The sequence below is a fragment of the Streptococcus sp. HMSC056C01 genome (assembly GCF_001811305.1).
Classification (GTDB): Bacteria; Bacillota; Bacilli; order Lactobacillales; family Streptococcaceae; genus Streptococcus.
The window spans coordinates 99,161-214,503 of sequence record NZ_KV804209.1 but is presented as its reverse complement, the minus strand read 5'-3'; the positions used below and the strand labels follow the sequence as shown (position 1 = coordinate 214,503).

The window sequence follows — 115,343 nt, the reverse complement described above, 5'->3', positions numbered from 1 at the left end:
CAGGATAAATATGAAGTTAATCTGATTAATCTTAATGAAGAGGAAATTTTTAAATTCAATGTTGATCCTAATTCTAAAATCCCCACTTCAATGTATTCTATTATCGGAAATAATGGTAGTGGCAAAACTAATTTTTTGAAACAAATTATAAGTTTTTATCATTATCAAAAAAATGGAAGTTTACTAGATAATGCTGAAGAAAAATTATATTCTGATAGGTCGAATCTTAATCAATTTAATTCATTAGTTTGTTTTTCGTATAGTCCATTTGATTCGGGTTTTAAAAAAGAAGACTCAGATATTTATAAATTTATAGGAATAAATTTTTCGAATACTGAAGATCTAAGCGAAATTATTGCAAAAGATATTCATAAATTGTTCACTGAAGTAGGCAAAAGATACCGTACAAAGTTAGGAAATATTATAAAAAAATTTTCATTTGATCCATGGTTTTTACAAATTGAACACGCTATTGATATGGAAAATTTCAGTTTAGAAGATGTGAAGAAATTAAGCTCAGGACAAAAGATTATCCTTCTAAATTTATTAAATCTAATTATTTATGTTTCAGAAAAAACTTTTGTGATTATTGATGAACCCGAACTATTTCTACATCCACCATTATTAAAAGCTTATATACGGGCGATAGATGAAATTATAAGCGATGCCAATGGAGTTTGTTTATTAGCGACCCATTCTGCTATTGTGCTTCAAGAACTGGCTCACATCAATATTAGGAAGATAGTACGGAATTTTGATAACAATCAAAATCGAATTGAGTCAATTTCAATTAAAACTTTTGGAGAAAGCATTAGTTATATTAATAATGCGATTTTTGGTACAGATCTTAGGAACACTGGATTTTACAAATTTATAGTGGATTTAATTAAGGAAGATAAAACTGAACTAGATAAAATTGATTTTATCTTTGGAAGCGAAGCATTACTAGTAAAGAAATTTGAAGAGGTTAGTGATGAAGAAAATTAGTTCACCAAGCTTTTGTATAGCAAATGTAATTGATGAAATAGTTGGATACATGGAACAAAATCAAGGTAATAATAAATCTGGTATTATTAGGAAGCTTCATGAATCCAATTGTCTTTTACCATACTTCAATAAAATTGAAAGCGACTATCTTGAGGCTGGTGAAAATTTACAATCTTTGATTTCTAAATTAGAGCAATCAGATGAAGTTTTGGGAATTGAAAAATCAAAAATGAAAGAACTATACAAGACGTTTTACTCTTCAGAAAGTTCATTTAGGAGAGACTTGTACAAACTTACACCTAGATGTTGTCCAATTTGTGATGCCGAATGGGGTTATGCAACACATACTTTAGATCATATTTTACCAGAATCAATCTTTCCACAATTTGCTATCTTACCAATTAACTTAGTTTCAACGTGTTATAGGTGTAATCATTCAAAAAATTCGATTGTAGGCTATTCAGAAAATCAGGGAGTTTTAAATCCGTATTTTAATTCTGTAAATTTGTTACCATACTTGAAATGTTATACATATATCAAAGGTGACGATTTTATTACGCATATCCAATTAAAGAACGAGTCAGTTGTCGGACTTGATCCATTGAAATATCAAAGATTGAGATTCTTTTACGAGGAAGTTTATAAATTGAATGAAACTTATAGTGAAGTAGCACGTGTAAGTGTTTTGAATAGCCTCATTGATACGCTTTCAGAATTAGGGAATGTAACAAATGATTTTATTAAGGGGTATTTTCAATCTCTTATTATGGATGATAAAGAAGATTTAATTTTAAAGGGAGTTGTCACATTAGAATTCTTAAAAGTTTTAGTTTTAGAATCTCTTCAAGACTTGGAGGTTGAAGCGTATGATTTAATTAACAGAATGCTTCAAGAAAGACGACAAATGAGTGAAGTACAGGATATATTTTAAAATCGAGAGAGCGTTCAGCTCTCTTTTTCTTACTCCCATTTTCAATTTTTGTGATAACTTCCCCAAATTTCTTCTGCTATACTTTTCTCAACTTTAAAAATCCAGCTAAGATTTTTCACTGGGGGTTTGGGGGGCGAAGGCCACCAAGTTATCTTATCGTTGGCTGTCAAAACTAGGAGGTTTTGGTTGGTTGGCGATATGATTTTTGGGATATTGTGGACACAATATCTGAGCTCGCAAAGACCGAACAAGAAGCAAGTGAGGTCTTTAGGAAGCGTACTGACAATGTGAGGTAGACTTACACTGTCAGACAAGTAGAATGTTGAAGGGATATCAGAATGGGACAAGAAATTAAGTCAATCCGAAAGCAATTTAGAATTACGAGACAAGAAGAAAAACAGATAAAAGAAATGATGAGGGAACAAAAAGTGGATAGTTTCTCAGAATTTCTTCGTCAGAATTTATTGAAAAAGAATTATCAGGATAGAATTTTTGAAAGTTGGTTCTCCCTTTGGCAGTCTCAAAAGTTTGAACAGATTAGTCGAGATGTGTATGAAGTTCTGGTTGTCGCAAGAGAAAATCATCAAGTGACTAAAGAGCACGTCTCAATCTTATTGACTTGCGTTCAAGAATTGATTGCAGAAGTGAATCAAGTGCAGCCACTCAGTCGTGAGTTCCGTGAAAAATATATGGGTTAGGAGGATGTAATGGTTTATCGCTATCGTACTAATCTCAAAAAAGTATTTCTAACTGATCCAGAATTACACCAATTGAATGAACGGATTGCTAAGAGCAATTGTCAAAATTTCTCAGTCTATGCCAGAAAAGTTTTGCTTAATCCGAATATGTCATTTGTCACGATTAACACTGATACTTATGACCAGTTAGTTTTTGAATTGAGACGGATTGGAAATAACATTAATCAAATTGCGCGTGCGATTAATCAAAGCCACCTGATTTCTCAGGACCAATTACAAGAATTGAGTAAAGGAGTCGGAGAGTTAATTAAGGAAGTGGACAAAGAATTTCAAGTGGAGGTGAAAAGACTGAAGGAGTTTCATGGTAGTTACTAAACACTTTGCGACGCACGGTAAAAAATATCGTAGGCGTTTAATTAAGTATATTCTCAACCCTGATAAAACTGACAATTTGAAATTGGTATCTGATTTTGGCATGAGCAATTACTTGGATTTCCCTAGTCATGCAGAAATGGTAGAGATGTACAATGTCAACTTCAGCAATAATGACAAGTTGTACGAATCCAGAAACGACCGACAAGAAAAACACCAACAAACTATTCATGCTCATCACCTCATTCAATCATTTTCTCCTGAAGATAATCTGACACCTGAAGAAATTAACCGCATTGGTTATGAGACCATGATGGAATTGACAGGAGGTCGTTTTAAGTTCATCGTAGCAACTCACACAGACAAAGATCATGTTCATAATCACATCCTAATCAACGCTATTGACCGCAATTCAGATAAAAAGTTGATATGGAACTATGCCTTGGAACGAAACCTCCGTATGATTTCAGACCGTATTTCTAAAGTGGCTGGTGCAAAAATTATTGAGAAACGTTATTCCTATCGAGATTATAAAAAATATAGGGAATCTAGTCATAAGTTTGAATTGAAACAACGTCTTTATTTTTTGCTGCAGCAATCTAAATCGTTTGATGATTTTTTAGAGAAAGCAAAGCAGTTGCATGTTCAGATTGATTTTAGTCAAAAGCATAGCCGTTTTTTGATGACAGATAGAACGATGATAAAACCAATTCGAGGACGCCAACTCAGCAAACGAGATCTATATGATGAAGAATTTTTTAGAACGCATTTTGCTAAGCAAGAGATTAAAAGTCGTCTAGAATTTTTGTTGAACCGTGTCAATTCTTTAGAAGAGTTAATAACAAAAACAAAAGAATTGAATCTAACCATTGACTTAAAACAAAAAAATGTAACTTTTATCCTGGAAGAAGAGAATCAAAAGATAAGTTTGGGTCATCAAAAAATAAGTGATAAGAAATTATATGATGTCAAATTTTTTCAAGATTATTTTAAGAATAAGGAAGTTGTTGCTTCAGAAGGATTAGAGAATTTACAGGAACAGTACCATGCTTTCCAAGAAGAACGAGATAAGGATAAAGTATCCACTGAAGAGATTGAGGAAGCCTTTGAGACATTTAAGGAAAAACGAGATACCGTTCGTGAATTTGAAGTGGAACTTGCAGAGAACCAAATAGAGAAGCTAGTTGATGAGGGCATTTATATCAAAGTGTCTTTTGGTATTAAGCAGAGTGGTCTCATTTTCATTCCCAATTATCAATTAGATATTCTAGAAGAAGATAATCAAACAAAATATAAAATCTTTATACGTGAGACAACCTCGTACTTTGTATATAACAAAGAACATTCGGATAAGAATCAGTATGTCAAAGGACGAACCTTGATAAGACAGCTAATCAACGATAGTCGAGTAATACCATACAGAAGACCTACAGTTAAGAGTCTACAGGAAAAGATTACTGAGATTAACCTCTTCATTGAATTAACTGAAGCAGATAAGAAATACCAAGACATTAAAGACGAGTTAGTAAAAGAAATAGCAGAGATAGATATAAAACTAAATCAAATTAATGAAAAAATCGCCAACTTAAATAAGATGGCGGAAGTGCTTATCAATTTGAAGAGTGAAGATGTGAGCAGTCGAAAGCTTGCAAGATATGACTTTTTAAAATTAAATTTGCCAGAATCAATTACAGTAGAACAAGTAAGCGAAGAAATAAGAGCGTTTAAAGAGGAGCTAAATCATTATCTTTATGAGTATGAGAACTTAATAAAAAATTTAGAAATGTTTGTAAAAGTACTGAATGATAAGGATTTTGATAAAAAATTTAGTATAGAAATACTATTGGAATAACAAGAACTAATCCTATGGTGGTTAAAGATTAACTATCCTTGTGTCATTGATTAATATATTTGTCATAGTGCTCTTGGTACTGTGCTTTTATATTATGTTCTCCTAGAATTTCAAATACCTGAAGTGCTTGTTTCATCTTTTCGATTCCGTTCGCAAGATTGCACTTAAATTCAAAGTATCCACATGTATATAAGAAGACGGTTTGTTCATAATAGTTTAATTCATTATTTAGTAATTTTTTTATTTCTTTGATTAGAAAACTACAATTTTGAAATTCTTCTTTATCAATACTAACAATTAGGCAATTGATTGCCAATTGTGTAACAAGCCGTTTATTTGTCTTATTTAATGTTGAATAGATATAATTTTTTAACATTTCTATAGTTAATAGGAAAAAGGATTTATAATTAATTGTTCTTACACAGTTACCTAATAAGATAATTTCATAGTAACCCCAGTTTTCAACTTTAAAAAGATAATCTGTAAGCTGTAATAACTCCTCGTTCGAGGGGAGAAAATTTTTATTTGTTGTATAGAGAATCGATTTTACCATTGTCTTTTCATAAGGACCCAAGTTATAACTTGAAGAGTTTGATAGTAATTCAATAATACTATCAAAATTTTTTGTGGAGTAGTGTTTTCGAATATATTGCACCAAGTTAGCGAATGATCCAGTTTTAGTAGAATTATTGTCATGAAGAATAATAAATTCATCCAAAGTTATATGTAATTTATCTAAAATATTGATTAGTCGAATACAAGAGATTTCTGATTCTCCCCGTTCAAATCTAGAGATTTGAGATTTAGATAAATTACTATCAGCAATTGAACTTAAACTTATTTTCTTCCCTTTTCGAATTTTTCTGAGTGTTATACCAAGTTTTGATTTCATTTTTCCCATATTCCCAACAAAATTACAAGGATTTTTTATTTATTATACAATAAATAAAAAAATAAAGGGAGGTTCAGTATGAAAAAACTTTTAAAATTTACATCAATATTGTTATTGATTATGGATATTATCATTATAGTCGGAGGTTGATTCTTACTAATCTTATACGTAATTCTTAGAGGATATCTATTATGCAAGAAGTTATTATCACAAATAATAAAGGCTGGTTATTTAGTTCGTCTAAGAGACATAGAAGACACCTAAAAAGGGTTGTTACTTATTGCAAAGTTAGTTCCGATAGTGAGAATTAGAAAAACAGTTACGAATCTCAAGTAAGACACTACAAAGAATATATTTCTAAGCGTTCAGATTGGTAACTTGCAGATATTTATCATATAAAGGTATATTAGGAACAAAAGTAGGAAAAAGACAAGCTTTTAACGACTAATAAATGAAATGAAAACTGTTATATTTCACTGATTGCTGTCATATAAAACATATTTTTATGAGTGACGTATTTACTTTCATTGTATAATCACAATAGAAATACTATTTTAGTTTTACTAAAATCTAGAATATTTGAAAACTAATTGGCTTACTTATATATGAAAACATCCCTAATCTGCAACAAGGAGAGGAAGCAATGAAAAATTTAGGACAAATCTTAAAAAAAATTCGAGAAGCTAAGGGCCTCTCTCTTTATAATATTGCTAATGATGAGATTTCTACCTCTCAGTTATCTAGATTTGAAAATGGATATACAGATATTACTCTTAGTAAATTACTTTCAGTTTTAAAGACACTGGACGTATCTTTAGAAGAGTTTATGTATTTAGGGCGTGGTTTTCATAAGATGAGTAATTTCGAGGTAATTGATAAGATAAATAATTATTTTTATAAGAACAACAGCCCAGCCTTGAGAAGACTCCTAATTAATTGTATAGAAAAGGAAGAGGAGAAACTAAGTAAGAAATTAACAATAATTTTGATTAAGTTAAAGCTCCAAGAAATTGAGAAAGATAATATTGTGACTTCTGAAGAAATTGATTTTATATCAGACTATTTATTCAGCATAGATATCTGGGGTGAATATGAATTAGAGCTATTTTCCTCCACAATGGAAATTTTTTGCCAATCAAGTGTTATGATATTAACGAAGGAAATGGTGAGGAGAACTGATTTTTATAAACATTTACCGACCCATAGAAGATTAATTACCAGCATGTTATTTAATGCTTTTAGCCTCAGCGTAGAAAGAAATAATATAGTTGATGCATCTTATTATAGAGAACAATTAGTCCAGTTATTTTTTGATGAAACAGAATTATATGAAAGATTAGTTTTTCACCTCATAGATAGTTGTTACAATTTTAAGATGACAAATGAATTGAGTAATATTTTAGAGATGAGAAAGTGTATTGGCTTTCTGAAAACCTTGGAAAGCATGAGTTTAGTAGATAGATGGGAAAAATATATTGAGAGAGTACTTAATAGTAACTAATTGCAAATTAGGGATAAAAACTATTAGACCAACTGCTAGTGATATAATAACATTAGGCAGTAGGTCTAATAGTTTTTATAATCAAGGAGGATTAATCATGAAGAAATTATTGAAGTTCTGGTAAGATGTTGTTTTAGTATAGAAATAAGTCTTGAAAAACTGGATTTGAAGAATTATTTTGATTAAACAATTTTTAGTTAGGGTTCTGTTAAGGAATTATAGTATTTAGAGTTACAAGTTTGAATATCGAAAAAGATATTCACTAGAACTGGGGTGGTTGTAATGAGTGTATTAGAGTTTATAAAACCTAGAAAAGATTCCGTATATACTCCATTGAATAGTATTAGGGTAAAGCTGACAGATAACTGTAATTGGAACTGCTGGTGGTGTCATAATGAAGGAACAGGTAGTAGGGAACAAAGATTAATAAAAAATATTGATTTTTTCAATGATAAATTTTTTAATGATTTTATTGATCTAACAGATTCCTTAAATATTACTGAGGTACATTTGACAGGTGGTGAGCCTAGTTTACATCCAGATATTGACTTAATTATTAAAAAATTGAAAGAATATAATTTTGTTGTTAAGATGACCTCAATTGGAGGTAAAAAGGAGGTTTTTGATAAGATAATATCTTCGGGAATAGATGGAATTAATTTTAGTTTACATGCGGTAGATACGGTTGAAATGTACAACACTCAAGTTAATCGTTCTAATAGATGGGTAGAGCAAAATCATCGGAAGTTAAAAGAACTAATAGAATATGTAAGTAGAAAAGGAGTTCCTGTAAAGATAAATACTGTTGTAGCCAGCTCTGAAGATTTCGGTAGAGCTTATGAAGTGATGAAGTGGGCTAGTAGCCGCAACATTGCCATAAGAATCTTAAACGAAGTTGAAAGCAATGAAAAATCTATTAGTGCGATTAGAAATTTTTTTGATTCATTAAATGGTATTGAAATAAGTAGGAAATATATCAAAGGAAGTTCATCTGGAACTATTTTTTATAATGTTCCTAATATTGGTGAAGTGGGATTTAAAATACTGATTCCAAACTACTTGCACGATATGTGTAAATGTTGTAGAATTAGGGAAAAGGGCAGATGTGGTGAATATTTTTATGGAATACGATTAGAAAATTTGCTTGGTAATTACAATATTAGGCTTTGTGTCCATAAAACATCACCAGAAACTTACTATAGACTGAGTGAATTTAAAGAGACTTCAGCCTTTGAAGAATTGAGAGGTAAAATTAATGAATGAATTAGAAGTTAGATTTGAACTTAACGATGAGAGGGATTATAATAATGCTATTTCATATTTAGAAAAATCTTATAAATTTAAGTGTGAAAATAAGCAAGTTGATGAATATTTTAAAACAAAAGGAAGAGAATTTGAAAATGATGAGGTAGGTAGCTTTATTTACAGAATTCGTCAAGAAGCTGATGATAAGGCATGTGTTTTCACAAGAAAAGATACGATAAAACAAGGAATGTGGAGTGAAAGTGAAATAGAGTTGGAATCTGAAAAACTAGAATTTGTAAGGAATATCTTGCAAGATGGTTTTTCAAATATTTTCACAATAAGTAAATATAGAAAGACTTATCATGACGTATTAGAAAATAAAACGATTAATCTAGATAAAATTGATGGTCTTGGATTTTATCTTGAAATAGAGATTTTAGGAGATTTTTCAAAAGAAGATTATAATAATTTTTATGAGAAAATGTGCAGAGAGTTCTCGTTTTTAAATTCAAAAATAGAAACAAAGGGCTATGTCCAATTAATGAGAGAAAAAAATGGACGTAATTGAAATTATCAAACAGTTTTATTTTTATGGTCAAGAAAATGGATTTCGAAAACTACAAGAAGGTAAAGTTGTTAGACCTAGAGGGTCAGAGACTATCTTTAATATGTCTGCTATTTCAGAGCATATTAGTTTGTTTGATATGCTATCTGAAACTGGCTGCGTGGAAAAATATGTAACAAAACAGCTATCATATTTTTCAAATAAATTAGATGGCGTCGGTATTAATAGATTGACTAATCCGATGGAGGTTGGCTTATCATTTCTAGTTAAGAATTGCAAAGAACCGGAAGAGATGATTTATCATGCTTTAGCTTTTTTGCAAAGCATTGGTTTATTTACACACCGTATATATGTACGATGTGATAAAGAATTAGAGTTTCGCAGATGGTACATAAAAACAGGAATACCATCTGAAAATATATATGAATGGAAAAATATTGAGAAATTTCATATAGGAAAACAGAGACCTACAGGTAATTACTCTTACTTATATTACAAGTATCTTAATGGTGTAGTTCCGTTCGGAACAATTGCAACTATATATAGAGATGGAAACTACCATTTTGATGTAGTTTTTTATGCAGAACGTTTAGCAATGATTCTAGAAGAAAGAGAATCAATCTGGGGAATTTCCGAAATTAATTTTTTGTTGCCAGTTGTGTCATCATTGCCTATTGATTTTTTAAATGTTAATAGATTCGTTTTACTTTTTAGAGTTTTGGTTTTATTAATTCATGGTGGGATAGGAGAAATTTCAAATAAAAAACAGGGGTATTTTTTAAAAAAAATTATACGTGAATTAGCTTTTTTATTAGATTCAAAAACTATCTCCAATTTATCAAAGAAAAAATTAGTTGACTTATCTTCTAATCTTGTTCACAGTTTAGGTTATACTGATTTGAACATTCAGCAGAAGAGACAACTTGAGGAAAGTATAGAAAAAATAAATTATTTCTCTATTGATATAGCAAAGAGATTGAATAAAGTTGAAAACATGCTTAGGAATCAAGAGGTTAATTCAATTGATTTCAGAAAACTAAAAGGAGAATACGGAATATTTCCTGAATGGATAGTAGCAAAATATTCTGATATTCTCAAGGATAGAGGTATTCATATAGAAATAAAAAAACGGAATTCTATTCGAAGTTTAGCCTTAGGAAACGATAATAGACTAGTAGATATTGATGAACTATTAGGAGAAAAAAATGTCTAAAATACTTGTTATTGGTGGTTTCTCTGAAATACACAGAGCACTTAAAAAAAATAATTGTAAGTTAACATTGGTTTGTGAATCTTCGAAGATAAAACCATATTTTAAAGATCTTTATGATGAAGTTCTTGCCTTTAACAGTTTTAAAAATGAAGTTCAAATTATTGAAACAGTAAGTAAGGCTGTTGAATATTTAGGAGACTATCAATCGATAATTTGTATGTTTGAAAATTTACAAGCATTAGCATACAAAATAGCTGAAAAAACAAAGATACCTTTTAATATCAATGAAACTCAAATGATGGTTATAAATAATAAGTATGCATTGAGAACTTACTTGAAAAATTCATTCTTTGATAACGTTAACTGTGAAATGATTGAGAATAGAGATGATGTGATAAGATTTGTCAACAAAAATGGCACATCAATCTTAAAACCGATAGATGGTACTGGAAGTCGAGCAATCTATAAAGTTGATTCATCAAACGTGAAGGAAATAGTGAATCAAGTAGAGATTTCAGATGAAACGTTTATAATTGAAAAATTTATTGAAGGTGAAGAATTTAGTATAGAGGCTATAAGCGTAAATAGTCAGCATCATATTTATGGTATAACAAAAAAATTAAAAAATCTCGAAACATTTGTTGAGATTGGCCATATTGTACCTGCTAATATTTCGACTGATTTAGAAGATATAATTAACAACTATATGGGGAAACTATTATCAATTTTGAAGGTTACAAATGGTCCAACTCATACAGAGATAATTATCACAAACAATCAAGAGATTCATGTTGTCGAAACTCACTTTAGATTAGGTGGAGGTATGATTTCGGAATTATATAGAAATATTAGTATAAACCATAATCCTATAGAGATAGCAGCCCTATCATCTGCCCAACTTTTAAATGATTTTGATAATTTTGTCTTTTCTTCTAAATTTGTAGCTATTTATTTTGAGGAATTTGAAGGTGAAGTAATTAAAACAGTTACTTTAGATGATCACTATATTGAAAATCATAAGGATATTATCGCTACTGAATTATATGTTAAAGCGGGGGATAAGAGGAGAGAAATAGGTAGCTCAAATAGGATTGGTCATGTGATAAAAACTTCAAACGATTACAATGAGTTAATCTCAGGTAGAGAGAAGACATTGAATTCCTGTATTGAAGTACTGTATGAATAGTCAATTTTGGAGGTGAAATATGTCTGTAGTGATTATTGATCGTGAAGGTAAGTCTAAACATAATTATTTAAAATGGTTAAATGATTTTGACCAAGAGGTATATATCTTGGGCTATCTCGAAACGATAAATAGTTTTTCTTATGATAAGGCTATAGGTTTTCCTGAATTTGAGACCAACGGAAATGTTGAGCAATTTATTTATGAATTAAATAAAATCGATCCTGTTACAAAAATTTTAGCTTTTGAAGAAGGTAGTATTATTCGAGCTGCTTGTATACGAAAAAATTTGGGAATAAAAGGTCAAACACTTGAAGAAGCACTATTGTTTAGAGATAAATATCTAATGCGGAAAAAACTTTCTAAAGAAGGTTTTAAAATTCCTAAATTTAGAAAAGTAGATCACTTTATGGATGTTGTGTCTTTCTGTGAACAATTTGGGTATCCTGTGATTTTGAAACCAAGAAAAAAATGGGCTTCAAAAGGTGTTATCAAAATTGAGAATAAAGATTCGTTGTCAGATGTTCTTTATAATATTTCGCTAGATGATTACTTGGTTGAAGAGTATGTGAGTGGACAGCTATATCATGTTGACGGATTTTTTAACGGTCAATCGATAGAGTTTTCTTGTTGTAGTATGTATGTCAAAAATTGTTTAGAAGCATTTGAAGAGGGATTTGGTCTTGGTTCAATAATGCTTGATATTGACTCGAATGAAGACAAGTTATTAAAAAATTATACTGCAGAGATTTTTAAAAAATTTGAAGTTGATTATAATACGATTTTTCATGCAGAAATATTTATTGATAAATCTGGTAATCCAATACTCTGTGAAATTGGAAGTAGGCTTGTAGGGGGTGAATATACAAAAAATATTATTAAATCATTCTCAATTAATTTGGATGAATATTTGGTAAAAAGAGAGTTAGGCATTCCTTATAATATAGGCAACACTTCAAGTGTTAGGCTTTCTGGGAAAGTATGGATACCGGCACAAAAGGGATATGTGAAGTCTATTCCAATATTGGATTTGGATGGGATTATAGAGATACAAATTAAACAATATGAAAATGTTCGCTTTGCTGGATTACAGAAACAGATGGATTACTTATTAACTGTTAGCTTTTTTGGGAAGAATTTGGATGAACTTCTTCAAAAAGCAATGGATATAAAAAATTTTTATAGCAAGTCAATTGATTGGTCGGAAACTATTACTGATACATGGTTTACTACTTAGTAGTTAGAGTCTAATTTTTTATCTGCATAAGATTAAGAATATTACATTTTTAATAGATACGAGAGAATTTAGTTCAATTACTTGGTGAAGTTAGTTGGTAATACAGATATTTCATGATGGAGTTTTAAAAACTCCTATTTTTATAAAAATCAGATTCTATAAAAGTGGATAAATCAACATTTCCATCCTTAGAATTTTTGGGTTTTAAAGGCTCTTTTGAAGGAGTAATACTTTCAAAGTTATTTCATAGTTTCTTTCAACCATTATTTAAGGTGTCTTATAACACTAATAATGGTAATGATAGGTTGTAGATATACTTTTATTGTTAAACTATGATGAAATTAAATAGTGCCTTATACAAATTGTGGTAGCATTTAGACATTGCTAATGGAGGACCTGAAAAAGATAATATGAGGTAATATTAATGGAAAATAAAAAAACAAAGAATATAAGTTATCTTGTCATGAGTAAAGGGGTATCTAAAATCGGAGATATCATGTTTGACTTCGCTAATAATACCTTTCTGGCCGGACTAAATCCAACATCTTTATCGTTGGTTGCCATTTATCAATCATTAGAAAAGGTGATCGGGGTTCTATTCAATTTATTCGGTGGAGTCATTGCAGATAGTTTTAAGCGGAAAAAAATTATCATTGGAACAAATTTCTTATCTGGGATCGCTTGCATAGTTCTATCATTAATCTCTAAAGAACAATGGTTAGTTTATGCGATTGTTATCACAAATGTCATATTGGCTTTTATGAGCGCATTTTCAGGACCGTCCTACAAGGCTTTTACGAAAGAAGTCGTAAAAGAAGATAGTATTTCCAAACTAAATTCACTATTAGAAACAACGAGTACTGTAATAAAAGTAACGATTCCTATGGTAGCAATCTTCTTGTACAACATTCTAGGGGTACGGGGGGTGCTATTATTGGATGGATTATCCTTTCTAATGGCAGCTTTATTGATTTTATTTGTTACACCTGTGAATGAAGAAGTAGATACAAAGGAGGAAATGACAATAAATGGAGTCTTTAACGACTTAAAAGTAGGATTCAAGTATGTTTATAGCCATAAACCAATCTTTATTATTATCATTCTTTCTGCTTTGGTTAATTTTGTTCTAGCAGCCTATAATTTATTATTACCTTATAGTAGTCAAATGTTTGAAGGAATTTCAGATAGACTTTATGGAAGCTTTCTAACAGCGCAAGCAATTGGTGGTTTTTTGGGATCGATATTAAGTGGTTTTGTCAATAGATCTTTGTCAAGTAGACGTTTACTTCTCTTTTCAGCGTGTTCAGGCTTAATGTTAATGCTAACTGCACCGCTTTATTTTATATTCCATAACCTCATTATCCTAATTTTTTCTCCAGCGTTATTTAGTCTATTTCTTTCCATTTTTAATATCCAATTTTTCTCTATTGTTCAAAGAGATGTAGATAATGAGTTTCTTGGCAGAGTCTTTGGAATTATCTTTTCAGTAGCGATCCTTTTTATGCCACTAGGTACCGTTTTTTTCTCAGTAGTTTTAAATCCTAACAATACTTTTAATATTTTTATTATTGGTGTATCTATTACGGTATTATCGCTAATATTCAGCACGCTATTGAAGAGGTATGATAGAAGTTGATAGCTGATAAAAAATAGCTGATACAGAGAATTTAGAGCGCCTTTGGAATATATTTTTGGAAACATTTAATCAATCACAGTTGAATGTGAAGGGCAATCTGTTTTAGAAGAATACAATCAAGATACCATTATGCTATTACTTTAGTTCAGTTAAAATATTGAGAAGTATTACTTTTATTGAGAAAGCATCACAAAGGATTCCAATTAATTTTTAATGATTTTTCTAATCTAATTTTGTGGTTATTGACAAATAAAGTCTAGTTAATTGCTTTGGATCCATGGAGTGGTTTATATACATCTGTTAATGCAACGGATAATTTTATTGATAAGTAGGGGGTGGCTATTATTCAACCTTTAGGTTCTGAAAGTAAGAGATTCACATTAGAAATATCATGTTGACCATTTTTCAATTTGCTGGTTAGCAGTAATCTGAACATCATTAATTCCTTCCTTAACAAAATTATGCGACTTTTGTTACCGGATTACTGCTGATTTTTTAATAGCTTATAACATTTTTGTTTTTAGACGGTTAATAGATTTTGACCGTCTTTCTTAATATTGTCTTACCTATAATAGATATGCTTACGAGAAGTGTTTAATAAATTAATTTTAGTTCAAAATGTCCAGTTTGGACAGTTTGAAAGATTTCTTGGTTTTATATATTATACTTTTCTCAGGAGAAAGCTAGATGTACAGACGTTTGAGAGATTTGAGGGAAGATCACGATTTGACCCAAAAACAAATAGCTAAAATACTTTCGTTTACAAACTCAGCTTATGCTAAAATTGAACGGGGTGAGCATGCCTTGACGGCAGATGTATTGGTAACTCTCTCAAACTTTTACGATGTCAGTACAGACTATCTATTGGGATTGACAGATTTTCCTGATAAAATTCGCTTTAGAAAATAATCTCCTCAATTGCATAGAGTGTGAAAATGAGGAGATTTTTTATTTGTTCTTTGACAATTGAATAGTCCAAAATGGTACTTTCCTCATTTGTGGAGCAGATTTGAATGGCTCGCCATGATAAGAGCGATTTTAAAACCATCAATAAAATAGAGCGATACTTTATATGCCATGATACAAATGATATACAATGATACTTCTGACCGTTCAGGCTGCCACCGTAAAAGAGCAGCAAGTGAAATTCTTATGATGACTTCATCAGTCATGCCATGGAGGTAAAAATATTTTTTAGGAAGGATGATGTCATGAATATAAAATATATATCTGTCGAAAATTCCATTGCAGAATGGGCCGATAAAAAAGGAATTCTAAAAAGATGGGATGGTTTAAATCAATATACATTGAACAGATGGATTAAAGAAATGCGAGAAAACAGAACATTTTCCACGTATGTAATTAACCCAACCCACAAACTTGTTTTCATTAATCTAGAAGGATTTGAAAGTTTCTTAAGATGGAAGCAAAAGCGGACAAAATAAGGAAGTCATGGTATAATATAGGATAGTTATTTATTCTATACAACAATGATTTATTTCTTTTTAAGAGTTAAGAGGAATTAAATTATGTATTATGTAACTAAAACAAATTCAAAAGGGCAACCCTTATATCAAGTGGTTGAAAAGTACAAAGATCCACTAACAGGAAAGTGGAAATCAGTAACTGTAAGTTATACTAAGAATACTAGTAGGGCGAGGAAACAAGCTGAAAGAGAGGTTCTTGATAAAATAGATAGACTAACTACTTCATTTGAAAGTCAGTTTAGCCCTGAACTGATTACAACATTTGGAGAGTTAAAAGAAAATTGGTTTCAGACTTGGTGTGTCTCTGTTAAACCACAAACAATTCAGAGAGAACTACTGGTTATAAAGCGTCTTGGGAAAATTATAGGAGATGATTTTTTGTTAGACAGGATTACTCCACTTCTGATGAAAAATAGTCTCAATAAATATTTAGAAATGTATGATGCATCGCCTTCAACAATGACTCATATAAAAAGTACTTGTAATAAGATTTTTAATCATGGTGTGTTATATAATGTCATTAAGTTTTCTCCAATGACTGCGGTAAAACTAGATATCTCACTAGAGAAAAGGCGTAAAGCAAAAGAAAGACATGATTCTAAATTTCTAGAAATCCATGAATTACATGCATTTTTTGATGTGTTACGCCAATGCAGAAATGCAAACTATTATGATCTTGCTATAGTATTGTTGCTTACAGGTATTCGAATTAGTGAAGCAGCATTTTTACCATCAGATATTGATTTTGAAAAAGGAATCTTGCATATTGATAAGGCACTTCAATATCATTGTTTAAAAGTTGAACAATTTCATTTTGATACAACTAAAACACTCAATTCAATTAGAGAAGTAGCTTTGCCTGAAGCTGCAAGCGAAGCTATTAAAAGGACAATACAGAGAAATAAAGAGTTTGATGCTTATATGGAGAAACATCCCTGTCCTGCTTTTACACATTCTGAAAGTGTATTTAGAACAGAATACGGCTCTCCAATAACATCAAGCACTTTTCGTCAAATTTTGAAACGAATAGAAGGAAAATTATTGACAAATTGTTTAAGTGACTATGGTTTTAAGTGGGTAAAACATGTTACTCCCCATTCGTTTAGGCATATGCATATTAGTTACCTTCAAAGTAATGAGATGCACATAGCAGTGAAAGATATTATGACTAGAGTAGGACACGCAAACTTTGAGACAACAATGGGCTATACACATAATATAAATCGTTCACAAGAAAATACTGTAAAAGCCTTAAATCAATTTGTAGAAAATCACAATTTCCATTTTGAAGAATTGAAAAGTTATACCTGTAAATATTCCAGAATGATTGAAAAATTCATTGAAACTAGTGATAATAGCAATAAAGTAGAATTAAGTGTTGATGAGTTCAAAGACTTGTTACATCTTAGTCCACGTTATTCACCTAAAAATATTGTTTCAAATTTACTATTAAAAATCAAAAAAGATATTGTCAAATACCATCCACAGTTTGATATAAAGATTGTGAAATCAAGTGAGAATCAAATCAGAGGTTTTTCCATTGCATGGTAGTTTTGGTGTTCGCTTGGTGTTTAGACAATAGTAAAATAAAATAGGGTCTCTAAACCCTTGCTATGAAAGGAAAAAAACTCAATGGCTACTATTCAATGGTTTCCTGGACATATGTCCAAGGCGCGTCGTCAGGTTCAGGAAAATTTAAAATTCGTTGATTTTGTGACAGTTTTAGTAGATGCACGTTTGCCCTTGTCAAGTCAAAATCCGATGCTGACGAAAATCATCGGAGATAAACCAAGACTATTGATTTTGAACAAGGCAGACCTAGCAGACCCAGCATTAACAAAAGAATGGCGTCAGCATTTTGAATCACAAGGCATTCAAACACTGGCAATCAATTCTAAAGAGCAAATTACGGTAAAAGTTGTAACGGACGCTGCTAAGAAACTCATGGCAGATAAGATTGCTCGTCAAAAGGAACGTGGGATTCAAATCGAAACCTTACGTACCATGATAATCGGTATTCCAAATGCTGGTAAATCAACACTGATGAACCGTTTGGCTGGTAAGAAAATTGCTGTAGTTGGTAATAAACCTGGTGTTACTAAGGGTCAACAATGGCTTAAAACCAATAAGGATTTGGAAATTTTGGATACTCCAGGGATTCTCTGGCCAAAATTTGAAGATGAAACTGTCGCCCTTAAACTCGCATTAACTGGAGCTATCAAAGATCAGTTGCTTCCAATGGATGAAGTGACGATTTTCGGTCTTAATTACTTTAAAACCCATTATCCCGATAAGCTTCAAGAACGTTTTAAACAAATGAATCTGGACGATGAAGCTCCTGAAATTATCATGGACATGACTCGTATCCTTGGTTTCCGTGATGATTATGATCGCTTTTACAATCTTTTCGTCAAAGAAGTTCGTGATGGAAAACTAGGTAACTATACATTAGATACATTGGAAGACCTCAATGGCAACGATTAAAGAAATAAAAGAAGAATTAGCAAAGATAACTGAACTTGAAAGTCCCTTGTTTAAGGAATTTGAAAAAGATTCTCGTTCAGGTGTACAAAAGGAAATTGAAAAGCGTAAGAAAGCCATTCAAGCTAAAATTGATGAAAATCTCCGCTTAGAAGCCATGCTTAGCTATGAAAAAGAGTTTTATGCTCAAGGTATTAGCTTAATTGCAGGTGTAGATGAAGTTGGACGTGGGCCTTTAGCTGGGCCTGTTGTTGCTGCAGCAGTCATTCTGCCAAATAATTGTAAGATAAAAGGCTTGAATGACAGTAAGAAGATTCCTAAGAGAAAACATGAGGAGATTTTTCAAGCCGTTAAAGATAAGGCTCTTGCAATCAGTATTGGCATTATGGACAATCATGTCATTGATCAAGTCAATATCTATGAAGCGACTAAACTAGCCATGAAAGAAGCTATCTCTCAGCTTGAACCTCAACCAGAACATCTTTTGATTGATGCTATGAAATTGGATTTGCCGATTTCTCAAACATCCATCATCAAAGGAGATGCGAACTCGCTTTCTATTGCCGCAGCATCGATCGTTGCTAAGGTTACCAGAGATAAGATCATGGAAAACTATGATCAGGAATTTCCAGGTTATGATTTTTCTCAAAATGCTGGTTATGGAACGGCTAAACATTTAGAAGGTTTAGAAAAGCACGGTGTTACACCCATTCATCGCACAAGCTTTGAACCGATTAAAACGATCGTTTCAGAAGCTGAAAAAGATAATTAAAGGAGAAAATTATGGAGGAACAGTCGGAAACACTTAGTTCCAAGAAAGAATTTGCCTTTGCATCTAGTACAATTCTATCTCAAGTAGGGCGAGGTATTATCGTTGGATTAGTCGTAGGCCTTATTGTTGGGTCTTTTCGGTTTTCTATTGAAAAAGGATTTCATGTCATCCAAGGGCTTTATCATGATCAAGATAATCTTGTACGTAACCTGTTGATTATCTCCCTGCTTTATCTTGTTATTTGCTGGCTTAGCGCCAAATTAACACGCTCGGAAAAAGATATCAAAGGTTCTGGTATTCCTCAAGTTGAGGCTGAGTTAAAAGGTCTCATGTCTCTCAACTGGTGGAGTGTGCTATGGAAGAAATATGTTCTTGGTATTCTCGCAATTGCGAGTGGACTCATGTTAGGGCGTGAAGGTCCAAGTATTCAACTAGGTGCTGTTGGAGGTAAAGGAATTGCTAAGTGGCTCAAGTCTAGCCCTGTCGAAGAACGTTCTTTAATCGCGAGTGGAGCTGCTGCTGGACTTGCTGCAGCCTTTAACGCTCCAATAGCAGGTCTGCTTTTTGTAGTAGAAGAAGTTTACCATCATTTTTCAAGATTTTTCTGGGTATCTACTTTGGCAGCTAGTCTGGTAGCAAACTTTGTTTCTCTTCTCATCTTTGGCTTAACACCCGTTCTGGATATGCCAGATGATATCCCTCTCATGAGCTTGAATCAATATTGGATTTATCTGGTGATGGGAATTTTTCTTGGGCTCTCAGGTTTTCTTTATGAAAAAGCCGTTCTGAATGTCGGAAAAGTTTATGATTGGATTGGCCAAAAGGTTCACATTGATAAAGCATATCATCCGATCTTTGCCTTTATTCTTATTATTCCAGTAGGAATTTTTCTACCTCAAATACTTGGTGGGGGCAATCAGGTTGTCTTATCCTTAACAGAACAAGATTATAGTTTTCAAATTCTCTTAATTTACTTCATCATTCGCTTTATCTGGAGCATGATTAGTTACGGAAGTGGACTGCCAGGTGGTATTTTCTTACCGATTTTAGCATTAGGATCCTTACTTGGTGCCCTAGTAGGCGTTATTTGTGTCAATCTTGGACTTGTTAGCCAGCAGCAATTTCCTATCTTTGTTATCCTTGGAATGAGTGGTTATTTTGGGGCTATCTCAAAAGCACCTTTGACAGCTATGATTCTTGTGACTGAAATGGTTGGTGACATCCGAAATCTCATGCCTTTAGGGATGGTTACCCTAGTAGCTTACATCGTCATGGATTTGCTCAAAGGGGCACCGGTTTATGAAGCCATGCTGGAGAAAATGCTACCTGAATCAGCAACTGATGATGGAGAAGTTACACTGATAGAAATTCCGGTTTCAGACAAAATAGCTGGAAAACAAGTACACGAACTCAATTTACCTCATAATGTGCTTATCACAACCCAGGTACATAATGGTAAGAGTAAGACAGTTAATGGATCTACAAGGATGTATCTAGGTGATATGATTCATCTCGTAATTCCAAAAAGTGAAATTGGAAAAGTGAAAGATTTGCTTTTATAGCAGTATTTGTTTACATAATTTATGTTATGTTGTATCTGTTGATGATTTAAGAAAAATTCTTTTCAGATTTATTTGACCCGACAGATTCTTATAGATGAAAACTATATAAAAACAAAATCTCGGTCTCTAGATGATGAGATCGAGTTTTTATATTATATTCGAATAGACTGAAGAAGATTAGAAATTTTAAAACGATAAGTTCAATGAAGCAATGAATTACCAAATTTTAAGCGATTTTTCCATTATATAGCAAAACTAAAAGTTTATGTACAATCGACTTAACATGAACTAAACCATTGATATAACTGAATTAGAAACATAAAGTACATTCTTTAAAAAGTGTACTTTATGTTTGTTTTGTACATTATTCTGGAGTGGTATTTTGCAAGAACACTTTGTACAGTTTAAAAAAATATAGATAAATAAAAACACTCTAAATTTCATTAAATTGATATTAGAGTGTTTTTTTATTGTCAAAATGTACATTTGAAATATTTTTAGTTTTCACTTAAATAAAGTACATTTTCACCTGAATTGAGAGTAGTAAAAAATTCCAGTGTTCACTTAAATAAAGTACATAATTGAGTATAATTGGCTTAAAAATTTTTTTGGTTATGTGTTTTTACTAAGACAATCCGATAAAAACTAAAAGTTTATGTACAATTGACTAAACAAGACTTAAACCATTGATATAACTGAATTAGAAGCATAAAGTACATTATTTAAAAAGTGTACTTTATTTTTGTTTTGTACATTATTTTGGAGTGGTATTTTGTATGTTTTGTAGTACGTAATATTCTCTAATCTAAGAAATTGATTTGTACATTTTTTACTCTAATTGGTGTAGAAGAAGTGGTGGTTCAATTGTACATTTTATTTAAAATATTTATGGTTATAAGATTAGTATTCGAAGCATAAATAAAGTAGATACAGTGGTATAATAGTGTCAAAAGACTTTCAGGAGAAATGAGATGAGATCGCATACAGTTATTCTAGGCGCTGGTGCTACTATTGCAGCAATACCAGATGGTGATAAAAACGGCAAAAGTTCTTCAGTTATGAATGGATTGCTAAAAAAACTAAATTTAGAAGAAATTCTTGCTGGTGTTGAATTACAGACAAAGAGCGAAAATTTAGAGGATATCTACTCAGAATTATTTGAGAGAGAAGAGTGCTCCGAAATAGTTAGAAAGCTAGAAGAAAGACTCTATGATTATTTTGCTTCGTTGGAGTTACCTGATGAACCAACAATTTATGATTTTTTAATATTAAGTTTAACTAATAAAGATTGTATAGCTACGTTTAATTGGGACCCTTTACTTATACAGGCTTATATTCGCTGCTCAAAAATTACTCTGAACTTGCCAAAAATTCTTTGTTTACATGGGAATGTAGCTGTTGGGTTTTGTGAAGAACATATTGAGTTTGGAGGAGTAGATTGCTACTGCCCAACATGTTATAAAAAATTAAATCCAACAAAATTATTGTATCCCGTAAAAAACAAAGACTATTCTTCCGATGGATACATAAATTGGTGTTGGAAAGCATTAGATTACTTTGTCGATCATTCATATATGTTAACTATTTTTGGATACAGTGCTCCTAAGAGCGATGTAGATGCTGTTAATTTAATGAAAAAAGCATGGGGAAATATTGAAGACCGACCACTTGAAGAAGTTTCCGTAATAGATATTGTAGACGAAGAGACTATGCTAAATACATGGAAAGACTTTATTCATAGCCATCATTATAGGTATTCAAATTCATTTTTTGATTCTTACTTAGCAAAATTTCCAAGAAGAACTTGTGAAACTGTATTTGCAACATTTTCATTAAATGTTCCTTCTGATGGTAGTAGAGGTTTTAAAGAGAATTTTAATTGGGACATGATAAAAGAGTTTTTATCTGATATGTTAGTTGAAGAACAGGAAAATAAAGGAAAATCAAATTTAAAATCGAAATATTTAGTTTGGGGTGAAGATGTTAACAAATAATCCAATTAATCATAGTGTACTTAAATTGTCAATGGATTTCGATAATGCTTTTAAACATAAAAATATAGAGGAAATCTATAGACTAATAGAATTTGGAAAAAATATGGAAAATACTATTGATGATATTTCCAAAATTCAATTATTTTATTCTATTGGAACAGCATACGCTGATATATTTGAACTAAGTGATAACTTAGTTTTCAACATAGATACCGATTTTACAGTTCAACAAATTTATTACTTTAGAAAAGCTATAGAAATTTCAAATAACGCTGATATAAATTCTGAGAACAGTAGGTTTGTTTTCCCATTATTATGTTCACTATACACCAATTACGCGAATCTATTAGATGCTTGTGGTAGAAAGCAGTTAGCTATTAAGATGTATTGTAAATGTATACAAATCAATCCAAGATTCACAATGGCTAGTGGTAACTTGGCTATTTGTCTAGATCATTATCGTAATTTTTTGAATGATAACGAACACCTCCACTTTATTAAAAAAATTAAAAATTTAATAGAAACAAGCATAACTGTTTCAGATCCAAACAGAGTTGATTATGCAGAAAAGCGATTTATTGAACTTTACGAACAATATCTTAATTATAAAGACTTAGATGAATGCTCTTGTAAAGACATCGATTATAATCCTAATTCAAAAAAGTATCGCGAATGGTGTTGGAACAACGGGCTGTATCTTAATCCACTTAATGACTTACAAGCTGACGATATAAATAGATATGATGATAATCTTTTACTACCAAGTTTATTATTTCAATCGGATAAAGATTTAAACAAATATATTTCTATGTTTAATCAAATTAAGCAAGAATATGTTTATGCGCGTTATCTCTGTTTTAATAGCATTGAGAGTGATTCGGTTCATTATGCTGACGAGAATGTTAATCTTATTGATTGTCTAGACTATGTACAATACTCTGTCAGAGTTGAAGGTTTAAAAGCGGCTTTCAAAACACTATATTCATTATTAGATAAAGTTGCAATGTTTATAAATGAATATTATTCTCTAAAAATTGAGACTAGACAAGTAAGTTTTCATTCAATTTGGAGGTCTAATAGCGATTTAAATAAATGTTTGGATAAGAACATTGGTCTGTCATCTATATTTTGGATAGCGAAAGATTTTGATAATGGTGATAATTCTTTAACAGCTAATCCAAACTCAAAGCGATTGAAAATTATTAGAAATTATTTAGAGCATAGGTTTACTAATATAACATTAAATTTTTTTGATGGAAGTGTAGATAATAACGAAAGTAGATTATATCTAACTGAATTTGAATTGAAAGAGTGTACATTAGATTTATTAAATCTTGTAAGAGAAGTTATTTTTTCACTCAAAAATGCCATTCAAATAAGTGAAAATGAAAAACAATCTACTCTAAGCAGTGAAGTTGCTTTAATTCCGATAAATTATGAAGAAGTAGATTTGGAAGATAAATTATAGCATTGAGCATACAATTTATAGTCGTTATAAAAAGCAATAGTCTAAATTAATTTAACTAATCGACTTAACTAGAGCTAAACCATTGATAAAACTGAATTAGAAGGATAAAGTACACTCATTAAGCAGTGTACTTTATTTTTGTTTTGTACATTATTTGTTGATTGCTTAATCAATACTACATCTCTATCAGGCAATTCAGACTCCATTTAGTCCTCTAAAACCCATGTTGAGGCAGCATCACTGCTTGTACGAGCTTAGAAAAAATGTTAACGAAAAAGCCCTGGTGTCAAGGTTTTTTTGGTATCCTCAAAAAGGTAATTTTATAATTGACAATTTGTCAGTAGAGTAGTATAATTTATAAACAGGAGGAATAAAATGCGAGATGTAAAAGATCCGGAAATTCGACGGGCTGAGATTATGGACGCTGCTATGCTCCTCTTTATGGAGAAAGGATATGCGAACACAACAACTCAGGATATAGTCGATAAGGTAAATATATCACGAGGTTTGCTATACTATCACTTTAAGAATAAAGAAGATATTCTGTATTGTCTCGTGGAACGATATTCAGAGAAATTATTGAGTGATATTCACGTGATTGTCTATGATGATGACAAAACTGCTATTGAAAAAACAAGAGCCTTTATAGATGCCACAATAATCTCTACAGATAACGTTTCAGCGGAAGGAACTGAGTTACAAAAGACGGTTGATCTTGAAGAAAATCGTTATATGTTAGATAAGTTATCTCATAAGCTCATTGAAAAACTGACTATATATTTTGAGAGGATAATAAATCAAGGCATCTCAGAAAAAGTATTTTCTGTAAAATATCCATCAGAAACAGCAGAATTTCTGATGACAGCCTATGTTTTTGTTTCAAATAACATAGGTATAAAAACTTCAAAGAAAGAAACTGTCAAAGATTACTTGAATGCATTTAAGATAATGCTGGAACAAAATCTAAATACAAAAGAACTCTTTAGCAATTAAAAAAAGATAGAATGTTTGTAAAGAGAACTATGTACCGATAGCTAAATCAAAACAAGCTATCGGTATTATTTCAAAATATGACTGACAAATTGTCAATGGAGACGAAAATATGTTAGAGATAAAGAATTTTAGTAAAAGTTATGGGGATAAGAAGGTTGTGGATAACCTGTCTATTTCAGTACAGCCTGGAGATATTTATGGTTTTATTGGAGCAAATGGTGCGGGAAAAACATCAACGATAAAGGCAGTTGTCGGTATCCATGATTTTGAAGAAGGAAGTATAATTATCAACGGTCATTCTATTAAAGAAGAACCTGTTATTTGTAAAAAAATGATGGCGTATATCCCAGATAATCCAGATTTGTATGAACATATGACAGGACTTCAATATATTAATTTTATTGCTGACTTGTTTGAAATTCCTACAAAAATACGCAAGGAGAGAATACAAAAATACGGTGATTTATTTGATATGACTGAGCATCTTTCGGGGATTATTTCTTCATATTCACATGGAATGAAGCAACGAACAGCCATTATTTCTGCACTTGTACATTCTCCCAAACTGTTGATTTTAGATGAACCTTTTGTTGGGCTAGATCCCAAAGCAACTTTCCTACTAAAGAAAATTATGCATGAGTGTGTTTCAGATGGAGGTGCTATTTTCTTTTCAACCCATGTATTGGATGTTGCGGAAAAATTATGTAATAAGATTGCCATTATCAAAAATGGAAAGTTAATTGCAAGTGGCAATACGGGAGACGTCAAAGGTGATGAATCATTGGAGGCATTTTTCATGGAGGTGCAGAACAATGAGTAACATTTGGATACTGCTTAAAGCGCAATTGATTAATTTCTTTCCTATTAATGAGATTAGAGATTCACGAAATAAAAAACAAAGTTCAATGGCTATTGCGAGTTTTGGCATAATAACTCTTTCCTTATTTTGCTTTGTTTATAATATAATAACAGCGAAAACATTGGTACACGTCGGACAGCAGAACTTGATTCCAGCATATATGGTCTCTGTCTCAAGTTTTTCAATATTATTTTTTACAGTATTTTATTCGAATGGCATTTTATTTGGCAGTCGAGATATGGAAATTCTCCAATCCTTACCTGTTAAAAGTTCGTATATTATCACCAGCAAGTTTATGTTTATGTACTTATTGAATTTTTTAATAGGCTTGATATTTATGCTCCCGGGTGGAATTGTATGGAGCTTGAACGGAAGTTTAAACCTCCTACAGATTATATTGTATTTTACTTCTATAATTTTTGTCCCTTTGATTCCTATGTGTATAGCGGCATGCATGGGACTCGTTATTGTTTTCGCTTCATCTTTTTTTAAAAGAAAAAATGTTATCTCTCTTATTTTTTCATTTGCGATGCTAGGTATAATTGGATATTTTGCATTATCAGCTTTGCAATCAGGTGATGAAAGTAGTATTGGGGTTACTCTGGCTAAGCAAATTACTAGACTGTATCCAATTTCTAGACTATTTATGTCATACTACAATTTTCCAATGTACTATGGGATGGGATTTTATATAGTTCTTTCAATAGTCGTCTTTTATCTATTTGTCAAAATTGCTTCGTTGAAGTATGGACTACTTAATACACTTGCCAATACAAAATCAAGTTATGCTAATGACAAAGTATCTTATGAAAGAAAATCGGTATTTTTTTCCTTGTATCAAAAAGAGCTTGGACGATTTTTAAGTTCTTATATGGCAGTCTTGAATGCTGGGCTTGGAGTAATTCTTTTATGTGTCTTTAGTATATGTTTCCTTTTTAATTCTGTAGGTCAAATAGGAAATTCTGCAGGAATTGAAAATATAAATGAGTATCTTTCAAACTTAGCTCCCGTCTTTATTGCATCTATGCTTTCACTCAGTTGTCCAGCAGCTTCATCTATATCTTTAGAAGGTAAAAATATTTGGATTTTGAAAAGTTCTCCAGTTGAAGTGAAAACGATTTTAAATGCTAAGATAGCTGTCAACCTTACACTTCATTTGATTGGATATATGATTTCTGTATCTGTATTTATGCTGAAACTTGATATGAATCCTATTCAAGTTATGAATCTAGTTATTGTTCCCATATGTTACTCCCTTTTTATAATGGTAATCGGAATTTCATTAAATAAAAAATATCCTAACTATGATTGGGACAGTGAGATGATAGTTGTCAAACAAAGTCTTCCTGTTATTGTAACTGGAATTATTAGTATGATTACGCTTATTACGCCTATTTTGCTTAATTGGTTTTTTAATCTTCCGATTATATTTGTTTTGCAAGCAGTATCAGTAATTTTACTGGCTATTTCGTTTAGAGTTTATATAAAAATGACCAAGTTAAATTTTATCTAGTTAAAGGAGGAAAATAAGATGAAAAATAGACTGTTAAAAGATATTTTGGTTTTGTTGGGAATGATGGTCATCATAGTCATTATTTGTGGATTTCTCCCTGAGAAAGTTCCTATTCATTTCAATGCAAAAGGAGTAGCAGATATGTTTGCAAATAAATACTATCTTCTACTAGCTACAGCCATCCCTTATTCTGCATATTGGAAGTTTGTTAGGGAAAGTAATAATAAAAAGATTAAATGAAACACCATCTATATTTACAAATTGCATCAAAATTAAGAACGACTATTTTAAGAGGTGATTATGCACCTGAACAACAAATTCCTTCAATAAGGAGATTAGCAGAAAACGAGAAGTGTAATCCGGCAACTGTCCAAAAAGCAATGAAAGTTCTCGAAGAACAGAATTTGGTTACTAGCTGTGGAACATTAGGATATTTTGTCATAGCAAGCGAGCAAGAAATAAAAGAGATAAGATATCAAGAATCTAACAAGCTAGTTAAAATTTTGTTTGAAAAACTTGGTGAGCTAGGCTTTTCAGAAGATGAGATTGTCAATTTATTTTTTAGAAAAGATGCTTAGAAGAAGTTGAATGGAATTTTATTAGGATTATTTGTGAAAGTATAGAAAAGCCTTGATTTTAAGGCTTTTTTCATTTTCCAATAAAGAACTTGACATTATTAGTTACTTCCACTACAATAGAATTACATACCATCGGTATGATAGAAAGGGACTAAAATGGCAAGGAATAGAAACTCACATGAAACTAGAAAAAAAATACTAGAGGTCTCCAAAAATTTATTTTTAGAAAAAGGATTTGATAATACGTCAATACAAGATATCATTGATGGCTTAGGTGGATTGACGAAAGGTGTTATCTATCATCATTTTGAGTCTAAATATGATATCCTACAAACAATCATTAGCGAAAATAATCAAGAAATTTTAAATTATAATTGGAGAGGAAATACTGGATTAGAAAAGATACAAAATTCTTTGATGGACTCTTTCTCTAATTTTGAACACCAAAGGCTCGTTTACTCTGCTTCAATTATGCTAAGAAGTCCACGTTTGTTAGGAGAGCAGTATCTAGGTCTATTTTCTGATTTTTTACCGGAAATTAGAGAAAAAGTTTACGAAGGTGTTGAAGATGGGTCTATTAAAACAGACTATCCAGAAGAGCTAGCAGATTTAATTGTTTTGACTCTAAATATTTGGATTGGTTTTCAAATTTCCGTTTTTTCATTAGTAGAATTAAAGCGTAAAATGAATTTCATTAAACTTACTTTTGAAGGTCTAGGGGTACAGTTAATTTCTGATGAAATGATGGAGGTTATTTTCAACTTATTTGATCACTTAAAAAATAGTAAATAAGTAGTCCTATGACATTCTTGTTAATACTAATTTCTATTTATGTATTATTAATTGAATAAATTATCTTACATAATTGATAATTAAAAAATAACATACTTTAAGTGTGTTATTAAAAATCTATTATACATACCACAGGTATGTTTGTTTTTTAGTATATACATACCGATAGTATGTATAGTGATATTGTTTTAAAAATAAGCTTATTTTTAAATATTTGTTGAGATTAGTTTGAATAGTTTATTCTTTATTTACACTTCGGAGGAAAGAATCTATGTTGTCGCTTATTAAAATTGAATTAAATAAAGTTTCTAAATCTAAATTATTTTTAGCCTGGTTGTGTACTATATTTATAGTGTTAGGTATTACAGCAATCATTATTATGGGGTTAGGTACTGACAATAAACTAGGAGAATTCACTGGACAGGATTCTAATCTTATTAGAATTACTGGGAAATGGGAAGGTTGGGCAATTGTAGCATCATTGTTTTCATCTTTATTTACAAAATCAGCATTTTTGATTTTCGAATCTTATTTATTATCTACGATTATTATTGATGAATTTAAACGAAGAACAATTTTTCAGTTGTTTTCTTACCCTATTTCTAAAATAAAGTTACTTTGGGGAAAAATTCTTTCAGTCATTCTAATAGCATTTATTGCCCATTTTTCTGCACATTTAGTGATTCAATTATTTATTAGATTCATGGCTGTTGTAACTGAATCTAGTTATATCCCTCTAGCTAGTCAATTAATTAACTTAGCTGGAATAACGTTTGCAATAGTACTAATAGGGTTACTACCATTTGTTTTAGGTATGATTAAACATTCAACAGCTATAACAATGCTTTCAGGACTTGGTTTAGCAGCATTACTTTCAAATGTAAGTCCAGGAAGTTTATCTAATAATATTGCTGATAACTTATTCTTTTTGATATTTGCAAGTTTCATAAGTTTAATGATTACTTCATTTTCAATTTATAATATTTCAAGACAAGATATTAGTATCAAGTAGCATAGATGAATTTGATTGAAGGAATGTGATAATTCCTTGATGATTTCTATAAAAAAGAGACTGTATAAGTTGGTATTTATGCTCCGGAAGAAAAATTCTTGCATTTAAAGCTGGATAAAGAAAGAGAGATAGAAATGAGAAATATTGTTGAAATAAAAGAAGTTTTTAAAACAATTGATAAGGAAGAAGTTTTAAGTGGTATTAACCTTCAAATTGCTGAAGGAGAAATCTATGGTTTTTTAGGACCGAATGGTGCTGGAAAAACAACGTTAATGAAATGTATGTTAACCTTATCAACAATTACATCAGGTAGTATTGAAATTTTTGGGAAAAATCTACAAGAACACAGAGAAGAAATCCTAAGTCAGATTGGAAGTATTATTGAATCACCAATTTTTTATGATAACTGCACTGCAAAAGAAATTTTGGAAATTCACGCTCAGTATATGGGGAAAAATATTATTGAATCAGATATAATAAGAGCCTTAAGAATGGTCGGATTAAAAAATACGACTAAAAAAGTAAAAGATTTTTCGTTAGGAATGAGGCAAAGGCTTGGTTTAGCTCGTGCCTTTCTAACAAAACCTAAATTGTTAATTTTAGATGAGCCAATCAATGGTTTAGATCCAATAGGAATTCAAGAAATTCGAAATCTTTTGTTGTCGCTTTCTAAGGAGCATGGAATTACAATACTAATATCGAGTCATATATTATCGGAAATTTCACAGATAGCAGATAAAATTGGTTTTATCAAAAATGGAAAAATTGTAGAACAGGTCTCTATGAAAGAGATTAGGAGAGAGAATATTGACTTAGAAGAATATTTTATGTCACATTTTCTAAATTAAATTAAGAATTATGAGGTAGATTAAGGATGAAACAATTGATAAAGAACCATCAGAAGGCTTTTTATGCTTTCATGATATTTAATATACTGGTCCCTTTAACTAATATTGCTTTTGCTTATGCTATTAAAGGTATTATTGATAGTGGCATGTCTCAAAATAAAGAAGCCTTAACTCAAGCGGTACTAGTAGGAGCTATTGTTATTTTCATATATGCAGGGCTCAACTTTATATCTCTTCGATTGAAAAATAAACTTGTTAGGCAAATCATGTCAAGATACAAAAATAAGGTGTTCCAATCTATTTTAGATAGGGATTATAGAGACTTTTCTAAAGAAAAATCAGGGAAATTTATTTCTGTATTAACCGAAAATATGAAGAAAATTGAGCAAGATTATCTACACCAGTATTTTAATATTTCAAAAAACCTTTCCTTAATGATTTTTTCGCTCCTAGCTATGTTTATAGGTAATTGGTATTTGACCTTATTGGTTATCATTGCTAGCATTATTCCAATGATGATTTCTGGATTCATTGGACAAAAATCAGCTTATCTTCAAAAGAGTGCCATGATTGCCGATCAGAAGTATTTAGCTAAGGTTAAAGATATTTTAGCAGGGTTTCTAGTTATAAAAAGTTTTAATGTGAAAGAGGCTATCCGTCAAGATTACAGAAATGAAAGCGAAAAATTGGATGAGATATATTTTATGAAAGGAAAATTTGATGTCTTAGCTAATGTTATTTCGCAGCTTTCGGGGATGATTGTTTTTTTAGTAGCCTTTGGTGGAGGAATGTATCTTGTTTTTAATGGCTATACCACAATTGGAAGTGTAACAGCTATTGTTCAACTGGTCAATTTTGTAGTAATGCCACTAAATGAAGTTGGTATGGGAATGAGTAAATTCCGTGAAGGTCAGGCAACACTAGATGCATTTGAGGTAAAAGATGTAATCGAACTTCAAACTGGTAAAACGAAAGAATATTTCGATGATGTTATTTCTTTTTCAAATATAGATTTTTCTTATCCTAATACTGAAGAAAAGATTTTTAATCATTTATCTTTGAAGATTCAAAAAGGGGAAAAAATTGCAATTGTAGGAATGTCAGGGAGTGGGAAATCAACTTTGCTCAATCTATTGCTGCGTTTTTATGATGTAACAAGTGGACATATTTCAATTGATAATCAAGATATACAAGCTATTTCAGCAGAGAGTCTTTATAACTTGATGACGATTGTTCAGCAAGATATTTATATCTTTGATGATACTTTAAGAGCAAATATTACTCTTAATCAATCCTTCACTGATGAGGAAATAAAGAAAGCTGTACAGCAGTCAGGTTTAGAAAGTTATGTTTTAGAAAATGAATTAGGTCTACAAGCTTTATGTGGAGAGAATGGATCAAATTTATCTGGCGGACAAAAACAAAGAGTTAGTATTGCGCGCGCCTTGATTCGAAAAACACCAATCTTATTATTGGATGAGGCTACTTCATCTTTGGATAATCAAGTAACTACTGAAATTGAAAGTTCAATCTTGGATATTCAAAATTTGACTGCACTTGTAGTAACCCACAAGTTGAATGAGAACATTTTGAAAAAATACGATAGAATTCTCTTTATGAAAGCAGGCGTCATTGTTGAAGTTGGTTCTTTTTGTGACTTGATGGATAGGAGAGGTGAGTTTTATAAGTTGTTTGAGTTGAGTGTGTAATTCTCTTTCATTTTATAGTATAATTTTATAAAACACTCTATCCTTTTCGTGCTATAATATATAAGCTTGCTAGCACCACCTGAGGAGAAATCATGAGGGATATTCTCAGTTGAATAAGTAAGAGTATAATCTACATCTCCAAAGTAGGAGTGGCCAGTTCCAGCAGAAAGACCTTCATAGGTTTTATAACTGAATAGATCGACTACTTTGTTGTCGAATTTTTCCTGTTCTTCAAGTAATCCTGAGGAATAGACGACAACTTTAAAATCAAATAAGCTAAAAACGCTCTAAAATCATTAAATTGATATAAAAGTGTTTTTTATTGTCAAAATATACAATTGAAAAAATTTCCAGTTTTTTTAAAATCACTATCTCAGATGACAATTTAATCAAAATATGATATAATACAGAAAAAGTAAAAATAACAAAAGTAACTTACAAAAGTAAAAGAAAAAAAGTAAATAGATAGCCACGGCGGATATTCCTTTCATCGTTTAGAAGGAGTTGCTGTGGTTATCGTTGTTGCTGAGCTAATTAATTGCTCTGATTACTTAGATGAAGTTACTTTTGTTATTGAATTAATTTAAATAATAATAACGATCAATGAAAGTACTCATCGATATTCCCTTTATGCAGTTTAGAGCACAAAGGAAAATGGTACTGATTTGATCGTTTTTTTGTGTATTGACATCCTAAAATCCAGTCAGAACCTTCAGTCATATTAAACAAGGAGATAACATGAGATTTGTTGTATATAAACATTCACTGGTTTTAGGTGATAACAACATCGTGACAAAGCAATTTATCGTTCTGAAGCACGATGACGGCAACTTACAATTTACTGATTTTCATCGTTATGTTAAATCTACTTCAAGAATCAAGTCGATTTCAGATGATGGGAATAAACGCTTTTCTTACGTTGTTAAGTTTCTAAATTTTATATTTGGTACTTCTGGACTTAAAAGTATAGATCAACTTACACTTGAAATGGTTAGAGAATTTTTTACGCTTTATGGATTATCTCAGTTACCAGGAGATAGAGGAAAAAGAAAGAAAAGCACCGTTGAAAAATGCGTAAATGCAGTTCTTGACTTCTTAACTCTTTATTTAAGTGAGCGAGAGGGAAAGGCTAAGTTAAAAGCAGAAGAATTGTATGCTACGACAACTTTTACGAATAGTAGAGGACGGGTTATAAAACGTAAAGAACCAAATTTTGAAATATACGTAGATGATAGCAACACTGAGAAAGCTATTTTTCGTGATATGCCAAATAGTGCTTTTGAGATGTTATTTTCTCACATAGCACACTATCATAAAGATCTACTCATGGTTGTGGCCTTGGGAGCCTTTGTTGGCTTAAGACCATCAGAAGCATGCAATGTAAGACGTGAAGATAGTCCTCTAGGGCCAGGTATTTTGTTTCACCAAAGTGATGGGCAAGTATTTAAGATTGAGATCGATCTACGAAAAGAAATACCTCTCCGAAGCGATTTAAAGCCAACTGGACGGATTAAAAAGGAAAGACTTCAAGCAGTACCTTATATCTTTCTGGAGGTCTTTTTAGACACTTATAATGACTATATGACTTATCTGGAAGGTAAGAAGTATGAGAAGGATTATGGACCTTTAAATCTTAACAGACGAGGAAAAGCATTATCATACGATGTATACTATCAACGATTTCGTAAGATTATTCGCGACGAAATGATCCCAATCTTCTTAAAATCTGATGATGCAGAGGTTGTCTTTTTTGGGCAGCTTTTGCAGGAGCATAATATTTCCCCACATATTTTCAGACACTGGTACACGACACAGTTAGTATTATCTGGGGTTTCTGAAATCAGTGAGCTTATGTCAGCAAGAGGTGATAAATCGCCTGAGAGTGCTTGGGTTTATCTACAAAACAAAGGAGAAATCGCAAAACAATATGGTCAAGTTAATAATGGTGTTTTTGACTATATGAATTGGCGAGCAAATGAACTTTTTGGTGATAAGTTAGAAAGGTAATGTATGACTTATTCAATTAAATCTTTAATCGAAAATCTGTTAAGTGAACTCGGAAAAAACGATACACAGTATAAAGGAAAAATTAGTCAGTTTTTAGTTGATAACAATTGGTTTAATATAGAGATTGATTTGGATAACTATTCCATCTCAGATAAAGATGCTCAATTATTAATAGAAAAAATAACCAATTATCTTCTTGGACCAACTGGTTTAGCAGGAATTCAGCCTATATTTAAACAAAAATTCCCATTAACTTACAAATATTTTCAGCAATACTCAGAAGATAGCAACTTATCTAAGGAAAACATGTTTTATGTTCAAGATTTTCTTGCTTTTTATCTTAAAAGAGATTTATTTCTCTGTAATGATAATGAGATTGAATTGTTGGTTGAAGAAGCAGTATATGCACTTGAAAAGCAAAAAGGCGAAGTTTTTATTGATTTTTTAAAGTGGTTAATGAATAAAATGAGATGTAACTATCACAAAAGATATGAATTTACACCTCGATACACATTAGAACAGGAGACTAACGCTTATGAGTTAGACGAATATTTAGAATTACTGTATTTTCTTTTTAATGACAATTACATTAGAAAAGAAGATATGCTTTATAAAGCAGCAATCTCAAAAGACTACGCAGATACCTGGCTATTTCTAGCACTTCATTTTATATGTGCGCTACGTGGAACAGATTTAGAACAACTTGGACATCCACAACTTCCTAGAACACCGAAAGAAGTTCTAAAATCAGTTAGAAGTGGTAATTGGAGTAGCAGTGAGGCAAGAAGAACTCTTTTAAGTATTACAACTCGTTTAACTTATTTAAATATTACTCCAAACAAAACAAAGCGAACTAAAAATATTAGTCAGATTAAATTTCAGGTCCCTGAGAGTTGTCAGGTATTGATTGGAACGTTGTTGGCTATCTGTGAAGCTCATTATCAGTTGAATAAAGATAATAATGATGAACCTTTAATTCGACAAATAAAAGAATATAAACGAATTAATCGATATATGGGGAAAGAAATTGGAGACTTATTTCTTGAAAGGAATTTTAGTTCTAGATCTGCAAATAAATCCTATCTTCAAACTGTTGCCATGTTAGCAGATGATGTTTTGCAAGAAAAATCTGAGTTAAATATTAAAGGCTATTTTTTAGCCGCATTAGCCCGTAGCCATAAAGGTTCATTCGATGAATTTGCACAAACTACAACAACGTACCTAAAAGATGCCCAACTAAGCCAGCTTAAACCAGAAATGGTTGCGAGAGAACTATTTGAACGAGGTGTTTTATCTATGATTCCATCAATGATCCTGACGATTGTAACTAGAGGAAAGTATAAAGAATTAAGTCCTAGTCAACAGACTCAGATGATTAAACAGTTAGATTTGACACCAAATGAGATTGAAAAAACATTGGCTTTAAGCATTCAGGCAGAAGTGAAATCGCAAAAGGCATTAAAGATTTTGGTAGAAGAAGAAGCAGAGCCTAATCAACTTCTTACTATTTGTCATCGTATAGGAAACGGTGAAGCCTTCTCAAAACAAGGTGAAAGCATGTGTCTTTTATCTGCGCTTGGAAAGATTTGTCCATATGACGATAGGCAACATTGCATCGGTTGTCATTATGAATTACAAACGAAATCTACTTTATTGTTATTAGTAGGAGAATTCAATCGTTTGAACAAACAATACTCTAGAGTTCGAACTGATTTAGAAAAAGGTAAAATTTGGAGTATTTTAGAAGAACAAATAAAACCTTGTTTAACTGAAATGTTGCAAGCTTTATGCGAGCAATATGGAGATGACGTGTTACATGATTACGAAGAAATAATAAAGGAGTTAATAAATTGAACAATCAAGCTAAACTTTTTAAAATTGAAAATTATTTTGAAACTTTTGACCGTGATTGTGTTCTGCGAGCAAAAGAAGTTTTCGATGACTATTTTGATAAAGGAATTATTCTAAGTTACGATTTTGATCATAAGAAATGGGAAACTACAAATGAATATGCCAATATTAGCCTGTTTTTTAACATTTCTGAATTTCAATATAGGAGATTTTATCAATCAATTTTTCAGTTGCCTTATAAGGAATTTATCGATTACTTAAAAAGTTTTATTGTTTTCTCAATGAAACAACATGTTTTAAAAACTTTACAGCTATTTCTAATGGATATTAAACAAATTATTAAAAATACAACCAAAGATACGTTTTTAGATTTAGAAAATATTTCTGTAAAATTTCCTGGTTTATGTATTGACTTTTTCTCAAATCTTCCCTGTTCAGATGATAGTCAACTAAATCAACTATTGGAGCAATTAGATAATAAATTAACTATCAACCTTCAAAAAAAGCAGAGGTCAAAACAGCAAAGACAATTAGCGCAATTTCAATCCTATTTTACTTTTAATGACATTTTAAATGATTATTGGTCTCAAACATTATCTAAGAAAGAACGTCTATTTTATTATCCATTGTATCTCTGGTGGCAGATTACAGCAATTTTACCTTTAAGGCCAAGAGAATTTCTTTTAATACAAAGAAACTGTTTAACCGAGAAAGATGGAAAATATTTTCTTACATTAAGGAGAAATATAATCAAAGGAAGGGATCGACTTGTTGCACATAAAATTTCTGAAGATTATACTTTGAATACTTATGAAATTACTAATTCATTAGCTTCTGAAATAAAGACTTACCTCAAACTTACGGAAAATGATAATTCTACTAAATTAGATACATTATTTGTGACTGATCCTCATTATAACCGTTGGGGTCGTCGAACAGGTGTTAATAACCGATTTTTAACTTACACTAATCTCAATACTATTTTGAGGTATTTTTTTAATGAGATTATTTCTCAAAAATACGGTTATCAAGTTAATTATTTTAGTTTTCCAGCTAGATTAGATGAAAACGAGATTAATTTGATTCATATTGGGGATACGAGACACATTGCAATGATCAATTTAATTGCAGAAGGGGCTAGTCCTGTTACAGCTATGCTTTTAGCTGGTCATGAAGATGTGACAACTTCATCTCACTATTTTTCAAATTTAAGCCAATTTATTGAATGTCGTAGTTATCAAATGTATCGTAAACTAACGAGTAAGAATACGAATTACACCATAAGTAAGAGACAGCCATTTTATACAGCACAAGGACAATACATCACTTTAGAAAATAAAGGACGGTGTTACTCACCCCGCTTTGCGAAAGGTGATTATTCAGATTGTCTGAAAGTTATTAGTGAGCATGCAGAACTAGGTGCTTGTACGAGCTGCCCTTTTTACCGTAAAGCAGGTAAAGATTATTTTTCAATGGATAAAACATTTAAAAAGTCAGTTGATGAAAAAGCTATGGTTGTAGATGAAGCGATTAGAAAAGTTAGGCAAGGGAAAGGTCATATTGAAGATATTGGAGAAGCTTTGTTGAAATTAAAAACAGTTAGCAATACCTATCAAGATTACTTAAATGCTAAACAACTATCTTTAGAGGAGAATAAGTCTAATGGCTAGAAAGAAATCAATTTCTGATGATGAATTGATTCATTTGTTTGAACAGTATTTAATTTCCCAGTGTTCCTGTGATTTAAGCTTGGTAAAAATCCCTTGGTTTGGTGACTATGTTAGGAATAATGGCTATCAAAATGTTGCGAATACAACCATTAGACGTAATAAAAGATTCAGGGATTTTTTAAAAGAAAGTGAAATTAAATACCAAGATGAAAATTATGAAGCTGTAATTACTTATAAGACCATAGATCCTGACAATTTTATGGCAAAAAATCGTGCTCCAGGTGCTATGAAAAGAGCATTGGTGGAAATTAGCCAATACTACAAGAAAATAGCAAACATTGCGGCCAGCTATAAACAAGAAGCAGATAAGTTACGTAGTTTAAATTCTGAACTACAGTCAACTAATGAAGATTTAAAACAGAAGCTACAAAGAGAAAATGAGTTAAGTGATGAGAATCAAAAACTATTACAAATAATCAAAACAAGTGTCTATCCAGAAATTGCGAATGAGCTTTTAAAAGAAGAAGGATTGTTAAAAAATTCTCAAAAGGTTATCAGTGAGGATTTCCTAGCAGACAATATCATCACCGCTGATTCAGAAATAGATTTTCATTCTGGTGGTCTTATTGAACAAGAAAATCCTCAAAAATTAACTAAAGTGGTTTCTATTAAAAACTTACTAGACAGCAAAACTAATTATAAATGAGGAAAGAAATGAACAAGAAAGTTAAAGATAATCCAGCTATTTACATGTACTGGGATCAAAAACGAAATGTTCTTGACCCCAAAAAATTATCGTCAAATAGTTTAAAATATGCCTATTGGTCTTGCCCTTATTGTCAACACCATTGGGAAGCGAAAATCATTGATGTGCAGCTTGACAGTTATGAATATCTTAGGTGTTGCCCCCATTGTGGATTAGGTGAACGTTCCATTGATGAAAATGAGAGCGTCCTTCAGGTTTATCCCGATTTCAGAAATTATATAAACTACAGCATTGAGCAAGATGAAGAATTAGATGAGAAACTTCTTACCTTGCCGTTCAATAGTAAAAGAAAATTCAATTTTAAATGTCCGACGTGTCAATTAAGTTGGAAAGATTCTGCGACAAATAAGAGGTTATTTCAACTAACAAGTGGGGATTTATTTCATTTTGGCTGCAATGAAACTTCCTATCATTGCGATTACAAATCAATTTATCCAAATTTAGCTAAAATCTATAGCGAACATTTAAACAAATTTAAATTTAACGAACTGAAGCTGAGTTACAATATAACAGTACCTATCCATTGGGAATGTGATAAGTGTCATTGCAAATTTGAATTATCTATTGATAGATTATTGAACCGAATTAAAAGAAGTGGTCATTACTGTTTGGAGTGTCATTCTTCATTTGAAGAGTTATTGGATAAAGATTTTGATGTTTCTCCTCTATCTTTTTTAAATTCTTCCATGCTCAAGGAGTGGTCTAAAAGGAACAATATTACACCTAATCAAGTTGATGTATTATCTAATGTTCATGTGTTATGGGAATGTACGAATTGTCACGGAGAGTATTCATGCTCACTATTTGAAAAAACAGATAGGTCTTGTCCATTTTGTTCAAATAGAGAAAAACTTCAGGATTTTAATACACTAAATGAAACACATCCCTATTTGAGGGAATTTTGGGACCTCAGTAATGAAAGGGATTTTTCCGAATATTGGTTTAAGTCAAATAATGTAGTTAGTTGGGTTTGTCCTTGTTGTAAAATCAACTTTCAATGTAGCCCAGCCGAAATGATCAGTCGAACCGATTTAGAAAATCAAAACTTTCAAACATGTCCCAATCAATGTGACTGGAGGACTGAGGTATTTAAAAATAATATTTTCCTTAAAGAACCAAAACTCATCAAAGAATGGAGCGATAAAAATAAAATTCCTATTCATTTATCTCAGACAACAATAGAAACGAAAAAATATTGGTGGGATTGTTCAAAGTGTCATGGGACATATTTATGTTCTATCCCAATTCGAAGAGAAGTTTCTCAGTGTTGTCCTTTCTGTAACAACGATAAGCCTCTGAATGGGTATAATACATTTGATTATTTGTACCCTGAACTAGCAAAATTGTGGGCACCAAATAATAAAGTCTCAATAGATAGTTTTGTTCCATTATTAACTGAAAAAAGGTTTTATTTATGGCGCTGCAAAGAATGTAACTTCGAATTTCATGAGCGCTTCAGCATTATATTAAATAAGTATTTAAATTCCGAGACAAAAGATCTTAAAGAAATGTGTCCATTTTGTGCAGAATTAAAAGAAAGACAAGATAATATCTCATTTGAAGATTTGATGAACGAGTGGGACTATCTTAACAATCTTATTCTAGGGGATCCAGAAAGAATCCCAAATAATACGCAATTAAGATTTTGGTGGATTTGTAAGAATAATCCAGAGCATCGTTATAGAATGGCTATTGTAGATAAGATTGCAAATGTAAAACGATCTATCGAGCCATGCATATTTTGTAAAGGGCGTAGACGAAAAAGAGAACATTTTGTTCCTTATAGGAAAATTTAAAAAACAGGTTCAAATTTGAACTTGTTTTTTATCATAGATTTTTATAAAGTACATTATTTTAAAAGATTGTATTTTTAGTTTTCAAGTAGATAGTGTACAGAATTTTAGTATGCGAAAGATTTAGTTTTCACGGGAATAAAGTACATTTTTTGCTCAAAAATTTTTTTCGGTTAACCTATATATCTCCTATAACTTCTTTCCGAAAAACTATAATTTTCTTGAAAAATATATCTGGCTATGCTATACTACTAGTATAGAAAGATTTGGAGAAAAACATGAAACGCGAGATCTTATTAGAACGTATTGATAAACTCAAACAAGTCATGCCCTGGTACGTTCTGGAATACTACCAATCGAAATTAGCTGTTCCCTACAGTTTTACAACCTTGTACGAATACTTAAAGGAATACGATCGATTTTTCAGCTGGGTTTTAGAATCTGGTATATCGAATGCTGACACCATGGCAAATATACCTTTAGATGTACTTGAGAATATGACCAAGAAAGACATGGAATCTTTTATTCTTTACTTGCGTGAACGACCGTTGCTGAATGCCAATACAACTAAACAAGGAGTTTCTCAAACAACCATTAACCGTACTTTATCTGCATTGTCTAGTCTTTATAAATATTTGACCGAGGAAGTTGAAAATGAACAAGGTGAACCTTATTTCTATCGCAATGTCATGAAGAAGGTTGCTACCAAGAAAAAGAAAGAAACCTTGGCTGCCCGAGCTGAAAATATCAAGCAAAAACTCTTTTTAGGTGATGAAACAGAAGGTTTTTTGAATTATATAGATGAGGAATACCCTAAAACTCTCTCAAATCGCGCCTTATCCTCCTTTAATAAGAATAAAGAGCGAGATTTAGCCATCATTTCACTCCTTCTTGCCTCTGGTGTTCGTCTCTCTGAGGCAGTAAATCTGGACCTTCGAGACCTTAATCTCAAGATGATGGTCATTGATGTCACTCGAAAAGGTGGAAAACGAGATTCGGTCAATGTTGCTGCCTTTGCGAAGCCTTATCTGGAGCAATATCTTGCTATTCGAGACAAACGTTACAAGACAGAAAAGACTGATACAGCCCTCTTTCTAACCTTGTATCGAGGTGTTCCAAACCGGATTGATGCTTCAAGTGTTGAAAAAATGGTCGCCAAGTATTCAAAAGACTTCAAAGTCCGCGTGACGCCCCACAAGCTACGCCACACATTAGCAACGCGTCTCTATGATGCTACTAAATCACAAGTTTTGGTCAGTCACCAGCTAGGACATGCTAGCACACAAGTTACCGACTTGTATACCCATATTGTCAATGATGAGCAAAAGAATGCCTTGGACAGTCTTTGGTAATACATAATATAAATTATGTAAAATAGTTTTGAAAAAGCGATAGATTTTTTATTATCTAACGCTCTTTTATTATTCTATAAAAATTCAATCCAATAATTTCTGTGTGGCTCAATGATAACTGGTTTTCCCAAAAATGACTTTAGATAAGCCAGATTCGCAGGGCTGATGGGTCTTTTCTCTTCGTTGTACTTCTCAGCACTTTCTTTCGTTAAAAAGCATTTAACAGCTTCATATGGCGTACCATCGTTAGCTGTTCTATCAATACCCATATAAGCAATTTCATCATCTTTTTGTGGAATGTCAGTAAGAAGTTTTCCAATAAAGTAGACCGTTTTATTTTTCATTAATTCATAAGCTTTACTATTTTCAAGGCGGTTATTAGCTGCAGCATACATAATACAAAAACTATCAACAATGTCTTTCATAGGCATTAATGCTTCTTTGCTAACGATAATTTCCTCAGGAGCAAGACCACCAATAATTAGGGCTTTAAAATGTTCTTGCTGAATAACATTGTCTAAAGCCATTCCCAGTGGGATTTGGACAGCTTGCAAACCTAATGGTTCTAACTCTTGTCTTTTCTTATCGAAGTGTTCTTGGGTGATACTAATATTCAAATCGTAAGGATTTGTAGATTCTTGGTTTTTAAAAAAAGCTACCACAGTACGATCTAACTGTTCAAATAGTCCGAGATTTTCAATTGGAATTTTTATCATTATTTACTTTTTCCTAATTATTTTAAATTTCCACTATATTATACTCCCATCAAATTTTAATATCAAGTTTAAACAAAAAAGAAATCCATATTACATGGATCTCTTTTGATTTTATTCAACAACTGCTTCAGCAATTTCTTCAGCAGTAATTCCTGCGAAGTAACGGCCTAAGTTAATGGTTTGAAGTGCTTTGAGGACATCTTCACGTTCGTATTTGACACCACGAAGAACGTCTTCTACTGCTGCAACATCTTCGATACCGAAAAAGTCACCGTAAATCTTGATGTCTTGAATTTTTGATTCAATAACATTAGCAAAGATTTCAACCTTACCGCTTGGGAATTTAGTTCCACGACGGACATTGTATTCAGGTGATTTGCCATAGTTCCAGTCCCAAGTTCCAAACTTAGTTTCTTTGATGCGATTGATTTCAGCCAATTCTTCATCTGAGAATACATACTCAGTCATCTCAGGGTATTCTTTTTTCATGTATTCCAAGAGTAAATCACGGAATTCTTCAACAGTGATCTTTTCTGGCAACTCATCGATAATATTAGTTACTCGAGCACGGACTGATTTAACCCCTTTTGATTCAAACTTATCTTTAGACACTTTAAGTGCGTTAGCTAGGACTGACAAATCCACGTCAAAGAGAAGACAACCATGGTGCATGATACGGCCATTGATATAGGCTTGGGCATTTCCACAGAATTTCTTACCGTCGATTTCTAAGTCGTTACGGCCTGTAAATTCAGCTTTAACACCAAGTTCAGCCAAGGTATTAATCACCGGAGTTGAAAAACTCTTGAAGTCAAAGGCCTTGTTCTCATCTTCTTTTGAAATGATTGTATAGTTAAGGTTGTTCAAATCATGGTAAACAGCTCCACCACCACTTATCCGACGGACTACTTCAATACCGTTTTCGCGTACATAGTCACGGTTAATTTCTTCGATGGTATTTTGGTGACGACCTACAATGATAGATGGTTTGTTGATCCAAAGAAGGAAGATTTGATCTTCATCAAGAAGATGCTTAAAAGCATATTCCTCTAAAGCAATATTAAAGGCAGTGTCGTTTGAATGATTGATAATATATTTCATAAGATACCTTCTAATACGATAGAGACTGGAAAATAATTCCAGTCTAGTCTATCTATTTTTATTTTTTCTTAGGTGAATGGATAGCCATTCCAAGAACATCAGCAAATGCTTCGTACATAACTTCAGAGTATGTTGGGTGACCGTGGATTGTCTTAAGCATTTCTTCAACAGTGATTTCCATTTCAATGATACTTGACGCTTCGTTGATCAATTCAGCTGCTGCTGGACCAATTATATGAACACCAAGGATTTCACCATATTTCTTATCGGCAATAACTTTAACAAAACCTTGAGCAGCATCAGAAGCAATTGCACGACCGTTTGCTGCAAAGTTGAATTTACCAATTGCTACATCATATTTCTCACGAGCTTGTTCTTCAGTCAAACCAACTGCTGCTACTTCTGGAAGTGTATAGATAGCTGCAGGAGTCAAGTTCAATTTGGCAACAGCGTGGTTTCCTTTAAGCGCATTTTCAGCCGCAACTTCACCCATACGGAAGGCAGCGTGAGCCAACATCTTAGTACCGTTGATATCACCTGGTGCGTAGATACCTGGAACAGAAGTTTCCATGTATTCATTGACTTTGATACGACCACGTTCTAATTCAAACTCGACTTCACCGATACCTTCAAGGTCTGGAACACGACCGATTGAAAGAAGGGCCTTATTCGCGATGATATCATCTTTTCCTTCAACTTTGATACGGAGTTTGCCATCTTCTTCAATGATTTCTTGGAGTTTAGTACCCGTCAAGATAGTCATACCTTTGCGCTCGAGGATTAAGCGAAGGTTCTTAGATACTTCAGAATCCATAGCTGGAACGATACGATCCATCATTTCGATAACAGTTACTTTTGAACCGAAGGTCATGAAGGCTTGTCCAAGTTCGATACCGACAACTCCACCACCGATGATCACAAGGCTTTCTGGTACTTCGTTCATTTCAAGGATATCATCACTCGTCATCACAAGTGATGATTCCATACCAGGAACATTGATTTTGCTTACTTTTGAACCACCAGCAAGAATGATCTTCTTAGTTTCAAGTAATTCAGAACCGTTTACCAAGACATTCTTATCTTTAGTAATAGTACCGATACCTTTATGAACATCAACTCCATAGCTACGAAGAAGTCCTGCAACACCACCTACAAGGGTATTGACAACTTTAGATTTTGTTTCTAAAAGTTTCTCCATATCAACAGTGAAATTAGGATTTTCAATTACGATACCACGATTTGCTGCATGACCGATATTTTCAATGATTTCAGCGTTGTGAAGGTAAGTCTTAGTTGGGATACACCCACGGTTTAAGCAAGTTCCACCAAGTTCAGATTTCTCAACAAGAGCAATCTTACCACCTAATTGAGCTGCTTTAATGGCAGAAACATATCCAGCAGGTCCACCACCAATAACAACGATATCATAAGCATCATCGCTCTTACCATCATCGTTTGAAGCACTTTCTGCAGGTGCTGGGCTAGCTTCTGGTGCAGCTGCTCCAGCTGTTGGGATATTTTCCCCTTCTTCACCAAGATAACCGATAACTTCAGTAACAGGAACAGTCTCGCCGTCACCTTTTAGGATAGCGATCAAGTAACCGTCTTCTTCTGCTTCCAATTCCATGCTGACTTTGTCAGTCATGATTTCCAAAAGGATTTCTCCTTCTTTTACAAATTCTCCGACTTTTTTATTCCATTGGACGATTTGTCCTTCTGTCATATCCACGCCGGCTTTTGGCATAATTACTTCTAAGGCCATATCTTACTTCCTCTATCTATATTTCTAAAACAAATACTTTAAACCAACATTGAGATTGGGTTTTCAATTAAAGCTTTCAAGTCTTTCATAAACTTAGCACCAGCCATACCATCTACGACACGGTGGTCAATTGTTAAACCAAGACTCATAATTGGACGAATCACGATTTCACCATTAACAACAACTGGTTTCTCAATTGTTGAGCTAACCCCAAGGATTGCTGAGTTCGGTTGGTTAATGATTGGACCGAATGATTGAACACCAAACATTCCCAAGTTACTGATGGTGAAGGTTGAATTTTGCAATTCGCTAGGAGCTAGTTTACCATCCAAAGTACGTCCGATAACATCTTTGAAGGCAACTACCAACTCAGACAAACTCATTTTTTCAGCATTGTAGACAACTGGTGTCATCAATCCATTATCCATACCAACTGCCATCGCGAGGTTGACATAGTTGTGAGTGATAATTGTCTTACCATCTTCAGTTAATGAAGCGTTAATGTATGGGTGTTTCATAAGAGTTTTAACAACCGCAAGTGAAAGCAAGTCTGTAACAGTGATTTTCTTACCAGTTGCTTCCATGATTGGATCAAGAACTTTCTTACGAAGGGCAAGCATTTCAGACATATCTACATCGTAGTTAAGCGTAAAGGTTGGTGCAGTTAAATATGATTCAACCATACGTTGTGCAATAACCTTACGCATAGGAGTCATCGGAATACGTTCGATTTCACCATAAGGTGTTACGTTATCTGGAACTTCTTCCACTTTCTCAATTTGAGCAGGTGATTTAATCGTATCGTTTTCGATATTTTCAGGAAGAAAGGCTAAAACATCCTTCTTCATGATTTTACCACGATGACCTGTTCCTTGAATTTCTTGCCAAGCAATATTATGCTCTAGTGCAATTCGTTTTGCGAGTGGTGAAATGCGAACCACGTTAGTGTCTTTATATGTTTCCACGTCTTCTTTGTGGACACGACCGTTTGCGCCTGAGCCAGAAATGTCGTAGAGATTTATCCCTAAATCATCTGCTAATTTTCTAGCCGCAGGAGTCGCTCTTAGCTTATCGTCAGCCATGACCTCTCCTATTCTATTATAAGATACTAAGGGCGTCAAAAGTCTCAGTGAAAATAGGAAACTTGACGAAGAAACTTTAGTTTCTAGGAAAGTTTATCTTTTTCACCCAGACTTTAGCCCGAGTTCAATTTTATGATGCAAAGGGCTTTTAGCCCATGCTCTAATCTAAGATATCAAGTACGCAGAGAACTCTGCACCTAAAAGATACAAAGTTTCTCGTCTTGTTAATTTTTTACATAATTTATGTTATGTATTATTGTTTGTTATACGTTTTACGGATTGCATCTTTGATGCTTTCAACTGTCGGAATCATTGCATTTTCAAGATTTTGTGCGTAAGGCATTGGTACATCTTCACCTGCGCATCGACGAATTGGAGCGTCTAAGTAATCAAATGCTTCTGATTCAGAAATGATAGCTGAGATTTCTCCGATAAATCCACTTGTCTTATGAGCGTCATTGACAAGAACCACTTTTCCAGTTTTCTTAACTGAGTTAATGATGATTTCTTTATCCAAAGGAACCAAGGTACGTGGGTCTACTACTTCTACAGAGATTCCTTCTTCAGCCAATTCTTCAGCTGCTTGCATGACACGACGAAGCATTTTACCGTATGTTACTACTGTTACATCAGTTCCTTCGCGTTTGATTTCTCCGACACCAAGTGGGATAGTATAGTCTGGATCAACTGGGACTTCACCTTTTTGGTTGAATTCTGATTTATATTCAAGAATAATGACTGGGTTGTTATCACGGATAGATGACTTGAGAAGACCCTTCATATCCGCTGGTGTACCTGGCGCTACAACTTTCAATCCTGGGATATGAGTAAACCAAGATTCCAAGGATTGTGAGTGTTGAGCTGCAGAACCAACTCCATTACCGGCCGCACAGCGGATTGTCATTGGTACTTGACCTTTTCCACCAAACATATAACGAGTTTTAGCGGCTTGATTAACGATAGCATCCATGGCAATTACAGAAAAGTCCATGAACGTCATATCAACGATTGGACGAAGTCCAGTCATAGCAGCACCAGCAGCAGCACCAGAAATTGCAGCTTCAGAGATTGGACAGTCACGAACACGTTCTGGACCAAATTCTTCAAGCATACCTACTGAAGTACCGAAGTCTCCACCGAAAACTCCGACATCTTCACCCATCAAAAGCACATTTTCATCACGACGCATTTCCTCAGACATTGCAAGGATAATGGTATCGCGGAAAGACATTAATTTAGTTTCCATATTTTCTCTACTTCTCCTTAGTCTGCGTAAATATCTTCAAATGCTGATTCTAGTGGAGGGAATGGACTTTCTTCTGCAAATTTAACAGATGCTTCCACTGCTTCCTTAACTTGTGCTTGAATTTCTTCAAGTTCCTCTGCACTTGCAATCTTGTTCTCAACAAGGTACTTGCGAAGATTTTCGATTGGATCTTTTTGTTTCCACTCTTCTACTTCTTCACGTGTACGATATTTACCTGGGTCTGAAGATGAGTGACCAAGCCAACGGTAGGTTACACTCTCAATCAAGACAGGACCTTTACCAGAACGAACATGGTCCACTGCTTTCTTAAATCCTTCGTAGACATCGATTACATTGTTACCATCTTCGATAAACATACCAGGAATACCGTAAGCTGCGCTACGTTCATGGATATGTTGAACATTGGTCATTTTCTTAATATCTGCTGAAATTCCGTATCCGTTATTGATACAGTAGAAAATAACAGGAAGATTCCAGATTGAAGCCATATTCACCGCTTCGTGGAAAACACCTTCGTTTGTTGCCCCGTCACCAAAGAAGCAGACAACGATTTTACCAGTGTTTTTCATTTGTTGAGTAAGGGCAGCGCCTACTGCGATTCCCATACCACCACCTACAATACCGTTGGCACCAAGGTTACCTGCATCAAGGTCGGCGATGTGCATAGACCCGCCTTTACCTTTACAAGTTCCAGTATATTTACCTAGGATTTCAGCCATCATACCATTAAGGTCGATTCCTTTAGCAATAGCTTGTCCGTGACCACGGTGATTTGAAGTAATCAGATCATCTGCGTTTAGAGCTAACATAGCCCCGACGTTAGCAGCTTCCTCACCAACAGAAAAGTGCGTCATTCCTGGCACTTTTCCTTTTTTTACTAATTGAGCAATTTTTAAGTCCATACGACGAATTTCTTCCATCTTACGGAACATCTCAAGCAAAAGATTTTTATCTAAAGTTGACATAATCTTGCCTTTCTAAGTATAAATTCTTATAGTTCTATTTTACTTTATAGGTTAATTAGTGTCAAAAAATATGCTTGCAATTTTTCACAATATAAAAAAAGAAAAGTCAGTAAAATCAAGACTTTTCTTTATATAAAATACAAATTTCACAAGCTTTTTTCATCGTTTTTCAACAAATTATTTGAATCTTTTCATAATAACTTGTAAACGCCACTGATAAAGAATTCCACTTACCATTAAACTAATGATAAGAGCAATCCAATAGGAATACGCACCTAAACTAGTCGAATAATCAAGATATAACCCAAGCGGAATCCCAACACCCCAGTATCCGATAAGACCAAGACAAAAAGGAACAATCGTATCCTTGTAACCTCTTAAAATTCCTTGCAGAGGTGCTGCGAAGGTATCAGCTAATTGGAAAAACAAACTATAGGTCATAAAAGAAGCTGTCAATTGAATGAAATCGGGATCTTGACCATAGAGACTAGCAACATTCTCACGATAAATATAAAGGAAACTAAGTGTTAAAATCGCGAAAATCATAGCTGTTAAACGTCCAATAAGTATGTATTGCTTAGCATCGTTTAAGCGTCTAGCCCCTACTTCGTAGGAAACAACAATAGCCATGGCTGTTGAGATACTCATAGGAAAGGCATACATGAGATTTGAGAAGTTCATAGCAGACTGATGGCTGGCGATGATGAGAGATGAAAACTTTGCCATAATCAAGCCGACTACTGAAAAAATGGCTACTTCAGCAAAGACAGTTCCACCAATTGGTAACCCAAGACGGATAGCTTCTTTGATTTTTTCTATTCGCAAGGGCATTGGTACTTCTAGATGATATTCCTTAAGCTTTTTATGTTTTAACAAGACTAAGATAGAAATCAATAACAAAGCCCAGTAGGCAAGTGAGGTACCGAGACCTGCACCTGCACCTCCAAGTTCAGGTACTCCAAATGCTCCATATATTAGTAAATAGTTAAATCCACTATTTAAAGGAAGTAAAAGAAGCATGAGATACATAGACAATTTTGTCAGTCCTAGCGTATCAAGTAGCGAACGTATCACACTGAAAAGTAAGAGCGGGATAATACCAATAGCTAGTAGCCATAAATAACGGGTTGCTACACTTGCTACAGCTGTCTCTAATCCCATGTATCCCAAAATAACTGGTACTAAAAAGAAGACTAGTAGAAAAAGAATAAGGGATAAGGCTAAAGATAGATAAATAAATTGATAAAAATCTGAAGCAACCTCTTTCTTCTGTCCTTGGCCCAAATGGTGTCCGATAATAGGTACTAAGGCTGATACAATCCCTGTCAGAAAGGTAAAAAAAGGATTCCATAAGCTTGTAGCTATGGAAACTCCTGCCAGATCCAGTGTATTATACTGACCCGTCATTGTTGTATCAACAAAGGAGGCCGAATAATTAGCAAATTGGTAAATCAATATCGGAAAGAATATTTTTAAAAATAAGATAATTTTATCTTTAATAGTTTCTGTTGTATGCATACCTACTCTTTCTACTCCTTTTCATCCAAGCCAAAAAGCTTTAAGCCGTATTTTCTCAAGCTCAAGGGTGAATTACTAGCTTTTGATGTCGTGTGCCAACAATTACATGAGGCGCAATAATAGCTTCTAACCAAGCCACCATTATCATAGTCTACGGCATGATCAGCTTTTTCCTTGGTTTCATACTGAATTTTAGCACGGTTAGCGGCTGGACAATATACTCCATGACAAGCATTTCGTTTACGATTTCTAAGTTTACGAAAATAATTCATCCTCAAGCTCCTAATCTGCTTGATAAACGATTTGTCCCTTACAGATAGTGTATTTAACCTGCCCTTTTAATTGTTCACCAATGAATGGTGAATTAGCTGCTTTAGAAGCAAAATGCGTGTCAACGATTCTGTCAGCTTTATCATCGAAAATCGTAATATCAGCTGGACCGTTTTCTGATAGATAACCTGCTTCAAAATTATACAATTTAGCTGGATTAACAGTCATTTTTTCTAGTAACTGCATCAAACTCAACTCGCCAGCTTCCACCAAGTAGGTTAAACCTAGTGACAAAGAAGTTTCCAAACCTGTCATACCTGATGGCGCTTTGGTAATATCCTCAACATTTTTTTCGTCAGCATGGTGAGGCGCGTGGTCAGTAGCAATGACAGAAATGACTCCAGATTTTAAACCTTCAATAACTGCACGTCGGTCTGATTCCAAACGAAGAGGTGGATTCATCTTAGCGTTACTTCCTTTAGTCAAAAGCAGAGCTTCAGTCTTCGAAAAATGCTGTGGAGCTACTTCTGCAGTTACGTTAGCTCCCAAATTTTGAGCAAACTCCACAACCTTGACACTTTCTTCCTTAGACAAATGCTGAATATGAACATGAGCCTTAGTTGCATAGGCAATCATGACATCACGAGCTATCATAGCGTATTCTGCAACCCCGGTAGCACCGCAGATATGGAAATGTTCTTTAGCGATGTTTTCATTAAAACCTAGCGTACCATTCAGTCCAGGATCTTCTTCGTGCAGACTGATAAAGGTGTTTAACTTTTTAGCCTCTTCCATGGCTTCCTTGACCACTTTACTGCTTTCAAGTGGAATCCCATCATCAGAAAATCCAACAGCTCCAGCTTCTAAAAGCGACTTAAAGTCAGTCAAATCTTGGCCATTAAAGCTCTTGGTAATTGTTGCTACAGATTTAACGTTGATCTTTTCTTTTGCCGCAGATTGAAGAACTTCCTGCAAAGTCTCAATATCTGAGATAGTTGGATTAGTATTAGCCATCATAACGACAGTTGTAAATCCACCTGCAGCTGCTGCTAGTGCTCCTGTATGAATGTCTTCTTTATGAGTTTGACCAGGTTCACGGAAATGAACATGGATATCCACCAATCCAGGCGCAACTACAAGACCAGTAGCATCTATTACTTGAACTTCCTCAACATCGATTCGAGGAGCGATTTTAAGGATTTTTCCATTTTCAACTAAAATATCACTGACTTGATCCAAACCAGACTTAGGATCCATTACACGGCCGTTTTTGATTACTAACATCGCTTTACTCCTTTATTCGTAGAAATCCACTTGGGTATCCAATAATTTATCACCATCATAGACAAATTTAGCTGAAAAGAAGGGTTTATCTTCTAAAAGCCACTCTACAAAGGTATGGTCCCCTTCCCAGGTCGGCTTACTTAAAACCTCATCGTAAGGAACCCATTCTAAGGTTCCTTCATTACAGTCAATCAACTCACCTTCAAACTCAGTTACTTTAAATACATAGGTGTACCAGTCAAGGTCTGGTGTAAACTCTGGAAAGGTGATAACTCCTTTTAATACTGGTTTTGCTTTTAGACCAGTTTCTTCAAGAATTTCACGAGCAGCACATTCTTGTGGAGTTTCCCCCCGTTCTAACTTTCCACCTACACCGATCCATTTCCCTTCATGGACATCATTAGGCTTTTTATTGCGATGAAGCATGAGCAATTCTTTTCCATTATCAATGTAGCAAATTGTCGCTAACTGGGGCATATTCTCTCCTTATCTAAGCCAATCAATTGGCTCTTGTCCACTTTCTTTTAAGAATGCATTGGCCTTGGTAAAAGGCTTGGAACCCCAAAATCCTCTGTAAACTGAAAGAGGACTTGGGTGGGCTGATTCGATAATCAAGTGCTGAGGATTTGTAACCAAGGACTTCTTCTTACGTGCATAAGCACCCCAAAGTACAAAAACTACGGGTCTATCAATATTATTGACAACCTTGATCACAGCATCTGTAAAAGGTTCCCATATCTGCCCAGCATGACCATTTGCTTGACCAGCAGGAACCGTCAAGCAAGCATTGAGAAGCAAGACCCCCTGCTCGGCCCAAGTAGTCAAATCATGTGAAGCTTTTAGACCAATATCATCAGCAAGTTCCTTTAGAATATTTTGCAAGGAAGGAGGTGCTGGAATAGAATCTGGAACTGAAAAACTCAAGCCCTGAGCTTGACCAGGCCCATGATAGGGATCTTGGCCTAGAATCGCCACCTTAACCTCTTCCAGAGGAGTTGTTATAAGAGCCTGAAAAACCTTTTCTTTAGGAGGATATACAGTTCCTTGGGCATAAACCTGCTCCATAAAGTGATTGATTTTCCCAAAATAACCCTCAGGTAATTGCTCTTTAATCAAAGCATGCCAAGATGAGTGTTGCATAGTCAACTCCTTCGTTTATACTGCCTCTATTATAACAAAAAGTGGCTATCTAAACCACTTTTAAAAGTATCTATTGAGATTTGAGAAGTTTTATAGAGAATTTATACTAAAGAGCCTTTATTCACCACCTTTTCTCGTGTTAGAAAGGATAAATTCTTTGTCGATTTCATCAATAATCAATTCTGTTCGAGTATTAAGTTTTTCATCAAATCTTTTATTCAATTCCTTTACAACGCTTATCTTAAACTCATCACTTGATTTTTGTTTATAGTAATCAAATCCTCCAGAAGCCGCGCTACAGCAGCTCCCCCAATCTGAAAGATAGCCTATTATTTCAAAAACACTATCATTGTATTTTTCAAATTTTTTAGTTGCTGTACTTTTTAGATATCCTGAAATACAATTTACAAAAGAGTAGTAATACTTAGAGTCACGAAATGAATTGTATTCTGCACTATGAAAACTTGGATCGAGAATTCGTGCTGATCGCACATCTTCCATAGTGGGTTTTCTGGTCATTTTAACATCAGTCTGCAGATAAGCATAATAGGTTTCCTTATCAAAGAAAGCTCCATCTACTGCTATCAAAGCACCATACATGCCATCTTCATACTGAAACACCATCACAGCACCGTTCCTATATTTGCTTTCTACAGGAACAGGCGGAGCAATTCTCTTTTTGGGATTTTCTTTTTTTACACTAATTTTTTCTAAGAACTTTTCTAGATTTTCACTTCTTTGTTCTAAAAATTCACTATCTGCACCCAATTCTTGGGCAAGTTCTAAATCCTCTTTGTTGAGAATGATTTCTTTAATTTCAAGCAAGAATTCGTCATCTAATTGCCCAACTTCCCATAAACAGTGTGTCAAGGCGAACAAGACATCATACATATCGTCATCGTATAAATCCGACGTCAAGTCATTTTTAATTGTATTTGCATCTTCTCCTTGATTTTATTTCTCGAAGAATTCTTCTTTAATATCTAAGGAGGTGTCATTTCCAAAAATCGTTGCATCCCATGTGCCCATAATTTCAAGACTCCTATCTACTTTTAAAAAGTTCTAAATATTTTACAAGGTTTTGCAAAGAATCTATTGTTCAGAATACTCAGAAAGATAACTGATCATTATAAAAAAAAACTATCATGATATCTTTCAAATCTTTTCCTTGCAGGACTTTTCAAATACCTTCTAAATCTATGCTGACAACAAACTAGATTAAATCTCCCCTTAGCCAGAGATAAGGAGAGATTACTAAAACTATACTTAAGCACATCTTAAAGATTAAATTTCTATTATTTGACTTTCACCCAATAAATAAACTATTTAACAATCAAATAATGTGCATCTTTTATCTTATAATTTTCTAGATTGATAACTGTTTGTTTCTTATCAACAATATCATATTTAACCAGAGAATCATTAAATAAAAAATAATAGATGTTGTCTTTAAATGTAAAATACGGTGCAATATATTGCTCTGTACTAAAGCCTTCCAGATGAATAATATCTTCTTCTAAATTGTCTAGATTGACTGTAGTAAAGGAAAATTCGCCATTATATAATCCCTCATTCTCTATAATCAATTGATTATTTTTAGCATCATAGTGAATATTTGTTGGATACTTATCAGGAATATCGATATAATTCTTGCTCTGACTCTTTAAATCAAAAACCATTATTTTATTTCCCGACTTATATTCTCCATCAGAATTGCGCCCACTAAGTGCTTCCACAATATACAAGACATCATCTACATTAACCATTCTCATATATGCTGATGTTTCGTCAAGATTATATTTTTCCACGATGTTGAACTCTTTATCCATTTTCCAAATTTCCGTATTAGGAACTTGGGTTGATAAATCCAATGTGGTTACAAGTAAGTATAAATAATTATCTACAATAACAAACTGTTGACTGGCATTTAACTGACCATCATTTTTCACGGTAACATTAGTAATAACCTCTAAATTATTATCATATTTATAAAATTCAATTCTATCTGTAAAGACAGCAGTTGCATATAAATAATCCCCATCTGTTATAGATGCGTATGCATCATTTCCTTCTGCTAATTTAAACGTTTCACTTAAATTTTCCTTATTAATTCTAGAGACATATCTTTTTAGACCTGAGGTATCTTTTGTTTTTGCAGTTGAATAGGATCCTGCTTCCGAAAAACTTTCTGCCCAATAGATAAATTTCTCTTTTCTAGATATATTAACCTTGAACTCATTTAAATCATAATCATCAAAGACAGCTATTTTATCGCTATCCCAGATAGCCATTTTATAATCATCTACCGAATTTACCTTATTTGACTGACAGGCACTTAGACAAATAAGGCAGCAACAAGCACTTATTAACATCAACATGAAGTTTATGTTTCTTTTATTACTTTTTAATATCATACTGATTTGCTCCTATATAGCTTTTTTATACCAATTTAAGACGTTCAAACAGATGAATAGATAATTTATTGACTAGTTTAGATGCTTCTTTTTCAATACCTACTTGATTAACTGTACTACCAATTTGATATCCATATACAACTTAACGGTAGATGACAATCACAATATTCTTGTCATTATATCCTAGTATGATTTATTATATCAAAAAAATAAAACGTTTTCAAAAAATACCAAAATTTCTTGCACTCCATGCTCCAGGTTTTCTAGAATCTTTTATATTTTGTGATTTTTAAAGGAGCCCCAAGCAATCAAGCAGAGCCTGATAAGAGTCGACTTCATAAGTTGGCTGAGCTTGTGTCTTATTTTCCAGATGATGAGGATTGTACCAGATGGTATCGATGCCAGCATTATTTCCACCTTGAATATCAGCTGACAAAGAATCACCAATCATAAGGGTCTGATTTTTATCAAAGTTAGGGATTCGAGCTCCAATTTTTTCATAAAATTCAGCATCTGGTTTTTGGGTATGGAGTTTCTCTGAAATGAATATTTCCTTGAAAAATGGTGTAATTCCAGATTGTTCCAAACGACCTGTCTGAATATAGGTGATTCCATTTGTCGCAGCATAGAGTTCATAGCCCTTACTTATCAATTTTTTTAATAAATTTTCGACACCTGGGAAAGTCTGTCCCTGTTTTGATAGGAAAAACTGGTAGCGCTCTGCTAAGTAAGCCCCATCTTTTTCAATGCCAAAGTGAGCAAACAATTTTGCAAAACGTGTGTTAATTAACTCAGCCTTTGTAATTTTTTTCTGTTCCAAATCCTTCCAAAGAGCCTTGTTCATTGGTACATAGTAATCTTTATAGGCTTGTATATCCACTACTCCTTCTTCTTTTAGGAGTTGCGATAAGGCAATATCTTCTGCAGCATCAAAATCAAGTAGTGTGTGATCGAGGTCGAAGAGTAAATACTTATATTTCAAATCTAAATGCTCCTTTCTGAACATTAAGTGAGTAAAAAATAAATAGTCATTCAAAAGATTGCAGGAGCTAATTTCTATTGAACTGGCAGTATTGACTATGGTCTCAACTAGGTCTTTGGGTATCTATAGGTTTGATCTATAAACTTCACCAAGTATTAACAAAAGCCGATATTCCTATCACCTTTTAATAACCAGTTTGAATTCTTCCTACTTGAAAAGCTCCTTTAACAGAAAAGGAGCTATCTTGTATTTTATTGGTGTACAGCTTGTGCTGCTGTGATTAGTGTAAGTTTGAAGACGTCATCTGAGTTACATCCACGAGAAAGGTCATTAACTGGTTTGTTCAAACCTTGCAATACTGGACCAACTGCTGCAAAGCCACCGAGACGTTCTGCCATCTTGTAGCCAATATTTCCTGCTTCGATACCTGGGAAGATAAAGACGTTTGCTTGTCCAGCAACCTTGCTTCCTGGTGCCTTGAGAGCAGCTGTTTCTGGAACGAAGGCAGCATCAAATTGCAATTCACCATCGATTTCAAGGTCAGGACGAAGATCATGAGCAATCTTAGTTGCTTCAACAACTTTATCTACGCTTTCACCAAAACCTGAGCCTTTAGTTGAATAGCTTAGCATAGCGATTTTTGGTTCGATACCGAACATCTTAGCTGTGATAGCAGAGTTAATCGCAATTTCTGCCAAGGCTTCTGCGTCAGGATTGATATTGATGGCACAGTCACCAAAGAGGTAACGCTCAGTACCACGAACCATAAGGAAGGCACCTGAAGTACGGCTAACATTCGGACGAGTCTTGATAATTTGAAGGGCTGGGCGAACAGTTGCCGCAGTAGAGTGAATAGCTCCTGAAACCATTCCATCTACCAAGCCCATGTAAACCAACATAACACCAAAATAGTTCACGTCTTTAACCAAGATTTCACGAGCTTCTTCTTCAGTCATTTTTCCTTTACGACGTTCTACAAGTGATGCTACCATGTCTTCGAATTGAGGGTAGTGGACTGGGTCGATGACTTCATAACCATCCATGATTCCTTCGATTTCAAGATAAATTTTAATTTTGTCAGGGTTTCCTAGTAAGACGGGAATAACTTCTGTTTCTTTTACGATGCGTTTTGTAGCTTGAAGAATACGTGGTTCTTCACCTTCTGGCAAGACAATACGTGCATTTTTACCAACTAGGTTGGCTTTTAAACTTTCAAAAACTTCCATGAGTTTTGACTCCTTTTAAGATAAATTATTATTTGATAACTGAGTTATAAGAGTGTTGAAATCATCCGGCAGTGGACTTTCCATCTCCAACTGCTCTTCAAGAAAAGGATGATAAAACGATAAGTAATGGCAATGCAGAGCTTGGCGCTCTATGCCATGTTCAAGACTACCACCATAGAGGTCATCGCCAAGCAAAGGGAAACCGATATGGGAGAAATGAACACGAATCTGGTGTGTCCTTCCCGTATGTAGTCGAATATCAACTAGATGAATATTGCCATAAGACTCAACAATACGATAGGAAGTATGGGCATACTTACCACCTTTTGCCACTCGTCTAGTGATGATTGAATCTTCATCACGGGCAATCGGGGCAATAATTTCACCTTGAGGTTCCAGAACCCCATCTCCTTTAACGAGTGCAAAATAGCGCTTTTCAATGGCTTTCTTTTGCAACTGCTTGTCTAGTCTAGCATGAGCATAACCATGTTTAGCAAAAAGCATGAGACCCGAAGTATCGCGATCTAGTCTGGTTACAATGTGAACCTGCTGATTTTCATAGTTCTGTTTCACATAGTAGCCCTTGATAAAGTTGGCAATGGTATTGGAATGATTGACACTAGGAATCGAGGCCACACCAAAGGGTTTGTTTAGAATTAAGAAATGATCATCTTCAAACAGAATATCCAGTGGATAATCAATTGCTTCCAGTGTCTCAAAACCTTCCTCAGGAGGAATGTCGATGACAACCACATCCCCTATATCTAAGAGATAGGTTGCATTTTGTGGATGACCGTTTACGCGAATATCTCCGCCTCGAAACTTGATTTTGGCAAGCAATCCTTTAGAAACTTCATGCTTTTTCAAAAATGTCTTTACCTTGACGTGTTCGTCAGCAATAAATTCAAACCTCATTCATCCACCTCACCAATAAAGGCATCTTTGACACGATTCCAAAAACTAGTATGGCTTGGTGTTGCTACAAAATGAATCTTATGATGGTCTATCTGGTATTCTATTCTTTCAATATTACGGTAAGAATAAATGCTATTGTCAACAGAAATCGTATGGTAGTCATTACGAGTTGGTATCAATTCTATCTTATCCTTCTTAGGCACAATGATAGAAGAACCTAAGGTTCTGTAGACACGATTGTTAAGACTCGCAATTTCTGTCAATTGTAGGGCCTCAATAGTAGGATGTAAAACAGCTCCACCAAGAGATTTGTTATAGGCTGTACTCCCGGTTGGCGTCGATACCGTCAGGCCATCTCCTCTAAAACGTTCAAATGGCACTTGGTTAATGATAATATCGGCAACCATAGTCCTATCAGCTCTCCGAATGCTAGCCTCATTCAAAGCTCGGAAAATTTTCACTTCTCCATTTTCCAAAAATATCTTTACATTTAAAAGCGGGTAAGACACACGAGCCCCAGTATCCAACTGTAAATTAGTAAGCAATTGATCTAGTTCAAAATCACGGTAATCCGTATAGAAGCCTAAATGACCTGTGTGAACACCAACGAAGCGAACCTTATCCAGCTGGTCTTCATACTTGTGAAAAGCAGACAAAAGCATCCCATCCCCACCTATGGAAATCACGATATCGGGATGTTTATCATTTAATATAAAGTTATTCTTTTTTAGTCGATCTCTTAATTCATATAAGACTCTTTGACTTTGAGGTTTGCGATTAGCGATTAGATCAATTCGTTTACCTGTATTCTTCATCGGTATCGTCACTATTACCTACCCCGTCATTTAACTTTCTATGCAATGGATCAAAGAGTGCCTGTGCTTCCTGGATATCATCACGAATTTTACTCATTTCTTCATCCAATTGGTGAGAGATTCTTGCTGTGATTTCCAAGCGTTTCTTAATTTCTTCTGGAAAATCCCCTTGATATTTATAATTGAGAGAATGCTCGATGGTAGCCCAGAAATTCATAGCCAAAGTACGAATCTGAATCTCCACCAGAATCGTTCTTGCCCCATTGATCGTATCAACTGTATACTCAATAATCAAATGGTAAGAACGATAGCCTGAAGCCTTTCGATGAGTAATGTAGTCACGTTCTTGTACCACTCTCATGTCTTGCCTCTTACGAAGGATGGCAACAACCTCGCTCACGTCATCTACAAATTGAACCATGACGCGTAAACCTGCAATATCTTGCAAGTCCTGTTCCAACGTATCGTATCCAATCCCTCGACGAGCCATTTTTTCTTTTATACTTTCGATCGGTTTGACTCGACCAGTTACAAACTCAATTGGAGAATGTTTATTTTGTTTGCGGTATTGTTTTCGAATACCTCGGAGTTTTATCTTCAGCTCTCCGACAGCCTGAATGTAAGGATCTAAAAATTCTTCCCATTCTGTAATCATATATCTTTTTCATCCAATTCTCTATACACTTCGATTTATCTAGTTTTTGATTTTCTAGGAAAAATCTTATACAATAAATACAATGCTTATTATACCATACAATCGCTTTCAAAGATAAGGAAAAAGTAAAAAAAATGAAACATTTAGAAATTGAAATGAAAACACTTCTAAACAAGGATGAATATCAAAGATTGCAGGATCACTTTTCAGGAGTCACACCTATTACACAAAAAAATTACTACCTAGACACGCCAGATTTTTACCTTCGCAAACATAAAATCGCTATGCGCATTCGTACTTTTGAAAATAGCGCTGAATTGACCATAAAAATCCCACAAAAAGTTGGAAATATGGAGTACAATCAAGATCTAAGCCTCGAGGAAGCAAACCATTGTCTTAAAGAATGTAAACTTCCGCAAGGAATGATTCTTGACGAATTGACTAGCCGTGGACTTTCAACCAGTGGTTGGGTAGTTTTAGGTTGCCTAACTACTGTTCGCTACGAAAAGCAAACTCCTATCGGACTCATGGCACTTGATCAAAGCCAATACTTTGATATTGTTGACTATGAGCTTGAATTAGAAGTGGAAGATGGCAACCAAGGTAGTCTTGATTTCCAAGAATTTTTACAAGCCAATGAAATCCATTACAAAAAAGCTCCTTCAAAATTGGTTCGTTTTATAGAAAATATGAAAAAATACTGAAATAATCTTCTTTTTTTGATAAAATAAAAGGGATGAAAAATAATAGAATCTGTTGTAGAGAGCATTTATCACTAAAAGTGTTTCACTACAGCGATTCACTTAGTTTAAAGAGGACGGTTTATCGATGTCAGATACAAAAAACATGAAACTTTTCGCACTATCTTCCAACCAGGAAATTGCTCAAAGAATCGCAGATGCTGCAGGTGTTCCACTTGGAAAAGTATCTTCACGCCAATTTTCAGATGGTGAAATCCAAGTTAACATCGAAGAAAGTGTTCGTGGATATGATGTTTATATCATCCAATCAACTAGTTATCCAGTAAATAACCACTTGATGGAACTCTTGATTATGGTTGATGCTTGTGTTCGCGCTAGTGCTAATACCATTAACGTTGTACTTCCATACTTCGGCTACGCTCGCCAAGATCGTATCGCTTCTTCACGCGAACCACTTACTGCAAAACTGGTTGCAAATATGTTGGTGAAAGCTGGAGTTAGTCGTGTATTGACTCTTGACCTCCATGCCGTTCAGGTTCAAGGATTCTTTGACATTCCTGTAGATAACCTCTATACAATTCCACTTTTTGCAAAACATTACTGCGATAAAGGTTTGACTGGTTCAGATGTGGTTGTTGTTAGTCCTAAAAACTCTGGTGTAAAACGTGCTCGTAGTCTTGCAGAATACCTAGATGCTCCGATTGCTATCATTGATTATGCACAAGATGATTCTGAACGTAGCCAAGGTTACATTATTGGGGAGGTTGAAGGTAAGAAAGCAATCTTAATCGATGACATTCTGAATACTGGCCGTACCTTCTCTGAAGCTGCTAAAATCTTAGAACGTGACGGCGCAACTGAAATCTATGCAGTTTCAAGTCATGGACTATTCGTTAACGGTGCTGCAGAGTTATTAGATGCAACAAATATCAAGGAGATCTTGGTTACAGATTCTGTTGTGACAGAAAGTAGAAAACCTAAAAACGTACAATACATCACTGCTAGTGAATTGATTGGTGATGCTATGGTTCGTATTCATGAAAGAAAACCAGTTAGTCCACTATTTAAATAGAAATTAGGTGAGTTTTTGATTTATTTGGATAATGCTGCAACGACTCCGATGTCTTCAGTAGCTATCTCAGCAATGACTCAAGTCATGCAAGAAACTTATGGCAACCCTTCTAGTATTCATGGCCATGGGCGCCAAGCAGGTAAACTATTACGAGAAGCTCGTCAAGAACTTGCAAGTTTACTAGGAACAAAGCCACAACATATATTTTTTACCACTGGTGGTACTGAAAGCAATAATACTGCTATCATCGGCTACTGCCTTCGCCATCAAAATCGTGGAAAGCACATTATCACTACTGCGATTGAGCACCATGCTGTTCTAGAACCCATCAAATACTTGGTTGAAAATTTCGGTTTTGAAGTGACTATTTTACATCCTGAACATCAAGAAATCACTGCAGACCAAGTCAAAAATGCACTGCGTGAAGATACCATTCTTGTTTCTACTATGTTTGCAAACAATGAAACTGGTACACTTTTACCTATTGCTAAAATTGGTGAAGTTCTAAAAAATCATCCAGCCGTCTATCATGTCGATGCGGTTCAGGCAGTTGGTAAATTTGAGATTCTTCCCGAAAAATTGGGAATTGATTTTCTTAGCGCTTCTGCACACAAATTTTATGGTCCAAAAGGAGTTGGTTTTCTCTATGCTGCATCTACAGATTTTGACTCCTACCTTCATGGTGGCGATCAAGAGCAGAAAAAAAGAGCAGGAACAGAAAATCTTCCTGCCATTGTGGGAATGGTAGCAGCTCTAAAGGATGATCTTGAAAACCAAGAACAAAACTTTAAAAAGGTTCAAAAACTAAAAGAAACATTCTTAAAGGAAATGGCTGACACAGACTATTATCTCAATCAAGGGAAAGACCAGCTACCTTATGTCCTTAATATTGGATTCCCAGGTCAACGTAATGATCTACTACTCCTTCGTCTAGATCTTGAAGGTATTTCTATTTCAACTGGCTCTGCTTGTACTGCAGGTGTCGTTCAGGTTAGTCATGTTCTTCAGGCTTTCTACGGTGAAGACTCTCCTCGCTTACACGAATCCGTTCGCGTCAGCATTTCACCTCAAAATACAGAGCAAGAAATAATCACTCTCGCACAAACTCTAAAAGAAATCATTGGAGGTTAACTCAATGGCATTCGAAAAAACCATTAGTCTTAAAAATTGCCGTTATGATTACACACTTAGCCCAACCGTCAAAAAGTTCACTCTAAAAGATAACACTTTTTTTGAAACTAAGGTTGGTAACTATGAACTAACACGTCTTCTTGAAAAAGTTCCAAATAGTGGGGAAGGTTTCCAACTTAAGATTATCATCAACAAAGACTTAACAGGTGCAAAAATCAACATCACTGATAAATTTGGTCTACGTTTAGTCGATATCTTTAAGTCAGAAGAAACTCATATCCACCAAGAGAAATTTTACTTCTTGATGGATAGTCTTGTTGAACGTGATGTCTTTACTAAAAGCGAAAGATAGAAGGCAATTATGTTTCGATTAACTTACAAAGACACCTATCAAGTCGATCGCGTTTTAGAATACGAAGATTATGAAGCACTCATGCTATCACTTTCAGGTTGTGTGACTCTTCCAGATACTACTGTCATTACTTCTCTGACCTATAATGAAAAAGAAATCTATCAGGGGCTTCTGGGAAATCTCTATCGTTTTCTATCTCACTATGATTTTACGAAGATAAGCTAAGATTTTTCTTAGTTTTTTCTTGTTTTTGTTGATTTTTTCACAATCTTTCTATAAAATAGTATTTAGAAAGGTTGTGATTTTGTGAAAGAAAAACAGTCTGCTATTCCAAAAGCAACAGCAAAGAGACTTTCTCTTTATTATCGTATCTTTAAAAGATTTCATGCAGAAAAAATTGAAAGAGCCAACTCAAAACAAATTGCCGAGGCCATTGGTATTGACTCTGCTACTGTTAGACGAGATTTTTCCTACTTTGGTGAACTTGGTCGCCGTGGATTTGGCTACGATGTCAAAAAACTAATGACGTTTTTTGCTGATCTTCTAAATGATAATTCTATTACAAATGTTATGTTGGTGGGTATTGGTAATATGGGGCACGCTCTCCTTCACTACCGTTTCCACGAACGAAACAAAATGAAAATCATTATGGCTTTTGATTTGGATGATCATCCTGAAGTTGGGACAAAAACTCCTGATGGAATCCCAATTTATGGAATTTCCCAAATCAAGGATAAAATAAAGAATGCAGATGTTAAAACTGCAATCTTAACAGTTCCGAGTGTCAAATCACAAGAAGTAGCTAATCTCCTTGTCGAAGCAGGTATTAAAGGAATTTTAAGCTTTTCACCCGTTCATCTCCAACTACCAAAAGATGTGGTAGCTCAGTATGTAGATTTAACTAGTGAATTGCAAACTCTCCTCTATTTCATGAGAAAAGAGGATTAGAAAGCGAAAGCATTTATGAAAAAACCAGTTATTGGGATTACAGGAAACGAAAAAGCTCATCCTGATGATGAGCTTATGATGAGCTATGCTGCGAAAGGCTTTGTTGAAGGAGTCAAGGAAGCTGGGGGAATTCCCATTATCCTACCAATTGGTGATCAAGAAATGGCTAGTTACTACATTGGCTTGATTGATAAACTCATTTTAACTGGTGGACAAAATGTCGATCCAAAGTTCTATGGTGAGCCTAAAAAGATCGATAGCGATGACTACCACCTTCAGAGAGATATTTTTGAGCTAGCTCTTATAAAAGAAGCCATTAAACAGAAGAAACCCATTTTTTCTGTTTGTCGAGGCACCCAGCTCTTTAATGTGGCTATGGGAGGATCTCTTTATCAAGATATTGAAGACCATTGGCAGGATACTTCAGCCGAGTATACAACTCAACGTTTAGTCACCGAGCCTGATACTATTCTTCGAGATATCTATGGAGAAATCTCCCATATCAACTCTTTCCACCATCAGAGTATTAAGGACCTAGCTCCAAATCTAAAGGTTGTAGCTCATGATCCTAAAGATGGAATTATCGAGGCTGTTACAACAACGGATGGTTTCCCTTTCCTCGGTGTTCAATGGCATCCAGAATTTCTCTTTGAAAATCGCCCCAAAGATAAAACACTTTTCGACTATGTCGTCAATGAACTCTAAAGCTACTAATAGGTTATTAAATCGTGAATGAACTTAAAACACCTTCTACTCATGATATTTTGAGAGATTTAGAAGCTAATATTTTCACTTTTCTTAAGAGCAAGGAAATAGAAGTTTATTTTCAACTTTCTAATCTATACAGACTTTTAACAGCCGAAAGCTATCAAGCATTTTCTAAGGATAAAGAGAATCTTGATAAACTATCTCAAAAAGAAAAACAAAAGCAACTCAAAGAGTGGTCTAAAAAGGCAAAACCATTTTGTAAAAAAACAGATGCTAAATTAAAAGGTAAATTTCGATCATCGGTCGGTTTTTACAGGGATATCCTCATCCATAAAAAAAGGTATTATAAAATAAAAGATTTTAATGCTATTGTTGATTTTATCGTGCAAGAAAAATTGCTAGTCCCTACATTAGCTCCACTTCCTGTCATAGATATGACTCAAGTAGAATCCTATGCTTTACAAGAGATTGATCAGGGTCCCCTAAAATTTAAAAAATAAACCTATATCAAGTCCGTCTTCTCACGGTAACTAAAATAATCGGAATGTGAAACAATGAGATGGTCCAATAAGACCAAACCCATTAATTCGCAGGCTTCTTTAACAAGTTTCGTAACATGGTCATCATTTCTACTAGGCATAACAGCACCAGATGGATGATTATGAACAAGAATCACGGATGTAGCCATATGCTTTAAGGCATAGTGAAGAATTTCTCTTGGTTCCGCAATACTTCTAGTAGCAGATCCAATAAAAATGGTTTGCTGATGAATAATTTGATTTTGTGTATTCAGATAGAGCGCCACTAGGTGCTCTTGTTTTTTATCTCCCAATTCTTGTTGCATCTTTTTAGCCAGTCTTTGACTACTAAGAATGCTCTCTGCCTCAATGGTTTCATGTTTGTGAATACGACTTCCAAGCTCAATCATTGCTTGCAGTTCAATAGCCTTCACTCTACCGATACCTGATAAACTCTGCAGTTCTTGCAAGGTCATTTTTTTTAACTCAGTTAAACTGTTCAATTGAGACAATACTTTCTGTGCAATTTCAAAAACGGTAGATTGACGAGTTCCTGTTCGTAATAAAATGGCTAGTAATTCCTGATTGCTCAAACTCTCTACTCCTTCTGTCACCAAGCGTTCCCTTGGCAAGAGCGAATCTTCTTGAAATGAAATACTGTACATAAAAATCCTCCTCACTTTATTATTCGTGAGAAGGATGATTAATTCAATAAAAACTAGTTATTTTTAGATTTTTTCAAGAGCTAGTCGCAAATCTTCAATCAAATCATCGACATTTTCAAGACCGATTGAGAGACGGATTTGATTTTTAGTTACTCCTGCTGCTTCTAGATCAGAGTCTGACAACTGAGCATGTGTTGTAGTTGCGGGATGAACCACCAATGATTTAGCATCTGCTACATTGGCTAAGTTTGAAAAGATTTCCAAGTTGTCAATCACTTTACGAGCTTCTGCTTCTCCACCTTTAACATGGAAGGTAAAGATTGAACCAACACCTTTTGGTAAATATTTCTCCGCCAAGGCATGGTAAGGGCTATCAGCTAATTTTGGATAATTGACTTTTTCAACTTTTGGATGGTTCACAAGGAAATCAACGATTTTCTCAGCATTTTGAACATGACGTTCAACACGGAGAGATAGTGTCTCAAGACCTTGTAGGAGCAAGAATGAGTTAAATGGTGAAAGGGCAGCTCCCATATCGCGAAGCAATTGCACGCGAGCAGCAACGATAAAGGCTGCAGCACCAACATCACGAGTATAGCTGATATTGTGGTAGCTTGGATCTTCATCGACTAATTGAGGGAATTTCCCTGAAGCAGCCCAGTCAAACTTACCGCTATCAACAATGACACCGCCAATAGTTGTACCGTGTCCACCGATAAATTTAGTCGCCGAGTGAACCGAGATATCTACACCGTGTGAAAAGACATTGATAAGATAAGGCGTTGCAAAGGTATTGTCTGAAACCAAAGGAATCTGATGTTTATGAGCAATTTCAGCTATTTTTTCAATATCAGGAATGTTGATAACTGGATTACCCAAAGTTTCAATCAAAACAAGTTTGGTATTATCTTTAATCGCTGCCTCTACTTCTTCTAGATTATCAATATCAACAAAAGTTGTGGTGATTCCGTAACGAGGAAGGGTTTCTTTCAAAAGGTTAAAGGTCCCACCGTAGATAGTTGAAGCTGCAACCACGTGGTCTCCTGCATGAGCAAGTCCAAGGATAGTATAAGTAAGAGCTGCCATCCCAGAAGCTGTGGCAAGTGCACCTACTCCGCCTTCTAGTGCTGCAATACGCTCTTCAAAAGCTGAAGTTGTTGGATTGGTAATACGAGTATAGATATTTCCAGCTTTTTGAAGGGCAAAAAGGTCTGCACCCTCCTGTGTATCTTCAAATACAAAAGATGTTGTTTGATAAATTGGTACAGCACGAGACTTGGTAGTAGCATCTACCACTTGTCCTGCATGCAATTGAAGAGTTTCAAATTTAAATTCACGAGTCATAATCAGACCTCCAAAGATTTCATTAAATTAATTGTATCATCTATGGCAGTTAGTTACAAATACAACTTTGTTATATATTGGCATAAGCAATAGCTATGGCTATTATTAAAATTGTAGAACTTTTTTCAGAAAGTTTAAAAAGTTTGATTTCACTTCTCCCATACTTTATAATGAATATAAAGGAGAAGAATATGTCAGAAATTACACATGAAATTGATACAAACTTCGCTGGTCGTTTAAATATTCTACGTGCTGGTGTCCTCGGAGCCAATGACGGGATCATTTCCATCGCTGGAGTTGTTATCGGGGTTGCCAGTGCAACAAGTAATATTTGGATAATCTTTCTTTCAGGTTTGGCTGCCATCTTAGCGGGTGCCTTCTCTATGGCTGGAGGTGAATATGTTTCAGTATCCACTCAAAAAGACACTGAAGAAGCTGCTGTAGCTCGTGAGCAATTACTTTTGGATAAGGATATCGAGGCTGCAAAGAAATCTCTCTATGCTGCTTATCTTCAAAATGGTGAGTGTGAAACTTCAGCTCAACTTTTAGTCAATAAAGCTTTTCTTAAAAATCCACTTAAAGCTTTAGTTGAAGAAAAATACGGAATCGAGTATGAAGAGTTTACCAATCCTTGGCATGCTGCAGCATCTAGCTTCATTGCTTTTGTTCTTGGTAGTCTACCACCAATGCTTTCCATTACCATCTTTCCAAATGACTATCGAATCCCTGCTACTGTTTTTATCGTTGCGATTTCTCTATTGATTACAGGTTATACCAGTGCCAAACTTGGGAAAGCCCCAACTAAAACAGCTATGATTCGTAACCTTTGTATCGGTTTTTTAACCATGGGAGTGACCTATCTATTGGGTCAGTTGTTTAGTATTTAAGATAAAAATTGATGCTGAGCAAAAACTAGATTAAAAATAAAACCACACAGTGATTTCAAGCTTGAATAGCATCAAGCCGAAAGAAATACTGTGTGGTTTTTGAATAGTAGCCTTTTAGAGTCTAAACTACTGGCCAATTTTGCTAGATTTATAGTCGTGAAGGTGAATCCTAACTCTGTTTAAATGGCTTATTTGCCTCTAATACTCAATGAAAATCAAATAGCAAACTAGGAAATTAGCCACAGGCTGTACTTGAGTACATCAAGGCGACGCTAAAGCAGTTTGAATTTGATTTTCGAAGAGTATTAATTATAAACCATGGCATGAGAAAGGTATTCTGTAAGAAAAAACTGCACTGGTCCTCTGAAAAATCAAATGATGCAACAACTGCTCAATTATTGATAAACATAAATTGATGATGCGATGGACCTAACTTTGTATGCACATGATACATATAAGTAAACTGAATGTCATTGTTTTCTTCAGGACTATTTGTAAGTTTTATCAACTAAAAAGCGCGAGTATTAAGATAAAATACTAGGATTATAAATTGACTTTTTTTCTATCAAAACAGGCAAATAAATCGCAATCACTTACTTTTTTCTTTAAAAGATTCATATATTTTTTTATATACCACTTTTATATCTTTTTTCTGAGAATTCAACTCTTCATTACCGTAGTCAAAATTTGCTACTACAAATCCCTCGTCAGCATTAGAAAAAGTAAAAAATTCTATTCCAATGAGTTTATTATGCTTAGAGTCCTCAATAGTGTCTCCTAAATTATTATTAAATTGCTTCACTTCTTCTTCACGAACTCCGAACCCAGAAGCAGCACCATTTGCAATGATGTTTGAAAATACTTCTTCTGAAGACGCTACTTCTTTCACAGTTATGAAGTATGTGGCCTCTTCTGTTTCTACTTGTCTCACTTTATTCCATTTTTCTGTATCACTAGAAGAAACCGTAAAAACTGTTAACTCCAACGTTGGTTTATTGGTATTCTCTTTTGAGATCATTTGTTTTCTAAAAAAGAAGAAGGCAAGTAACCCAGCTACAAAGATCAAAGCAATATAAATTATCTTTTTCATACATTATCCCCTATATCTTTCATATCAATGATCACATCAACTTTATTATAGACAGCTGGATCATGCGTCGCTATAATAACATATTTGTCTTCATCTCTTTCATTTAATAATAAACGAATAATTTCTTTTCCAATCTCACCATCTAAAGCTCCTGTGGGTTCATCTGCTAAGATAATTTTACGTGGTTTCATTAACATTCTAGCAATAGCTACACGTTGAGCCTGCCCTCCAGACAATTCATATATTTTTTGATGTAAATAGTCACTTGACAGTCCTACTTTTTCAAGTACATCAGTTATTGTTTTTTTGTCTTTAGTGATAAGTTTCAAATTATCATATACTGTTTTGTTTTCGATTAAAGAATAATTTTGAAATACATATCCAACAGTATTTTTAAAAAAAGTTCTTTCTTTTATCTTCCAAATATCCTGTTTATCAACTAAAACATTCCCACTATCAATTTTTTCTAATCTTCCTATAATATTAAGAAGGGTGCTTTTACCAGATCCGGAACCTCCAATCAATGCATAACTTTTTCCAGATTCAAATCTTAAATTTAAGTCTGTAAAGATCTTCTTTGAGCCGAAACTTTTTGAAACGTTCAAAAGGTCAATTGTCATGTTTCATCTCCTTTTAAAATTTTAGTATAGCTTTCAGATAATTTTCTAAAACTCATGATTATTGACAACATCAAAACCAGCAGAGAAGCAAGACCAATATATAGCAACTCTATTTGACCTGTCATAAGAAATGTAAATAGGATAACCATTGTAATAGTCATCATAAAATACTTGAGACTTGAAATTGCTATATATGTTTTTGACAGACCCAAAATGATTTTCTTCACATATTCATTCTGTTTTAGGGCAATATAAAGTTGGACATATTGATAAATGAGTATAAAGACAATACTGTAAATTATCTTCTGCAAGATTTGTGACAGTAGAATTTGGTGCTCTAAGGACTGGATCTTTAATTTCACAATTTGGTAAACATCTACTGGATTCATTGAAACATTCAACTGGCTAGCCATCTCATTTATTTTCTTTACCGCTTCAGGACTAAAAAGAGACTTATGTGTTATATTACTAGCTAAAGAAAACTGGTTGTTTTCAATCATTTTGTCCGTATCTAACACAACAACAATATTATCTTTACTATCTGCTACACTTGCGATCGGTAAAAACTCTTTCATTTTATGATTATCATCAGCATCCTCATTGAAATAAAAAATTTTTTCCCCATCAGGAATTATTTGTACTGCAAGCTCTTCTTTTGTATAGTTTGTTCCAATAAATTGTTCTGCTACAACTGTATTTTCAATAGATTTCTGGTTTTCTTTCCATTTCTCAGGAATATAGATGGTTGCTATCTTATTATCTAAAAGATGATAGTTTGTTCCATTCACTTTATTTTGTAGGTTAGCACCTGTTTGATTGATATAAATCAACTCTTTATTTATTTCTGGATTCGTTATTCCGTCATTTTCTAATTGTTTAGAAAAGTCTTCCATAACATGTGAAGTTTTCATGAAATCTGGAACATATGCCGAAGATCGGTCAATATATAAGAAATCTAAGTTTTTTAAGGCAGCAGCTATCTGTAGATACTTACCATCCGAATCATTAACTTCTCCAGTTTTGGCAGAGTTATTTTCAATTCCAAGGAACTCAATCCTTCTCCAGTCTTTTACTGTGTCCCATGGTACTAAATTCTGTATCTGGATGTTAATACTGGATTGACTACTCTTTGTTTCTTGTAAAAAAATTCCTGAGATAAGGATGATAATCGAAATAATAGCAAGCCATACGATAAAAATAAGCTTGTTTTTCGCCTTGTTTTTGATAATTTCAATGGGCTTTTCAACCTGAATCGTCAACCAAAATAAAACAAAGGTGATGAGATCAATGATTTGAAATAGTATAAAATTCGTTAAAAGAAGAGAGAAAAATAACTTAGAACTATAGGTGAAGAAACCATTTCCCAAAAAAGAACTGTAAGAAATCATCAATAAAGCCATCATAATCAGTTCAAAAATAAGAGAAATGCCATACTCTCTTCTTAGATCGTATACAGGCAAGCCCAAAGAACGTCGTATCACTCCTTCTTTAATCTGCTTCGTTCTAACAACAAATAACACAACTAATAAAGTTAAGTAAATGGAGCTCATTAACAGTATTCTTAAAGTTCCAGTGAATTGTAAGATTCCTCCTATATACCAAGGATAAGCCGTATATACTGTTTGTAGTCCAGTCATCGTAAGTGGTTTCAAACTGTCTATATTTATTTTTCCAAGGGTGTAATACATCCCTATTATTGGTGCTGACTTTAATTGTTCATTATTTACATCATCGAAATTTACATACTTCAACTGACCAGAACTCTGAACGACCGGCTTGTAAATGGTAACATTTTCCGTTTTTGATAGGTCACGAATCATTTCGTAAATTTCGTTATTGGAAAGATTGCTTTTTCCTTGAATAGAAAAGGCACCATCAATTGGTAAAGGTATGGGCGTTTCGGTATCGCTAATAGTGACCAGACCAATTGCAGCAATCAAACAAAAGAAGAATCCAATAGTACATAATTTTAATTTCATAAGCATTTACCATATTACAAAAGACCCTAACTTATAATCGGCTCTCTTGTTTTCATAAATTATTTTTAAAATCTATAATAATCTCAATATGCATTTAAGCGAAAATTGTTTCAAGATTTTTTCTTGAAATGTCTATCTATAATCTTTTTTATCGTGAACTTTAACGTTCCCCAAATATTCGTTTGGGTTAATACTATGATTCCTTGACAAACATTTTTTATTATATTTGAACAATCTTGCGATAACTTCTTGAAGTAATCATAAATATTAGGACATAGACTAAAGCAAAGATACCACAAATGGAAAGTGTTACGCTTAACATCATAGCTGTATCCACACCACCAATAACCTTGATAATCAAACTCAACATGTGATAGGCAAAGGCTAGATGTAGGAAGGCGAAGATTACAGGGAGGAAGAAGACAGTCAAGACTTGCTTGTTAATGGTTTGCTTGATTTGTTTTTGGTCCAAGCCCACCTTTTGCAAAATCACAAAGCGTTCACGGTCTTCATAACCTTCTGAGATTTGTTTATAGTAAATAACCAGTACAGTACCTATCATAAAGATGATAGAGAGGAAAATACCAATAAAGAGGACACCTCCATAGAGAACATTCATTTGGACAATTGCATCACTTGAACCATTACCCCCGTAAACCATAGCATCTTCACTTTTGAGATTATGGTTAAAATTATTTACATACGCATCAAAATCATCAGATAGCTTTAATTGTTCCTCTAGACTTGCGGTGACATCCATACCACCGTAGAACTGAGTGTAGACAGCAGAATCTTGGTACTGATCCAAAAAGCTTTGAAGATCTGGTACAACTAGGTAGTTAAAATCTGAAACTAAAAGGATATAGAGATTTGAAACATGATTGATGATAAAATCTTGCTGGATTTCTTCCTTGATACGATACTCTTGATTGTTAAGACTAAATGCTTTCTGACCTTTTAGTTGGTCATTTTTAGCCCACAGTCCGACTTCATTATCCGTTAAATCAAGCTTTTGTCCAGTCATTTTTGCATAGTCTTTTTGATCAAATACTAGAAAAACTGTCTTAGGTAATTCCGTGATTTGTTCTTTAGTCATAATGGTTAATTTAGTTCCATCTTGACTAGAAAGGCCAAAGCTAGCATAGCTAAGAACGTCTTTATTGCTAATCGTCAAGTTCTTTTCACTGGCATATTGAGTCAATAGTTGGTCTAAATTCTCAACTTCAATATTATTTCCCTTAGCCTTAACATCGAAATCATGAGGATACATGATATTTTTTATATTTTCAGAACCGTTGTAGATACTGGTTGCTGCAGACATGGTGATTAAAACCATGGTTGAAAGGATGGTAATGGTTGCTAAACCGACAGCGTTTTTCTTCATACGAAAGATAAGGTTAGAAACAGAGATGAGGTTATTGGGTTGGTAGTAATATCTTTTGTTTTTCTTGAGTAGCTGTAAGAAAACTGTAATACCCGCATTGAATAAGAGGTAGGTCGCAACAATTACCAACAGGACGGCTATAAAGAAAGTAACAGTCGCTGAAACTGGATCTTTTACGCTTTGTGCTAGATAGTAGCCACTACCTAGTGCAATTAGCCCTAGTAAAGTTTGAAGGACTAAGAAACGTCCCTTCTTCTCCCCTTCTACTTTTTCACGAGATAGTTGCAGAGCATCCATACGGATGATACGTAGGGTATTTAGAAACACAAGGACTAAAAAGATAAGACCAAATACTAGAAGAATTGAAAGGACTACGGACCATTGAAAGGTTGCGACTAGCTCTACCTTCATCTTTGCAAGTTTAAGCAATATAGCAAAGATGAGATTGTCAAAGAGGGCACCAATGCCAATCCCAGAAGTCACTGTTACTAAACCAAATATCAGGAGCTCCTTGAAGGTCATACCAATTAAATGGCACTTTTCTAGTCCCAACATACCATAGACACCCAGTTCTTTTGAGCGATTTTTCATAACAAAACTATTGGCATAAAGGACTATAATGGCTGACGCAAGGGTGACGACAAACATACCAAATCCTAGAGTAGTTTGAATGGTGGATCCTCCACGGATTTCCGCAATCTTGGGATTGAAGGTCAGAGAGTAAAAGAGATAGCTGATAGTAACTGCCAAAATGACTGCCAAAGCAAAGGGATAATAGAGTTTGCGGTTTTTGATTAAGTTGGATATGGCCAACTTATTGGTTAATCGAAACATACTAGTTCACCTCACTTGCCATAACAGTCAAGGTGTCAGAGATTTCTTGGAACATCTGACGATCCGTCTTTTCACCTCGATAAATTTGATTATAGAGAATACCGTCCTTGATGAAAAGAACACGTTTTGCACGGCTGGCCGCAGCTGTTGAGTGGGTCACCATGAGAATGGTTTGCCCTTGTTCATTGATCTGATCAAAGATATCAAGGAGAGCTGCAGACGATTTAGAGTCTAGGGCACCTGTTGGCTCGTCCGCAAGAAGAATTTCTGGTTCTGTGATGATAGCCCGTGCAACTGCTACCCTTTGTTTTTGCCCTCCAGAGATTTCATAAGGGTACTTCTCCTGCAATTGATTGATGCCAAGATTTTCGGCCGTCACGACCAATTTTTTCATCATTTCTGTTATAGGCTTTCTAGACAATACCAAAGGGAGTAAGATATTGTCTTTAACAGAAAGCGTATCTAACAAATTGAAGTCTTGGAAGACAAAGCCTAACTTTTCACGACGGAAGCTTGATGCTTCAGAATTTTTAATGGTAGCTGTGTCAGTTCCGTTTAGGAAGACCTGCCCACGCGTTGGCTTGTCAAGCATAGCAAGAATATTGAGTAGAGTAGATTTACCAGATCCAGACTCACCCATAATAGCAACGTAATCGCCTTTTTCAACGGTAAAGTGAATATCTTTCAGGGCTTCTACTTGGTTGCCTTGAAAGCGAGTTTTATAAATCTTTTGAACGTGTTTTACATCTAATAGTGTCATTTTAACTTCTCCTTTTTAATATCCCATTAATTGAAACTGAGCTTGCATCATTTCGATGCCGATTTGAACTCGCTCGATATCCTTTGGACTCGGCTTACTTGTTTGTTTCTTTTGTAAAATTGTTTTCATAGTATTGCTACTTTATCTTTCTGATATAAGTGTACTCTAAAAAAAGAGTTGGTTCCATAACATAACCTTACAAAAGAGGTCTGTAATCTTACATTTTTGTAAGATTGGATTATTTTTTTGATATGAACTACTATTAGTTTACCACAAATTTTTAAGCAAAAGAAAAACCCTTGATACTACAAGGGTTTAATACTTCAAATGAATGGTAATATGGTTACCAAAACCAACCTTCATTATCATCGATTGGTTCAGCCTCTTTAATCTTACGTGGTCCTGTTCCGTACATTTCTGCTTCGATATCTTCCTTTGTTGGCAAGATAGAGGCTAAGATGATGTAGATGATGATTCCAAGTCCAAAGTTTGCGATTGTAAAGATAGCAAAAATGAAGCGCACAAGGGTGACATCAAGATCCCATTTATCAGATAGTCCAGCAAGTACTCCTGATATCATACGATTTCGTCTCATTTTATAAAATTTTCTATTCATGATTTGTACCTCTTTCGGTATTCTTGTAATAAGTATAACATGAAATAAAAACTGCTTGCATCAGTCCTTAGGCGGATTTTGTAGGATAAGTTTGCCACGACAAAGACCACAACGATAACGTTTAGTATCAATTCGTCGCTTTCGTTGATAGGTTTGGTGACAAGTCTGACAAGTATAGACTAGAGCTGGTGTTTGATTAACACTTGATAAGGGAGGAACAAAGCGGAGCCCGTCCACTTCTTTTAACAGTTTCTTAAAGGCTACATCTTTATGTTTATACCCCTTGCCCTCATAGTATAGATGATAATGACAGAGTTCGTGACGGACAATTTTCCGAAAAACCTCTAAACCAAGTTCTTGATAGACTTTTGGATTAAAATCCAAATGCCCATCCTTTGGAAAGAATCGCCCACCTGTCGACCGTAGGCGAGTATTCCATTGAGCTTGGTGTTTGAAAGGTTTCCCAAAGTCTTCTAAAGAAACTTGTTTAACGTAATTAGTTAGATTCATCTGGTGCAAGGAGCGACAGATTTACTTTTTCTCGTTGGACATCAATCTTCTTCACCCAAACGGTTACCAAATCACCAACTGAAACGACTTGACTCGGATGCTTGATGAATCTCTTGCTCATGTGAGAGATATGAATCAGGCCATCCTCGTGAATACCAATGTCAACAAAGGCACCGAAGTCAACGACGTTACGAACAACGCCCTCAAGCTTCTGGCCAACTTTTAAGTCCATGATATCCAAAACATCCTGACGTAGGACTGGAGCATCAAAAGAATCACGGAAATCACGTCCTGGTTTGAGAAGGTCAGCGATAATGTCTTTAAGTGTTTCTTGACCGAGTTCTAGCTCTTGAGCCATTTCCTTGATTGAAACGGATTTTAGCTTGGCTTGCGCTTCTTCATTTAGGTCTTTAATATCTAAGCGTTTGAAGAGTTCCTTGACCGCTGCATAGTTTTCTGGGTGAACACCAGTATTGTCAAGGATGTTGCTGCTTTCAGGAATACGAAGGAAACCTGCAGCCTGCTCAAAAGCTTTTGCCCCTAGGCGAGGAACTTTCTTGATTTGGGCGCGTGAAGTGATTTTTCCTTCTTCTTCACGGTACTTAACGATATTTTCAGAGATGGTTTTGTTTAGTCCTGCAACATGTGAAAGCAAGGCTGGACTAGCTGTATTGATATTGACACCGACTTGGTTAACAACTGTATCCACCACGAAATCAAGACTTTCAGACAGTTTCTTCTGACTAACGTCATGCTGATATTGACCGACACCGATGGATTTAGGATCGATTTTAACCAATTCAGCAAGAGGATCTTGCAAACGGCGAGCAATTGAGATAGCAGAACGTTTTTCAACGGTTAGTTCTGGAAACTCCTGGCGGGCAAGTTCACTAGCTGAGTAGACAGACGCACCACTCTCATTGACAATGACATAGCTGACTTCTGGAAAATCCTTCAGTACTTCAGCAACAAAAGCTTCACTTTCACGACTGGCAGTACCATTCCCGATAGCGATGATTTCAACACCGTATTGGCCAATCAAATCTGCCAAATCACGCTTAGCTTCTTCAATCTGACGAGCTGAAGCTGGTTTGACTGGATAAATGACTTGTGTTGTCAGCATCTTACCAGTCGCATCAACGACCGCAAGCTTGGCACCTGTACGAAAGGCAGGGTCAAATCCAAGAACCACGCGCCCTTTTAGCGGTGCTACCAGAAGAAGATTACGGAGGTTTTCTGAGAAGAGTTGAATAGCTCCTTCTTCTGCCTTTTCTGTCAATTCAGTACGAATACGGCGCTCGATAGCTGGTAAGACTTTTTTCTTAACAGACTGCTGAACAACTTCGTCAATATAAGCATTCTTAACCTTAAAACGAGCAGCAAAGAAGGCTTGAATACGATCAGTCGCATGCTCAAAACCAATTTTCAAGACGCCTAACTTCTCACCACGATTAAGGGCAAGAGTACGATATCCCTGCATGTTAGCAACCGTCTCTGAGAAATCATAATAAATCTGAAAGACTTGCTTTTCATCCAAACTTTCGTCCTTGACTTGTGAAGTAATCTTAGAATGTCTAAGGACCTCTTGATAAGTCATCGAACGCAAATTGACATCCTCAGAGAGAGCTTCAACCAAAATATCAACTGCACCTGCTAAAGCATCTTGTGGAGTCTCGAATCCTTCACAGACAAATGCTTCTGCTTCTTTTTCTAGGTCAGAAACATTTTGTAAGATTAAGCGAGCAAGAGGGAAAAGCCCTGCCTCACGCGCAATTGTCGCCTTGGTGCGGCGTTTTTCTTTATAAGGAAGATAAAGTTCTTCAACATCTGCTAGTTTTTCAGCAGCTAAGATGGCTTCTTCCAATTCCTTGGTCAGCTTGCCTTGCTCTTTGATTTTTGCTAAAACTGCTTCTTTTCGATCATTTAGAGCAGTTAGACTTTTATCAAGGTCGATAATAGCTTTAATAGCCACCTCATCCAAACTACCAGTCATGTCTTTCCGATAACGAGCGATAAAGGGAATGGTTGCTCCTTCTGCTGTCAAAGACAAGACCGTATCAATTTGCTTTAAGCTTACACCCAAATCTTGGGAAATTTTTTCATATTTTTTATCCATGAAACTATTATACCATAAGGAAGAAAGCTTGTTTTCATTAATTTGTTGCTTTATTTCAACTTTATAAAGATAAAAAGGAAGTTGATTATAAAATATAACTATTTCCCAGAAATAATAGTATAATAGAGGTAACACAAAGAATCGAGGTATGCCTTATGGCTGTTAAATTTACAAAAACTGATGACTTAGATAAAATGTTCGAAGAGTTTGCCAAACTTCCTGATTTGAAACAAGTAACATTTCCAGACGACAAAGAGAAGAAAGATAAGGCAGAAAAGAAAAAATAGATGACACTCTTTCAAAGTCTACCTTCTAGTGTGTTACAAGCTGGCGCTATTTTTCTATCAATCATCATTGAAGCCCTACCCTTCGTCTTAATTGGTAGCATCATCTCTGGTGCTATTGAAGTCTACGTCACTCCTGAGAAGGTTTATACATTTCTCCCTAAAAATCGTTTGGGGAGAATCTTTTTTGGTACCTTCATTGGTTTTCTCTTTCCCTCTTGTGAGTGTGGGATTGTCCCTATCATCAATCGTTTCTTGGAGAAGAAGGTTCCAAGCTATACAGCTGTTCCCTTTCTAGTAACAGCTCCAATCATTAATCCCATCGTACTCTTTTCGACCTATTCAGCTTTTGGCAATTCCATTCAAATGGTTCTTCTAAGAGCTTTAGGGGCAATACTCATTGCTACGATATTGGGTATTTTCCTCGGATTTTTCTGGGAAGAATCGATTCAAAAAGAAAATAGATTGGCTTGTCATGAGCATGATTTTTCTCACTTGAGTAAAGGTCAAAAAATTCTTCAGGTCTTTATCCAAGCTATCGATGAATTCTTTGATATGGGACGTTATTTGGTTTTCGGTTGTCTGTTTGCTAGCATAGTTCAGGTTTATGTACCAACTAGGATCCTGACTTCTATCAGCGCAACACCACTACTTGCGATTGTTCTTCTGATGGTCTTATCTTTCCTACTATCCCTCTGTAGTGAAGCGGATGCCTTTATTGGATCTTCTCTTCTCTCAAGTTTTGGCTTTGCTCCAGTGCTTGCCTTTCTGGTTATAGGTCCCATGCTTGATGTCAAGAACTTACTCATGATGAAGAACTATCTCAAAACTCGCTTTATTTGGCATTTCATGACAATTGTAACTCTTGTTGTTCTTGTCTATTCTTATCTAGTCGGGGTGATGCTATGATACGATTTCTTATTCTGATGAGTTATTTTTTCTTAACCCTTTATCTAAAGCTATCAGGTAAACTCAATCAGTATCTAAACCTCCACTACTCTTATCTGGCTTATATCACCATGGTTTTGTCATTGTTACTAGCCATCGTTCAAGCCTATATTTGCTTCAAGCGTTTGAAAGAACATAGCCACTTACATAGTATTTCAGCCAAGCTTGCTAGTTTTGTCCTCTTAAGTTTGCCTTTGTTAGTTGGATTCACTTTTTCAACAGTTACTCTGGATTCACAAACAGTATCGGCAAAAGGATATTATTTCCCTTTGTCTGAAGGAACTGACAAGGCAATCCAAGCAAGTGAAGGAACGAGCAGTCAGTATCTCAAACCGGATACCAGTCGCTTTTATTCACAAACAGCTCATGAAAATATTATTCGGAAGAGTGCTGATAAGTACTTAGCTCAATCAAGTATTGTTATCAAGGATGAAAATTACTTAGAAATCATGGAAGCTATCTATGATTATCCAAATGAATTTGAAGGTAAAGAGATCGAGTTTATTGGGTTTGTCTACAACGATCCCAGTCACAGCGATAGTCAATTTGTCTTTCGCTTTGGTATCATGCACTGTATCGCTGATTCAGGAGTTTTTGGCCTATTGACCACTGGAAATACCAATCATTATGACAATAACACATGGGTGAGAGTCAAAGGAAAGATTAGCAATCGCTACCACAAGGAACTTAACCAAGTCCTTCCAACAATCGAAGTCCAGTCTTTCATAAAAGTGGACAAACCAGAGAATCCTTATGTTTACAAAGAATTTTAAAAAAGTAGCCTGAGTGGGCTACTTTTTGTTATCATCTCACAATATCTTTATACATATCTGGTCTTCTATCTCTATACAGACCCCAGTTCAGACGCTCTTTTGCACCTTTGTCAAGGTCATAAGTTGCTAACAGAACAGCGTCTCCTTGTCGTTCGGCTTGAGTTAGAATAGCTCCTGTTTCGTCGGTCATAAAGGATGAACCGTAGAAATTAAGGCTAGAACTTTGCCCTCCATTTTCCTCGCAAGGAGTGACTTCTTCCAAACCATAACGATTGGCTGCGATAACTGGAACGATATTAGCTGCAGCATGCCCTTGCATGGTACGTTGCCAATGTCCACAACTATCTGTATCCAAAATTGGCTCCGAACCAATGGCTGTTGGGTAAAAGAGTAATTCTGCACCATTTATGGCAAGGCAACGGGCTGTTTCAGGGAACCACTGATCCCAACAAATCCCAATACCAATTTTCGCATAGCGAGTATCCCAAACTTTGAAGCCTGTGTTTCCAGGAGTAAAGAAGAACTTTTCTTGATAATAGTGGTCATCTGGTATGTGTGTTTTTCGATAAACGCCTAATACTTCCCCATCAGCATCAATGACAGCAATAGAATTGTATAAGACATTACCATCTTTTTCATAGAAACTGATCGGTAAAACGACCTTTAGTTCCTTGGCAATTACTTTAAAATGCTGGATAGCCGTATTTTCTGACACCGACTGGGCATACTGGTAGTAGTCATACTGACGTTCCTGACAGAAATAGGGACGTTCAAACAACTCGGGCAAGAGAATAATTTGTGCGCCTTGTTCTGCAGCCCGACGTACTAAACGCTCTGCTGTTTGGATATTGGTTTCCACATCCTTAGCGCATTGCATCTGAATGGCTGCAACCGTTACATTTCTCATCTTTTTCTCCTATTCTGGAATTTGTTGGGTAATACAGTGGATATTCCCACCCCCTAAAAGAATATCTCTAGCTAGGATTCCTACGACTTCACGGTCTGGGAAGCACTGACTGAGAATATCTAAGGCCACTTGGTCGTTTTCGTCCTGAAATTGTGGCACCAAGACAGACTTATTGGCAATATAGAAGTTCACATAGGATGCTGCTAAACGTTCTCCTACATAACGCTCTTCTTCACCTTCTTCATATGAATAGCCCGGCAAATCTTCTTCCGTCACTACTTGATGGATAGCTGGAATCGGAAGTTTATGAATAGTGAAACTCCGGCCTTTTGCATCTGTTTCCTTCTCTAAAAGGGCAAGGTCAGCTGCTGACATGTGATACTGGGGATCACCCTGATCATCTGTCCAAGCTAAAACAATCTCCGCTGGACCAATAAAGGCTGCTACATTGTCGACGTGTTCGTTGGTTTCATCCTGATAAATACCATAAGGAAGCCAGATGACTTTTTCAGCACCAAGACTCTCTAGTAAGGTATTTTCAATCTCTTCTTTTGTCATATGAGGATTGCGACCCGGACTGAGAAGGCAACTTTCAGTCACAAGAATCGTTCCTTGACCGTCACTGTGAATAGCTCCGCCTTCCAGTACAAAAGGTTTGGCATCGTAAACAGGTATCTCTAAAACTTCTGCAAAGCGACTAGCGACTTGGTCATCTGCTTCATAGTCTTGGTAGAGACCATCCACAGCACCACCCCAGGCATTGAAAGACCAATCTACCGCCAACTTTTCCTTTTTATCGTTGACGAGAATAGTCGGACCCGTATCACGCGCCCAGGCATCATTGGTAGGAATATCTAGATAAACAACACTATCGCCTAGGTAGGATTGGGCTTCAGATAGATAGTCCTGCTCCACCAAAAGGTAGACTGTTTCCCCTTGGTCAATGGTTTTGATAATCTGGCTAAAAGCTTTTTTAGCAGCCTTGCCTTGAAAAGGCCAAGATCCTGGTCGTGTTGGCCATATCATGAGAGTACCATGATGGGGTTCATACTCTGCTGGCATACGATAGCCTAATTTTTTTGGACTGTCCATCATGATAATCTCTCCTTAAAGTCTTGATAGCCGAAGGCTTTGACTAAACAGCATTCACCCTCTTTATCCATCACATACAAACTTGGAAGCCCAATCCCGTTAAAGGTATTATTTTTGACAAAGGAGTAGATTGCCATATCTTCAAAGTAAAGTCTATCTCCGATCTCAACTGGATTTTCAAAACTATAGTCTCCAATGATATCTCCTGTTAGACAAGTATTGGAAGAAAGTCTATAAGTATAGGATTTTTCTTGCGCTTCAAAACCGTCTCTCAATGGGGGGCGATAAGGCATCTCTAGAACATCTGGCATATGGCAGCTTGCTGAAGCATCTAACACTAAGGTCTCAATCCCATTTTCAACGATGTCTAATACCTCAGTAGCTAAATAACCAGCATTAAGTGCAATGGCTTCTCCTGGTTCGATATAGACTTCAAGATTGTAAGTATTTCGGATACGCTTGATTTCGGAAATCAGCAAGTCCACATCATAGTCATCTCTTGTAATGTGATGTCCACCGCCCATATTGAGCCATTTGACCTCATGCAAATAAGGCCCAAACTGCTCTTCTACTGCTTTCAAGGTTGTCTCTAAATCATCTGCCCCCTGCTCACAAAGAGTATGAAAATGAAGCCCGTCAACCAAGTCCAGCAAATCACTAGGTATCTTGTCTGAAGTCACTCCAAAACGAGATCCTGGTGCACAAGGGTCATAGAGCGCGTGATCTCCCTGAGTAGAACACTGAGGATTGAGGCGTAGACCAACACCGATACCAGCTTCACGACAAGTTTCACCATATTTTCGTAGTTGTCTCTCTGAGTTAAAGACAATATGATTAGATATTTGAAGCAACTCTTCCATATCAGATTCCTTGAAAGCAGGCGCAAATACATGGACTTCCCCCGGAAATTCTTCCCTAGCTAACTTCGCTTCATAAAGTCCACTAGCTGTCGTACCTGACAGATACTGGCTAATCAAGGGATAGGTTTTATAGAGGGAATAAGCCTTTTGAGCTAGCAACACCTTACAACCGGCTTTTTCCTGAATCTCTTGCAGAATGCGGCAATTCTCTTCTAATTTTCCTAAGTCAATGATATAAGAAGGTGTTGGTACTTGTTCTAACTTCATCAGTCCACCATTTGTGGATTTTCAACCACAACCCATGGCAAGCCGTATTTATTTAAATCTTCCATGAATGGGTCTGGATCCAACTCTTCAAGGTTATAAACTCCAGGCTGTTTCCATGTACCATCCATCACTAATTTTGTCCCAATCATGGCTGGAACACCTGTTGTATAAGAAATGGCTTGTGATCCAACTTCTGCGTAGCATTCCTGATGGTCGCAAACATTGTAGATGTAGATAGTCTTTTCAACACCATCTTTAACACCTGTAAAGATACAGCCGATATTAGTTTTACCAACAGTGCGTGGGCCAAGGCTTGCAGGATCTGGAAGCAAGGCTTTCAAGAATTGGATAGGTACGATTTCTTGTCCGTTAAAGTTAATAGCATCTGTACGAAGGAGCCCAACGTTTGCCAAGCATTTCATGTGGGTTAGATAAGATTGACCAAAAGTCATGAAGAAACGAATACGTTTAACTCCTGGGATATTTTTAGCCAGTGATTCAATTTCTTCATGGTGAAGAAGATACATGTCTTTTTGACCAACCTGAGGGAAATCATATTCACGTTTGATAGACATTGCTTCAACTTCTACCCATTTTCCATCTTCCCAGTAAGAACCTGGTGCAGAAACCTCACGGAGGTTGATTTCTGGATTAAAGTTGGTCGCAAATGGATAACCGTGGTCACCACCATTACAGTCTAAAATGTCGATATAGTGGATTTCATCAAAGTAGTGTTTCAAAGCATACGCTGAAAAGACGCTGGTTACCCCTGGGTCAAAACCAGATCCAAGTAGAGCTGTCAAGCCTGCTTCTTTGAATTTTTCTTGGTAAGCCCATTGCCATGAGTAATCAAAATAAGCAGTAAATCCAAGCTCCTTACAACGTTTCTCATAAATCGCACGCCATTCAGGGTCTTCTGTATCCTCTGCCTCATAGTTGGCTGTGTCGATATAGTGAACTCCCGTTGCCAAGCAAGCATCCATAATTGTCAAATCTTGGTACGGTAGAGCTACGTTCAAAACGGCTTCTGGCTTGTAGCTTTCAATCAATGCAATGACTTCTTCGACATTATCAGCATCAAGAGCAGCTGTTTCAATTTTAGTACTTGTTTTGCCCTCTAATTTAGCTTTCAAGTCATCACATTTTGACTTTGTACGGCTAGCAATCATAATTTCTGTAAAAGTTTCGCTGTCTTGGCAAATCTTTGAAATAGCAACTTGGGCAACGCCCCCACATCCGATAACTAATAAACGACTCATTTTTTTCTTTCCTCTTCTTCTAAAATGTCTTCAACGTATTTTGGCAACATAAAGGCACCAACGTGTAAGTTTGCAGTATAGTATTCTGTGAATAGCTGGCGCTTTTTCCAGCCTTCCTTATCAAAATCTTTGACAGGGTGATATTTTTTCGATGCAAATCCAAATAACCAATAGCCAGCCGGACTGGTAGGGATATGTGCCTGATAAACTCGGCTGATTGGAAAGGCTTGATTGACCTTACGATGCATGCTTCGACAAGCCGACTCATCTTCGTCAAAGAAAGGACTACCATGCTGGTAGATCATAATACCGTCTTCTTTCAAGGCTCTGTAACTATTGCCGTAAAATTCCTTTGTAAAAAGACCTTCTGTATGTCCAAATGGATCAGTCGCATCATTGATGATAATGTCGTAATCATCTTCGCAGTTTCGTAAAAAGCGAAGCCCATTTTGGTAGTAAATGGTAACGCGAGGATCATCTAGCCCTGCAGCAAAGTCTGGAAAATACTCTCGACAGACCTCAACCAACATCTCATCCGGTTCCACGATATCGATTTGTTCCAATTCTGGATAGAGGGTTAATACCTGGGCAACACCACCGTCGCCACCCCCAATAACCAAGACTTTCTTAGGATTAGGATGGACAGCCATTGGAACATGAACTGTCATTTCATTGTAGACAAAGTCATCTGCATCTGAAAACAAGACATGCCCATTTAAAATCAATATCTTCCCAAAAGCAGGCGTGTCTAAAACTTCGATATCCTGCCATTCACTTTTACCAGCGTAGAGTTGTTTGGCTGTTCTCAGAGACAATTTCACATCTGGAGTATGAACTTCAGAAAACCATAAATCCATTTAGTTCTCCTTTCTCTCAATAACATTGATGTGATTGACCTCTGGATCTTCCGTTCCTTGGAGGGAACAACCACGTTCTTTGGCAAATTGGATATAATCAACAATTTCTCGTGTAATCCGTTCACCTGGCGCTAGGATTGGAATACCTGGAGGATAGCACATGACGAATTCACCACAGACCTGGCCAACAGACTCGTCCAGGGTTAAACTTCTTCTCTCTGAGTAGAAGGCTTCCTGAGGAGAAAGCACTAACTCAGGCTGGATATATTCTCCAGCAATCAAGTCTTTCCCATCTCTCGAGTAGAGTCTCTTGATATCAGCTAGAGCACCGACCAAGCGTTCAATGTCTTGGATACGGTCACCAATCGAAATGTAGGCCAAGATATTCCCAATATCGCCAAACTCAATCTGAATGTCATATTCATCCCGTAAGAGATCATAAACTTCAATCCCTGTTAGACCAATACCTTGTGTGTAAACTGACAGCTTGGTTACATCAAAATCACAAACTGAGACACCATCTACTAGTTCTTTTGAGTAGGCGTAGTAGCCACCGATGGCATTGATTTCTCGTCTAGCATATTCGGACAACTCAATGACCTTTTCAAAGGACTCTTTACCACGAAGGGCTAAGTTTCGACGTGAAACATCAAGACTCGACATCAGCAAGTAAGATGCTGATGTTGACTGTGACAGATTAATAATCTGACGTACGTACTCAGGATTCATCTGATCGCCAACTAAAAGAAGGGAACTTTGAGTCAAGCTACCACCGGACTTATGCATGGATACAGCTGACATATCTGCTCCTGCATCCATAGCGGATAGAGGAAGTTTATCTGTAAAGTGCAGATGAGCACCGTGCGCCTCGTCAACTAAGACTTTCATTCCTGCAGCGTGAGCCATCTCTGTTAGACCCTTAAGGTCTGAACAAATTCCATAGTAAGTTGGATTGTTGATTAGGATAGCCTTGGCATCTGGATGTTCCTGAATAGCTTGTGCTACACGGTCATTTTCAAGTCCCAGTGCGATACCGATTTTTGGATCCACACTCATCTCGATATAAATGGGAATGGCGCCACATAAAACGAGTGCATTAATAGCTGACTTATGAACGTTTCGGGGAAGGATGATTTTATCTCCTGCTTTACAGGTGGAGAGAATCATGGTCTGCACGGATGAAGTTGTTCCCCCAATCATTAAAAAGGTATGAGCCGCACCAAAAGCTTCTGCTGCTAGCTCTTCAGCTTCTCGAATAATCGAAATGGGATGCCCCAGATTGTCCAAGGGCTTCATAGAGTTAACATCTATACCTACACATTTTTCCCCTAAAAGTTCCACTAATTCTGGGTTACCACGGCCACGCTTATGACCAGGTACGTCAAATGGTACAATTCTTTTCTTTCGTAACTTGACCAACCCCTCATAGATGGGAGCTTGGTTTTGATTTAACATTATAAAGACATACTCCTTTATCATATTTTTTACACCTTAACCATGTAAGGCTCTAAAGGATACTTATGAAAAAAGAGCAGGTTGGCACCTGCTCTACAATCTACTGACGTGTTTATGTTTGTTTCTTTTGAGTATGTCTGTTCCTGATGTTTCCTAACTCTCTAGTAGCAAATATTACGTACTTTATTGATCGTTTCACAAGATGACGTGTGCTTTCACCACACTAACAAATCTATACGAATTAGGACAAGTGTCCTAACATCAACTTATAAAAGTAGGCTTTTAACCCTATCAATAATGTGGCTTTTCAACCACGCTTCGGCATTCAACCCTGCCTGTCCGTAGGCATTTTTTACTCGGGTTTATATTTGCTAGAAAACATCATCTCATTTTCTAAGCTTCATTACTATATCATGTTTTCAGATACTTGTAAAGTATTTTTAGAAACTTTTTTTAATAAATTCATTTTTTTGTTCGTGAAATTGCTTTAACTTAAAAATGGAAATCGTTTTAAATTTAAATCAAAAAACAAAAAAAGAAACTAAATAGATTAGTTTCTTTAATGAATCATAAGCATAATCAACTATTCAAAATCCTATCTAGTCATCTCGTGCTACTTGAACAGCTAGTTCAAAATCAATCATCAAATAATTTTCATCTAGACGGATGAGACTATAATACTCATTCCAAAATAGAGAGTCACTGTTGCTGGACCACTTTAATCCATACCACAATTGAGTAACATCACTTGTATGTGATGGGGGAATTGACCATAGATGCTTTTTAAAAGTTTCTTGAACAAGAGAAACATCCAGTCGAGTAGTCAAGTCAAGTTCATCTAACTTGAAAGTGATAGAATGTTTCTTTGCTTCTTCAATACTTTCCTTGTTAAATCGAACCTGAATAACCTTGGAATCTTCTAAAGCCTCATTCTGGTCCTCAGCACCGTAAAAGGAAATACTGCCCAGTACTATGCCATCTTTTGCCAGGAGATAGGGAGCGTAAGGAACAGCATTGCTATCAAGTCTGAAGCCTTTTTCGATAGTAACTGATTTATCTCCTGAATACTTTTGGAAATTACCATCTGTCAGGAGGTATTCGTAGTCGCTACCACCATCACCTTGTCTTGCATAGATATCAAATCCAGCTTCCATCAGATCACTTGCTTTTGTTTCTGCTAAAGCGATTTTACTTTCATTAATTTGCAAAATCGGTGCTTGAGGTGGCAAACCAATCGTGAGATTAAACATGACTCCTACCAGAAAGACCATAAAGGTTATAAGGAGGGCAAGCATAGACTTCCCAGTTCGTTTTCTTGCATTGAAAAGAGCCATTAGTGCAGGTAAGAGAATCATTTTGGCTAAAATAGAATTCCCAACACCACCTCTATTTAAGGTTTGAAAAGCAAAAATCCCCGCGATGGCAATCAGGGACAGGTAGACCAAAATCTCACCTAGACCCAGCTTTTCAGTTCGAGTTTGTTGGTTTACAGGCGTTTCGTATAATGACTGCCCATTCTCTTTCCTCTTTTTTAGAAAGAGATAAAACCCCAGACCAAGTAGCAGATTAAAGATTGCAAAAACTATTAAAGTACCTATTATCGCCGTTCTAGCCATGGCTCTCTACTCCTTTATGTTCTCTCTCAAATCTTATCTTTCTCTTTAGTACCCAATTCCCAATCAATAAAACCAGCAAGAAGAAGGGGCCGCCTTCTATGACCACAATCGGTAAAGCATGAATGTCAATGATTCCCATCTTTTTATCTTTAAGGATTTTGCTGATATTTTTAGCTCTATTTCTATAGAAAATGCTATAATGGAGCTAAGAAATTGTTTTATTGAATGTTAATAGGGGGAAGTAGTCATGTTCACTAGTATTATTTTAAGTTTTTATGCTCTTTTCTTTCTATCCTTGTCCTTTAGCATCTATCTCTATATTAGACTTGTAGTTGCGGTTAAAAAAGGCAAAGACATTCCCAAATGGATTTATAAACTTGGCCAAGCTGTTCAAGGAAGAATTCACGTCGACTATGAAGAAATCACTGATGCTAATGCCCTTAAAGAGATTCATTGGTTCTTGCTGATCTATTTAATCGTAAATCTACTCGTATTGGCTGGTTTCTACTATCATGGTAATAGCTTTCCTCAAGCCATTTATGAATGTTTGAAAAAACAATTTTTTATCGTACTTGTTAGTATGGTTTTAAAAAGTATTGGTAAATTTGTTGTACTGGCAATAAGCAAAAACTTTCATAACAGTCATGTCTATGCATCAACCAACGCTTTTGTCGGGACAGCTTTTTTAACGAGTTATGTTTTTATGTTTTGCATCATGATGAGTGGCCTTCCAGCTCAACCTGTTCCAGTAACCATTCAAGATACCACTGTCATTATCGGGGAGACCAAGGCTTCCGAACTTTTGGACCAAGGCTTTAACTTTGAAGATAAAAGTCCAGAGACTTCCATCACAAATCCCAAGAACGACCACTTCTACTACGGTCAGCTTCTTGAAGTCAAGCGGGATAATCAGTCCTATGGCTTTATGAGCCTTACTCCCACTGGTAAAGATACTGATCAACTCAAAAACTGCGTCGTCACCTATTACAGAACACCTAAGGATAACAATCAACTAGAAAATATTTCCATCAATCATGTCAAGCTAGCAAACCTCAAACTCCAAGATTTTCAAACACGAAAATTAATCGATATCTTTGAAGTCAATCCAGCTGATTATAATGTATCTGACACCGATGCCAACTTCATTCTGACCATTCAAACAGCAGATTACGACCTCTGGAAAAGGTATCGGATTGAAGCTAAGTTTAATTCAGATGGTTCCCTAGATAGCTATGGTGTTAGAGCCCAGCACAGCATGTGGGAATGATTGACCATTTCCCCCTTTATCACATAAGCATTAAACTGGAAAAATATCTTCGACAAGTTTATAGGTTTCGATGAATCTAAGGCCAGAGGAACCTTTATCTCTAGTGATTTCTTCATAAATATCTTCTAAATTTTGGGCAGGTGCTAGCATCCAAAGACTAAAAGGTCTAAGTTTCACCTGTCCAATTTTTTCAATATTTTCTAATAATTGCCCTAAATCTTTGTGATTGAACCAGCAATCTGTAACTAGAGCAAACTTTGTATTGTCCATCTTACAGGAGATTTGACTGGTCAAAAAATCATCGATGGAGGGCTTTTTTGTTTGTAAGAGGCGCGTGCAAGCTAGATGATACTCAAGCTTTCTAGGACTCTGCTCAACCATAGATACAAAGACAAGACCATACTCATCTTGGAACTTAACAGCAAGGATATCCCCTTCTTCAAAATAAGGTTTGCGTTTAGTTTTGGCTTTAGGGACCTTTAGAGGCCTAGGATTTTTAGTTTGCAGCTGGAGAGCAAGTTTTTCCAAGACCTTTTGCCTTTGCTTCAAAGCCTTTGGTTCTATTTCCAACCAAAATGGATCAGCCCCTTTTTTTATAAGCTCTAAGGTTTTATCTCTGATGTCGTCTGTCAGGTGACCAATCTTCCACAGTGAGTAGGCAAGAGCTGTCCAATAAATTTCTGTAAAAAAGTCTGTTTGACAGTAATCTTTTTCCGCATCGAGAATATCCTTGATGATATTCGCTACATGTTCACCGTCTCTATAGCGACCGACTACTTCATTGTAAATGTCATAACCTTGATCACTGTCAATGATTTTAACGCCATCAATAGCCATTCTCAACTCCTAATGTTCAATCGACATCTTATTTCTAAATCTCAAAACTTATTTAATCTTATGCTTGTTCATTTTTTCTTGGAAAATATCTGTAAGAATTTGTTGCAATTCTTGAGCTTCCTTTTCAGGAAGTTGGCCTTCTTGTTCAGCTACAGCATACAATTCTGGATACTCAAGTGAAATTCTCTTGACTGTACGTGTAATGGCATGTTTTCTAACAAAAAATGGAATTCGTTTAATCATATCTTCAGGAATTAAGGCGATAATCTTATCGGCAGTTTCCTTATCGTTAAGCTTAGAGAATGTTAGTCCCTTTTTAATCATTTCTTGTTCTTTTTCTGTAAAATCTTGTAATTCCATATGTCTACTCCTCATCTTCTGTCACTTCCCAAACCTCTGCTTGGTAAGGATCACCATCTTCATCGTATCGATTGATATACCCAATAAATCGTTCATTTCTTCTTGGTCTCTGCTGGTTTCCCTTGATAACCCAAACAGCCCATACTCCGATTAAGACAAAAATTATGAATGCCAGTACTACTTCCATTTCATTACCATCCTTTAGAATTGAACCCACTTATCATTATCCATAATAAAGGGTTTCGCTAAACCTTCACCTGTATAGTTTTCGTATTTTGTATCTAGATATTTGTAACAATCTTCCTTGGTCGCAAATTTGATGGCTTGATAAGGCTCCTCAAAGGTTAATTTTTCAACAAAGAGATAGCCATCCTCGCTTGGCACAAGGATCCCGACATGGCCAATAAAGAGGGATTGCCCATCCAAGTCATCATGGACGACTACGGACAGCATTCTTGCATTTTCATTAAACTTGAATTGAGAAAGGAATTTTTCCATCTTTGCAGCATGAACTTTGACATCAGTCGTTGCTTCGGTCTTGACTCTTGAGAATAAAATATCAAAAGCATCCTTGTCTTCTGCATCAAAGACCTTACCTTTGTCAATGGCATCATTATCGACAAACAAGAGAGAATCATCTTTCTCTAATTTAGGAATTTCGATAGAATTTTTTAATAAACAATAACTGTTAATACGACAGTTAGTACCGACAAAATCACCCTTTTTAGGCGTCCAAAGATTGCTTATCTTTTCAACATCATAGTCTGTTTTGGTAAATGTAGAAAAATCTCCAGTCAAGCCTACTGAACCGACAGTTGCGTTGTAATCATTTACAAGGTTGAAAAATGCATCGACACTATCTTTATCCAAATGTGCAGCCAAGGCTTTTCGAACTTCTTCTTCGCTTTCCTTGTTATTAAGATTGCTATAGGTTCCTTTGTAGCTTTCTTTACCTGAGCTAGCCACCTTAGTAGTTGAACTATTCTGTTTTTCCGTAGATTGGTTTTGGTTTGTAACACAGGCAGCTAAAGTAAAGATAGCTAAAACACAGCAGCTCATTAATCTGATTTTTTTAGATACTTTCATAAAATGTTTCCTTTTTAACTAAGATTTTTCAGGTCGATAAGCTTCTCTTATATTATAGTTCAAATTTATTTTAAGTCCAAGCATTTTGCTAAGTAAAGTAGATTTTAAATCATTAAAAAGGAAGCTGGCACATGGCACGCTCCCTAATAAGTGAAATATCTATGAAAAATTTAATTTTAGTCACCTTTTAGCTGTACCTGTGTATGAGCTAGCAGGTCACCTAGATGTCGTTTGTCTTTCCTGAAAACCATCATTGCAAGTAGGGCAACTGCGAGGAGAGTAGCTAGAAACGAGAGAATAATAGATAAGGAATCAAACTCACTATAGAAACCATGTATCGTGCCCATATGACCTATTTGCCAAGGAAAAAATTTAATGGTGTTTCTAAGCAAGCTAGCTTGCACTGTTTTTTTCTTGTAAACCAATTGAAGTCCTGCTTTCGCCTTCCCGAAACTCCCATTTTTTGTATAATCAAAGAATGTAAAAAGTAGAATGATTGGCAAAACAGAGGTAAAAAATACAAGACACTGCGACTGAATTTCTGTAAACTCTGGAATACCATTAAAAAAAATAGTGTAAAAAAGCATAGAACCTAAAAACAGAAGTGCTAAATAAGCTAGAATGAAAAGATAATCAAATAGTAATTCAATCATTCTTTTTTTTAACGAAATAGAATTAATTGCTAAAATCTTCGTCATCATCGCCTCCTTTATTATCCACTATTCTTGTCAAAAGTTTATTATTCTTTCGGTTGAGAATAGACCTCGATATGCTGACCTAGGACCTTAATTTCCACTGGTAGGTCATCCGATTTGTCACCATCAACATCCGTTTCTAATGCAATATCTGAAGAAATTTTTATATGACGAGCTTTTATATACTCGATATTCTCATTTACGACAACATCACCTTTTAATAAATCAGGGATAACTGACAATTTAGTAAGGATTGAGGCATCTTTTAGAATCAAAATATTGGCATAGCCATCCTTATTTTCGTTAAAGATTTTTTTGTCAGCGAAATAATTGGTAAGGAGAACCAAGACATGGCTGGCTGGGCCAATATAATTTCCATTTTCTGTCTCAACTCTAATGTTAAATGTTTGATCAGTAACGACAGAGTTCATGGTGTTAATAGCATAGGCTAGCATACCAAACTTTGTTTTATCTTCTATCCCAACGTTATGAATGGCTTCTGGTATTGAACCAATGCTAAAGATATAACCAAAATAATTACCGTTTGATTTGCCAATGTCAATCTTATTCGTAGAACTAAAATCAAGCTCGTCAATGGCACCATCAATATCTTGATTGATTTCTAATAGTTTCGTGATGAGGTTTCCAGTTCCTCCTGGGATAATCGCAAGTTTAGGAATGTAGTCTTTTTCAGCAATACCGGAGATGGCTTCATTGACAGTCCCATCCCCACCAAAAACAAGGACAGCATCATACTTCTCCCTAGAAGCTTCTTCTGAAAAGTTTGTCGCATCAAGAGCTTTCTCAGTGAATCTGGTCTCAACATGCTCAAAATAATCTAAGGCTTTATTCTCGAGTTTGACTTTATAATCCAAGGCTTTTTCGCCACCAGATGTTGGATTAATAATCACCATTATTTTATTCATATATCAATCTCCTGTCATTAGATTTCCGTACTTTAACTAGCCTTGTCAAGTTTCTTCCAGATAAATTTTGACCGCTTGGTATTCCTGTTCTTTAGCATAGGCAAACACCTCTGAAGCTCTAATGTAATCAAAGATATTTTCCTCTAAATCTTCATCCCAAATCGATTCATGAAATATTTCATTCTCTTGACATGCTTCATAGAAAATATCGAGGTGAACTTGATAAAACTCTTCATCTTCATTTGGAGCTTGCCTTACTAAGGATAGTTGAAACAAGGGCTTATCAGATATAGCTGTAAATGTCCCTGTTTCAAATAAAATCATCTCATCCTCAATAGGAACACTACACAAGTCTTCAAAGATGGCTACCATATCCTCTAAGGGCATCTTATCGGTAATTTTTTCTCTTAAAAATTTAAGTGATTGTTTCATGTTTTTTCCTCTTTCTAGATGAATTTTCGTTCTTGGAAAAATCCTATTAAAAAATAGAATCCCTACACCCTATATTATACTACATAAATAGAAAAAAAGACTGAACCAGATGGCTTTCAACCTAGTTTCAGTCTAAGTCTTTTTGATAATCGGAATAGCCTTTGTAAGGACGTCTATCCCAACATGAATTTACTTTCCTTAAATTTGATAGATTAGGTCTAAGTTTAATTAAAAACAAGCTTTTTCAATTTGCAGCTCACCTTCTTTAGAAATTTTCCTGAGTAACTTCTTCAAAATAGTCATCCAGATGATGATAAATATGCATATCTTCTTCTGAACCGTCTTGCAAAACTGCAAATACCTTCACTTTCTCATCATTGACAAATACGAAATTATGTTCACCAAAATAAGCCTGATAACCCTTGTCGACTAAAGTCCAAAGTTCATCTTTTTTAAAACTGAAAATATCTTTTTTTACTAGATAGGTTTTCCCGATTTCCATTTTTTCTCCTTTTAAATCTATCAAAAAATCCCATAGGGAAATCCTTTCTCTATGCACTATTAGTTTACTGAAATGTACTCTTCCCAGCGACTGAGGACCTCTTTTAAGGGCTCATCTAAATAGGTATAGGCCTTTTCCTTAATCCAATCAGGTATACCATAAGCAGCTTCAGCTATACTTCCTGTTATCGCAGCGAGAGTATCACTATCTCCACCGAGAGAAATTGCATTTCTGATAGCATCTTCGAAGTCTGTACTTTCAAGAAAGGCAATGATAGCTTGAGGCACCGTATTCTGGCAAGTTTCATTAAAACGATAAGTAGGACGAATTTCATCTAACGTTTTAGAAAGGTCATATCCATACTCTTTCTCAATATGTTCCTTAACGCGTCTTTTAATATCCGCAGGGTTATCGCTACCATCACCACCGAAGAAATAACGGCACATATAGATTGCATCCGCTGTGGCCATAGCTCCTTTAATTCCTTCTGGATGGTTATGCGTCACCTCTGCAGAAAGTCGTGCGAGAGATCTTCTGGACGGCCAGGCTCCCGTTCGTGCACAGAAACTACAATCCATGGCCCAGGCACATGGAGAAACACGCATTGCTGAGCCATTGCCAAAGCTATTATAAGGTTCTCGATCGTCGCCATCAACCCAATTACCAAATCTTGCACCGTAACCTGCATCGGGATACATTCTGCCGTACTTCTTCATGGCATCGATGAAGTCATCCTTCTGTCCGCCATTTATTATCGCTTCCGCCACAGCACAAGTCATCACCGTATCATCTGTGAAAAAACAATCGTCCCTAAACAAGGGAAAATCCTTCGTTTTAATATTGTTCCATTCATAAATAGAACCTACAATGTCTCCTACTATTGCTCCTAGCATAAGATTCCTCCTTACAGCATATCAGATTTCCAATGGATCACTCTTTAAAAACGGCTCAACCAAATCAATCCATTCTTGAGGTAGGTAAGCTGATAGATAACCATGATTATACCCCTTTGCTTCATACAAAATTGTATTTGGATGTAGCTGCTGAAATAATTTCGCCGAAGCTTTCACACAGTTCAATTCTTTTTCACCATAAATATAAAGAACCTGAGTCTTGCTAGCAGAAATCGTCTCCTTCAGCTTGTAACGTCCCATATAGGTTTTGTAAATGCTCACCAATGTTTTGATAGGTGTCCTTGGCAAATCCTCCAAATAATAAGCTTTTATTTCCTCTGGATAAGCCAGTTTAGGATAAATTTTGTTCATCATTCTTAATTGAAGTTTGCAAGAGAATTTACCGAACAACAGTTTACCAAATAGAGGCACTAGAAAGATGCTGATTTTAGCCAACCTTGGTTGAGGAATACAGAGGCTTCCATCTATGATGGCTTTCTCAGCTATATCTCTGTCTATCGACAAAAGCTCCATAGCAATTTGACCACCAAGTGAAACACCACCGATTGCAAACAATTTCCCACCACAGTTTGCTTTGATATAGTCTAGAATCTCCAAAGCAGAATCTTCAGTAGAAACATAATCAAGTTGATATTCTTCGCCGTGGCCATTCAAGGTGGGTAGAATGACACGATACTCCTCCGACAAGATCCGTGCTTGACGAAGATAATTCCACCAAGAACTGCCACCGCCATGTATCAGCAAGATAGAAGGCAAACTCTTATCACCAAATTCATGGAATTTCATATTTAAACTCCTTACTGTAGGACTTCTAGTAATACTTAGTTGAGTAATAAAACGTTCTCAACGTGTAATTAACGTACTTACTTCATTATATAACAAACAATGATAAAATAACTAGAATAACACTAAAAATCAACATCAAAACAACAAATGCAACGTAAAGTAGCAAAAATAATGAGAATGCAACGTCTAATTGCTTGTGCCTTGATAATCGTTTATACTATACTAAATTCAGTCATATGCAAATATATGACAATTTACATTATAAAATATATAGAGGAGGTCATATAACATGACATTTGCTGAAAAATTAAAAACAATACGGAAACAAATAGGAATGTCTCAGGAACTTTTAGCAGAAAAAATTGGTGTTTCAAGACAAGCCGTAACAAAATGGGAAACAGGTGCTGGAATTCCAGATATAGAAAATATTATAGCAATTGCCAACCTATTTAACATTTCTATCGACGAACTATTCTGCAATGAAAAAAATACTTCCAAAACTAGCGAATATCTTTTCGAAAGTATCACAGAGTACGATATCGATAAAACTAAGAGCTATGATATGAAATTTGGAGGTGCAGAAAAATTTATTCTTTCCGGATATAACGGCGAAAAAATTCGAGTTTGTCTGGTTTCTAACCTTCTTTCTACACTTCAAAATGATTTCAAAGTAAAAATCGATGATAGTAGAAAAAGAATTGACGTAGACGTAAAACGTTATAATGGTGTAACTGAAGCAACAGCTAAAAAAACTGTTAGTATTTTTGTGCAAATCCCAACTTCCTATATTAGCCACATTGAATGTGCGGTTAATGCAGAATCTATAGAGATTCATTCTCTACAATGCGATAATATCGAGCTTGACATTAAGACGCCTCGTATTACTCTGGAAGACATTTCAGGTAAAGTGAAAATCAACTGTAATCTTGATATGGAAGTGTTTTGTAATTATCTAAACGGTGATCTTTCCATTAATCAAATATCAGCCACATCACGAATTTGTATCCCAGAAAATAGTATATTTACCGCTGTTTCGAAAGGTATTGGAACACACATTTATTTTGAAAAAGATGGACAAAACACTGAACGCTTTGATTCATCAGATTCTGATAATTTAATTGAACTAAATGGTATCAATAGTGAACTTGTTGTCTATACAGTTAAAGAAAGAGGGTAACTAAATGAATGTAAATTATTTAAAAAGATACATCCTCAGTTCTTATATCCTTGTTTGGGCCCTCATTATTTTTGTAGCAGCCCCCGCAAGTCTATTGTTTAAAGTCCCACCTGTTGTTATGTGGATAGTACGAAATATCGTCGCATGGTCTCCTTCATACCTCCTTTTATTTGGATGGAAATATTTCCGGACTGATGAAAAAATAACTACTTTTCTTAAGCGGTGTTTCTCTGCTAAAGTTTCGCTACTCCCACTCCTATCTTCATTTGGTATTACATTTGGGCTCAGTATATTATCACTCTTCATTTACTCACTTATGACCCAAAAAACAATGTTCTCCTACATCAATCTAGGAACAGTATCATTGCCACTAAGTATATTCTTATCATTTACATCAGGTCCGACTGGTGAAGAATTAGGTTGGCGTGGTTATATGAGAGAAGAATTTAATAAAAAGTATCATTTTTTAAAATCCTCTATTTACCAAGGCCTAGTCTGGTGTTTCTGGCATACACTTCTGTGGGTTGTAGATTCAAAATTCACGGATTGGCGTGCGATTCCATATATTATTGCTAACATAGTTGTAATTACATCCATTACGATTTTAATGAATATTATTTTGGAGAAATATAACAATTTGATTTATACTATTTTCATGCATTTTGGCTTTAATATTGTTTATGTATTTTTGGATGCTGATATCGGATTTTTTATCATTTTGACCTTGCTATACCTACTCATCACTCCGATTGCAATGCATATACGAAATAGATCTAATTTTAAATACTATCACTAACTATAGTTAAGCTGTTTCTATTTTGAGTACAAAGACAATATCGTTTTACAAACCAGTAATTTGATATACCTCAACACAGCGAATTCCAAGTCACAAAATAAGAGCAGCTAACCAATTGGTTAACTGCTTTAAAAATAGAAAAATAACTTCTAATATGATATCAGTATTAATTTTATTCCTTTGCCATGAGAACCACTAATCTAATCCAATCTAAAAGAACACATAATTCATTCTCATAACTAAAATTTAATGAAAACTCATCGACCTCAAATTCATTTTCCTGACTCAATTCCATAACAAAAAGGACACCAATCTTTATCCATAACCACGTAAGTCCAATTACAATGATTTTGAATTAATACTGTGGAACGGAAAGTCGATCACTTCTTCCAAAAGAAACAACATCCATTCTAAGATTTAAAATCCTTTTCCTTACTAATTCTATTACCCGCTAATATTGTATAAATTAAATAAGTAATAAAAATGATAATAAAAATAAGATTAATTTTTAACACAAAATAGAGATTTAACAAATTTGCGAACGCATGAAATAATATACAGTAACCCACTGATTGGGTTTGACGGTAAAGAAGCCCTAAAACAAAACTTAGAAATAATGTATATATAAAAAATAAAATAAAAGGAAATCCTTGATGACTTTCTCCAACTATAAACCATAAAGGCAGATGCCAAATTCCCCAGATTGAACCTACAATCAAATTAGATTGCCAATAAGTATATTTTTTATCAAGTAATGGTTGTAATATACCTCTCCATCCTAATTCTTCATGTCCGCCACCAAAAAAAATTAATTGTATAAAGAATAATGGCATCAGATAAATTGATACTCCATTTAATTCTAAAGAAGATACAGAAAATAGTATCAAAATTGCTAACAGGTGAATAATGAAATAAATATTACTATTTTTTCTTTTATTAAATACAAAATGTTTAAATTTTATATTATTACTTTTCAAATAAAAGCCACTTGCAATAGCTGGACCAAGTGCACCTACTATATGTAACATTCTCCCTATAAATGTTTCTAATCCAAAAATATGAGATTGAGTAAAGATGGCAAGAAGCCCCCAAGCTATATAAGAAATTCCAAATGTAAAACAAAGATAATTTTTAAAATTCCTTTTATCAATTTCTGTCATTTCATCTCCATATCTTGATTATTTTAAATGTAATATTTGTTACTGCTTATTAGTTGGTCTTGATTATAACTACCTATATTCTATCATAAAAACACAAAAAGCGTTACATTCAAGGCTTTTCAGTATCCCTTTTGTTAGAAGGTTTTTACGCTTTTTCAAGTAATCCAACACACTCAACATGATGCGTCTGCGGGAAAAGATCAACCGGCTGGACTTTCTTCAATTCATAGCCTAGCTCTTGATAGAGTTTGATATCTCGAGCCATGGTTGCTACATTACAAGAGATATAAGCGATGCGATCAGCTTCTGTTTGGGCGCTGGCTTTGATAAAGCTTTCGGTCAACCCCTTGCGTGGTGGGTCGACTAGGATAGCAGTTGGTTGGATGCCTTCCTTGAGCCAATTCTTCATGGCATTTTCAGCTGTATCGCAGACATAGTGGGCATTGGTGATATTGTTTAAGGCAGCATTCTTCTGGCTATTCTCTACTGCTTCTGAGATAACCTCTACGCCATAAACTTCCTTGACATGTTTAGCGACAGATAGTCCAATGGTCCCAATTCCTGAGTAGGCATCAATGACCACATCCTCTGCTCTTAACTCCGCAAAGTCAATGGCTGTTTGATAAAGCTTCTCTGCCATTTCGGTATTGACCTGGTAAAAGGCTGGTCCAGAGATTTGGAAATCATTGCCCAACATTTGGTCGGTAATGTAGTCTTGACCATAAAGTGTACGCCATTCTTTCCCGAAAATCGCATTGGTGTTTTGGTCATTGATATTCTGCATGACTGACACAATTTCTGGAAATTGCTTGATCAGTTGTTCAATCACCTGTTCAACTCTGAAAACTTTAGGACGAGTTGTCACCAAAATAACCATGATTTGTCCTGAATGATATCCACGACGCACAACAAGGTTACGAATCAAGCCTGACTGTTCCTTCTCATCATAAGGCTTTAAGTCATATCGACGGAGCAAATCTCGCAAAGCCACAATAACTTGATCAATGACTGGATCCTGAATGTAAAAATCTTCCAATGGCATAAGGTCATGAGAATTCTTACGGAAGAAACCAGTTTCTAGAACACCATTAACACGACGAACAGGGACTTGAGCCTTGTTACGGTACTTGACCGGATGTTCCATACCAAGAGTATCAGCAACCTCTACATCCCTGATTCCTGCAATTTTATAGAGGCTGTCTTTTACTTGCTTGTTTTTGAACTTGAGTTGCTCTGGATAAGCTAGATGACCTAGGTCGGCAATACCTGAACGTAAGTATGCCAAATCTAAGTCTAGGTTGCGATGTGGTGATTGCGTAAGGTATTCCTCGACTTTACCAAAGCCAATCTTCTTGTTGACTTTAAGGACACGCATAAGGATCTTCTCAGTCGGTAGAGCATTCTCTACAAAAAAGACCAAGCCATCTACCTTGGCAACACCTGCTCCTTCATGTGTCAAATCGACAATCTCTACTTCTACAATATCATTTTTCTTTAACATATGTTTCACTTTCTATCAGCCAACAAAAAAAGACGGCAACTGTTCTGTTACCATCTATTATACCATGAATTAGCCTAAGCACCAAAACTCTTGAAAAAGTTTACAATTGCTTGCCAAATAGCACTGAGGATATTCCCACCGTCTTGAATAGCTTTATTAGCATCAAAGTTAAGGTCGATATTGCTAAAACTATCTCCTGCTTGCGCAACGATACTTTGTTTCAGATCCTTTAGAGTCTTTGTAAAGTCTTCGTTATTCAAAATATCGCTCTTAGAAAGATTAAAGGCAAAGTTGATGATGACATTGATCTGGTTTCCTGTTATAACCTGATCCAGCTTATAATTTTTCAATGTATCTTCAACAATCTTACGAACATCATCTTCAGTAAGCTCACCCTTAGACTCTTTGGCTTTAGCGATAGCAGATTTGATATCGGCAAGGGCTACATTGAGTTTATTGGCATCATAGCCTGATTTGTCCTTGTTTTCATCGTTGATGTCTGACAAAGCTTTTAGTTCTTCCTGAGCTAGGTCTTTATTTTCTTGAGGAAGTTGAACACCATTAGCTTCTAATGAGTAGTAGATACCAGCTAGGGCACTTTCACCTGTTACAGGGATTGGTGCAGCTACGGTGATGCGCGCGTGCTCAACACCCAAGGTAACGGCCGCATTACGGTACATGTCTTGGGTCACTTTAGTGATATTTTCAGGGGTTTCAATCTTCACTTCAAGTGGAGATTTTTCACCTAATTTTTGAATTTTTGCAGACGAATAGAGCTGGAGACTAGAGTCATTGGCGACGTTCATAATCTTTGAGTAGACATCTGGCGTCATAGTCTTCAGTTCTTTGGTATCTGTAGAGGCGTTATAGCCGAGTTTTTTTAATGTTTGATTTTTTTGATCTTCTGTTAACGAAGAACCCAAGACGTACTCAGGTTGAACATAAGTTTCATCAATTACTTTTTGAACATCAGTGGCTGCTTGAGCGCTTTGCAAAGTTGCAACTGCTAAAAGAACTGCAGCACTAGTCAGAAAGAATTTCTTTCGCATGAGACGTTCCTCCTTTTCCTATCTAGGATAGTAAATTAGCCTTAAAGAAAGCTTATAAAAGCACCTAGAATTTTCTAAGTGCTTAAAATAGATTAAAAAATTTAATAATGTAGAGATTTAGTTGAACCTGTCTAGAGTAATAATAGTTCCCTCCATCCACATAGAGTTCTCCCCCTTGAAAGATGGAAATTGGATTGACATATCGATAGGTTTTTCCAGTTGTATTTCCTAGTGTCGGTGCAACGGTATCTCTCGAATATTGCTTGGCTAGGGCAAGGGTATTTTCTTTCCCATTTTGGGCGATAAAATCAATATAAGCAGGCCCAAAGTTATAGGCCTGTACAGCAGTCCAAACATCTACACCCTTTTCTTGAGCTAAATATAGATTCTCTGTCAAGGTTTGAATTCCCTGACGAATACTACTCCTATTGTCAGAAATCGTATTTGTAGTTCCGCTAGCAGACTCGCTTGACTGCATCACGTCGCTTTCTTTACCTTTGGTTTCAGTATAAATCATGGCCAGGACTAGTTCTTCATTTGCTGGCGTATCTTGCTCACTTAAAACCTCTCGTACCAAGGATTGATAGGTCATGACCTGCTTTACATCCCGATACATATGAAAAAGTTTATAACCAGTAAATAAGATAAGAACAAGCACCAAGACCCTTCTTATAATTTTAAACATTATTTGCTTTGTATATCCTCGATGTTTTTGATTAAGATAGAGTAGGTACCATTATCATTTTGGATAAATTCGACCGACTCAGCATCTTGGTAAATATTATTGGGTACGATTAACTCAATCCCATTTGACAGAGAAAGCTTTTGGTTTTCAAATTTCTTTAATTGGCGACTTGCATCGATTTCATCAAACTGAACTGGCTCTGGCACTGCTTCCTTGACTTGGTCAATAAAGCTAAGACGTGCAGTAAGATTGTTGTCAAAAAGGTCATTTGCCAATTTTTCAGGAGACAACTCATTGCTTTCTTCAAGGTTGTTAAAAATAGCAGACTTGACCTTAGATTGAAATTGAAAATCATCTGTATTAAATGTTTCAGCAATTCTCTGAGCTGTTTTTTCCAGTTCCTTGATTGACTTCTTAGGTGAAATTTTGGGCTGAGCCTGTATCAGATTCTCAGAAAAATAGTTCAAAAAAGTCCCGTTATACTTGATTCGTTTCTCAATCAGGTGATATTTTCGGCTTTGAAGATTGACCACCAAGGCCTCGTCAGCCCCTGTACCAAATCCAGGCAGGTTATTCTGAGTCAGCTTGATTGGATTATCAACTTCTCCTCCAAGGTGAGTCAAGGTCTCACGCAGGGCAATGCGTAGGAAGGCAAAATGCTCTACTCCTTCTTTGGAAAATTGCACAAAAATCAAGTCATTGGTCTTGAGATTTTCAGAAATGCTGAATTCCTCTTTCCAGAGATTAGCCAGCGTCACCGATGTCTCCAACAAATCATCTGTAATATGATTGAAGAAGGGATTTTCTGCTTCGAAAATGCCAGTCTTAGCTTCATCCGAATACACACGTTCGATTTTCTTGCGTAGGTATTCCTCGATTTTTGGAGTGATATTGAGAAATTTATCCGCTAGAAACAACTCTGTGTCATCCGGGCTGAACTGATGGATAATAGCTTTCTTAATATAAATGTCCATAAAAATTTTAGTCCTCGTATAATGGGAAGGCATCTGTCAAGACTTTGACTTCGCTTCTTACTTCATCTAAAATAGCTTCATTTTCTGCATTTTTAAGGGCTTTAATGATCAGCTCAGCCACTTTACGACTTTCTTCTTCACCAAAACCACGTGCAGTTGTTGCTGCTGCTCCGATACGAATACCACTTGTCTTAAATGGTGACAAAGTTTCGTAAGGGATTGAGTTTTTATTTAGGGTAATATTGACCTCATCTAGCAAGTTTTGAGCAACTTTTCCGTTTTCTACAACCTTAGTCACGTCAACAAGGAAGAGGTGATTTTCAGTACCGCCAGAGATAATACGGAAATCAGGGTCTTGCAAGAAGACTTCTGCCATAGCCTTGCTGTTCTTAATAACATTTGCTGCATATTCCTTGAAGGCTGGGTCCAATACCTCTTTGAAGGCAACAGCCTTAGCAGCAACAACATGCTCTAAAGGACCACCTTGGATACCCGGGAAAATAGCTGAATTAATTTTCTTAGCCAGCTCTTCGTCGTTAGTCAAAATCAAACCACCACGCGGACCACGAAGGGTTTTGTGGGTCGTTGTTGTAGTGATATGGGCGTATGGTACTGGACTTGGATGAAGACCAGCAGCAACCAAACCAGCAATGTGAGCCATGTCGACCATGAGCTTAGCACCGACAGCATCTGCAATTTCACGGAATTTAGAGAAGTCAATAATGTGAGAATAGGCTGAAGCACCAGCAACAATTAGTTTTGGTTTTACTTCTTGAGCTTGTTTCAAGATGGCATCGAAGTCCAAGAGTTCTGTTTCAGGATCAACGCTGTATGAAACAAAGTTGTAGGTTTGACCTGAGAAGCTAACAGGAGCTCCGTGAGTCAAGTGCCCACCCGCAGCTAAATCCATACCCATAACAGTATCACCTGGTTCGATCAAGGCCATGTATGCTGCACAGTTAGCTTGACTTCCTGAGTGAGGTTGGACATTGGCAAATTTAGCACCAAAGATTTCTTTCGCACGTTCAATAGCAAGAGTTTCGATAACATCTACTACATCTGTACCACCGTAATAACGACGTCCTGGATAACCTTCGGCGTATTTATTAGTCAAGATAGACCCTTGAGCAGCCATAACAGCCTTAGAGACTACGTTCTCTGAAGCGATTAATTCAATATTATTTTGTTGGCGTTCCTCTTCTTTGGCAATGGCATTCCAAAGATCCGCGTCATAGGCTTTAAAATCATCTTTGTCAAAAATCATAGGTCTTCTCCTTTTATTAATTTAATGAACCGTTTCTGCATTTTATCGCAGGTATAACCAAATCTTTCATAAAATGCATGCGCACCTGTACGATGGTCTGCAGAGTTTAAACGTATAAACTTATAGCCACGTTTTTCTGCTTCCTGTTCTAATCCTTCAAGCAACGTTTTACCGATTCCTTTACCTTGTGTTTGAGGTAAAACAGCTAAAGCTAGGATATTAAAACCTGGTTTTGAATAAAGGGATTCATAAACCTCAGCATGCACATAACCAAGTAAGTTATGGCTGATTGAATCCTCAAAACCTAGTAGGAAGTGATGGGAGTCTTGTGACAACTTAGCTAGTTGACTAGCCGTTTCCTCTGGACTAAAAGCATAACCTAGTGCTTCTTTGTTAATGACACAAATTGTTTCGACATCTGTCGCTTTCAAATCACGTAGCATATCATACCTCCTCAAAAGGAATTACTGGTATCTTGGCAAGGATATCTTCTCGAGTAATCGCTCCTTGACGTAGAATTTTCACCTTATCACCAGAAAGGTCTAAAATAGTTGAATCCTGACCTGTTAAAAATGCATCGTCTTCAAGTCCCAGAACCTCTTGTCCGAAGTCTTTTAAAATTTCTTTAAAGCTAACACCACTTGTATGTCCTGAAATATTTGCAGACGGGCCAATTAAGGGACCAAACTCACGAATCAATTCTAGAGTAACAGGATGACTGGGCATGCGAAATCCAACAGTCGTTAAGTCTGAATTGACCCAGCAAGGAACCTTGTCATTAGCTTCTAGGATAATGGTCAATGGACCAGGAAGAAAACTTTCAACAAGTTGTTGTAAACAAGGTGGATGGTTCTTGGAAAAGTTCAAGATATCGTCTAAACTAGCAACATTGAGATTGAGAGCCTTATCTCTAGGGCGACGTTTGAGCTGATAAACATGGTCAACAGCCTTCTCATCCAAAGCTTTCGCAAAAAGGCCATAAACTGTCTCAGTTGGCAAAACTACAGCTCCACCTTTTTCCAACTCTTGCTTAATTTTCTCCATCATCAATGACAACCATCCTATCTTGGCCAAATTGGTCTTTCAGAGTACGAACTCGTTTCTCAGGAAGATTTTCCATAAAGAGAGCGGGTACACTTTGACCTTGTTTGTAGCCAATTTCAAGATAAATCTTACCACCATCATTTAGATAATCCTTGGAGTCTTCCGCAATTCTACGGTAGATAGCTAGGCCATCCTCATCGGCAAAAAGTGCCAAATGTGGTTCTGAATGCAGAACATTCAAACCAACTTCTACCTCATCTGCTCGAGAAATGTATGGTGGATTGGATACAATTATATCATATTTTGAAGAAATTTCGGAGAAACAGTCAGATTTGATAAAAGAGAGATTTAGATTTAGATTTTGAGCGTTAGCATTCTCTGTTGCAAGTTCTAGGGAATCCTGTGAAATATCCGCAGCTGCGACCGACCAATCTGGTCTATTTTTCGCTAAAGCAAGGGCGATGGCTCCGCTTCCTGTTCCGATATCTAGTACCTTGAGATTTTCCTTAGGATTTTCAGCAAGAACGAGCTCCACCAACTCTTCTGTCTCTGGTCGAGGAATCAAAACTCGCTCATCGACTTTTAACTGCATCCCAAAAAATTCAGCATGACCGATAATGTATTGGGCAGGTATGTGATTTGTCAGTTTTTTGTAAATATCCTCTACAATTTTGTAATCTTCATCAGTGACTTCTTGCTGAAGAGCAAAGACGAAGTCTGTAAAAGATAGATTTTTTAGGCTACGATAGACAAAGGAGAGGCTTTCTGCTTCCTCTCCTTGTACTATCAACTTTTCCTCAAAATCTTTAAAAATTTGAGCTAATTTCATTATTTGTTTAGTTCTTCCAATTTTTGTGTTTGGTCGTAAAGGACCAAGGCATCCACTACTTCGTCTAATTTACCAGCAAGAATTGTATCAAGCTTTTGCAAAGTCAAGCCGATACGATGGTCCGTCACACGGTTTTGTGGGAAGTTGTAAGTACGGATACGCTCTGAACGGTCACCAGTACCGATAGTAGACTTACGCTCTGCGTCTTGTTCGTCTTGAGCAATCTGTGCAAAGTGGTCCGCAACACGCGCACGAATAATCTTCATAGCCTTCTCACGGTTTTTCTGCTGTGTACGTTCTTCCTGCATTTCAACCTTGATGTTGGTCGGTAAGTGGACGATACGAACGGCAGTCGCGACCTTGTTTACGTTCTGTCCACCAGCACCAGAAGCGTGGTAGATATCCACACGAAGGTCTTTAGGATCAATGTCATATTCTACTTCTTCAACCTCAGGCATGACGAGAACTGTTGCTGTAGAGGTATGTACACGACCTTGGCTCTCAGTCACAGGGACACGTTGCACACGGTGGGCACCTGATTCGTACTTGAGTTTAGAGTAAACTGACAGACCTGATACCATAGCAACCACTTCTTTAAAGCCGCCGACACCGTTCATAGATGCTTCCATGACTTCAAAGCGCCAACCTTGGGCTTCAGCATACTTTTGGTACATTGTTAGAAGGTCACCAGCAAAAAGTGCCGCTTCATCACCACCAGCTGCTCCACGAATTTCAAGGATGATATTCTTGTCATCGTTTGGATCTTTTGGAAGAAGCAAGATTTTCAGTTTTTCTTCATACTCTTCTTTTTCAGCCTTAGCATCCTTGAGTTCTTGCTTCGCCATTTCTTCCAAGTCCGCATCTCCGCCTGATTCCTTTATCATCTCTTCGGCATCAATAATGTTTTGAAGGACCTGTTTGTATTCACGGTAAGCTGTTACCGTATCACGAGTAGAAGCTTCCTCTTTTGAAAGCTCCATGAAACGCTTGGTATCAGAGACCACATCTGGGTCACTAAGCAATTCTCCCAACTCTTCATAACGGTCTTCTACAGCTTGTAGTTGATCATAGATATTCATTCTTTCTCCTTATTTCTCAATTGTTAAATCACAGATTGCTACTACTTCGTTCTCAAATATTTCCCCAGTTTCTTTAAATCCATAACTGAGGTAACAAGATCTTGCATGTTCATTTTCTGGTTCATAAGACAACCAAAGTTTATTGCCTAAACCTGCTGGCGCTGTCCGAACATAGTCCAGCACTTTATCCATAATTGGTTTAAAATATCCTTGATTTTGAAAATTCTTATCAATCATAAAACGAAATAGTAAATAATTTCCACTACTAATTCCGATCTTTTTATCATAAGCTATCATCACAAAACCTATAATTGCATCATTATCATAAATTGCCAATGGAGCTACAAAATCTCCATTTTTAGTATAGACATATGCTTCAGCTAAACTAATTGCGTTGGTTGCAATGAATTGTTTTTGATATTCCTTGACATCCAAATTCAAAACATCAAAATAATTTCCCATTGTAACATCTCTTAGTTCAATTGTCATAGTTTTGCTCCTTATTAGATGATATCATTGGAGCAAAATAATGCTTACGGCAAACTGAGATATAGGTTTCATTTCCACCAATCTGGATTTGTTCACCATCATAGACTGGCAGTCCGTCCTGCGTACGCAAGACCATAGTCGCTTTTTTCTTACAATACTGACAGATGGTCTTGATTTCATCAATCTTATCTGCTAAGAGCAAGAGGTGTTTAGAACCTTCAAACAGCTCATTGCGAAAGTCATTTTTTAAACCAAATGCCATAACAGGGATGTCTAGCTCATCGACAACACGGGCCAAGTCGTAAACATGGTGACGTTTTAAAAACTGGGCTTCATCGACAAGTACACAGTAAGGTTTTTCAGGTAAATCTCGGATAAATCCAAAGATATCTGTTGTTTCGTCAATAGCAATTGCTGGTCTTTTCATTCCAATGCGACTTGAAACATAGCCAACACCGTCACGTGTATCCAGAGCTGAAGTCATAATCACAACTCCTTTTCCTTGCTCCTCATAGTTATAGGCTACCTTGAGAATCTCGATGGTTTTTCCAGAGTTCATGGTCCCATAACGATAATACAACTGTGCCATGCTTCTATTTCACGTCCATTTCTAAATTTTTGCTACATTCTAGTATACCATAATTTCTCAAAGCTTTAAATGGCAAAATGTGGTAAAATAGAAGAAATCAAATAACTAGTGGAGGACGCAATTATGCCATTTGTACGCATTGATTTATTTGAAGGACGCACGCTAGAGCAAAAGAAAGCCCTAGCTAAGGAAGTTACAGAAGCTGTTGTTCGTAACACAGGAGCACCTCAGTCAGCTGTTCACGTTATTATTAACGATATGCCTGAAGGAACTTATTTCCCACAAGGTGAAATGCGCACTAAATAAAGCTTAAGCAATCTGCTTAGGCTTTTCTTTATAAGTGGCATTCGTTGAATAAATAGCTAGATTTTGTTACAATTTTAAGTGATATTTGTATATAAATTGTAAAAAGGAAATGAAATGATTACACGTGAATTTGATACCATCGCAGCAATCTCGACACCGCTTGGTGAAGGGGCTATTGGGATTGTTCGTTTAAGCGGTACGGATAGTTTTACTATCGCCCAGAAAATCTTTAAAGGTAAGGACTTGACTAAGGTTGCAAGCCATACGCTAAACTACGGCCACATCGTTGACCCACAGACAGGCAAGATTATGGATGAGGTTATGGTTGGAGCTATGAAGTCTCCAAAGACCTTTACTCGTGAGGATATTATCGAGATTAACACTCACGGTGGAATTGCAGTAACTAATGAAATCCTGCAACTTGCTATCCGTGAAGGTGCTCGGTTGGCAGAGCCAGGTGAGTTTACTAAACGTGCTTTCCTCAACGGTCGTGTCGACTTGACTCAGGCTGAAGCTGTCATGGATATTATTCGCGCCAAGACAGACAAAGCCATGAATATTGCGGTCAAGCAACTAGACGGATCCTTGTCTGATCTTATTAACAATACTCGCCAGGAAATCCTCAATACACTAGCACAAGTTGAGGTTAATATCGACTATCCTGAATACGACGATGTGGAAGAAGCCACTACTGCTGTTGTCCGTGAAAAAACTATGGAGTTTGAACAACTCTTAACCAATCTCTTAAAAACGGCACGTCGTGGGAAGATTCTCCGTGAAGGAATTTCAACGGCTATCATTGGTCGTCCCAACGTTGGAAAATCTAGCCTACTCAACAACCTCCTACGTGAAGACAAGGCTATTGTAACTGATATTGCAGGAACTACTCGAGATGTCATCGAAGAATACGTCAACATCAACGGTGTTCCACTGAAGTTGATTGATACTGCGGGTATCCGTGAAACAGATGATATCGTGGAACAAATCGGTGTCGAGCGCTCCAAAAAAGCTCTCAAGGAAGCTGACTTGGTACTGCTTGTCTTAAACGCCAGCGAACCTCTAACTGCCCAAGACCGACAACTTCTTGAAATCAGCCAAGATACCAACCGTATCATCCTACTTAACAAAACTGACCTACCTGAGGCTATTGAAACTACTGAGATTCCAGAAGATGTCATCCGTATTTCGGTCCTCAAAAACCAAAACATTGATAAGATTGAAGAACGGATTAACAACCTCTTCTTTGAAAATGCAGGCTTGGTCGAACAAGATGCTACCTATCTATCCAACGCCCGTCATATTTCATTAATCGAAAAGGCTGTTGAAAGCTTACAAGCTGTAAACGAAGGCCTCGAACTAGGAATGCCTGTTGATTTGCTTCAAGTTGATTTGACACGTACTTGGGAAATCCTCGGAGAAATCACTGGTGATGCTGCTCCAGATGAACTCATTACACAGTTATTCAGCCAATTTTGTCTGGGTAAATAACATCAAAACTAGGTCAAAAAAATGCTAGTCACCTAAAAAGAGGTTGGGACAAAAAGATCCCGACCTCACTTTTTATTATCAATCATAATTTGACGCGGTAGCTGATTGAACTTTTTGTTCGTCTTTTAGACTCCAAAAAGCTCCTAATCATCCTCGCGGGGCTGGGACTACGAAATCGAGACTTTGTCTATCGATTTCTGTCCCACCGCCTTTTCTTTCACCTTCTAAGCTATATCCTGCCTTAGCAGATATTTGAAACAAACTTTACCAGTTCTTTTCTATTTTCACTTAGTCTTTGGGTAATTTGCCAGCTTTTTCAAGCATTTTTTTGATTAAATAAGGCATCTTGACATTTTCACGACCTTTTTTCTCAATTAATTTTTTGACAAATTCTGGCATTTGTAAGTCTTGTGATTCATCTAAAATATTCTTAGTTTCATCCGAAGGGACTAATTCATCAAAGGTCTCTTCTTCTGGGAGGAATTCTCTAAATTCCTTATGTTCGTTAGCTCGGATAATATTGACCAAGGCATCAATCAAACGAGAATCTGTATTTGGCATTGGTGGACGATGGTAGTTCACCTCCAATTCCTGACACAAGTCATGACATTCCACATCGTTGTCAAACAAGACTTCAATGTGCTCACTGATAAAACTAATAGGCACAAAAATATAATGGTCTGGATGTTCTGTCTGTTCTCTGAGATACTCCAAAACATCTGGCTTAATCCAAGGAATACCAATATCACTTTCGCTCTGCCAAGTGTTGGTATATTGCTCTGGTTTCAAGCCTAATTTTTCAGCAATTAGTTTGCTATTTTCGAAAATCTGGTCGATATAGGGATCACCAAAATCCAAGGCAAAAATGGGCACACTGTGGGCAGAAAAGATGACTTTAAAGCTATCCTGTTTCACCTTTTCTTTTAAAATCCTAGCAATTTCATCTGTCCAATAGTTTAAGAGGGCTTCTTCTTGATACCAGTCCTTAATAACTAAAAACTGAATTTGTTTGCTTTCCAAAAACTTTTCATAACCCATGACAGAGTAAAAGGAATAGTGTGGCTCCAAAATCAAGCAAATACACTTTTCAATTCCATCTGCTTCCATTTGCCGAATCACATCTGGAATAAAAGGGGTTGAAAATTTATTGGCAAAATAGACACTATATTCTTTTCCCAATCTAGCATCTACCAAGGCAACTTCTTCACGGGTAATTTTTTGTAGTGGAGTTCCTCCAATTCGAACATAATTATCATAAAGTGTTTGAATCTCGTGATCTTGAGGTCGAACTCCACGACGAATGTTGGTAAAAAAGTCGGCTACTCCTTCAAAGGTAATCTCTTCTGGAGAACCAAATGTCATCATTAAAATCGCTTTTTTCATCTCTGCATCCTTGTGATATTTTTATCTTTTTTATTGTATCACTAAAACAGCCATAAGTAAACGCTAACATAAGAATGTTACTCCCTTCTGACTTTTGTTTTTCTCTTCTTTCTATGATACAATGGTTTTAAAAGAAGGAAAAAAGGAGTTACGATGAAATATCCAACATTGTTGGAGCGTTTTTTGACTTATGTCAAAGTCAATACACGTTCTGATGAACATTCAACTACTACACCAAGTACCCAAAGTCAAGTAGACTTCGCAACCAATGTCCTCATCCCTGAGATGAAACGTGTCGGTTTGCAAAATGTCTATTATTTGCCAAACGGTTTTGCTATAGGTACTCTTCCAGCTAACGATCCTAGTTTGACTCGTAAGATCGGCTTTATCTCCCACATGGATACAGCTGATTTTAATGCTGAAGGTGTTAACCCGCAAGTTATTGAAAATTATGATGGTGGCGTTATCGAGCTTGGGAACTCTGGTTTCAAACTAGATCCAGCGGATTTCAAGAGCTTAGAGAAATATCCTGGCCAAACCTTGATCACTACTGATGGAACTACTTTGCTCGGGGCTGATGACAAATCTGGTATCGCTGAAATCATGACAGCTATCGAATACTTGACTGCTCATCCTGAGATTAAACACTGTGAAATCCGTGTCGGCTTTGGTCCTGATGAAGAAATCGGTGTTGGTGCCAATAAATTTGATGCAGAGGATTTTGATGTTGACTTTGCCTACACTGTAGACGGCGGGCCTCTCGGTGAACTTCAGTATGAAACATTCTCAGCTGCAGGTGCCGAACTTCACTTCCAAGGTCGTAATGTTCACCCAGGAACAGCTAAGGGGCAAATGGTCAATGCTCTACAGTTAGCAATCGACTTCCACAATCAACTTCCAGCTGGTGACCGACCAGAATTAACAGATGGTTACCAAGGTTTCTACCATCTCATGGATGTAACAGGAACTGTTGAGGAAGCGCGTGCTAGTTACATCATTCGTGACTTTGAAAAAGAAAACTTCGAAGCACGAAAAGCTGCTATGAAAGCTATTGCTGACAAAATGAATCAAGAACTTGGTAGCGATCGTGTAGCCTTGACTTTGACAGACCAATATTACAACATGAAGGAAGTCATTGAAAAGGATATGACTCCAATCACCATCGCTAAAGCAGTCATGGAAAGTCTTGATATTGCACCAATTATCGAGCCTATCCGTGGAGGAACAGACGGTTCTAAAATTTCCTTTATGGGAATTCCTACACCAAATATCTTCGCAGGTGGTGAAAATATGCACGGACGTTTTGAATACGTTAGTCTACAAACAATGGAACGTGCTGTTGATACAATCATCGGAATTGTAGCTTATAAAGACTAAAGAGATCGGGAAAAAATTCCCGACCTCTTTTTTTATCAGCATCCTACTTTTGACACGATAGTTGTCTGATTTTTTTATTATTCTGCTACTTTTTCTCTTGTTTCTGGAGATGTAGTTGCAGGAGTTAAGGTTGACTCAGCTTGTTTATCATTTGTTTCTTTATTGGCTGTTTCAGTGCTAGCTTCAGCTGGCTTGACTTTGGATTGAAATTCCTGGTTTAATGAGACAATTTCTTGAGCAAGAGCTAGAAGAGCTTGCTTGTCTTTGCTTGCAGCTGACAATTTATCAAACAAGGCATCTACTTTTTCAAAGTCCGCATCAGAACCATTATTCACTTCCAAATAAGTATGAAGGGCAATGACACCATTATAAAGTTTTTGGTAAAGAACTAAAACCTCTGGGTCTTGGTTGGCATTCTCACGTTCAGTCTGAATGGTTTGTGAAATACGCTTCAGAAGGTCTTGGACTTGAGTGTTTAGTTCATCAAGGTCTGCGTCCTCTTTATCTAGAGCAGCTTTCAGATTTTTCACTTCATCAGCAAGTGAAGCTTTAACTCCCTCTTCTTTGACTTGAGCCACTAATTCATCAGCTTTCGTTAAGAGTCCTTCTACTTGAGCTTTTCGAACATGATTGCTTTGTTCCTCAGGCTTAATATCATCATACAAACCTTTCAAAAACTCATAGACTGCTGTTTTAGCACTATGGCCATCCACTTTTTCTGTATCTAAAATCGTTTCAGAAGGCTTACTTGTAACAGGTTCATTCTTCAGAGCTTCTTCAACTTCCAGTTTTGTTTGATAGATTTCTGGGAATAGTTTGTTCAAGTCAGTCGCCTTAAGGAAGGATTGTGATTGATAAAGTGTCCAAGTTAAGTTGGCAACCTTATTTCTAAGAATGTCATTTAAACGACCATCTGACAGATGTTGATAGAAATACTTAATGTACTCGACTGTTGTAACTCCAGTACGATCATTAAAATCTTGCAGAGCTTGTAGTTTAGCTTCAACTGCATCTAAACCAGCCTCATCTTGAGCTAATTTATTTTCTTGGAGTTGAGCCAAGAGATCCTTCTTAGGAAGTCCATAAGCATCCGTATCTAAGGTATTAATCTTATCTACTAAAGCTTGATATTTCTTGTCTAAAGGACTGATTTCTGTTGGTTTTACACTAGAGTCAACGTGGATATACTGCTTGTCAAAGAGATCTAAAGCAGCCAGATAACCAGCTGTAGAGTTGGTTGAGAGCTTCTTCATATTTTCAGAGAATTGTCCCAAGGCAAGCTCAATTTGTCTTTGTTGAATTGGTTTATCCTTGTAAACTTCGCGACTTTCTGCTAAAAGTTGATCAACCTTATTTTGAACAGTAGCTTCATCAAAGGCTCCTGGTTGGTAGTTGGATTGCAAGGCAGGAATCTTATGTTTCAAAGCCACTTCATAACCTTTAGTCTGTACTTTAATGTAGTGATTATGGTCTCCGTGAGGAATGACGAAGCTGCCATTTTCTACCTGCAAACTATATGGAGAGACACCATCACGAAGTGCAGTTGTATAGAGTTCGTTTAGGAAATCAAGTTCTGCATCGCCTGTTTGAAGCGGAATACGAACGTGTTCTTTTCGAACTGCATAAGGGTGAATGTGAGTTGGGTCATAAGCCTGGTCTGGATTTCCAAATACAAAGAATCCATTTGAAATTCGGATAGCTTCAAGCGGAACACCATAGGTTTTAGAGATATAAGCTATCTTTTCTTCATCGCTGGCATCTCGAGAGAAACTTTCTACAGTCTTGGCAAGAGGTTTTACAGGCTCTGCCTGATGGTGCCCATGCAAATGCTCTTGCGCTGCCTTTATCTGCTCTGCTGACAAAT

Annotated in this window: 113 protein-coding genes and 1 pseudogene (1 of these 114 cut by a window edge); 54 read left to right on the top strand and 60 right to left on the bottom strand. The window is 35.6% G+C overall.

All coding sequences use genetic code 11. The features are described 5' to 3' along the window. The 5 genes from HMPREF2795_RS08055 to HMPREF2795_RS08035 all read left to right on the top strand — a co-directional run. Positions 1-987, top strand: partial view of an AAA family ATPase gene (locus tag HMPREF2795_RS08055; RefSeq protein WP_050243436.1) — the 3' portion only. 519 nt of this gene lie to the left of the window's left edge; the window shows 987 of its 1,506 coding nt (coding positions 520-1,506); the start codon falls outside the window, past its left edge; it ends in the stop codon at positions 985-987. Beyond that, positions 974-1,918: an HNH endonuclease gene (locus HMPREF2795_RS08050; protein WP_050243434.1), complete on the top strand. Its 945-nt coding sequence runs from the start codon at positions 974-976 to the stop codon at positions 1,916-1,918. Before HMPREF2795_RS08055 ends, HMPREF2795_RS08050 begins: the two co-directional genes overlap by 14 nt. A 338-nt stretch (positions 1,919-2,256) precedes the next feature. Further along, the gene (locus HMPREF2795_RS08045) at positions 2,257-2,616 is read left to right on the top strand and encodes an SAG1252 family conjugative relaxosome accessory protein (protein WP_050238673.1); all 360 of its coding nucleotides are present in this window, start codon (positions 2,257-2,259) and stop codon (positions 2,614-2,616) included. A gap of 9 nt (positions 2,617-2,625) precedes the next feature. Then, entirely contained in the window at positions 2,626-2,991 is a 366-nt protein-coding gene (gene mobC / locus HMPREF2795_RS08040) for a plasmid mobilization relaxosome protein MobC (RefSeq protein ID WP_000263039.1), read from the top strand. Continuing rightward, the gene (locus tag HMPREF2795_RS08035) at positions 2,978-4,840 is read left to right on the top strand and encodes an SAG1250 family conjugative relaxase (protein WP_075228611.1); all 1,863 of its coding nucleotides are present in this window, start codon (positions 2,978-2,980) and stop codon (positions 4,838-4,840) included. The genes mobC and HMPREF2795_RS08035 overlap by 14 nt, the downstream gene beginning before the upstream one ends. A 43-nt stretch (positions 4,841-4,883) precedes the next feature. Here HMPREF2795_RS08035 and HMPREF2795_RS08030 read toward each other — a convergent pair whose 3' ends face one another. Beyond that, positions 4,884-5,732 carry a helix-turn-helix domain-containing protein gene (locus HMPREF2795_RS08030; RefSeq protein WP_075228610.1) on the bottom strand — a complete coding sequence of 283 codons (849 nt, stop codon included), beginning with the start codon at positions 5,730-5,732 and terminating at the stop codon, positions 4,884-4,886. Between the two features lie 643 nt (positions 5,733-6,375). On the opposite strand from HMPREF2795_RS08030, the gene HMPREF2795_RS08025 reads away from it, so the two are divergent. The 30 genes from HMPREF2795_RS08025 (at position 6,376) to xerS (ending at position 41,819) form a co-directional block, all read left to right on the top strand. After that, positions 6,376-7,233, top strand: a complete 858-nt coding sequence (locus HMPREF2795_RS08025; RefSeq protein ID WP_075228609.1) for a helix-turn-helix domain-containing protein — start codon at positions 6,376-6,378, stop codon at positions 7,231-7,233. A gap of 282 nt (positions 7,234-7,515) precedes the next feature. Next, positions 7,516-8,496, top strand: a complete 981-nt coding sequence (locus HMPREF2795_RS08020; protein ID WP_000114485.1) for a radical SAM protein — start codon at positions 7,516-7,518, stop codon at positions 8,494-8,496. Continuing rightward, positions 8,489-9,046 (top strand): CYTH domain-containing protein, encoded by a 558-nt coding sequence (locus tag HMPREF2795_RS08015; protein ID WP_075228608.1) that lies wholly within the window; start codon positions 8,489-8,491, stop codon positions 9,044-9,046. Before HMPREF2795_RS08020 ends, HMPREF2795_RS08015 begins: the two co-directional genes overlap by 8 nt. Then, positions 9,033-10,256 carry a hypothetical protein gene (locus HMPREF2795_RS10805; protein WP_075228607.1) on the top strand — a complete coding sequence of 408 codons (1,224 nt, stop codon included), beginning with the start codon at positions 9,033-9,035 and terminating at the stop codon, positions 10,254-10,256. The genes HMPREF2795_RS08015 and HMPREF2795_RS10805 overlap by 14 nt, the downstream gene beginning before the upstream one ends. Continuing rightward, complete coding sequence (locus HMPREF2795_RS08005; protein WP_075228606.1) at positions 10,249-11,442, top strand: ATP-grasp domain-containing protein; 1,194 nt, start codon at positions 10,249-10,251, stop codon at positions 11,440-11,442. Before HMPREF2795_RS10805 ends, HMPREF2795_RS08005 begins: the two co-directional genes overlap by 8 nt. A gap of 19 nt (positions 11,443-11,461) precedes the next feature. Next, positions 11,462-12,676, top strand: coding sequence for an ATP-grasp domain-containing protein (locus HMPREF2795_RS08000; RefSeq protein ID WP_075228605.1), 1,215 nt, complete (start codon positions 11,462-11,464; stop codon positions 12,674-12,676). Positions 12,677-13,100: 424 nt separating this feature from the next. Further along, positions 13,101-14,312: an MFS transporter gene (locus HMPREF2795_RS07995; protein ID WP_075228604.1), complete on the top strand. Its 1,212-nt coding sequence runs from the start codon at positions 13,101-13,103 to the stop codon at positions 14,310-14,312. 687 nt (positions 14,313-14,999) lie between these two features. Then, positions 15,000-15,221 (top strand): helix-turn-helix domain-containing protein, encoded by a 222-nt coding sequence (locus HMPREF2795_RS07990; protein WP_000286248.1) that lies wholly within the window; start codon positions 15,000-15,002, stop codon positions 15,219-15,221. A gap of 302 nt (positions 15,222-15,523) precedes the next feature. Beyond that, positions 15,524-15,757, top strand: coding sequence for a DNA-binding protein (locus HMPREF2795_RS07985; RefSeq protein ID WP_075228603.1), 234 nt, complete (start codon positions 15,524-15,526; stop codon positions 15,755-15,757). Between the two features lie 84 nt (positions 15,758-15,841). Beyond that, a complete protein-coding gene (locus tag HMPREF2795_RS07980) occupies positions 15,842-17,350 on the top strand; it encodes a tyrosine-type recombinase/integrase (RefSeq protein ID WP_075228602.1) in 1,509 nt (502 codons plus the stop codon). Between the two features lie 81 nt (positions 17,351-17,431). Beyond that, positions 17,432-18,283: a ribosome biogenesis GTPase YlqF gene (gene ylqF, locus HMPREF2795_RS07975; RefSeq protein ID WP_000201329.1), complete on the top strand. Its 852-nt coding sequence runs from the start codon at positions 17,432-17,434 to the stop codon at positions 18,281-18,283. Beyond that, positions 18,270-19,052, top strand: a complete 783-nt coding sequence (locus HMPREF2795_RS07970) for a ribonuclease HII (protein ID WP_000201094.1) — start codon at positions 18,270-18,272, stop codon at positions 19,050-19,052. Before ylqF ends, HMPREF2795_RS07970 begins: the two co-directional genes overlap by 14 nt. Positions 19,053-19,063: 11 nt before the next feature. Further along, positions 19,064-20,614, top strand: a complete 1,551-nt coding sequence (locus tag HMPREF2795_RS07965; protein WP_000392581.1) for a ClC family H(+)/Cl(-) exchange transporter — start codon at positions 19,064-19,066, stop codon at positions 20,612-20,614. Between the two features lie 971 nt (positions 20,615-21,585). After that, on the top strand, positions 21,586-22,608 hold the full coding sequence (locus HMPREF2795_RS07960) for a hypothetical protein (RefSeq protein WP_075228601.1): 1,023 nt from the start codon (positions 21,586-21,588) through the stop codon (positions 22,606-22,608). Continuing rightward, positions 22,595-24,076, top strand: coding sequence for an LA2681 family HEPN domain-containing protein (locus HMPREF2795_RS07955; RefSeq protein ID WP_075228600.1), 1,482 nt, complete (start codon positions 22,595-22,597; stop codon positions 24,074-24,076). The genes HMPREF2795_RS07960 and HMPREF2795_RS07955 overlap by 14 nt, the downstream gene beginning before the upstream one ends. A 375-nt stretch (positions 24,077-24,451) precedes the next feature. Next, positions 24,452-25,069 carry a TetR/AcrR family transcriptional regulator gene (locus HMPREF2795_RS07950; RefSeq protein WP_025197146.1) on the top strand — a complete coding sequence of 206 codons (618 nt, stop codon included), beginning with the start codon at positions 24,452-24,454 and terminating at the stop codon, positions 25,067-25,069. Positions 25,070-25,178: 109 nt separating this feature from the next. Then, positions 25,179-25,889: an ABC transporter ATP-binding protein gene (locus HMPREF2795_RS07945; protein WP_025197147.1), complete on the top strand. Its 711-nt coding sequence runs from the start codon at positions 25,179-25,181 to the stop codon at positions 25,887-25,889. Then, a complete protein-coding gene (locus HMPREF2795_RS07940) occupies positions 25,882-27,441 on the top strand; it encodes a putative ABC transporter permease subunit (RefSeq protein WP_075228599.1) in 1,560 nt (519 codons plus the stop codon). Before HMPREF2795_RS07945 ends, HMPREF2795_RS07940 begins: the two co-directional genes overlap by 8 nt. An 18-nt stretch (positions 27,442-27,459) precedes the next feature. Then, on the top strand, positions 27,460-27,681 hold the full coding sequence (locus tag HMPREF2795_RS07935; RefSeq protein WP_025197149.1) for a DUF1648 domain-containing protein: 222 nt from the start codon (positions 27,460-27,462) through the stop codon (positions 27,679-27,681). Next, positions 27,678-28,019 carry a GntR family transcriptional regulator gene (locus tag HMPREF2795_RS07930; RefSeq protein ID WP_025197150.1) on the top strand — a complete coding sequence of 114 codons (342 nt, stop codon included), beginning with the start codon at positions 27,678-27,680 and terminating at the stop codon, positions 28,017-28,019. The genes HMPREF2795_RS07935 and HMPREF2795_RS07930 overlap by 4 nt, the downstream gene beginning before the upstream one ends. A gap of 156 nt (positions 28,020-28,175) precedes the next feature. Then, positions 28,176-28,811 carry a TetR/AcrR family transcriptional regulator gene (locus tag HMPREF2795_RS07925; protein WP_075228598.1) on the top strand — a complete coding sequence of 212 codons (636 nt, stop codon included), beginning with the start codon at positions 28,176-28,178 and terminating at the stop codon, positions 28,809-28,811. A gap of 271 nt (positions 28,812-29,082) precedes the next feature. Then, entirely contained in the window at positions 29,083-29,823 is a 741-nt protein-coding gene (locus HMPREF2795_RS07920) for an ABC transporter permease (RefSeq protein ID WP_075228597.1), read from the top strand. A 134-nt stretch (positions 29,824-29,957) separates the two neighbouring features. Next, complete coding sequence (locus tag HMPREF2795_RS07915; protein WP_075228596.1) at positions 29,958-30,671, top strand: ABC transporter ATP-binding protein; 714 nt, start codon at positions 29,958-29,960, stop codon at positions 30,669-30,671. Between the two features lie 26 nt (positions 30,672-30,697). Further along, on the top strand, positions 30,698-32,380 hold the full coding sequence (locus tag HMPREF2795_RS07910) for an ABC transporter ATP-binding protein (protein WP_075228595.1): 1,683 nt from the start codon (positions 30,698-30,700) through the stop codon (positions 32,378-32,380). A gap of 738 nt (positions 32,381-33,118) precedes the next feature. Further along, positions 33,119-34,387: a site-specific integrase gene (locus tag HMPREF2795_RS07905; RefSeq protein ID WP_075228594.1), complete on the top strand. Its 1,269-nt coding sequence runs from the start codon at positions 33,119-33,121 to the stop codon at positions 34,385-34,387. A 3-nt stretch (positions 34,388-34,390) separates the two neighbouring features. Further along, the gene (locus HMPREF2795_RS07900; RefSeq protein ID WP_075228593.1) at positions 34,391-36,241 is read left to right on the top strand and encodes a hypothetical protein; all 1,851 of its coding nucleotides are present in this window, start codon (positions 34,391-34,393) and stop codon (positions 36,239-36,241) included. After that, complete coding sequence (locus HMPREF2795_RS07895; protein ID WP_049498825.1) at positions 36,238-37,908, top strand: hypothetical protein; 1,671 nt, start codon at positions 36,238-36,240, stop codon at positions 37,906-37,908. Before HMPREF2795_RS07900 ends, HMPREF2795_RS07895 begins: the two co-directional genes overlap by 4 nt. Continuing rightward, a complete protein-coding gene (locus tag HMPREF2795_RS07890; protein WP_075228592.1) occupies positions 37,901-38,614 on the top strand; it encodes a hypothetical protein in 714 nt (237 codons plus the stop codon). Before HMPREF2795_RS07895 ends, HMPREF2795_RS07890 begins: the two co-directional genes overlap by 8 nt. A gap of 8 nt (positions 38,615-38,622) precedes the next feature. Continuing rightward, positions 38,623-40,470: a zinc-ribbon domain-containing protein gene (locus HMPREF2795_RS07885; RefSeq protein ID WP_075228591.1), complete on the top strand. Its 1,848-nt coding sequence runs from the start codon at positions 38,623-38,625 to the stop codon at positions 40,468-40,470. A gap of 275 nt (positions 40,471-40,745) precedes the next feature. After that, positions 40,746-41,819, top strand: coding sequence for a tyrosine recombinase XerS (xerS, locus tag HMPREF2795_RS07880; RefSeq protein WP_075228590.1), 1,074 nt, complete (start codon positions 40,746-40,748; stop codon positions 41,817-41,819). A gap of 74 nt (positions 41,820-41,893) precedes the next feature. Here the strand turns inward: xerS and HMPREF2795_RS07875 are convergent, their stop codons facing one another. The 13 genes from HMPREF2795_RS07875 to HMPREF2795_RS07815 form a co-directional block, all read right to left on the bottom strand. Further along, positions 41,894-42,535, bottom strand: coding sequence for a hypothetical protein (locus HMPREF2795_RS07875; RefSeq protein ID WP_000590819.1), 642 nt, complete (start codon positions 42,533-42,535; stop codon positions 41,894-41,896). A gap of 111 nt (positions 42,536-42,646) precedes the next feature. Further along, positions 42,647-43,636, bottom strand: coding sequence for a lipoate--protein ligase (locus HMPREF2795_RS07870; protein ID WP_006145561.1), 990 nt, complete (start codon positions 43,634-43,636; stop codon positions 42,647-42,649). A gap of 58 nt (positions 43,637-43,694) precedes the next feature. Next, positions 43,695-45,398: a dihydrolipoyl dehydrogenase gene (lpdA, locus tag HMPREF2795_RS07865; RefSeq protein ID WP_075228589.1), complete on the bottom strand. Its 1,704-nt coding sequence runs from the start codon at positions 45,396-45,398 to the stop codon at positions 43,695-43,697. 38 nt (positions 45,399-45,436) lie between these two features. Continuing rightward, positions 45,437-46,480, bottom strand: a complete 1,044-nt coding sequence (locus HMPREF2795_RS07860) for a dihydrolipoamide acetyltransferase (protein WP_075228588.1) — start codon at positions 46,478-46,480, stop codon at positions 45,437-45,439. Positions 46,481-46,733: 253 nt separating this feature from the next. Continuing rightward, on the bottom strand, positions 46,734-47,726 hold the full coding sequence (locus HMPREF2795_RS07855; protein WP_075228587.1) for an alpha-ketoacid dehydrogenase subunit beta: 993 nt from the start codon (positions 47,724-47,726) through the stop codon (positions 46,734-46,736). Between the two features lie 17 nt (positions 47,727-47,743). Beyond that, positions 47,744-48,712 carry a thiamine pyrophosphate-dependent dehydrogenase E1 component subunit alpha gene (locus HMPREF2795_RS07850; RefSeq protein ID WP_000105346.1) on the bottom strand — a complete coding sequence of 323 codons (969 nt, stop codon included), beginning with the start codon at positions 48,710-48,712 and terminating at the stop codon, positions 47,744-47,746. A gap of 177 nt (positions 48,713-48,889) precedes the next feature. Then, entirely contained in the window at positions 48,890-50,230 is a 1,341-nt protein-coding gene (locus tag HMPREF2795_RS07845) for an MATE family efflux transporter (RefSeq protein WP_075228586.1), read from the bottom strand. 11 nt (positions 50,231-50,241) lie between these two features. Next, the gene (locus HMPREF2795_RS07840) at positions 50,242-50,502 is read right to left on the bottom strand and encodes a hypothetical protein (RefSeq protein ID WP_075228585.1); all 261 of its coding nucleotides are present in this window, start codon (positions 50,500-50,502) and stop codon (positions 50,242-50,244) included. 10 nt (positions 50,503-50,512) lie between these two features. Continuing rightward, the gene (locus HMPREF2795_RS07835; RefSeq protein ID WP_075228584.1) at positions 50,513-51,784 is read right to left on the bottom strand and encodes a dihydroorotase; all 1,272 of its coding nucleotides are present in this window, start codon (positions 51,782-51,784) and stop codon (positions 50,513-50,515) included. 12 nt (positions 51,785-51,796) lie between these two features. Beyond that, complete coding sequence (locus HMPREF2795_RS07830) at positions 51,797-52,261, bottom strand: NUDIX hydrolase (RefSeq protein WP_001135775.1); 465 nt, start codon at positions 52,259-52,261, stop codon at positions 51,797-51,799. Between the two features lie 9 nt (positions 52,262-52,270). After that, a complete protein-coding gene (locus HMPREF2795_RS07825) occupies positions 52,271-52,924 on the bottom strand; it encodes a uracil-DNA glycosylase (protein WP_049509671.1) in 654 nt (217 codons plus the stop codon). 117 nt (positions 52,925-53,041) lie between these two features. Continuing rightward, a complete protein-coding gene (locus HMPREF2795_RS07820; RefSeq protein ID WP_261675832.1) occupies positions 53,042-53,815 on the bottom strand; it encodes a hypothetical protein in 774 nt (257 codons plus the stop codon). Between the two features lie 431 nt (positions 53,816-54,246). Then, entirely contained in the window at positions 54,247-55,215 is a 969-nt protein-coding gene (locus HMPREF2795_RS07815; protein WP_049509215.1) for a hypothetical protein, read from the bottom strand. A 226-nt stretch (positions 55,216-55,441) separates the two neighbouring features. Between HMPREF2795_RS07815 and HMPREF2795_RS11085 the strand changes: the two genes are divergently transcribed. Then, entirely contained in the window at positions 55,442-55,525 is an 84-nt protein-coding gene (locus tag HMPREF2795_RS11085) for a hypothetical protein (RefSeq protein WP_142322021.1), read from the top strand. A gap of 102 nt (positions 55,526-55,627) precedes the next feature. Here HMPREF2795_RS11085 and HMPREF2795_RS07810 read toward each other — a convergent pair whose 3' ends face one another. The 5 genes from HMPREF2795_RS07810 to HMPREF2795_RS07790 form a co-directional block, all read right to left on the bottom strand. Then, positions 55,628-56,320, bottom strand: coding sequence for a pyrimidine 5'-nucleotidase PynA (locus HMPREF2795_RS07810; RefSeq protein WP_075228583.1), 693 nt, complete (start codon positions 56,318-56,320; stop codon positions 55,628-55,630). 251 nt (positions 56,321-56,571) lie between these two features. Next, entirely contained in the window at positions 56,572-57,546 is a 975-nt protein-coding gene (gene pta / locus HMPREF2795_RS07805) for a phosphate acetyltransferase (RefSeq protein ID WP_000451567.1), read from the bottom strand. A gap of 15 nt (positions 57,547-57,561) precedes the next feature. Next, complete coding sequence (locus HMPREF2795_RS07800) at positions 57,562-58,461, bottom strand: RluA family pseudouridine synthase (RefSeq protein WP_001210018.1); 900 nt, start codon at positions 58,459-58,461, stop codon at positions 57,562-57,564. Next, positions 58,458-59,276 (bottom strand): NAD kinase, encoded by an 819-nt coding sequence (locus tag HMPREF2795_RS07795; RefSeq protein WP_025171265.1) that lies wholly within the window; start codon positions 59,274-59,276, stop codon positions 58,458-58,460. The genes HMPREF2795_RS07800 and HMPREF2795_RS07795 overlap by 4 nt, the downstream gene beginning before the upstream one ends. Further along, positions 59,260-59,931: a GTP diphosphokinase gene (locus tag HMPREF2795_RS07790; RefSeq protein ID WP_000627444.1), complete on the bottom strand. Its 672-nt coding sequence runs from the start codon at positions 59,929-59,931 to the stop codon at positions 59,260-59,262. Before HMPREF2795_RS07790 ends, HMPREF2795_RS07795 begins: the two co-directional genes overlap by 17 nt. Positions 59,932-60,065: 134 nt before the next feature. Between HMPREF2795_RS07790 and HMPREF2795_RS07785 the strand changes: the two genes are divergently transcribed. The 8 genes from HMPREF2795_RS07785 to HMPREF2795_RS07750 all read left to right on the top strand — a co-directional run bounded on the left by HMPREF2795_RS07785 (position 60,066) and on the right by HMPREF2795_RS07750 (position 65,343). After that, entirely contained in the window at positions 60,066-60,635 is a 570-nt protein-coding gene (locus HMPREF2795_RS07785) for a CYTH domain-containing protein (protein ID WP_000681314.1), read from the top strand. A gap of 124 nt (positions 60,636-60,759) precedes the next feature. Then, positions 60,760-61,704 carry a ribose-phosphate diphosphokinase gene (locus HMPREF2795_RS07780; RefSeq protein WP_001285421.1) on the top strand — a complete coding sequence of 315 codons (945 nt, stop codon included), beginning with the start codon at positions 60,760-60,762 and terminating at the stop codon, positions 61,702-61,704. Between the two features lie 15 nt (positions 61,705-61,719). Beyond that, the gene (locus HMPREF2795_RS07775; protein ID WP_000639691.1) at positions 61,720-62,835 is read left to right on the top strand and encodes a cysteine desulfurase family protein; all 1,116 of its coding nucleotides are present in this window, start codon (positions 61,720-61,722) and stop codon (positions 62,833-62,835) included. 4 nt (positions 62,836-62,839) lie between these two features. Next, positions 62,840-63,187, top strand: a complete 348-nt coding sequence (locus HMPREF2795_RS07770; protein ID WP_049526341.1) for a DUF1831 domain-containing protein — start codon at positions 62,840-62,842, stop codon at positions 63,185-63,187. A gap of 9 nt (positions 63,188-63,196) precedes the next feature. Then, entirely contained in the window at positions 63,197-63,412 is a 216-nt protein-coding gene (locus HMPREF2795_RS07765; protein WP_000489417.1) for a DUF4649 family protein, read from the top strand. Positions 63,413-63,493: 81 nt separating this feature from the next. After that, positions 63,494-64,135 carry a redox-sensing transcriptional repressor Rex gene (locus tag HMPREF2795_RS07760; protein WP_000660647.1) on the top strand — a complete coding sequence of 214 codons (642 nt, stop codon included), beginning with the start codon at positions 63,494-63,496 and terminating at the stop codon, positions 64,133-64,135. 15 nt (positions 64,136-64,150) lie between these two features. Next, positions 64,151-64,840 (top strand): gamma-glutamyl-gamma-aminobutyrate hydrolase family protein, encoded by a 690-nt coding sequence (locus HMPREF2795_RS07755; RefSeq protein ID WP_000743329.1) that lies wholly within the window; start codon positions 64,151-64,153, stop codon positions 64,838-64,840. 23 nt (positions 64,841-64,863) lie between these two features. Beyond that, on the top strand, positions 64,864-65,343 hold the full coding sequence (locus HMPREF2795_RS07750; RefSeq protein WP_001004203.1) for a hypothetical protein: 480 nt from the start codon (positions 64,864-64,866) through the stop codon (positions 65,341-65,343). Positions 65,344-65,345: 2 nt separating this feature from the next. On the opposite strand, the gene radC is transcribed toward HMPREF2795_RS07750, so the two are convergent. Further along, the gene (radC, locus tag HMPREF2795_RS07745; protein ID WP_000286951.1) at positions 65,346-66,026 is read right to left on the bottom strand and encodes a RadC family protein; all 681 of its coding nucleotides are present in this window, start codon (positions 66,024-66,026) and stop codon (positions 65,346-65,348) included. A 63-nt stretch (positions 66,027-66,089) separates the two neighbouring features. Further along, on the bottom strand, positions 66,090-67,370 hold the full coding sequence (locus HMPREF2795_RS07740; protein WP_075228582.1) for an O-acetylhomoserine aminocarboxypropyltransferase/cysteine synthase family protein: 1,281 nt from the start codon (positions 67,368-67,370) through the stop codon (positions 66,090-66,092). Positions 67,371-67,561: 191 nt separating this feature from the next. Here HMPREF2795_RS07740 and HMPREF2795_RS07735 point away from each other — a divergent pair, with 191 nt between their 5' ends. Further along, positions 67,562-68,257 carry a VIT1/CCC1 transporter family protein gene (locus HMPREF2795_RS07735; RefSeq protein WP_075228581.1) on the top strand — a complete coding sequence of 232 codons (696 nt, stop codon included), beginning with the start codon at positions 67,562-67,564 and terminating at the stop codon, positions 68,255-68,257. Between the two features lie 589 nt (positions 68,258-68,846). On the opposite strand, the gene HMPREF2795_RS07730 is transcribed toward HMPREF2795_RS07735, so the two are convergent. The 8 genes from HMPREF2795_RS07730 to HMPREF2795_RS07695 all read right to left on the bottom strand — a co-directional run bounded on the left by HMPREF2795_RS07730 (position 68,847) and on the right by HMPREF2795_RS07695 (position 78,166). Then, a complete protein-coding gene (locus HMPREF2795_RS07730; protein WP_075228580.1) occupies positions 68,847-69,347 on the bottom strand; it encodes a hypothetical protein in 501 nt (166 codons plus the stop codon). Beyond that, on the bottom strand, positions 69,344-69,967 hold the full coding sequence (locus HMPREF2795_RS07725; RefSeq protein WP_075228579.1) for an ATP-binding cassette domain-containing protein: 624 nt from the start codon (positions 69,965-69,967) through the stop codon (positions 69,344-69,346). Before HMPREF2795_RS07725 ends, HMPREF2795_RS07730 begins: the two co-directional genes overlap by 4 nt. Next, a complete protein-coding gene (locus HMPREF2795_RS07720) occupies positions 69,964-71,946 on the bottom strand; it encodes an ABC transporter permease (RefSeq protein WP_075228578.1) in 1,983 nt (660 codons plus the stop codon). The genes HMPREF2795_RS07725 and HMPREF2795_RS07720 overlap by 4 nt, the downstream gene beginning before the upstream one ends. Before the next feature lie 220 nt (positions 71,947-72,166). Further along, positions 72,167-74,164: an ABC transporter permease gene (locus tag HMPREF2795_RS07715; RefSeq protein ID WP_075228577.1), complete on the bottom strand. Its 1,998-nt coding sequence runs from the start codon at positions 74,162-74,164 to the stop codon at positions 72,167-72,169. Position 74,165: 1 nt separating this feature from the next. Continuing rightward, positions 74,166-74,924 carry an ABC transporter ATP-binding protein gene (locus HMPREF2795_RS07710; protein WP_006152604.1) on the bottom strand — a complete coding sequence of 253 codons (759 nt, stop codon included), beginning with the start codon at positions 74,922-74,924 and terminating at the stop codon, positions 74,166-74,168. A 343-nt stretch (positions 74,925-75,267) separates the two neighbouring features. Continuing rightward, the gene (locus tag HMPREF2795_RS07705) at positions 75,268-75,540 is read right to left on the bottom strand and encodes a PspC domain-containing protein (RefSeq protein ID WP_049548413.1); all 273 of its coding nucleotides are present in this window, start codon (positions 75,538-75,540) and stop codon (positions 75,268-75,270) included. 60 nt (positions 75,541-75,600) lie between these two features. Next, entirely contained in the window at positions 75,601-76,050 is a 450-nt protein-coding gene (locus HMPREF2795_RS07700) for a SprT family protein (protein WP_049548412.1), read from the bottom strand. After that, entirely contained in the window at positions 76,037-78,166 is a 2,130-nt protein-coding gene (locus HMPREF2795_RS07695; RefSeq protein WP_075228576.1) for a Tex family protein, read from the bottom strand. The genes HMPREF2795_RS07700 and HMPREF2795_RS07695 overlap by 14 nt, the downstream gene beginning before the upstream one ends. Positions 78,167-78,321: 155 nt before the next feature. On the opposite strand from HMPREF2795_RS07695, the gene HMPREF2795_RS10950 reads away from it, so the two are divergent. The 3 genes from HMPREF2795_RS10950 to HMPREF2795_RS07685 are packed head-to-tail and all read left to right on the top strand — an operon-like array spanning position 78,322 to position 80,171. After that, on the top strand, positions 78,322-78,453 hold the full coding sequence (locus HMPREF2795_RS10950) for an SPJ_0845 family protein (RefSeq protein WP_000268695.1): 132 nt from the start codon (positions 78,322-78,324) through the stop codon (positions 78,451-78,453). Next, positions 78,454-79,359: a permease gene (locus HMPREF2795_RS07690; protein ID WP_075228575.1), complete on the top strand. Its 906-nt coding sequence runs from the start codon at positions 78,454-78,456 to the stop codon at positions 79,357-79,359. Further along, complete coding sequence (locus tag HMPREF2795_RS07685; protein ID WP_075228574.1) at positions 79,356-80,171, top strand: TIGR03943 family putative permease subunit; 816 nt, start codon at positions 79,356-79,358, stop codon at positions 80,169-80,171. The genes HMPREF2795_RS07690 and HMPREF2795_RS07685 overlap by 4 nt, the downstream gene beginning before the upstream one ends. A 31-nt stretch (positions 80,172-80,202) precedes the next feature. On the opposite strand, the gene aguB is transcribed toward HMPREF2795_RS07685, so the two are convergent. The 7 genes from aguB to HMPREF2795_RS07650 all read right to left on the bottom strand — a co-directional run bounded on the left by aguB (position 80,203) and on the right by HMPREF2795_RS07650 (position 88,484). Further along, entirely contained in the window at positions 80,203-81,078 is an 876-nt protein-coding gene (aguB, locus tag HMPREF2795_RS07680; protein WP_001246771.1) for an N-carbamoylputrescine amidase, read from the bottom strand. 9 nt (positions 81,079-81,087) lie between these two features. Next, the gene (gene aguA, locus HMPREF2795_RS07675) at positions 81,088-82,173 is read right to left on the bottom strand and encodes an agmatine deiminase (RefSeq protein ID WP_000969477.1); all 1,086 of its coding nucleotides are present in this window, start codon (positions 82,171-82,173) and stop codon (positions 81,088-81,090) included. Further along, entirely contained in the window at positions 82,170-83,297 is a 1,128-nt protein-coding gene (nspC, locus tag HMPREF2795_RS07670) for a carboxynorspermidine decarboxylase (RefSeq protein WP_000764393.1), read from the bottom strand. Before nspC ends, aguA begins: the two co-directional genes overlap by 4 nt. Continuing rightward, complete coding sequence (locus HMPREF2795_RS07665; RefSeq protein WP_075228573.1) at positions 83,297-84,556, bottom strand: saccharopine dehydrogenase family protein; 1,260 nt, start codon at positions 84,554-84,556, stop codon at positions 83,297-83,299. Before HMPREF2795_RS07665 ends, nspC begins: the two co-directional genes overlap by 1 nt. Further along, positions 84,553-85,413 (bottom strand): polyamine aminopropyltransferase, encoded by an 861-nt coding sequence (speE, locus tag HMPREF2795_RS07660; RefSeq protein WP_000366716.1) that lies wholly within the window; start codon positions 85,411-85,413, stop codon positions 84,553-84,555. Before speE ends, HMPREF2795_RS07665 begins: the two co-directional genes overlap by 4 nt. Beyond that, positions 85,414-86,868: an aminotransferase class I/II-fold pyridoxal phosphate-dependent enzyme gene (locus tag HMPREF2795_RS07655; protein ID WP_075228572.1), complete on the bottom strand. Its 1,455-nt coding sequence runs from the start codon at positions 86,866-86,868 to the stop codon at positions 85,414-85,416. It abuts the gene before it with no gap. A gap of 599 nt (positions 86,869-87,467) precedes the next feature. Beyond that, complete coding sequence (locus HMPREF2795_RS07650) at positions 87,468-88,484, bottom strand: hypothetical protein (RefSeq protein ID WP_000124508.1); 1,017 nt, start codon at positions 88,482-88,484, stop codon at positions 87,468-87,470. Positions 88,485-88,731: 247 nt separating this feature from the next. Between HMPREF2795_RS07650 and HMPREF2795_RS07645 the strand changes: the two genes are divergently transcribed. After that, the gene (locus HMPREF2795_RS07645) at positions 88,732-89,751 is read left to right on the top strand and encodes a hypothetical protein (protein WP_000495162.1); all 1,020 of its coding nucleotides are present in this window, start codon (positions 88,732-88,734) and stop codon (positions 89,749-89,751) included. A gap of 30 nt (positions 89,752-89,781) precedes the next feature. Here the strand turns inward: HMPREF2795_RS07645 and HMPREF2795_RS07640 are convergent, their stop codons facing one another. The 10 genes from HMPREF2795_RS07640 to HMPREF2795_RS07595 form a co-directional block, all read right to left on the bottom strand. Then, entirely contained in the window at positions 89,782-90,588 is an 807-nt protein-coding gene (locus tag HMPREF2795_RS07640; RefSeq protein WP_000963200.1) for a hypothetical protein, read from the bottom strand. A gap of 48 nt (positions 90,589-90,636) precedes the next feature. Then, a complete protein-coding gene (locus HMPREF2795_RS07635) occupies positions 90,637-90,948 on the bottom strand; it encodes a hypothetical protein (RefSeq protein ID WP_000422664.1) in 312 nt (103 codons plus the stop codon). 4 nt (positions 90,949-90,952) lie between these two features. After that, positions 90,953-91,135 carry a hypothetical protein gene (locus HMPREF2795_RS07630; protein ID WP_000454373.1) on the bottom strand — a complete coding sequence of 61 codons (183 nt, stop codon included), beginning with the start codon at positions 91,133-91,135 and terminating at the stop codon, positions 90,953-90,955. Positions 91,136-91,149: 14 nt separating this feature from the next. Continuing rightward, on the bottom strand, positions 91,150-92,034 hold the full coding sequence (locus tag HMPREF2795_RS07625; protein ID WP_000868693.1) for a DUF4300 family protein: 885 nt from the start codon (positions 92,032-92,034) through the stop codon (positions 91,150-91,152). Between the two features lie 176 nt (positions 92,035-92,210). Further along, the gene (locus HMPREF2795_RS07620) at positions 92,211-92,732 is read right to left on the bottom strand and encodes an RDD family protein (protein WP_000161461.1); all 522 of its coding nucleotides are present in this window, start codon (positions 92,730-92,732) and stop codon (positions 92,211-92,213) included. A 41-nt stretch (positions 92,733-92,773) separates the two neighbouring features. Next, the gene (locus HMPREF2795_RS07615; protein ID WP_001033741.1) at positions 92,774-93,655 is read right to left on the bottom strand and encodes a diacylglycerol/lipid kinase family protein; all 882 of its coding nucleotides are present in this window, start codon (positions 93,653-93,655) and stop codon (positions 92,774-92,776) included. A 45-nt stretch (positions 93,656-93,700) separates the two neighbouring features. After that, positions 93,701-94,087, bottom strand: coding sequence for a hypothetical protein (locus tag HMPREF2795_RS07610; RefSeq protein ID WP_000814174.1), 387 nt, complete (start codon positions 94,085-94,087; stop codon positions 93,701-93,703). Between the two features lie 265 nt (positions 94,088-94,352). After that, positions 94,353-94,589: a hypothetical protein gene (locus HMPREF2795_RS07605; protein ID WP_000402376.1), complete on the bottom strand. Its 237-nt coding sequence runs from the start codon at positions 94,587-94,589 to the stop codon at positions 94,353-94,355. A gap of 59 nt (positions 94,590-94,648) precedes the next feature. Continuing rightward, positions 94,649-95,482, bottom strand: coding sequence for an ADP-ribosylglycohydrolase family protein (locus HMPREF2795_RS07600; protein ID WP_000900065.1), 834 nt, complete (start codon positions 95,480-95,482; stop codon positions 94,649-94,651). 21 nt (positions 95,483-95,503) lie between these two features. Further along, positions 95,504-96,289: an alpha/beta fold hydrolase gene (locus HMPREF2795_RS07595; protein WP_000668472.1), complete on the bottom strand. Its 786-nt coding sequence runs from the start codon at positions 96,287-96,289 to the stop codon at positions 95,504-95,506. Positions 96,290-96,578: 289 nt separating this feature from the next. Between HMPREF2795_RS07595 and HMPREF2795_RS07590 the strand changes: the two genes are divergently transcribed. Both HMPREF2795_RS07590 and HMPREF2795_RS07585 read left to right on the top strand, forming a co-directional pair. Continuing rightward, on the top strand, positions 96,579-97,466 hold the full coding sequence (locus HMPREF2795_RS07590) for a helix-turn-helix domain-containing protein (protein WP_000141631.1): 888 nt from the start codon (positions 96,579-96,581) through the stop codon (positions 97,464-97,466). Between the two features lie 4 nt (positions 97,467-97,470). Next, positions 97,471-98,262, top strand: a complete 792-nt coding sequence (locus HMPREF2795_RS07585; RefSeq protein ID WP_001102348.1) for a CPBP family intramembrane glutamic endopeptidase — start codon at positions 97,471-97,473, stop codon at positions 98,260-98,262. 410 nt (positions 98,263-98,672) lie between these two features. Here HMPREF2795_RS07585 and HMPREF2795_RS07580 read toward each other — a convergent pair whose 3' ends face one another. The 12 genes from HMPREF2795_RS07580 to HMPREF2795_RS07525 form a co-directional block, all read right to left on the bottom strand. Next, complete coding sequence (locus HMPREF2795_RS07580) at positions 98,673-99,422, bottom strand: CPBP family intramembrane glutamic endopeptidase (protein ID WP_075228571.1); 750 nt, start codon at positions 99,420-99,422, stop codon at positions 98,673-98,675. Between the two features lie 145 nt (positions 99,423-99,567). Next, on the bottom strand, positions 99,568-100,923 hold the full coding sequence (gene rlmD / locus HMPREF2795_RS07575) for a 23S rRNA (uracil(1939)-C(5))-methyltransferase RlmD (RefSeq protein WP_000914602.1): 1,356 nt from the start codon (positions 100,921-100,923) through the stop codon (positions 99,568-99,570). A 74-nt stretch (positions 100,924-100,997) separates the two neighbouring features. Continuing rightward, positions 100,998-101,972, bottom strand: coding sequence for a DUF1002 domain-containing protein (locus HMPREF2795_RS07570; protein WP_001227374.1), 975 nt, complete (start codon positions 101,970-101,972; stop codon positions 100,998-101,000). Between the two features lie 82 nt (positions 101,973-102,054). Further along, positions 102,055-102,657 (bottom strand): lysozyme family protein, encoded by a 603-nt coding sequence (locus HMPREF2795_RS07565; protein WP_025171262.1) that lies wholly within the window; start codon positions 102,655-102,657, stop codon positions 102,055-102,057. Next, entirely contained in the window at positions 102,657-103,631 is a 975-nt protein-coding gene (locus HMPREF2795_RS07560; protein WP_000356097.1) for a nucleoid-associated protein, read from the bottom strand. The genes HMPREF2795_RS07565 and HMPREF2795_RS07560 overlap by 1 nt, the downstream gene beginning before the upstream one ends. Before the next feature lie 7 nt (positions 103,632-103,638). Further along, on the bottom strand, positions 103,639-104,895 hold the full coding sequence (gene glyA / locus HMPREF2795_RS07555; RefSeq protein WP_000575478.1) for a serine hydroxymethyltransferase: 1,257 nt from the start codon (positions 104,893-104,895) through the stop codon (positions 103,639-103,641). Next, positions 104,892-105,338: a GNAT family N-acetyltransferase gene (locus tag HMPREF2795_RS07550; RefSeq protein ID WP_000942925.1), complete on the bottom strand. Its 447-nt coding sequence runs from the start codon at positions 105,336-105,338 to the stop codon at positions 104,892-104,894. The genes glyA and HMPREF2795_RS07550 overlap by 4 nt, the downstream gene beginning before the upstream one ends. A gap of 1 nt (position 105,339) precedes the next feature. After that, positions 105,340-105,942 carry an L-threonylcarbamoyladenylate synthase gene (locus tag HMPREF2795_RS07545; protein ID WP_000970241.1) on the bottom strand — a complete coding sequence of 201 codons (603 nt, stop codon included), beginning with the start codon at positions 105,940-105,942 and terminating at the stop codon, positions 105,340-105,342. After that, complete coding sequence (gene prmC / locus HMPREF2795_RS07540) at positions 105,926-106,768, bottom strand: peptide chain release factor N(5)-glutamine methyltransferase (protein WP_000761853.1); 843 nt, start codon at positions 106,766-106,768, stop codon at positions 105,926-105,928. Before prmC ends, HMPREF2795_RS07545 begins: the two co-directional genes overlap by 17 nt. After that, the gene (prfA, locus tag HMPREF2795_RS07535) at positions 106,768-107,847 is read right to left on the bottom strand and encodes a peptide chain release factor 1 (protein ID WP_001028809.1); all 1,080 of its coding nucleotides are present in this window, start codon (positions 107,845-107,847) and stop codon (positions 106,768-106,770) included. Before prfA ends, prmC begins: the two co-directional genes overlap by 1 nt. A 9-nt stretch (positions 107,848-107,856) precedes the next feature. Next, on the bottom strand, positions 107,857-108,336 hold the full coding sequence (locus HMPREF2795_RS07530) for a GNAT family N-acetyltransferase (protein ID WP_000151344.1): 480 nt from the start codon (positions 108,334-108,336) through the stop codon (positions 107,857-107,859). Next, positions 108,326-108,925 carry a thymidine kinase gene (locus tag HMPREF2795_RS07525; protein WP_000068114.1) on the bottom strand — a complete coding sequence of 200 codons (600 nt, stop codon included), beginning with the start codon at positions 108,923-108,925 and terminating at the stop codon, positions 108,326-108,328. The genes HMPREF2795_RS07530 and HMPREF2795_RS07525 overlap by 11 nt, the downstream gene beginning before the upstream one ends. 123 nt (positions 108,926-109,048) lie before the next feature. On the opposite strand from HMPREF2795_RS07525, the gene HMPREF2795_RS07520 reads away from it, so the two are divergent. Both HMPREF2795_RS07520 and mnmE read left to right on the top strand, forming a co-directional pair. Then, positions 109,049-109,231 (top strand): 4-oxalocrotonate tautomerase, encoded by a 183-nt coding sequence (locus HMPREF2795_RS07520; protein ID WP_001117401.1) that lies wholly within the window; start codon positions 109,049-109,051, stop codon positions 109,229-109,231. Positions 109,232-109,345: 114 nt separating this feature from the next. Further along, positions 109,346-110,719 carry a tRNA uridine-5-carboxymethylaminomethyl(34) synthesis GTPase MnmE gene (mnmE, locus tag HMPREF2795_RS07515; protein WP_075228570.1) on the top strand — a complete coding sequence of 458 codons (1,374 nt, stop codon included), beginning with the start codon at positions 109,346-109,348 and terminating at the stop codon, positions 110,717-110,719. Positions 110,720-111,007: 288 nt separating this feature from the next. On the opposite strand, the gene hemH is transcribed toward mnmE, so the two are convergent. After that, complete coding sequence (gene hemH / locus HMPREF2795_RS07510) at positions 111,008-112,102, bottom strand: ferrochelatase (protein WP_075228569.1); 1,095 nt, start codon at positions 112,100-112,102, stop codon at positions 111,008-111,010. 153 nt (positions 112,103-112,255) lie between these two features. On the opposite strand from hemH, the gene pepT reads away from it, so the two are divergent. Further along, positions 112,256-113,479 carry a peptidase T gene (gene pepT, locus HMPREF2795_RS07505; RefSeq protein WP_075228568.1) on the top strand — a complete coding sequence of 408 codons (1,224 nt, stop codon included), beginning with the start codon at positions 112,256-112,258 and terminating at the stop codon, positions 113,477-113,479. 77 nt (positions 113,480-113,556) lie between these two features. Here the strand turns inward: pepT and HMPREF2795_RS07500 are convergent. Beyond that, positions 113,557-115,343: pseudogene (locus HMPREF2795_RS07500) on the bottom strand (HIT family hydrolase); the annotation flags it as partial.

Bases quoted from the DNA above. Each gene is read 5' to 3' on its own strand.
- HMPREF2795_RS08050 (WP_050243434.1), top strand. From the start codon at position 974: ATGAAGAAAATTAGTTCACCAAGCTTTTGTATAGCAAATGTAATTGAT.
- HMPREF2795_RS08045 (WP_050238673.1), top strand. From the start codon at position 2,257: ATGGGACAAGAAATTAAGTCAATCCGAAAGCAATTTAGAATTACGAGA.
- mobC (WP_000263039.1), top strand. From the start codon at position 2,626: ATGGTTTATCGCTATCGTACTAATCTCAAAAAAGTATTTCTAACTGAT.
- HMPREF2795_RS08035 (WP_075228611.1), top strand. From the start codon at position 2,978: ATGGTAGTTACTAAACACTTTGCGACGCACGGTAAAAAATATCGTAGG.
- HMPREF2795_RS08030 (WP_075228610.1), bottom strand. From the start codon at position 5,732: ATGAAATCAAAACTTGGTATAACACTCAGAAAAATTCGAAAAGGGAAG.
- HMPREF2795_RS08025 (WP_075228609.1), top strand. From the start codon at position 6,376: ATGAAAAATTTAGGACAAATCTTAAAAAAAATTCGAGAAGCTAAGGGC.
- HMPREF2795_RS08020 (WP_000114485.1), top strand. From the start codon at position 7,516: ATGAGTGTATTAGAGTTTATAAAACCTAGAAAAGATTCCGTATATACT.
- HMPREF2795_RS08015 (WP_075228608.1), top strand. From the start codon at position 8,489: ATGAATGAATTAGAAGTTAGATTTGAACTTAACGATGAGAGGGATTAT.
- HMPREF2795_RS10805 (WP_075228607.1), top strand. From the start codon at position 9,033: ATGGACGTAATTGAAATTATCAAACAGTTTTATTTTTATGGTCAAGAA.
- HMPREF2795_RS08005 (WP_075228606.1), top strand. From the start codon at position 10,249: ATGTCTAAAATACTTGTTATTGGTGGTTTCTCTGAAATACACAGAGCA.
- HMPREF2795_RS08000 (WP_075228605.1), top strand. From the start codon at position 11,462: ATGTCTGTAGTGATTATTGATCGTGAAGGTAAGTCTAAACATAATTAT.
- HMPREF2795_RS07995 (WP_075228604.1), top strand. From the start codon at position 13,101: ATGGAAAATAAAAAAACAAAGAATATAAGTTATCTTGTCATGAGTAAA.
- HMPREF2795_RS07990 (WP_000286248.1), top strand. From the start codon at position 15,000: ATGTACAGACGTTTGAGAGATTTGAGGGAAGATCACGATTTGACCCAA.
- HMPREF2795_RS07985 (WP_075228603.1), top strand. From the start codon at position 15,524: ATGAATATAAAATATATATCTGTCGAAAATTCCATTGCAGAATGGGCC.
- HMPREF2795_RS07980 (WP_075228602.1), top strand. From the start codon at position 15,842: ATGTATTATGTAACTAAAACAAATTCAAAAGGGCAACCCTTATATCAA.
- ylqF (WP_000201329.1), top strand. From the start codon at position 17,432: ATGGCTACTATTCAATGGTTTCCTGGACATATGTCCAAGGCGCGTCGT.
- HMPREF2795_RS07970 (WP_000201094.1), top strand. From the start codon at position 18,270: ATGGCAACGATTAAAGAAATAAAAGAAGAATTAGCAAAGATAACTGAA.
- HMPREF2795_RS07965 (WP_000392581.1), top strand. From the start codon at position 19,064: ATGGAGGAACAGTCGGAAACACTTAGTTCCAAGAAAGAATTTGCCTTT.
- HMPREF2795_RS07960 (WP_075228601.1), top strand. From the start codon at position 21,586: ATGAGATCGCATACAGTTATTCTAGGCGCTGGTGCTACTATTGCAGCA.
- HMPREF2795_RS07955 (WP_075228600.1), top strand. From the start codon at position 22,595: ATGTTAACAAATAATCCAATTAATCATAGTGTACTTAAATTGTCAATG.
- HMPREF2795_RS07950 (WP_025197146.1), top strand. From the start codon at position 24,452: ATGCGAGATGTAAAAGATCCGGAAATTCGACGGGCTGAGATTATGGAC.
- HMPREF2795_RS07945 (WP_025197147.1), top strand. From the start codon at position 25,179: ATGTTAGAGATAAAGAATTTTAGTAAAAGTTATGGGGATAAGAAGGTT.
- HMPREF2795_RS07940 (WP_075228599.1), top strand. From the start codon at position 25,882: ATGAGTAACATTTGGATACTGCTTAAAGCGCAATTGATTAATTTCTTT.
- HMPREF2795_RS07935 (WP_025197149.1), top strand. From the start codon at position 27,460: ATGAAAAATAGACTGTTAAAAGATATTTTGGTTTTGTTGGGAATGATG.
- HMPREF2795_RS07930 (WP_025197150.1), top strand. From the start codon at position 27,678: ATGAAACACCATCTATATTTACAAATTGCATCAAAATTAAGAACGACT.
- HMPREF2795_RS07925 (WP_075228598.1), top strand. From the start codon at position 28,176: ATGGCAAGGAATAGAAACTCACATGAAACTAGAAAAAAAATACTAGAG.
- HMPREF2795_RS07920 (WP_075228597.1), top strand. From the start codon at position 29,083: ATGTTGTCGCTTATTAAAATTGAATTAAATAAAGTTTCTAAATCTAAA.
- HMPREF2795_RS07915 (WP_075228596.1), top strand. From the start codon at position 29,958: ATGAGAAATATTGTTGAAATAAAAGAAGTTTTTAAAACAATTGATAAG.
- HMPREF2795_RS07910 (WP_075228595.1), top strand. From the start codon at position 30,698: ATGAAACAATTGATAAAGAACCATCAGAAGGCTTTTTATGCTTTCATG.
- HMPREF2795_RS07905 (WP_075228594.1), top strand. From the start codon at position 33,119: ATGAGATTTGTTGTATATAAACATTCACTGGTTTTAGGTGATAACAAC.
- HMPREF2795_RS07900 (WP_075228593.1), top strand. From the start codon at position 34,391: ATGACTTATTCAATTAAATCTTTAATCGAAAATCTGTTAAGTGAACTC.
- HMPREF2795_RS07890 (WP_075228592.1), top strand. From the start codon at position 37,901: ATGGCTAGAAAGAAATCAATTTCTGATGATGAATTGATTCATTTGTTT.
- HMPREF2795_RS07885 (WP_075228591.1), top strand. From the start codon at position 38,623: ATGAACAAGAAAGTTAAAGATAATCCAGCTATTTACATGTACTGGGAT.
- xerS (WP_075228590.1), top strand. From the start codon at position 40,746: ATGAAACGCGAGATCTTATTAGAACGTATTGATAAACTCAAACAAGTC.
- HMPREF2795_RS07875 (WP_000590819.1), bottom strand. From the start codon at position 42,535: ATGATAAAAATTCCAATTGAAAATCTCGGACTATTTGAACAGTTAGAT.
- HMPREF2795_RS07870 (WP_006145561.1), bottom strand. From the start codon at position 43,636: ATGAAATATATTATCAATCATTCAAACGACACTGCCTTTAATATTGCT.
- lpdA (WP_075228589.1), bottom strand. From the start codon at position 45,398: ATGGCCTTAGAAGTAATTATGCCAAAAGCCGGCGTGGATATGACAGAA.
- HMPREF2795_RS07860 (WP_075228588.1), bottom strand. From the start codon at position 46,480: ATGGCTGACGATAAGCTAAGAGCGACTCCTGCGGCTAGAAAATTAGCA.
- HMPREF2795_RS07855 (WP_075228587.1), bottom strand. From the start codon at position 47,726: ATGGAAACTAAATTAATGTCTTTCCGCGATACCATTATCCTTGCAATG.
- HMPREF2795_RS07850 (WP_000105346.1), bottom strand. From the start codon at position 48,712: ATGTCAACTTTAGATAAAAATCTTTTGCTTGAGATGTTCCGTAAGATG.
- HMPREF2795_RS07845 (WP_075228586.1), bottom strand. From the start codon at position 50,230: ATGCATACAACAGAAACTATTAAAGATAAAATTATCTTATTTTTAAAA.
- HMPREF2795_RS07840 (WP_075228585.1), bottom strand. From the start codon at position 50,502: ATGAATTATTTTCGTAAACTTAGAAATCGTAAACGAAATGCTTGTCAT.
- HMPREF2795_RS07835 (WP_075228584.1), bottom strand. From the start codon at position 51,784: ATGTTAGTAATCAAAAACGGCCGTGTAATGGATCCTAAGTCTGGTTTG.
- HMPREF2795_RS07830 (WP_001135775.1), bottom strand. From the start codon at position 52,261: ATGCCCCAGTTAGCGACAATTTGCTACATTGATAATGGAAAAGAATTG.
- HMPREF2795_RS07825 (WP_049509671.1), bottom strand. From the start codon at position 52,924: ATGCAACACTCATCTTGGCATGCTTTGATTAAAGAGCAATTACCTGAG.
- HMPREF2795_RS07820 (WP_261675832.1), bottom strand. From the start codon at position 53,815: ATGTATGATGTCTTGTTCGCCTTGACACACTGTTTATGGGAAGTTGGG.
- HMPREF2795_RS07815 (WP_049509215.1), bottom strand. From the start codon at position 55,215: ATGGCTATCTGGGATAGCGATAAAATAGCTGTCTTTGATGATTATGAT.
- pta (WP_000451567.1), bottom strand. From the start codon at position 57,546: ATGGAAGTTTTTGAAAGTTTAAAAGCCAACCTAGTTGGTAAAAATGCA.
- HMPREF2795_RS07800 (WP_001210018.1), bottom strand. From the start codon at position 58,461: ATGAGGTTTGAATTTATTGCTGACGAACACGTCAAGGTAAAGACATTT.
- HMPREF2795_RS07795 (WP_025171265.1), bottom strand. From the start codon at position 59,276: ATGAAGAATACAGGTAAACGAATTGATCTAATCGCTAATCGCAAACCT.
- HMPREF2795_RS07790 (WP_000627444.1), bottom strand. From the start codon at position 59,931: ATGATTACAGAATGGGAAGAATTTTTAGATCCTTACATTCAGGCTGTC.
- HMPREF2795_RS07785 (WP_000681314.1), top strand. From the start codon at position 60,066: ATGAAACATTTAGAAATTGAAATGAAAACACTTCTAAACAAGGATGAA.
- HMPREF2795_RS07780 (WP_001285421.1), top strand. From the start codon at position 60,760: ATGTCAGATACAAAAAACATGAAACTTTTCGCACTATCTTCCAACCAG.
- HMPREF2795_RS07770 (WP_049526341.1), top strand. From the start codon at position 62,840: ATGGCATTCGAAAAAACCATTAGTCTTAAAAATTGCCGTTATGATTAC.
- HMPREF2795_RS07765 (WP_000489417.1), top strand. From the start codon at position 63,197: ATGTTTCGATTAACTTACAAAGACACCTATCAAGTCGATCGCGTTTTA.
- HMPREF2795_RS07755 (WP_000743329.1), top strand. From the start codon at position 64,151: ATGAAAAAACCAGTTATTGGGATTACAGGAAACGAAAAAGCTCATCCT.
- radC (WP_000286951.1), bottom strand. From the start codon at position 66,026: ATGTACAGTATTTCATTTCAAGAAGATTCGCTCTTGCCAAGGGAACGC.
- HMPREF2795_RS07740 (WP_075228582.1), bottom strand. From the start codon at position 67,370: ATGACTCGTGAATTTAAATTTGAAACTCTTCAATTGCATGCAGGACAA.
- HMPREF2795_RS07735 (WP_075228581.1), top strand. From the start codon at position 67,562: ATGTCAGAAATTACACATGAAATTGATACAAACTTCGCTGGTCGTTTA.
- HMPREF2795_RS07730 (WP_075228580.1), bottom strand. From the start codon at position 69,347: ATGAAAAAGATAATTTATATTGCTTTGATCTTTGTAGCTGGGTTACTT.
- HMPREF2795_RS07725 (WP_075228579.1), bottom strand. From the start codon at position 69,967: ATGACAATTGACCTTTTGAACGTTTCAAAAAGTTTCGGCTCAAAGAAG.
- HMPREF2795_RS07720 (WP_075228578.1), bottom strand. From the start codon at position 71,946: ATGAAATTAAAATTATGTACTATTGGATTCTTCTTTTGTTTGATTGCT.
- HMPREF2795_RS07715 (WP_075228577.1), bottom strand. From the start codon at position 74,164: ATGTTTCGATTAACCAATAAGTTGGCCATATCCAACTTAATCAAAAAC.
- HMPREF2795_RS07710 (WP_006152604.1), bottom strand. From the start codon at position 74,924: ATGACACTATTAGATGTAAAACACGTTCAAAAGATTTATAAAACTCGC.
- HMPREF2795_RS07705 (WP_049548413.1), bottom strand. From the start codon at position 75,540: ATGAATAGAAAATTTTATAAAATGAGACGAAATCGTATGATATCAGGA.
- HMPREF2795_RS07700 (WP_049548412.1), bottom strand. From the start codon at position 76,050: ATGAATCTAACTAATTACGTTAAACAAGTTTCTTTAGAAGACTTTGGG.
- HMPREF2795_RS07695 (WP_075228576.1), bottom strand. From the start codon at position 78,166: ATGGATAAAAAATATGAAAAAATTTCCCAAGATTTGGGTGTAAGCTTA.
- HMPREF2795_RS10950 (WP_000268695.1), top strand. From the start codon at position 78,322: ATGGCTGTTAAATTTACAAAAACTGATGACTTAGATAAAATGTTCGAA.
- HMPREF2795_RS07690 (WP_075228575.1), top strand. From the start codon at position 78,454: ATGACACTCTTTCAAAGTCTACCTTCTAGTGTGTTACAAGCTGGCGCT.
- HMPREF2795_RS07685 (WP_075228574.1), top strand. From the start codon at position 79,356: ATGATACGATTTCTTATTCTGATGAGTTATTTTTTCTTAACCCTTTAT.
- aguB (WP_001246771.1), bottom strand. From the start codon at position 81,078: ATGAGAAATGTAACGGTTGCAGCCATTCAGATGCAATGCGCTAAGGAT.
- aguA (WP_000969477.1), bottom strand. From the start codon at position 82,173: ATGATGGACAGTCCAAAAAAATTAGGCTATCGTATGCCAGCAGAGTAT.
- nspC (WP_000764393.1), bottom strand. From the start codon at position 83,297: ATGAAGTTAGAACAAGTACCAACACCTTCTTATATCATTGACTTAGGA.
- HMPREF2795_RS07665 (WP_075228573.1), bottom strand. From the start codon at position 84,556: ATGAGTCGTTTATTAGTTATCGGATGTGGGGGCGTTGCCCAAGTTGCT.
- speE (WP_000366716.1), bottom strand. From the start codon at position 85,413: ATGGATTTATGGTTTTCTGAAGTTCATACTCCAGATGTGAAATTGTCT.
- HMPREF2795_RS07655 (WP_075228572.1), bottom strand. From the start codon at position 86,868: ATGTTAAATCAAAACCAAGCTCCCATCTATGAGGGGTTGGTCAAGTTA.
- HMPREF2795_RS07650 (WP_000124508.1), bottom strand. From the start codon at position 88,484: ATGGCTAGAACGGCGATAATAGGTACTTTAATAGTTTTTGCAATCTTT.
- HMPREF2795_RS07645 (WP_000495162.1), top strand. From the start codon at position 88,732: ATGTTCACTAGTATTATTTTAAGTTTTTATGCTCTTTTCTTTCTATCC.
- HMPREF2795_RS07640 (WP_000963200.1), bottom strand. From the start codon at position 90,588: ATGGCTATTGATGGCGTTAAAATCATTGACAGTGATCAAGGTTATGAC.
- HMPREF2795_RS07635 (WP_000422664.1), bottom strand. From the start codon at position 90,948: ATGGAATTACAAGATTTTACAGAAAAAGAACAAGAAATGATTAAAAAG.
- HMPREF2795_RS07630 (WP_000454373.1), bottom strand. From the start codon at position 91,135: ATGGAAGTAGTACTGGCATTCATAATTTTTGTCTTAATCGGAGTATGG.
- HMPREF2795_RS07625 (WP_000868693.1), bottom strand. From the start codon at position 92,034: ATGAAAGTATCTAAAAAAATCAGATTAATGAGCTGCTGTGTTTTAGCT.
- HMPREF2795_RS07620 (WP_000161461.1), bottom strand. From the start codon at position 92,732: ATGACGAAGATTTTAGCAATTAATTCTATTTCGTTAAAAAAAAGAATG.
- HMPREF2795_RS07615 (WP_001033741.1), bottom strand. From the start codon at position 93,655: ATGAATAAAATAATGGTGATTATTAATCCAACATCTGGTGGCGAAAAA.
- HMPREF2795_RS07610 (WP_000814174.1), bottom strand. From the start codon at position 94,087: ATGAAACAATCACTTAAATTTTTAAGAGAAAAAATTACCGATAAGATG.
- HMPREF2795_RS07605 (WP_000402376.1), bottom strand. From the start codon at position 94,589: ATGGAAATCGGGAAAACCTATCTAGTAAAAAAAGATATTTTCAGTTTT.
- HMPREF2795_RS07600 (WP_000900065.1), bottom strand. From the start codon at position 95,482: ATGCTAGGAGCAATAGTAGGAGACATTGTAGGTTCTATTTATGAATGG.
- HMPREF2795_RS07595 (WP_000668472.1), bottom strand. From the start codon at position 96,289: ATGAAATTCCATGAATTTGGTGATAAGAGTTTGCCTTCTATCTTGCTG.
- HMPREF2795_RS07590 (WP_000141631.1), top strand. From the start codon at position 96,579: ATGACATTTGCTGAAAAATTAAAAACAATACGGAAACAAATAGGAATG.
- HMPREF2795_RS07585 (WP_001102348.1), top strand. From the start codon at position 97,471: ATGAATGTAAATTATTTAAAAAGATACATCCTCAGTTCTTATATCCTT.
- HMPREF2795_RS07580 (WP_075228571.1), bottom strand. From the start codon at position 99,422: ATGACAGAAATTGATAAAAGGAATTTTAAAAATTATCTTTGTTTTACA.
- rlmD (WP_000914602.1), bottom strand. From the start codon at position 100,923: ATGTTAAAGAAAAATGATATTGTAGAAGTAGAGATTGTCGATTTGACA.
- HMPREF2795_RS07570 (WP_001227374.1), bottom strand. From the start codon at position 101,972: ATGCGAAAGAAATTCTTTCTGACTAGTGCTGCAGTTCTTTTAGCAGTT.
- HMPREF2795_RS07565 (WP_025171262.1), bottom strand. From the start codon at position 102,657: ATGTTTAAAATTATAAGAAGGGTCTTGGTGCTTGTTCTTATCTTATTT.
- HMPREF2795_RS07560 (WP_000356097.1), bottom strand. From the start codon at position 103,631: ATGGACATTTATATTAAGAAAGCTATTATCCATCAGTTCAGCCCGGAT.
- glyA (WP_000575478.1), bottom strand. From the start codon at position 104,895: ATGATTTTTGACAAAGATGATTTTAAAGCCTATGACGCGGATCTTTGG.
- HMPREF2795_RS07550 (WP_000942925.1), bottom strand. From the start codon at position 105,338: ATGCTACGTGATTTGAAAGCGACAGATGTCGAAACAATTTGTGTCATT.
- HMPREF2795_RS07545 (WP_000970241.1), bottom strand. From the start codon at position 105,942: ATGATGGAGAAAATTAAGCAAGAGTTGGAAAAAGGTGGAGCTGTAGTT.
- prmC (WP_000761853.1), bottom strand. From the start codon at position 106,768: ATGAAATTAGCTCAAATTTTTAAAGATTTTGAGGAAAAGTTGATAGTA.
- prfA (WP_001028809.1), bottom strand. From the start codon at position 107,847: ATGAATATCTATGATCAACTACAAGCTGTAGAAGACCGTTATGAAGAG.
- HMPREF2795_RS07530 (WP_000151344.1), bottom strand. From the start codon at position 108,336: ATGACAATTGAACTAAGAGATGTTACAATGGGAAATTATTTTGATGTT.
- HMPREF2795_RS07525 (WP_000068114.1), bottom strand. From the start codon at position 108,925: ATGGCACAGTTGTATTATCGTTATGGGACCATGAACTCTGGAAAAACC.
- HMPREF2795_RS07520 (WP_001117401.1), top strand. From the start codon at position 109,049: ATGCCATTTGTACGCATTGATTTATTTGAAGGACGCACGCTAGAGCAA.
- mnmE (WP_075228570.1), top strand. From the start codon at position 109,346: ATGATTACACGTGAATTTGATACCATCGCAGCAATCTCGACACCGCTT.
- hemH (WP_075228569.1), bottom strand. From the start codon at position 112,102: ATGAAAAAAGCGATTTTAATGATGACATTTGGTTCTCCAGAAGAGATT.
- pepT (WP_075228568.1), top strand. From the start codon at position 112,256: ATGAAATATCCAACATTGTTGGAGCGTTTTTTGACTTATGTCAAAGTC.